Origin of the sequence: Paenibacillus sp. USHLN196, assembly GCF_037144955.1 — a bacterium.
Classification (GTDB): domain Bacteria; phylum Bacillota; class Bacilli; order Paenibacillales; family Paenibacillaceae; genus Paenibacillus; species Paenibacillus xylanexedens_C.
On sequence record NZ_JBBCYH010000004.1, the window covers coordinates 288,358 to 403,700 of the forward strand.

Sequence of the window (115,343 nt, forward strand, 5' to 3'; positions counted from 1 at the left end):
CATTGTGGTGGTTACTGTTCTCGATACCGATCTTTCGCCATGCTCCGAGACGGCCTGCTTCACCGGACATGCCCGGCTCGTGGAAAGGGTATGCTGAGGTGGGAGTACGGAGACTGCGGCAGACCTTTCGTCAGATGCGGCGTTTTCCCCAGTTGATCCGCATGCTGGTGGCTTTCTGGTTTTTTAATGACGGCATTAATACCATCATTCTGATGGCTACCATCTATGGGACAAGTATAGGCATAGGCACAGCCGACTTGATGCTCGCACTACTGTTAACCCAGTTCATCGGTTTCCCATGCACTTTGTTACTGGGAGCATGGGCACAGCGTTGGGGAGCAAAGCAGGTATTAATCGTTAGCTTATCCGTATACATATGTATCGTGATTCTGGGTTATTTCATGACACAAGCGATTCACTTCTATGTGCTCGCCGGGTTGGTTGGAGTTGTGCAGGGTGTGAGTCAATCCACAGCGCGTTCTCTGTTTAGCAATCTGATACCAGCAGGCAGAACAGGAGAGTATTTTGGTTTTGTGAATATTACAGGCAAATTCTCTTCGATCTTCGGTCCATTTGTGTTTGGTTATGTCGGACAGATCATGGGTTCCACGCGTTGGGGCATTCTGTCGCTTATTTTCTTCTTCGTCGCGGGCATTGCTGTATTGTTAACTGTGAAGGTGCAGAAGGGGATGCAGGATGCTGCATTGGCAGATCAGGAAGAAGGGCGAAATGGGAGTTTCGGAGCTCCTGGGAAAAGTTCAAATGTAAGGTTCACCTGATGATTGTTCAACGGTTTTCATAGTAAGTTTCTCAACGGATTACGCATGGCTTCAGGCATTGTTCCTCACAGAACATGTCTGGAGCTTATTCGCGTTTGTGCAATCAGAACATAATTGATCAGGAATAAGTGCTTAAACGACAGACAGCAGAATACAGTGAAAGAGTAGAATTTATGAAAAGGTGAAAATAAAAGATTGACATGATACATTTTGTATCATAGAGTAAAACTATAAATACATATTGTATCTGAGAGTTGTCGAAAGAATACATGTATTTGCATCACTCTCGGGTAAGGTTCCGACGGAATGTTGCAAAATACTGACCTAATAGTTTGCGTAGTATTCGTTTTGCCAAACACAAAAGTAGAGTCTGGTCTATCCCGGCTGCATGCTTATTTTATTGAACAGAGGAGAGGCTGCCATTGATCGACGCTCAAGGTAACGGACTTGTTTTCTTACTATGTGTTCCCCGCAGTGGTAGTTCATTATCCACAGTCATGCTGCAAAATCACAGTCGTATATTCGCCACCCAGGAAATGTGGTTTCTGATGAGTCTTGTCGATCTGCCAAAAACCGATTCACGCGCTTATGGTGGCAGCTCCATCATGCGTCAGTTCTACAATGCCATGGTATCCGAGGATGTCTTCGAAAAGGCGTGCAGAAGTTTTGCTCTTGAGATCTACAATGGATTCCTGGAAGGGAGCGGAGCAGACTTCATCGTTGATAAATCTCCGCGTTATTATTACATGCTTGAATGGCTGGATCGTCTGTTCCCACAGTCCAAGCGCATTCATCTCCAGCGTAATCCTCTGGCCATAGCAGCATCATTCAAAAAGGTAAACCGCCATACAGGTGAAGGATTTGACCTGACTCATAGTTTGCAGAGCTCCAAATTAAATATGAAATCTGTAGATCTCACACTGGGTATGCTCCGCTTGAATGATTATTTTGCCGAACCACATACGAATGCATATGAACTGCAATATGAACAATTGGTCGCCAGACCCCAAGAAGAACTTGAGAAACTATGCTCATTCTTGGGAATTCGGTATGAACAGGGTATGGAGCAGTATGGACAGTTTCTGGACAGTGCAAAATCTGACATGTTCTACAGTATGGGCGTGGGTGATCCATTCCTCTCTTCACATCAAGAGGCTCATCAAGGTTCTGTTAACAACTGGAAAAACATATTGGAACCCCAAGAAGTTGAACTGTATTGTCGTGTGATGGGAGCGGATCTGTTCCATCGGATGGGGTACAGTGACCAGTTGGCAGAAGCTGAACAATGGACGGGTGTTCGTTATGAAGCAAGTCCGGATCAAGAGGTCATTGAGCGAATCACGCATCAGTTGACGACAGCGACCGGTTGCGAGTGGCAGCAGCACTATCGGATGCAGCCAGCTGATTCTCTCGTCCATGATTCCCATGAAAATAAGAATGATTCAGTTCTCGAAGAACCGGAAAAGATAGATCCCACACTGGCTGCACTGGCAACGATCAGGCAGCTGCAGGCCGCACTACGGGCGGCAGATCATCGTCTGGAACGGGGATACAGTGAACGAGAACGATTGAAAGTCCAGTTGGCTTCTGCTCAAGGTAAAATACAACGCATCAAATCATGGGTACCATTCGGTCATCAGATCAGCGCCTGGGCTTCACAGCGCAAGATACTTCGGGGAGGAAAGTCATGAGCGCCATAGCAGGAATTGTTCACAACGATGGTCAGCAGGCGCTATGGGAAGATAGCTGGCGCTTGTACGCAAGCCTGGGGCATGTCCCTGCAGATACGACAGGGGTATGGAAAGGCAATGAGGCGTTCCTCAGCTGTCATGCTCAATGGATTACACCGGAATCGGTTAGCGAGAAGTTGCCTTTATATGATGAAGAGAGTGGTCTGACCATCACGGCAGATGCCATTCTGGATAATCGGGAACAACTGGCGGATCAATTACAGATATCCAGGGCTGAACTGGCGATGTTGGCGGATAGTGAACTGATCCTCCGTGCCTATCAACGCTGGGGAGACGATGTGGCTGTCCGATTGTTAGGGGATTTTGTATTTGCCATCTGGGATGATCGTAATCGTAAATTGTATGCAGCGAGAGACATTACAGGCATGAGAGCTTTTTATTATCGACATGATGGCTCACGCTTTGCTTTCTGCACACTCATGAATCCATTGCTTGGGCTTGAAGGGGTACATAAAGAACTTGATGAGACCTGGTTGTCTGAGTTCCTTGCCATTCCTGACATGCATGATTCAGCAGATATCAACTCGACCGTATATCAGGGAATAAGCCAGCTACCTTCTGCACATACACTTGTCTTCCGGGACGGGAGGCTGGAACTGAAGCAGTATCATCGCTGGGATGAAGTGGAACCTCTAAGGCTCAAATCCGATGGTGAATATGTAGAAGCGTTTCGAGAGGTCTTTGGGCAGGCGGTCGGATCACGACTACGAACTCACAGGCAGGTGGCTGCTGCATTAAGTGGCGGGCTGGACTCGGGAGCCGTGGTTGGTTTTGCTTCCGGGACACTGAGAAGTCAGGGCAAACGACTGCATGCTTATAGCTATGTTCCCGTGCCGGATTTCACGGATTACACGTCGAAAACGTTGCTTGCTGACGAGAGACCATTTATACGTTCGACCATTAACCACGTCGGGAATATCACAGAGAACTATCTGGATTTTGAAGGCAGAAGTCCTCTCAGTGAAGTAGACACCTGGCTCGATATTATGGAAATGCCCTATAAATACTTTGAAAATTCGTTCTGGATTCGCGGATTCTATGAAAAAGCGAGCCAGCAGGATGCAGGTATTCTGCTCACAGGAGCACGCGGTAACTTCACCATCTCCTGGGGGCCGGCTCTGGATTATTACGCAAGCTTACTGAAAGGTGGCCGTTGGTACCGCTGGTTCCGTGAGATGCAGCAGTATAGTGAGCGGACTGGAATGCCCTTCTCCCGTATTGCCAAGATCACAGGGCGAAAGGCATATCCCGAATTCTTCAAGGCTCAGTCCAAAGGAGCCAGCCAGGCTGCATCCGTGCAGTTGATCCATCCTGATTTTGCTCAAAGAACAGGTGTACTGGAACGACTCAAATCCATTATTGTTCTGCAGGGCGGTGCCCAGGCTGATGCACTCAAAGTACGTGCCGAGAAATTCAATAACCTGGCCATTGCGAACAAAAACGGTGCTGTAGCTACGAAATGTTCTCTCCGTTACCGGGCTTGGGAACGTGATCCGACAAGTGATGCCAGAGTCATCCGGTTCTGTCTGTCTGTTCCGATTGAACAATATGTGAAACACGGGACGGATCGTTCATTGATTCGCCGGGCAACTTCACCGGAGTTGCCTGACAAGGTCAGACTGAATCAACGGGTACGGGGTGTACAACCGGCGGATTGGTTGCATCGCATCATTCCGAATTGGGATGCCTTTACGGCCGAGTTGCGTGCCTTGTGTTCTGATAGCAAGGTTGCTGGCATATTAAACACGGAGCGTATCAAGTCTGCCCTGGCCAATTTTCCCAGTCCAAGACCTGAACTTGCTTCGCATCCAGATCTGCGATTGATGATGCATAGTCTGATCGTCTATCGGTTCATTCGAAAATTCTGAATGAGGGCACATGAAAGGAGGTGAATACGATGCAAATGGAAAAAAAGGAATGGCAAGCACCAGCTCTTGAAGTGTTGGAAGTCAATCAAACAATGGCCGGTACTGGCTACAGACAAATTGACTGGATCACGGTTCACGATGCGGATCTGTACGATCCAACTTCCTAAGTTGTTTAGTTCCAAAACGTGTCATCATACTTAAAGGGCGGAAATGGAACCAATCCAGCTTTTCGCCTCCGCCCTTATATTGAGCAACATGAATATAAGGGCTTTTTTTTACATTTTATTACGAGGAGGCGTCGTTCATTGTTGCCTTTGCATTATGTAGCGTATGGCTTGCGCTGGTCGAGCCAAATTCCAATGCCTGAACTGCAGTGCGTACCCGAGGGTGCAGAGCACAATGCTGATGCCGTAGATGTACACATTGAGTCTTCAGATCTGAACCCATTGTGGGAGAGCTGGGATGTTGGCAATGACAACTTTGTGGCACGGGAAGGCAGCCTTTTTTTCAAAATCGAAGATGCAGGCCTGTTTCTAATGAAGCATGGAAAGCGTATCGTTGTATCCCCTCAGCCAGGAGCGGATAAGAAGAAGGTCAGATTATTCATCCTGGGCACCTGTATGGCGGTCATTATGATGCAGCGTGGCATCCTTCCATTGCATGGTAGTGCAGTTGTTATTGATGGTTGGGCTTACGCATTTGTCGGACATTCGGGGGCAGGTAAATCGACGTTGTCGGCTGCACTGGCATCACGTGGATATCCGCTTCTCACCGATGATGTTGTCGCACTGACCTGGGATGCCGGAGGAAGAGCTATCGTATCACCTGGTTACCCGCAACAGAAGTTATGGCAACCCAGTCTGGATGGCTTCGGCATGAAGGAGCAGGATTACGCAACGGTTCACGCGGAGATTACGAAGTATGCGATACCTGTTCAGCACTATTTTCATGGAAAGGCCGTGCCACTAGCGGGGGTATTCGAACTTGCTCCACAACCGGAAGAAGCCCATACGTCCGTTCAACTGGTTGAAGTGACGGGGTTGGAACGATTGCATCTATTGTGCTCTCATACGTTCCGCGGTGGACTGGTTGCAAGACAGGGGCTGGCACAGTGGCTGTTCGAGACCGCCTCCAGACTCTCGGCCAGTGTGGAAATTGGCAGATTGACCAGAACGGGTGCTGAATTTACAGCATTTGAGATGGTGGATCGAATTACAGATCATATACGCAAAGGAGTGCATTCAGGACAATGACAGCGACTACGCCGATGAATGTGGAAGACAAGGTAACCCGGAAGGAAGGCAATCTGGTTAGTGATATGGGCGGTGAGAAAGTCATGATGAGCATTAACACTGGAAAATATTATAATCTCGGGAGTACAGGTGGGCGAATCTGGGATCTGATCGCAGAGGAGCGGACGCTGGGTGAACTGGTTGAGGTGCTGGCTGCGGAGTATGAGATTGAGCCAGATGTATGTCGTGAGCAGGTGGTGCAATTTCTTGAACACCTCTCCAGTGAAGGATTAATCGACGTTACTCGCGGAGTATAGAACATGCTGCGAAAAATAAAGGCTTATTTCTCGCTTCCGCGCGCGATACGTCGACTGGTATGGGAGGCCTATATCCTCCTTGGCTGGGCACGCATACAGAAGGCTATGCCATTCGCCAAAATTGCACCAGGGCTGGGGACGCCTATGGTTGAAACACCGATGACCGGGCTGGATCGCAGCGAGGTGATCGCTATACGGAATATTTCCAAGGCGATTATGATCGCCAGCAAATATACGCTATGGGAAAGCCGCTGCCTTGTGATGGCGATCGCCGGGATGAAGATGCTTGAGCGCCGCAAGATAGGCAGCACGTTATATATGGGGACTGCACGGAATAAACAAGGACATATGATGGCTCATGCCTGGCTGCGAAGTGGGAAATTGATCGTGACCGGAGCTGATACTATGGACCAATATACGGTTGTCGGCGTGTTTGGCAAACGTTGTCCGGAGAAGGGATCTGGGGAGATTGTCTATGATACATGAAAGTGAACTCTATTCATCAGGATTTCCGAAGGAGCTTAAACTGATTTTAAGCATGATTAGAGGTGATCTGACGTCTCTATCCCCGGAAGAATTCCAGGCGCGTTTGCAGGGAACGGATTGGCAGCTTTTTCTGCGGCTTGTGTATCATCACCGCTTGTACTCCGTTCTCTACTTGAAAATGAAAGAATGGAACTCTTCGATTTTCCCCGCAGATGTCCTGGAGAGTCTGAGACAACAATACACGGCCAATACATTTCGTATGTTACATCTGACAGCAGAAATGGAGCAGGTGTGCGGAGCATTCCGAGAATGTGGTATCCGCAACATTACCCTGAAGGGACCAGCGCTGGCTCATGATCTCTATGGGGATGTATCCATGCGTACCTCCAAAGATCTGGATATCCTGATTCCATTGGCTGATGTGGAAGCGGCCGAAGGGATTCTTACAACTCTGGGTTACGTGTGCAAGGATGGAGATCGAACTGTTACGGTTGGCAGCTGGAAGTGGCGTGAACACCACATCTGTTACACCCATCCGGTCAAACGGACTCAAGTCGAGATTCATTGGCGGCTCAACCCGGATTCGGGGAAAGAAACCGATTTTGAATTGCTGTGGAAACGCAGTCGTTTCAGTTCATACACACAGACACCTGTCCGTATGCTCGAACAAGAAGACCTGTGGGCTTATCTCGTAACCCATGGCGCACGACACGGCTGGTTCAGACTGCGCTGGTTACTGGATATCGACCAGATGATCCGCAGCATGCCACTCGATGTGAAGAAAGTAGAAAGACGTCTTAAAGCGGAGGGACGTTTATCAATCGGTTCACAGGCTCTTTATCTGGCCTCGGAACTTCTGAACACGCCGCTGGATGCAGCGTACAGGTCTTTGATGTCCTTGAGTGACCGTACAGGCAAGCGATTAGCCAGCGAGGGCGCAAGGTTCATGAATGACATGCTCGAAAGTCCAGCTGACATGAAAAATTATCAATCGTATCTGTTTAAACTTCGAAGTACGAAACAGAAATGGTTCTTTTTTATTGAACGTTTGTATCCAAGTACATGGGATGTGGATCAATTGCCGCTTCCACGTTCATTGTTTTTTCTGTACTTTCCGTTACGTCCGTTTCTCTGGTTCTGGCGGCGCATTAAAAGATATACGATGACGGAAAGGGGTAAAGTATGATCTCCGAATTAAAGTACTTCATGCGTAAGTTGCATCATGTCACGGGGCCCATTTTATATTGGAATCTGCTGGGGATGATCTGTATCAGTCTCATGGAAGGGATCGGCATCTACATGCTTGTTCCGATGCTGAGTCTGATCGGCATATTTGAGATGGGCTCCACAGGCTTGAACATTCCCTGGATTGGAGAAGTGTTGAATCGTTTTTCTGAGAATAGCCAATTGTTACTCGTACTGTGCACCTTTGTGTTGATTGTCTCCGGACAGGCCTGGATGCAGCGTCTCCAGACGATCCGTAATACTCGAATCCAGCAGCAATTTGTGCGAACGCTGCGCATGGAAACCTATGGTGCCATTATTATGGCGCAATGGTCATTTTTTCTCCAAAAACGAAAATCCGATTTTAACCATATATTAACCACTGAACTTGCACGTGTGAGCCAGGGAACGAGCATTATGCTGCAAATGGCAGCCTCCCTGATCTTTACGGGAATTCAGATCGGTCTCGCTTTCTGGTTATCCGCCAAGTTGACGGCACTTGTGCTGGTCTGTGGATTGTTATTATTTTTTGTCTTGCGAAAATTCGTCAAGCGGGCCAAGCAGATTGGGGATCAGACTTCTGAATTTTCCCAAAGTTACTATAATGGCATTACGGAGCATTTCAACGGAATTAAGGATATTAAGAGCAATATGCTCGAACACTCACACATGAACTGGTTTGAGCGCATGTGCAGACAGATTGAACGCAACGTCATTCAATTTAGCCAATTGAACAGTGGAACACAGCTCATTCATCGGATGTCCGCGGCTATCATTATTGCGGCATTCATCTATCTTTCTCTCCGTGTAATGACGGTGCCTCCAGCAAGTCTGCTGCTCATCATCCTTATCTTTTCCCGCTTATGGCCAAGATTTACGGCGATTCAGTCCAATCTGGAGTACATCAGCTCGATGCTGCCTGCATTTCGGGTGGTAAGAGAACTGCAAGCGCAGACGGCGAAAAGTCGTGAGATCAGCGAAGAGATTGCCTCAGCAGGAGATGCTGGAATGGATGGGATTCAACCTATGGAACTGAAGGAATCCATCACGTGTCAGGATGTCTGTTATCGGTATGAGGGAAGTGATATGTACTCATTGATGAATGTGCAAGCTTCTATTCCGGCAAGGGGCATGACCGCAATTGTGGGCAAATCCGGAGCAGGCAAGAGCACGTTGATTGATCTGGTTATGGGACTTGTCAGACCTGAGAGTGGTCGCATTTTGATTGACGGTGTGCCTCTGTCAGAGGAACGATTACTGAGCTGGCGAAGTTCCATCGGATATGTCTCCCAAGATCCATTCCTGTTTCATACGAGTATTCGTGAGAATCTGCGTCTGGTTGATCCGAATGCAAGTGAAGAACAGATGTGGCAGGCTTTGCAGTTTTCATCCTCTGCAACTTTTGTACGGAAGTTACCTCAAGGTCTGGATACGATCATAGGTGATCGGGGTATTCGGCTATCCGGCGGGGAACGTCAGCGATTGGTGCTTGCCCGGGCTATGCTGCGTAATCCTTCTGTATTGGTACTGGATGAAGCAACGAGTGCGCTGGACAGTGAGAATGAACAGTACATTCATGAGGCGCTGGAACGATTGAAAGGACATGTGACCATTATCGTGATTGCACACCGTTTGTCTACGATCCGAACGGCAGATCGTGTGATTGTGCTGGATGAAGGTCGCGTAATTCAAGAGGGCGGGTATCAACAGCTATCTACTGATCCGGTAGGGACGTTCAGCAAGCTTTTGAACATGCAAGCGGGTGTTGTGGGACAGTAAGAGGGTGGATAGCAGAATCCATTCCAAAATTCAAAGCCGAGTATGGGACATATGTATCTGCTTCTGTTCATTCGTTTATTGAATCATCAGGCACGACACACGTAAAGAGGCGCGCCACGATGGGCGCGCCTTTCATGTAGGTGGTTCATATTTTGAGCAAGGATTAATGAACAACGGCTGTTTTCGTAGGGAGCGGCAGCTGAAGAGCACCGATCCGCTCCAAATGCTGTACGATCTCTTGCACAGCTTCCTCAATGGACCATTGCTCTGTATCGATGATAAATGAAGGAGATTTCGGTACATCATAGGGGGCGGAAATGCCTGTGAAATGCGGAATATCACCATTGCGGGCTTTTTTGTAAAGGCCTTTGGGATCACGTCGCTCACATTCTTCAATCGAACAGCGCACATAGATTTCAATGAAATCATCAGGTTCAAATAATTGTCTAACCATCTCCCGATCCTGTTCATGAGGAGAGATAAAGGCCGAAAGTACAAACAACCCGGCATCCACCATTAACTTCGATACTTCCCCAATTCGGCGCAGATTTTCTTGACGATCTGTAGCTGTAAAACCAAGATCGCGGTTCAGTCCATGACGTACATTATCCCCGTCCAGAACATAACAGCGTACACCTTGGTCATAGAGATACTGCTCCAGAGCAAATGCAAGAGATGATTTGCCTGCACCGGATAAGCCGGTGAACCATATGGCTCGACTGTGGTGGCCATTGTGTTTCTCCCGGTCTTGTCTATCAATGCTGGATGATTGCCAGGTTATATTGCGCTCTTCCTTCGACATGGTATCCCGCCTCTTCCTATAGGTATGATCTGTTTTATATTTTAACATATTTTCAAGATTATAGCACCTTGTGGTTTTCTTCATACATAAGCGTGAATCGACAAAATATCGGGTATAGATGTAGTACATACATAGCAGGAGGAACAATGTCATGAGCGAAAACATTAAAAATATAGAGGTTGGGTTCAAATGCCCGGATTGCCAGCAGAATATAAGAGCAGAATTCATACACGAACAAGTAAGTACTGTTCGTTGTGGGGGTTGTGACAGAGCGTATACGCTTATGAAGCCAACCATCGGTGATGAGATTTTACTTGATTGGGAACAGGAGGCTTTGTATCATAAGCTGCGAGCGGAGCGGTCTGAACTGGATAACCATAATATGTCGGCCTTGATTATCAAAGTGATAGAGCTGCTGACATGGCGTGATCGGGGAGATGGCCAGACACGTGCCATACAGACTGTGAGAGAATGGCTCGCTTCCAGTGGAAAACCTCAGACCTTGCTGGAATTGTTCCATCAAACTCCGCCACAACATGAAAATAAACGTTTCGATCGATAGTATTTACATACATTAGCTGTTCCTGTGGCATATTACCTGAAGGTGTTCGTGTGCAAACGACAAACCAAATCTTTTCAGGAACAGGAGCGGGTAGAATGAAGCGAATGGTTCTATACATACTGTTGGGGCTATTATCCATCAGTGTGGTTCCGGCACAGGTCGAAGCATCGCCGGTTACCGGAGCTTATCACTTTGGCTTCAAGAAAAGCCAGAACGGTCAGCTGCCCTCGATTGATCAGGAAGGCTTTAAATCGATCTTACAACATAACGATGCCATTTTCCTGGGGGATACGAAACAGAAGGAATTGTATCTCACGTTTGATAACGGGTATGAGAATGGACTCACGCCTGCGATACTGGATGTTTTGCGTGCCAAGAAGGTACCTGCGGCTTTCTTTGTGACAGGTCACTATCTAAAGGATCAACCTGAGTTGGTTAAACGCATGGCGGCTGAAGGTCATATCGTGGGTAATCATTCATGGAGTCATCCGGATATGACCCGCATCTCCAATGAGAAGCTTAGAGAGGAACTGGAGAAGGTCAAGTCGGAGGTGAATCGGCTGACGGGTCAACAAGCGACCTTTTTGCGACCGCCGCGCGGAATTTTTAACAATCGTACGCTCGCAGAGAGTCATGCCCAAGGGTATGTGAACGTGTTCTGGTCTGTTGCCTACAAAGACTGGGATACCAATGTGCAGCGTGGTGCACAATATGCTCATCAACAGGTGCTTAAACAGCTCCATCCGGGCGCTGTCATTTTGCTTCATTCGGTATCCAAAGACAACACTGAAGCCCTGGGTTCCATCATTGATGAGGCGCGTAAGCAAGGATACGCATTCAAAAGCCTGGATGATCTGAGGACCAAAAGTTATTGAACCATTATCATCATAATGACCAATGAGCTAGACTTAAGTCTTTCCGAAGTTTAGGCTAAATATAAAGGGCATCCTGAGCGACGAGCTCGGAATGCCCTTTTTAGGTTGTATCGGTATATTGGTCGCAATCGTTAGATGTGACCGACATGCCGATACAGAATCCCAGAATCCCAGAATCCAGATGAGAAGGATTCTGGGATATTATACGATGTTGTGTGTCATTCTATAAAACGGTGTTATAGATAATTCCGATGGTTTTGGGACCGCAATGACTGCATACAACACAACCAGCAGTGGTCAGTTCTACCCGGGCACCGGTTTGCTCCTGCAAAGATTTCTGCAAGTCGAGCGCATCCTCTTCAGCCATCGTATGCACAACGATCAGCAGGTCTGGATCAATCTGATCCTTTGCACTAAGCGTGTTTTGCAGCATTTGTTCAAGGGCTTTCTCCCTTTTACCGCGCACTTTATATGCAGGGGCCATCTTGCCATCCGTAACCCGGATGACAGGGCGGATTTTCAACAGACTTCCAATCAGGTTCTGCATACCTGAGCAGCGTCCCCCTTTGTGCAGATACTCCAGAGTATCGATGACAAACTCCGTGCGCACATTCGGTTTCATCGCTTCAATCAGGTGTGTAATCTGATTCAGGGTTTGTCCTTTCTCGGCCGCATGGACAGCTTTCATCACCATAAGAGCAATCCCTGATGACAGATTCTGTGAGTCGATGACAGAAATGCGACCTTCCGGGAACTCGGAACTCGCGAGTCTTGCATTTTGGTAAGTAGAAGAAAGTTCAGAGGATAAGCTGATATATAAAACTTCATCCCCTTGGTCTATGTAAGGTTGAAATGCCGTCATGAAATCAGCGGGTGAAGGTGCAGCCGTTTTGGGAAGACGCCCATCTTTACTGACACGCTCATATAGCTGCTCTGGCTTAATCTCAGCCCCGTCTTTCAGTGATTCTTCACCGAACACCACATACAAGGGGATGATGCCGATATCGTGCTGCTGGATCCATGCTGGAGCCAGATCACTTGTGCTGTCCGCAAAAATTTTGATTCGTGACATGTCAATCTCCTTTGAAATACAATGATTTTGGCGAAAAATATAGATTATACTTATGTGTAAACCCATTCATTTTAATTATAAGGAAACATGACGCTGATGCAAACCGTTACATCAGCGTCATGCCTACCAAGATAAGTCCAACGAATAACAGAATCATGATTCCATTTAATATGGTACCGATCATGGCAAAGACTTTCTTTCGATTCTTGAGGACAAGACCGATAATTCCGAGGATGCTTCCGACCAGATTGAGAATCAGGCAGACCAGAATGGCTAGAGAAGCCAGAATGACCGCTGGATGCAAGGCCAGTTCTTCGGCCTGCAACGGGGTGAGAACGCCGATCGACTCGTTTACAGCCATGGTGGCAATAAAGAATATCAGAAGATAACCTAAGATGGCAAGTAATCCAATGACAAAGCTGGCGATTCCAGGTCCAGAATGTTTTAGTGGAGCCAATGGTTGCCTCTCATAATCCGGCGGATATGGTTCATAGATATTGTTATTGTATTGATCTGCATGGTTAGCATTCTGATCCGTGTTGTTGGAACCTGAATTGTAGGAATTGTGATTATCCATAATTGTAATATCCCTCCCTTACTCATTGTACTGAGTGTTATTAACCTAATCGGTGTGAATTGATTCTCCTTAAAATAGAACGATCGCATACCTGTTTACTTTTCCATAATTATCGATAAAAATCAAGGATTTACGCCAGTTTTCTATGATATATAGGGCAGGGATAGGACTAGTAAGTATAAACAGACATATAGTCTTCCTAGTTTCGACCTGACTGGTAAAGGTGGAGTGGATTCGCTACAATAAAGGGAGTGAAAGTTGAATTAAGGGAGAGAACTTACATGCAACGAAGATGGATGATGCTTGGCGCTATATTAACCATGTTATCTGTGGCAATTGGTGCGTTTGGTGCACACATGCTCAAGGATGCGATTGGACCGGATGCCATAGCTACGTATGAGACTGGTGTGCAGTATCACATGATTCATGCACTTGCTTTGCTCATTATCGGCTTGACGGCTGGTCAGCTCGGGGCATCTACGAAACTGAAGTGGGCGGCGCGTCTTTTGTTTATTGGAATTATCGTGTTCTCGGGTAGCTTGTATGTGCTTAGTATTTCTGGCAACAAGATTCTGGGAGCCATCACACCAATTGGTGGGGTAGCCTTTATTGCCGGTTGGCTCTTACTCGCAGTGGACGTATGGCAGCGAGGTAAGGATCGCTCCTAATTCAGGGAGAGGATAGTCCCCAATTCGAAGTCCGTTTATATGAAAAATAAGTTATTTCTTGATTCGTAATCGTCAACTAAAAAAGCAACTTGCGTGAGAATTGTATGTGAAATTCCCACGTAAGTTGCTTTTTTAATGTTTTGGATCTCATAGTTACAGAAATTCATCGATTTCATTGGTACGGAACGTGTACACTTGTTTTTCATCTACATGGTAGATACTCACAATACTTGTATCCCGATCAAAATTCAAAATGCGGCATGGAATGCTCTGATGTTTACCGTTCTTGTTATTGACAACAATACGGGTGAGTTTATTCTCTTTAATGAGCGTGTCAATCCACGCATCAAATGAATTTCCATCGGTAACATTGGATGTTGGGGGGGCAGTTTTTTTCTCACTAACTGGTTTTTCTTGCTGATTCTGTGTTTTAGCTGGAGCAGGTGAGGCAGGTGTCTGAGTTGCAGTGGACGCCTTCTGTGCTGCGATGGCTTGTGATTTTTTACGTTCGTTGTGAAGTGTGACGAAGGAGTCCTTCTTGGACTGGAGTGTCGCTTCAATAATTTTGCCTAGCTCTATGCCGGATTGGATCCGAAAGTCCGCAATTTGTTCCTCTTTGTTTATGAACTCCAACAGGGACTGCAGTGCCAATGCATTTGAGCGGCTCTTAATAAGTATATCGACATTAAACAAAAAGCCGATTTCCTCTTGATTGGATAAGGTTTCTTTCATTCATCCCAGCCCCGTTAAAAGATATGTCAGCTCAAAAAAACGCTTCAATACACTATATCATTAAAAAGGTGATAATCATAGTGCTAGAGACGCAGAAAATGAGTTGATAAACTGGTAAAATGTTACAATAATAACCCGATATTCACGTATTTCTGCAGGTGTCCATACGACAATCGAAAATGAGGCATACAATTATGGTGACGATGGAGCCCATTGTAGTTGGAAAGGAGTAACTATCGTATCTCATTTTTGTTATGATACAATATGTTCATCACATATTAAGGAATGAAGACTATGCGTCAAGAGGACAGTGTATTTGAACAGATTATGAAGCAAAAGAGATTGAAGCCTATCAAGACTGAAACAAAAAAACTTCAAGTTAAACCAATACATAAAAAGAATCTAGCTCAGGAGCAATTAAGTGATTTGGATGTCCCGTTCAAAAAAGTGGTAGCTGAATCAATAGACCGTAGTGTACTTCATAGACGTGTACTGGAAATTAGAAAAGAGTTAACGGAGATAAGGCGATTAAAGGATGATGATCATAAGTTTTAAGGTAGGCCAAATTTGATTCACCTTGGGTGATACTTTATTTCATTCCACTTTGGTATAAACCGCATTGATAGGCTATTTGGCAGTTAAATTAAATCCGATCTCCTAAACTTGAGAAGCTCATGGAATGTTATCAAAAATGGTTAACTCCGAGATGAACTTTTAGACACTCAAAAATATTGATGATTATTATGAGAGCTACCTCATTTCTGAGGTGGCTTTTTATATTCCGATGAAAGCATATATTTAAGTCTGCGAGGAGAATAACCAATAATGTATTTGAACTATAAGTACCTACATTTTCTCAAACACGGCAGGTGTCCACACGACAATCCAGAATGAGGCATACAATTATCGTGACCTGTGGAAGAGGAGGTGGATCGGGAAATTATGGTGACGATGGAGCCTATTGTAGTTGGAGAGCATGTATTGGTAGGGGTAGAAGTTAAGCTACCCAAAACAACGTTGCTGACCATTAACACATCCAAAGGATATATCATGTGCGGAGCACTCGACGTAGGATTACTTAATGAGAAGCTCGGGGATCGCAAAATTATTGCAGCTCGGGCGGTTGGTGTGCGTACACTGGAGCAATTATTGCATGCACCTATGGAGTCGGTGACAACAGAAGCCGAGGCCATGGGCATTACGGTTGGTATGACAGGTGTAGAGGCATTATTGAAAATGATCTAATGACTAACAAAAGGGCTCCCCTTATGGGAAGCCCTTCTTTAGCAACTTAATATAGAGTCTGGCAAGTCGTAGCCACTAACTCTATACATGAACTCTTCTTTAATTAAGTTAAGCTTCTTCTTTCGCGAACAAGGCAGCCAGGTTTTCCTTGAAAGGTGCTCGAACAACGCCTTTCTCCGTAATGATAGCTGTTACATATTCGTTAGGCGTTACGTCAAATGCTGGATTGAATACTTTAACACCTTGTGGTGCTGTACGCTTACCAAATCCTTCGGTCACTTCCTCGGCAGCGCGTTCCTCAATTGGAATCAGGTCTCCGGATGGAGTGGACAAGTCGATGGTTGACAATGGGCTCGCTACATAGAACGGAATGTTGTGAGCTTTGGCAAGCACCGCCACACTGTAGGTTCCGATTTTGTTGGCTACATCACCATTTGCAGCAACACGGTCTGTTCCGACAATAACGGCTTGAATCCAACCTTTGGACATCACCATTCCTGCCATGTTATCACAGAGCAGCGTAACGTCGATGCCGGCCTGCTGTAACTCAAACGCCGTCAGGCGTGCACCCTGAAGTACGGGACGAGTCTCGTCTGCAAATACTTTCAGGTGAATACCGCGTTCCTGTGCGAGATACATTGGAGCGGTTGCCGTACCGTATTTCGCTGTTGCCAGTCCTCCTGCATTACAGTGGGTGAGTACACCCATACCATCTTCGAACAAAGGCAGTGCATTCTCACCGATCATCCGGCATACTTCTTCGTCTTCCTTCTGAATCAACAGAGCTTCTACTTCAAGAGCATCAATGCCCTCTTCCAAGCTCATACCAGATTCAACGACCTCATTTGCTTTTTGCATCATGCGATCCAATGCCCAGAACAGGTTCACCGCTGTTGGACGGGAAGTAGCCAGATGAGCACATATGGATTTTACGTGATCCAACCAGCCTTGAATGGTCATTCCATCGTATGATTTGGCACCCAATACGACACCAAATGCAGCAGCGATACCAATCGCCGGAGCACCGCGTACTTTCATGGAGTGAATAGATTCCCATACTTCCTCAGGTGTGTACAATTTCAACATGAGGATCGTTTCAGGCAGCAGACGCTGGTCAAGCATTTCAAGCTTGTCCTTTTTCCAGATCAGAGAGGACAGAGGCTGATATTCAGGGGTTGTCATGGATGTACCTCCGTTCCTTATATTAAACCTTAGTTGTAGAGACAGCTGTAGATACGATATCGAGTACTTCACCGATGGTATTCAAGCGACGATTGTTCTTGATCAATGCTTTACCAATGGACAATGCTTTACGCTGAGCATGCTCACGTTCAGTCGTATTCGAAATGGTATCTATATCGGCCACGTGAGCGAGGCCCACGATACGGCGAACCATTTTGGCACCTGCGAAGCCGATTGAATCTCTGAACAATTGCTGCACATACAGATCCTGGTACCCTGGCGTTTTTGCCATCGGATCAACCAGGTCGTTAGCCCAGAGGCCACGGAAACGGGATTCGAACTCAGTCCATACATCACGAACCATATTCAGCAAAAGCGTTTCACGCTTACGCAGAGCCGTCTCCTCTTGAATCCATCCTGGCAGGGAGGCGTAGTTTAATAGCAGGTTGGCAAGTACTGCACCGACATCGAATCCCATGGGGCCATAATACGCAAATTCGGGATCAATAACCTTGGTTGATTCCGGTGTAACAAAAATACTGCCTGTATGCAGATCTCCATGAAGCAGTGCCTGCCCATGTGTCAGGAATTTTTCCCGCAGCAAAGCCACTTCAAGGTGAAGCTCTCCATCGGAACGAAGCGCTTCAGCTTCATCTTCAATGGAAACATCATAATTATTTTTCTCGGCGATCCGATAGGGTTCATCAAAAATCAGATCTTCCGTTATTTTGCATTGGTCCGGATTAATGAATCTGCCCTGTTGTTCCTTCTTCAATTGCTGATCCATGCCCAAGTCGGATGTGAAGAACAACGTTCTTGCCATGAATTCCCCAATATGCTGTGCAAAAAGAGGATAGGTAACACCTTCAATCAAGCCTTTGCGCATGATCACATGATCACTCAGATCTTCCATAACCGTTAACGCGAGATCATCATCATAATGATACACTTCGGGTACCATACCTGGACACAGACGATACTCTTCCTGCAGAATTTCACGTTCAATGCGGGCACGTACCAGAGAGAGTGGCCATGATTCTCCAACCACTTTCGCATAAGGAAGCGCCTGTTTGATAATGATACTTTTATCGGAGTTCTGATCCGTAATGTGGAATACCAAATTCAGATTGCCGTCGCCGATCTCGTGACAATCCAGATTCGCATCTGCCGCAAACGGACCCGGTAATGTTTTGGCCAGTTCAATTGCATCCTGGGGGGTAAAAGGGCGATATTCGGACAAAGGTGCCACCTCCATATATATGAAGAAACAGGAAAACCCACTTCTTTGCTTGGTATATGTCAGTATATCGGAAATAGCGCGCTTTTTGAACTTTTTTTTGAGACAAGCTAAGCCGATCCTGATTCGAACTTCCTGTGCAAGGGTAAAAACAAATAGGCTGGACGGTTGAGAGAAACGCCGTTAACAAGCCTCTCCGCTACCATGCGGTGACGTATTATTAACTCTCTGTTATGCATTGCAGGCCAAACTGTTTACCAAGCATGACAGACTAATTTTAAATAAAGGATGGGATTATTATGGCTACAAAAAACAAAACAGATCAAGCGAAATCGGTGGAACAAGTACTTAATCGTCAGGTAGCTAACCTGAACGTATTGTATGTCAAAATCCATAACTATCACTGGTACGTTAAAGGACCTAACTTCTTCACGTTGCATGTGAAATTCGAAGAATTCTACAATGAAGTTACAGTGCAAATGGATGAAATCGCTGAGCGTATTCTTACGCTGAAAGGTAGCCCTACAGCTACAATGAAAGAGTACCTGGAGCTTTCCTCTATTCAGGAAGCAGCAGGCGGTGAAGACGCGAAGACAATGGTGCAAAACCTGATTGAGGACTTTGCTACACTTTCGAACGAATATCAAGAAGGTATCGAAGTTGCAGATGCAGCTGAAGATCAACCAACATCCGATATGCTCACTGGCTTCAAGGCGGATCTGGAGAAACATATGTGGATGCTTCGCTCTTTCCTGGGTTAATATATCCACGACATAAGTCTAATGCAACTAGGTTTCTAATGTAAGCTTTCTGATCCGGATCATGTTGTCAGAAACGCCTTGAGCGTCTATACTGCTGACAAGAACGATAGGAGGGGACCGCTTATGTTAGAACCAACGATTCCGGCTTTAAAAGAATGGGCATCTGCAATTAAAGCACTGGAAACGGGTCGCCAGATTATGGTGATGCGCAAAGGTGGTATTGTGGAGGAAACCCGACATTTTGAGCTGAAAAGTCCGGCATTTTACCTGTATCCGACTTATGAACATCAGCGTAAAGAACTGATTAAGTCCTCGGATCAATCCTATGTTGAAGAATCATTGGCCGAATGGGTGCCCGAAGCTTCGACAATCCGCATTACGGCATATGCCGAAGTAACGCAGGATCTGGAGATACGAGATCAGGAGATGCTGGATCGACTTCTTGACTTTCATATGTGGACAGCGGATTTTGCCGAAGACCGTTTGAAATGGAAACGGAAGGATCCGCTCCATGTATTGATTCTACGTGTGTACCTTTTGAAGGAACCGATGGAGATCCCAGTACTACCTGAATATAATGGTTGCCGTTCCTGGATTTCCATTCCGAATGGTCCGGTGCCGCGCGAAATGACGCCGGTGGTGGACGTTGCGGATTTTGACGAACAGGTACAGAAGATTAACGAAATGCTCAAAATGTAATGTTATTAACGGAAGGACTTGTCCATGATATGGATAAGTCCTTTTTAATTAGCGTAGAAGAATCAGATAAAAGGTTTGTTTACCGTGATTTTTCTCACTGTCTATCTCTGCTGAAGATGTTTTCTCATTTGATTCAATTAGGCATTTATTATAGAATCAAATAGAATAATGTTTCCTGCAAGGAACAGGGACTCTTAGGAAATGACTTGATTATCATTGAGAATCAGTTTAGAATTATTCTAAAGTGTTCTTCCTATACAGAATCAAGTACAGGAGAAATTCAGGGGAAGCCCTGTTCAGATATAATAGGCGCTTTTTCGTTTTCGACAGCAAACATCAAATTAATCAATGGAGGGAAACAATACACATGGCTACGAATTTCGTCATTGAAGGTCTGAAAGCGACGATCGAAGGTAAGGAAATCCTGAAAGGCATTAACCTGGAAATGAAAGGTGGAGAAATCCACGCAATCATGGGGCCGAACGGAACAGGTAAATCAACTCTGGCTTCTGCATTGATGGGCCACCCTAAATATGAAGTAACTGACGGTACAATTACACTGGATGGTGAAGATGTATTGGACATGGCTGTAGATGAGCGCGCACGCGCAGGTCTATTCCTGGCTATGCAATACCCAAGTGAAATTGCGGGTGTTACGAACTCCGACTTCTTGCGTAGTGCGATTAACGCACGTCGCGGCGAAGGTAACGAGATCTCCCTGATCAAGTTCATTCGTCAAATGGAAGGTAAAATGAAAGATCTCGACATGAACCCTGAGTTCGCTCATCGTTACCTGAATGAAGGTTTCTCCGGTGGTGAGAAAAAACGTAACGAGATTCTGCAAATGATGCTGCTTGATCCGAAAATTGTAGTACTTGATGAAATTGACTCCGGTCTGGATATCGATGCTCTGAAAATCGTGGCTGACGGTGTGAACGCTATGAAGAGCGAAGATCGTGGCTTCCTGATCATCACTCACTACCAACGTCTGTTGAACTACATTACGCCTGACTATGTTCACGTAATGATGCAAGGTCGTATCGTGAAATCCGGCGGACCTGAATTGGCTCACCGTCTGGAAGCGGAAGGGTATGACTGGGTAAAGGCAGAGCTGGGAATTACAGACGAAACTGTAGGCCAAGAAGCGTAAAGACAAAACGGAGGAGGATTAATCAATGACTACACAAACAATTCTTCCGGTTGAATCTGAAGCGCTTCGCGCCTTGTCGGAAAGTAACAATGAACCCGGCTGGTTGACCGAACAGCGGCTTGAAGCCCTTAAGCTTGCGAGTGGTCTTGCGCTTCCTAAACTGGAAAAACAAAAAATCGAACGCTGGAATGTCAGCGAGTACGGAACATATAAAACAAGTGAGGCCATTTCTTCTTTAGAAGAAGTACCTGCTTCCATCAAAGATCTGGTTAAAGATCAAGCTGAGGGTAGTCTGGTTATCCAGCGTAATTCCGGAACAGTGTACTCCAAGTTGTCTGCTGATCTGGCGGCAAAAGGAGTTATCTTCACGGATCTGGCTACAGCGGTTCGCGAACATGGTGATCTGGTAAAAACGTATTTGAACACAGCAGTGAAAGCAGATGAGCATTCCCTCGCTGCATTGCATGCAGCACTTTGGAATGGCGGGGTTTTCCTCTATGTTCCGAAGAATGTCGAAATTGAAGTGCCGCTGCAAGCAGTCCTGCTTACGGATGATGCATCTGCAACGTTTGCACCTCACGTGCTTGTGGTTGCTGAAGCTAACAGCTCTGTAACGTATGTGGATAACTATGTATCTGGCGAATTGTCCGCACCTGTTTTCCATAATGGTGTTGTGGAAGTATTCGCAAAAGCTGGTGCTAAAGTACGTTTTGCATCGGTTCATCAACTGAGTGTGAATGTGACTGATGTTTCATTCCGTCGTGCAGTGTTGGAGAATGATGCTTCAATCGAGTGGATTGTTGGTGAAATGAATAACGGCGATACAGCGAGCAACACGATGACCGTGCTCAAAGGCAATGGATCAAGTTCTGATTCCAAAGTCATCGCTGTGGGTTCCGGTTCGCAAAAAATCAACTACACCACAGAAGCTCGTCACTTCGGCAAGAATACGCCAAGTCAGATGATTACACGTGCAGTTATGCGTGAAGAAGCTTCTGCAATCATCAACGGAATCACGAAGATTGAGAAAGGCGCGACCAAAGCCGATGGACAGCAGACAGAGAAAGTGTTGATGTTGAGCCCTAAAGCACGTGGAGACGCTAACCCGATCCTTCTTATTGACGAGGATGATGTAACAGCAGGTCACGCGGCTTCTGTTGGTCAAGTCAATGCCGAGCAGATTCATTACTTGATGTCGCGCGGAATTAACCGTACGGATGCAGAACGCCTGATCATTTATGGCTTCTTGGCTCCGGTGGTGGCGGATATTCCTTTGGAAGCACTGCGTACCCAATTGCAGTCTCTCATTGAACGGAAACTCGGACAATGAACCCGTCCATTCGCGAGCAGTTCCCGATCCTCCACCAGGAAATTAACGGACACCCGCTCGTATATTTAGATAGTGCTGCAACTTCACAGAAGCCTCGTGCTGTGATTGAAGCAGTCAAACATTATTATGAGTATGAGAACTCCAACGTGCATCGCGGTGTTCATACCCTTGGAAGCCGTGCGACCGACGCGTACGAAGGCGCTCGTGAGAAGGTAGCCAAGTTTATCAATGCCCGTCGTACACAGGAGATTATCTTTACCCGCGGGACAACGACAGCCCTGAACCTGGTGGCTTCATCTTATGCCCGCGCCAATTGCAAAGAAGGCGATGAAATTGTTATTACGCAAATGGAGCACCATAGTAATCTGATTCCTTGGCAGCAGGTTGCCAAGGAGACAGGTGCAACATTGAAATACATCCCGCTTCAGCCTGACGGTCACATTGAATTGGCTGATGTCGAGAAGACGATTACGAACAATACTAAAATTGTAGCAATCGCTTATGTATCCAATGTTATGGGTCTAATCCATCCTGTGAAACAAATTGCTGAAATTGCTCACCGCAATGGTGCTGTCATTGTTGTTGATGGCGCACAAAGCACACCTCACATGAAGGTGGACGTTCAGGATCTGGACTGTGATTTCTATGCATTATCCGGTCATAAAATGTGCGGACCAACTGGAATCGGTGCACTCTACGGCAAAAAGGCGCTGCTGGAGTCCATGGAACCTATTGAGTTCGGCGGTGAAATGATCGATGATGTGGGTCTGTACGAATCCAACTGGAAAGAGCTTCCCTGGAAGTTCGAAGGCGGAACCCCAATTATCGCAGGTGCGGTAGGGTTGGGAGCTGCCATTGATTTTCTGGAGCAGATTGGTATGGATGAGATTGCACATCATGAAAGTGTGCTGGCAGCTTATGCAACGGAACGACTGGCTGAAATCGAAGGGTTAACGATCTATGGACCAGCCAAGCGGCATGTGGGTGTCGTTACCTTTAACCTGGGTGATGTTCATCCACATGATGTGGCAACTGTGCTGGATGCGAGTGGCGTAGCCATTCGTGCCGGACACCATTGCTGTCAACCGCTAATGCGCTGGCTTGAAGTTAGCTCAACAGCTCGTGCCAGTTTCTATCTATACAATAACGAACAAGATGTAGATCGGCTTGTCAGCGCCTTAATCCAGACAAAGGAGTATTTTGGCGATGCAACTTGATGATCTGTACCGGCGTGTTATAATGGACCACTACAAAAACCCGCGTAACCGCGGAACATTTGATAATGACGCTGTCACGGTGAATTTGAACAATCCAACGTGCGGCGACCGGATTTCACTACAAATTTTGCTGAAAGACGGAATCGTTCAGGAAGCCAAATATACGGGTGAAGGCTGCTCCATCAGCATGTCCTCGGCATCAATGATGACGGAGGCTGTCAAAGGCAAAACGATGGAACAGGCACTCGATATCGCTAACCGTTTTTCCTCACTGATGAAAGGTGAAGAAGTCGATTTCGACGATTATGAAGATCTCGAAGCCCTATCCGGTGTGAACAAGTTCCCTGCACGCATCAAATGTGCCACTCTGGCCTGGAATGCATTACGCAAAGGGATTGACGAAGAGAACAAAGTACAATAACGATAGGGAGGTAGAGCAAGATGGCTAAAAAAGCACCAGAAATGGAAGAGTACAAATATGGTTTTCGCGATGAGCACAAATCCATCTTTCAAACCGGTAAAGGTCTGACTGCAGAAGTGGTTACCGAGATTTCCCGGATTAAAAACGAACCGGAATGGATGTTGGAATTCCGTTTGAAATCCTTGAAACAATTTGAAAAGATGCCAATGCCGAAATGGGGCGGAGATCTCGACGGATTGGATTTCAATGAAATTCAATACTACGTCCGTGCTTCGGAGAAGCAAGGTAAAACATGGGAGGAAGTTCCTTCCGAAATCAAGGAAACCTTTGATAAATTGGGTATTCCTGAAGCAGAGCAAAAGTTCCTTGCAGGTGTATCGGCTCAGTATGAGTCCGAGGTTGTATACCACAACATGCAAAAGGAATTGGAAGACCAAGGTGTAATCTTCATGGATACGGATACGGCTCTCAGAGAGCATCCGGAAATCCTGCGTGAATATTTTGCAACGGTTATTCCGCCAGCAGATAACAAATTTGCTGCATTGAATAGTGCGGTATGGTCTGGAGGAAGCTTCATCTACGTGCCTAAGGGCGTTAAATGTGAAGTGCCTCTGCAAGCCTACTTCCGGATCAACTCCGAGAATATGGGACAATTCGAGCGTACACTCATCATTGCCGACGAAGACAGCTTCGTTCACTATGTAGAGGGATGTACAGCTCCAATCTACAGCACGAATTCACTGCACAGTGCGGTCGTTGAGATCATTTGTAAGAAAAATGCCCGTGTTCGTTACACAACGATCCAAAACTGGGCACCAAACATCTATAACCTTGTTACAAAACGTGCGGTTGCAGAAGAAAATGCAACGATGGAATGGGTCGATGGTAACATCGGTTCTAAACTGACGATGAAATATCCAGCGGTTGTACTGAAAGGCCGTGGAGCTAAAGGTTCCGTACTCTCCATCGCTGTAGCTGGTAAAAACCAGCATCAGGATGCAGGTGCGAAAATGATCCACTTGGCTCCAGATACAACATCTACGATTGTATCCAAGTCGATTAGTAAACATGGCGGTAAAGTAACGTACCGTGGTTTGGCTTCCTTTGGACGTCAAGCAGAGGGCGCGAAATCCAATATCAAGTGTGATACACTCATTCTCGATAATGAGTCCACATCGGATACAATTCCTTACAATGAAATCATGAATGATAACATCATGCTGGAGCATGAAGCTACAGTATCCAAAGTGTCTGAGGATCAGCTCTTCTACCTGATGAGCCGTGGTCTGACTGATGCAGAAGCTACACAGATGATCATCATGGGCTTCATTGAACCATTCACGAAGGAATTGCCAATGGAATACGCTGTTGAGATGAATAGATTGATCAAATTCGAAATGGAAGGCTCTATTGGTTAATCCAATTCAGCGCTCTTCGAAGCCGTGAAGCAGAACGATGTTGCTGCTATTAAGCTTCAGATCCATTTTCACGGAATCACAAAATCATTGAAGAAAGGTCGAGGGATATTCCTTCGACCTTTTTTTGAATTCCATAGTGTAGTGATGAGCTTGGCGTTTTTCAATTACATAGCTATTATATTTATAGTAGTGTTTTGCACCGCTTGGAATATACGTTGGAGAGACCACAGGGTTTTTCCAATCATATTCTGAGCGGTATTTTTGTGGGATAAAATAAGACTAATAGCACAAGCCATTTCATAGATTTAAGCATTTAATGATAGAAAAGGATGTGAGTGTATGAGCGTTAACCCTTTCGAGGGATATCGAATTACAAGTTCATTCGGCTATCGAATTCATCCCATTCATGGTGGACAGACGTTTCATCGCGGAATTGACCTCGTGACAGAGCCCTGGAATGGCCCCGTCTATGCCTTTATGGAAGGTAGGGTACGTTTTGCTTCCGAGGGAGTTACAGGCTCCGGATTCGGCGGTTACGGGCTTACAGTAGCACTTCAGGATCATCGGGGTTATTTGCATTGTTATGCGCACCTTTCACGTATTGCTGTAAGCGTTGGACAGCAGGTGAAGCGAGGCCAGCTTATTGGTAATCAGGGGAGCACAGGTCAGAGTACTGGTCCGCATGTACATTATGAGATCCGGAAAACCAGCGCGCCATCTTACGGATATACTGCCAGCGAAGATGGTGTGACAGAACCGGGAGCATACCTACAGTCAGAATACGGAACTTCGTCCCAAGAAGAGGAGGCCCAGCCGATGACTACGGAGCAGAAAAGAATGTTTGAAGCCATGCAGAAAACGCTCGAGACCCAGGGAGACTGGATTCAGCAACAGAAGCAACTATCCAATATGGATTGTCCTGCATGGGCAAAGCCAGCGCTAGACTATTATCGACCGTTTATAATGAACGATACAGGCAGTTATGAATTTTGGCGATTACTTGTCATCATGTACCGCAAGGAAAACGGTATCCAGGTTCATTCCGATCCTGATATATAGAACACTACGATAAAAAAGGGATTTTAGATGTACTCGAATCTTTAGACAGGATGCGAGACCTGACAGATAACCATTTATCGAATGTTGCCGTTTCGCCCGGTTCATCTGGCGCGGAGCGTCATATGTTAGGGTATACCTGATGAAGAGGAGGCAATCACATGAGCGAAGTAGGATATGGCTGTGGAGGCAACGTAGGCGGCGTAGGTGGATACAATCCATTCACATCGACTGGTGCAATCTTGGTACTGTTCATTCTGTTGGTTATCATCACAAAAGCATTCTACGTTTAATCCAACATGAACGAATCACGATAGACAAAAGGGAAGCTGATTACGGCTTCCCTTTTTATCCTTATGCTTACTGTACATAGATTTCAACAATAGCAATATCTCTTTCCTTCGCTAAATCAATAAAGGCCGTAGAGGTCTGAACGAGTGGCCGGAAATAATCTGCAGGATTATTCATGACAATGAGTCCCGTTTGACCCGTTGTGAGCAGCACTCGTTTACCAATAAAATTCGGCAGCATGTGCTTGATTAATTCTTGTGTTGCTTCACCATTTAGCTGACCGAAGCTTAGGCTGTACAATTCGCACAGAACAGAGATAAGCTCCTGTTTGGTCTGGTACACCCGATTCGTCGTCATCGCGCTGTAAACGTCAGCTACAGCGGTTATACGGGCATATGGATGGATCTCATCGCGACGTAGTCCATGAGGATAACCACTTCCATCCTCGCGCTCATGATGCTGAAGGGCAACGGTAGCGAGAATTTCATCTTGCGTCGATTCTTTAATAATATCGTACCCATAGAACGTGTGTTTCTTCATTTCATCGAACTCTTCCGTGGTCAGTTTACCAGGTTTATGTAACATTTCAGTAGGAATCTTGGACTTGCCGATATCATGGAGATATCCTGCTTTCGCTACCGTTAGACATTCCTCGGGGTTGTAGCCCATCCAGCCGGCGATATAAAAAGCGAGCATTCCGACTTGTAATGAATGGTTGTAGGTATAATCGCTATCCCCGTCCAGCATAAGTAACAAGGAGACAACGTCTTTCTGTTTTTCCAGCTGTCCCGTAAGGGTAATCAAAATCTCATCGACCTGTGTCTCATCAATAAAACCCTTCTCCATCGCTTGTTGAAATAGAGATTCAGTACCTTTGATCGTATCGTTAAACAGATTAGTTAACAGACGGGTTTGATCGGAAGGTATGGTTTGTGCATCAGAGTGTAGGTCGGATGTTGTATGTTCTACATCTGCGTAATCGATTCCATGTTGCAGCAGCTTGGACAGGTCATCTTCACTGAGGGTGGAACCTTTCATCAGCATGTGGAGACCCGAACTGTTGTATACATCATTTTTTAACAGGTCGCCAGGTTTAAGATCAGTAACATGCACTCTCACGTATAAACCACCTTTTCCTCGACTAATATCGACACATATCTTTATAATAACAAGAAAAAAATGGGTTGACAACGACTTATTTACTATTAACCCACTCTATCAAAAAGGTGTAAGGACTCATGGTTAGTTCTCCATAGGGTTCCAGGGTCCTAGTTGATGTCCCTTCCATTCAGACCCATCTTCCCAGATTTCCTTTTTCCAGATCGGGACCGTCTGTTTGAGTCTTTCTATGGCGTAGCGGCTTGCATCATAACAGTCATTGCGATGAGGCGAGGAAACGGCAATGACTACACTAATCTCTGCCACATCGACTTTGCCGATGCGGTGACTGATTGCGCACAGTACACCAGGCCATCGATCGGAGATTTCCGTTCCAATGGCTGCCATCTGTGAAAGAGCCATCGGTACATAGGCCTCGTACTCCAGATGAACGGTACGCTGTTCACCGGTCATTTCACGAGTCGTACCTACAAAAGTAAGAGCTGCGCCGTGATTCGCGGTAATTACGAGCGCCGTTGTAGCTTCCACAGACAAGGCTGATTCGGTAATCAGAAATAACCCATCTTCAGTCCGATGCTCGGGAGAGGTAGAAAGATGCTCCTCATCGGGCATGTTCGTACCATCACCACCGGAGACAGGAGGGATTAACGCCAGTTCGTCTTCTGACCTGAGTATAGTATCGGCAGGAGCGTACTGCTGGTTAACTGCGAGAAAGGAAGTTCTTATCTGAGATGCTGCCTCGGGGTAGGCCAGACTCAGTTTTTCTTTTACATCGGCAGCAGTCGGAGCATCTCCAATGTACTCAAAATCCAGGAGGGATGTATTTAAACGTTCTGCAATGCCTGCAAATAGTTGAATTGTCAATTTCATGATATGACTCACCTCTTTTTGATCTCTAAACCCTTTAAATATATCATAACGACGTGGAAAATGTTATGCTTATCCATTAGAAGAATGAACGTTTATTGAAGAGCGGGGGAGGCGGTGTGATGAGCACCAGGGAGAAGCAAACATTGACGATTCTGCACACCAATGACATCCATAGTCACTTCGGCTCCATGAGCACCATCGCCGCTATGATCAATGAGGAACGTGAACAAGGTGGAGACATCCTTGTACTGGATATCGGTGATCATATGGACCGGATGGCTGTGGAGACAGAAGGAACTTTAGGCACGGCCAATGTCGATGTAATTAACCTGACTGGCTACGATGCCATAACCATCGGGAACAATGAAGGACTAACCTTTACGCCTGATCAGCTTGCCCAGTCCTACGCTGGACTTCTGTGTCCTGTGGTATGTGGCAATGTCGTTGAACAAGCGACCGGTCTTCCGCCAGTGTGGATGAAACCTTCCCTCATCGTGGAGAAAGGTCCATTTCGCATTGGGCTGCTGGGGGCTACTGCGCCATTCACCACGTTCTACGAACTGCTGGGTTGGGATGTTCTGGACCCGTTGGAGACGCTAAGAATTCAGGTTGAAGCATTACGCGCCGAAGTGGATGTGGTGGTTATTCTCTCGCATCTGGGACTCTCTACAGATCGGAGACTGGCGGAGCAGATTGCTGGAATTGATGTTATTCTCGGTGGGCATACCCATCATGTTTTGGAAGAACCATTAGTCATTGGGCAGACCGTGCTGGGCGCAGCCGGCAAATTTGGCCAATGGCTTGGGAAAGTGGTTCTGGAACGAACAAGTTTGGGAGAACCTCTCCAACTGGTAAGTAGTGGATGTGTTGCTGCCAAGAGTATATTACTGGATGATCAGGTCACGCTGGCAATCGCCACGAATCGTACGGAAGCCGAAAGGACACTGGACCAGACCGCAGTGATCACCGACCGATTGTTGCCCATCCAATATGACCGGGAATCTCCTTTTGCATCATTGCTTGCACAAGCTGTCCGTCGATTCACAGGAGCTCAGCTGTCTCTGGTGAACGCGGGTCAGCTTCTTGGAGACCTTCCACAAGGCAAAATTACGAAAGGAATGTTGCATTCCCTATGTCCATCTCCTATAAATGCTTGTACAATATGCTTGAGTGGAAGTCATATTCGTGAAGCACTTGAGCAGTCCTTGTTGGATGAATTCTCAAGTAAATCCATTGTAGGATTTGGTTTTCGTGGTCAAATTCTCGGTACGTTATGTATGGATGGAATGGAAGTTCAATATAATCCGACTGCACCAGCTTATGAGAAAATCCAATCTATCTCCATCAATGGGGAGCCGATGGACGATCAGGGTGAGTATGTCGTTGGAACGCTGGACATGTTTACATTTAACGTAGGGTATCCTTCTTTGGCTCATGGAACCAACACACGCTATCATCTTCCGGAATTCATACGCGATTTGCTGGAACTGGAATTAAAACGACCAGGGGCGCTGGACGACAGCCTGGGAGCCCGTTGGCGTGAAACTAAATAAAGGACTTGCCTTCTGCTGAAGCGGCGGCTAGTGGTAATTACATCTACGGAGCGGGAGAGGATAGGCTGTGCGTTTAGTACATATAAACTTATTGCAGCCTGGCATGAAGCTGGGGAAACGTATTTATAGTGAAGAGGGCCTGGTATTACTTAGTGAGGATGTAGAGCTAACAAGCCGACTGATTGGACGTCTCAAAGATCTCGGGGTTGGTTATGTTTATATCAGAGATGCCGCGACCGAAGATATCATTGTTCCAGATATGTTGCAGGAAGAGACCAGGAGAAAAGCGCTGGTTGAGATCAAGCAGCAATTTCAGAGTATGTCTGGACTGAAAACGAAGAACCGGATTCCTCATTTCGGTAAAGCGCTTAGTGGTGTGATGAATACCATTCTGGAAGACATCGGCAGTCAAAAGGAAGCCATGATTATGCTGATGGACATGAACTCCAGTGATTTTGACCTGTATAATCATTCTCTGAATGTATGTGTGTACACACTGGTTCTTGGTGTCGCTGCGGGTTACACACGCCAGCAATTAATGGAGATTGGTCTGGGTGCCTTGTTGCATGACATTGGCAAAACACAGATTGCAACGGAAATACTTCATAAGCCCTCCAGATTGAGTGACGAGGAATTTAAAATCATTCAGCAGCACACTACATATGGACATCGTATTCTCAAAGACGAACCAGGTATACCGCTTCTATCTGCACATTGTGCATTGCAGCATCATGAACGAATTGATGGCAGTGGATATCCATTTGGCCTGAAGGACAAAGAGATTCATGAATATGCCAAATGGATTGCGCTTGCTGATTCATATGATGCCATGACAACGAATCGGGTGTACAAGCAAGCCTTGCTGCCGCATCAGGCAGTAGAGGTGTTATATACAGGTTCAGGCACGCTTTACGAACAGCGGATGCTGGAGAGATTCAGGGATTGTGTGGCGATCTACCCCGTGGGTCTTTCCGTCACGCTTAGTACAGGAGAAGTTGGGGTGGTCGCAGCAATCCATCCCCGAGTTCCTCAGCGTCCTCTTATCCGAGTCCTTAAGGATGCGGATAAGAGGACGTTATCTTCACCTTACGAAATTAACCTGTCGACAGCACTGTCTGTCATGATCACAGGTGTGGAAGGTGTTGAGGATGTACCTTCATCCGGCCAAAGTGAACGGTTGGAAAGTTGAACAAGCTTGGAAGATGATTAGCGCTCATGTCGCAATATCGGGGCCGTTTTCGTGATTCGGCTCGGAGTTGTTTGAGCGTTTTTTGTCATGTAATGGACAGGGTCTACGTATGCCGGAGCACTCAAAATTGTGCTATGATAAAAGATAACTCCAAAAAGAGAAACACAAGGTATGATGTAAATAAAACTTTTTAGGTTAATAAAAGGAATAAGGTGAGGAACAATGACCATGCTAAACTCAGGATCGGTACAACCGATGCCTTTATCGCCGACGAATGATCCGTGGGATCCGATCGGCTCTCTGCGTACATATGGACGCCATGTGCTGACCAGCGTAGAAATGACGGTGACACATCTGTGCAACATGAGGTGTGAGCACTGCGCTGTGGGAGATATGCTAACGATGCGTGAAGCGCCAGCTCTTCCGCTACCGCTGATGCTGAAACGATTGGATGAAGTCGAGCATCTGCAGACGATTAGTCTAACGGGTGGCGAGCCAAGCTTTAGCCAGAAAACAGTGGATGAGATGATTATCCCACTGCTTAAATATGCCAAGGAACGTGGCATCCGTTCCCAGATTAATTCGAATTTAACGCTGGATATTAGCCGGTACGAGCAACTTTTACCGTATTTGGACGTTATGCATATCTCATTCAACTATCTGAATGCAGATGATTTCCATCAAGTTGGATTTGCGAACAGTGGAAGACCTGTGAAACGTGAAGTAGCGGTGAAAATGTATGAGAAAATGATTGAAAATTCGCGCAAATTGAGTGAAGCAGGCATGTTTATCTCTGCGGAGTCCATGATTAACTTCCGTACGCACGACAAACTGGATGGTATTCACCAATTGATTCGTGAGATGGGCTGTGTCCGTCATGAAGTGCATCCGATGTATAACTCGAACTTTGCTTCGTCGTTGCCTGTGTTATCACTGGACCATATGAGAGCAGCGATTCATCGTTTGCTTGATGTGCGTGACAAGGATATGTGGATGCTCTTCGGTACCCTGCCATTCTTCGCGTGTAGTGCAGCAGAGCAGGATCGGGAACTGATTAATCGACTGTACAGTGAGCCCAATGTGACAGTACGCAATGATCCGGACGGACGCAACCGCGTTAACGTCAACATGTTTACGGGTAATGTATATGTGACGGATTTTGCGGACATCCCGGCATTTGGCAATATTCGAGATCGTAAGCTGGATGATGTGTTCCATGAGTGGTCAGCAGAACATCCGTTGAATCAGACGGTTAACTGCCATTGCGATATCGCTTCCTGTTGCGGGCCAAACCTGCTGGTGGCAGATATGTACTACAAAGGTGTGGATTTCAAATCGAGAAAGGCAATCACACGTTGATATTCCAGGTGCATTCCTGAAATAGATAGAAAAGGGGAGTTTCAACTTGGATATTCATACCGAATTTCATCTTGGACAGCTGGTATTTAATCTGGTCTGTGTCTTTTTGCTCGTATTTTTGAATGGCGTATTTGTTGCAGCGGAATTTTCCCTTGTGAAAGTAAGGCAAACGCGCTTAACTCAATTGCAGAGTGAAGGAAACCGTTTGGCTGGTTATGCACTGAAGGTGAATAGTAAACTGGATTCCTATCTATCGGCAACTCAGTTCGGGATTACATTGACTTCGCTTGGACTCGGGTGGTTGGGAGAACCAGCCATCTCTGAATTGCTCGTTGAGCCTCTCATGTTTAAGCTGGGTGTAGGAGATACAGGGCTGATATCGACCGTGTCCGTCATTATCGGTTTCTGTATCATTACGTTTCTGCATATTGTGCTGGGTGAGCTTGCCCCTAAATCGTTGGCGATTCAAAAAACAGACGGAGTGGCTTTGTTCTTATCTGCACCCTTGCTGTTGTTCTACAAAATCTTCTTCCCGTTCATCTGGGTGCTGAATGTTTCGGCGAATGCTTTGCTACGTCTGGCGGGTATCGAACCTGCCAGTGAAGGGGAAGCTCACTCGGAAGATGAACTTCGTATTCTGATGAAGCAGAGTGCGAAGAGTGGTGTCATCGATAAAGATGAGATCAAACTGATGGATAACATCTTTGATTTCTCCGATATGCTTGCACGTGAAGTGATGCTGCCACGTACAGACATGGATTGTCTGTATACCCATATGTCTTTGGAAGAGAACCTGGAGATTATTAATGCAACCAAACATTCCCGGTATCCTGTCGCAGGAGAAGACAAGGATGAGATTATCGGATTCATACACATCACCGATCTATTGCTGGCTAAACCGGAGCAACAACATGATCTGGCTTCACTTGTTCGTCCAATCTTGAACGTGCCTGAATCGATGGAAATCAGTCATGTGCTGCGTCTGATGCAGAAGAAACATTCTCAGATGACACTGGTGGTTGATGAATATGGTGGCACGGCGGGACTGCTGACTGCCGAAGAGATTCTGGAAGAGATCGTTGGAGATTTGTATGACGAATTTGAGGATGAGCGTCCGCATATGGAACGCAGTGGTGATTCGTTTTCGATTGACGGTCGTTCTCTTATTGAAGAGGTTCATAAGTGGACTGGGGCGATCATTGAGGATGAAGAAGTGGATACCATTGGCGGATGGCTGTTTAAAGAGCTTGGAGGTAGTCCAGCCAAGGGCGAAACTCGGGAGCTGAATGGATACGTCTTTGAAGTGGAGGAGTCCACTCGTTTGCGAATTACCCGGGTTCGAGTGTACAAGCAATCTGTTCCTCAAGACATGAATTCGGAAGAAAAACCAGCAGAATAGATTTTGTTGTAGTGTGATGATGAGTGGGACGAGCAAGTGTGATCATGTTACTCATTTTACGAAATACAGACCTTTGGAAGTGCCGTAAGAGGTGCTTCCAAGGGTCTTTTTTTGGTTGAGAGTGAAGTAGGCATGAGAAATTCCTTACGAAGTTTTGATAAATGGGGATTAACCTGTAGAACTGAAACATATGCATATAGGGACGGGAAGCAATGGTTTGAATTGTATGGGGGATGCATGTAAACATCGTTGAAGGAGGCGTTTCGAGTGAAGGATCCACAGCTTCGAGCCTATGCTCCTTTTGTGGGGCCGTTTGATCCTTGTAAACCGATGGAAATCCGTACGTATCTTGTTCCGCCGCAGTTGTTTATACCGTTCCAGCCCATGGGTTGGCCGCAATACAGTCCGGCAGAAGCGTTAAGACTGGGAACATTATGGCCTGCATTATATAGCCCTTACACATCCAAGAAGTCAAAGGAGAGGAAGGTGGAGGCAGATGGAACCTGAAGCATCGAAAGCCTGTGATGCAAAATACTACGAGTTGCTGGAAGAACTTCAGGCGCTGGACTTCGTGTTAGTAGAACTGAATCTGTACCTGGATACCCATCCGGGTGACTTCCAAAGCATTGAGCAGTACAACAAGTTCAGCCAGGAGCGAATGCGGGTAGCTCATGAGTTTCAACAGCTGTATGGACCGCTGATGAATTTTGGTCACGCCTTCTCGAAATATCCGTGGGAGTGGTCCCAGACACCATGGCCTTGGCAGGTATAAAAGTTAAAGGAGGAGTCGTGGAATGTGGGTCTACGAGAAAAAACTGCAATATCCCGTTCGCGTGAGCAAATGTGACCCTTACATGGCCAAATTACTGATGGAACAGTATGGTGGAGCAGATGGCGAATTGGCGGCAGCCTTACGCTACCTGAATCAACGTTATACTATTCCAGACAAAATTATTGGTCTGTTGAATGATATCGGCACAGAAGAATTTGCTCATCTAGAGATGATTGCAACCATGATCTATAAACTCACCAAAGATGCTACAGTGGAACAACTGGAGCAAGCCGGGCTGGCTGCTCACTACGTTAATCATGATAAGGCCCTTTTTTACAGTAATGCAGCAGGCGTACCGTTTACTGCTACGTATATTCAAGCCAAGGGTGATCCAATTGCGGATCTGTACGAGGACATTGCAGCGGAAGAGAAGGCCCGGGCTACATACCAATGGTTGATCGACATGACGGATGATGTGGATCTGCAGGACAGCCTGAAATTTCTGAGGGAACGGGAGATCGTGCATTCCTTGCGTTTCCGGGAGGCTGTAGAGATCCTGAAAGATGATCGCGAGACGAAGAAGATTTTCTGAACGTTTGGTATAAAAGCAGAAGTCTGGCAGTCCGATAGGACTGCTTTTTGCTTTGAGTTAATTGCTATGAGTTAATAAAGCCAGAAGCAGTGTACGTGGTGGAGTGAGGATTCCGTTCAAATAAAAAGACGATCCTTTTTGAATTAAAATAAAAGGGATCGTCCTGGTTATTATTCTGCTGAATAAAGATATGATGGCGGAAAAGGCTAGCCTAGTATTCTACCACCATGGCAACATTTTGCCACCCGGCTCCAACCGTCCAGAACAACACTTTGTCACCGCGCTGAATCTGACCGCTTGTAACCGCCCGATGCAATGCAATGAATGGACTGCTGGTTGAGGTATATCCGAATTCATCGCCAATGTAGACGGCAATATCATCAGCAAGGCCGACATTCTCGGATACTGCCCGAATATTACTAATGGATAGTTGAGAGAAGCAGGCGGCTTTGATCTCGTCTGGTGTAATTTCGTTGCGTGTTAACAGGGTACGAATGGACTCCGAAGCGGCATCCACGCAGATGGAATCATCGAATGGTATGAATTTCACATGAAAAGCACCCGCATCTACACCCGTTTTGCCCAGTTTCGCTAGGCCTTCTGCAGGAAAGAGCGAATTACCATACACACACGTATCCGTTTGATAGATTGAATCAATGAAACCGACAGCATGTTCATCCCGCTCCACAATAACCGCCGCTGCTGCATCACCGAAGTTAGCGAAGTAGACGGGATCATCCGGACTGGCGTGAGGAGCCACGTAATCTGAGCCGATTATTAATGCACGACGAATGCGAGGATTGCCCAGCATCTGCCGGCTAACCTGTTCGAAAGCTGCTGTCATGCCTGCGCAGTTGGCGTTGCTGTCAATGCAGATCGTATGAGAGGCTCCGTTAATCAGGCGATGGATCATCAAGGAATTCGTAGGAAAGATGTATTCTGGCGTTTGGCTTGCATAAGCAATCAGATCAATATCTGCACCGGTGAGTCCGGTTTTTTCCAGTAGGTTACTGGCTGCCTCAAAGGCCATGCTTAGTGAGTTTTCGTCATCGTTGTCAATTTTATAACGTGTATCACGACCAAGTGCCTTTAACAATCCTCGAATATCTACACCTCTTGCGTCAAAATGTTCAATATAAAAGTCATTGTGCACCTTGGTTGCTGGATGATAGATATCGATATCTACAATACGAATTCCGGCCATCTTCATTCTCCTCTTGAGCGGAAGGGTGAATTTACAGCTTGTCCGCCTGGTTTATTAAGTGGTAACGGTAGAGATGATTTCGAGATTGTCCAGACCGACTGACCGGCCTAGCCGGGACAACTGCATTTTTAGAATCGCGTTGTTCTCGAGGGTCAACACGACTTTTTTGTATTCGTCTTTTTTGAACATCTGAAGGCATCCTTCCAGAAGAGGCACAATCTCCGGAGCAGTAACATTCAACTTTTTGCAATCGATGTTCAGGTTATACTCCTTGGTATTAATAGGAGCGATCGTATCCTGATAGGCCGAGATGGAACGCAAACCGTCTTCTTGAGAGAAAGAACCCTCCAGTTCAATGTTTAACACCTTGTTCGGAACGTCAGTCTTCAGAATGAAATTTCCCATGCTTGATCTCTCTCCTTTAAATGAGTTAAGGCTATCCTGCTAGTGGATACACAGCCCATTGGGCCTCTGCTGAAAGCTTCTAAGATGCGAGCTGTTTCGAAGGATAATTTAACCATATTATAAAGGTAGGAATGTAAAAAGATCAATAAAAAAGTCGAATCATGTATAAAAATGTAGAAAAGTGAATTACTGTATTTCATCCAAGGTGGCAAGCAAAATATTAAACGCACTTATGATCCGCGGAGCACCTACACACGGAGCCAAATGTAGCAATATCCCCTTGAGTTGATCTACAGTTACCCCGACACTCAGAGCCATCGTGTAATGCACGCCTAGTTGTTCATACTGTCCTTGGGTGATCAACGAAGATATGATAGCGACTTCCTTCCATTGATCCGTAATGGTGGTACGCTGAAAAATATCCCCATATGCTGTCCCCATAATAAATTCAGATAATTCGGGAAAATGCTCCTTGATTGGTGCAAGGGCTCTTGCGCCGTACTCACCAGAAAGTTTAGCAAAACGGTCCAGTCCCTGAGCTACATGTTCGCTCATGATATGCTCCTCCTAATTCAAAGTTACGGTGCGGTGTGCCGTAGGTGGAATTTCATCTCGATCAGTCAGAAGCTCAATGACAGTCACCTGATTCAACGTTTGGGCTGTGCTCAGCGCAGATGAGAATTCTTCATGTGTCTCTGCCCGGAAAGCGACAGCTCCCAGAGATTCGGCGAATTTGGCTGCATCCATGGGAACCTCAAATAAGGTGCCATCGATCCTGCCTGTTGTTTTTTCCATTCCTTTGAGAGCCATATCCAGTTGTTTGTTATTGACGACAATGAAGATCACGGCAAGATTGTTGCATACTGCGGTATTAATCTCAGTCCCCAGCATCATGAAACATCCGTCCCCGGTGATACATACGATAGTTTCCTCAGGAGAAGCAGCTTTGGCACCAATGGCCATACCAATGGCATTACCCATGCATGCAAAGTATGCGTCAAATACAAAACTGCCAGGTTTTTTGACTTTATATCGCTGTACCGCATGAAATCCATGGCTGCCATCATCAACAAACAGCTTATGATCGTACGGAAGCAGATCACTCATACTGTCCAGCACAGAAGCCAGAGACAGGTGGGACAGATCTGGTAAAGGGACAGTGTAATCCATGGGGGACGTGGTTCTCTCAGGAGTAGGGAGGTCTTCTAATGTGCCCAGCCAATATTGCATGTTGTCCTTCAAATCACCCGTGATATGTAAGGTTTGAGCGCTCAGAATCTTACCTACAAACGTAGGATCAGCATCAAATTGTATGAGGTGTGCCGGGTGGTTCTCAGGCTTCAGGTTGCAGATGGTCATATCACTTAGACGTGAACCGAGTACAATATACAGATCACTTTGATTCAACATGTCGTCTGCATGTGGGAACCCTCCAACACCACATGGGCCATGATACAGGGGATGGTCCCACGCAATCGATCCTTTTCCACCAGGAGTGGTAATGACGGGAATGTTGAATGTTTCAGCCAAATGAAGCAGTTCATCATGCGCTCTGGCACGACTTACACCTTTACCTGCGATAATTAAGGGATGGCTGGACTGTTGAATTAGAGGAAGAATACGATTCAGGTTAGATATACTAAAAAGAGGTTCCGGTTCGGGAATGATAATCCGGCATTGCGATAACAATTCCGTCTGTACGTCAAAAGGAAGACAGAGGTGAACAGGGCCTTTATTCGGGCCAAGGGCAATGGATAAGGCATGATTCAGTAGGGTGCCGAAGTGATCTCCACGCTCAACGAGTTTGCTGAATAATGTGGCAGGCCGGAACATCTCGGCTAGATCAGCCAGATAGGAAGAGGAATCCTGGCACTGAGGTAGCCCCAGTTCCTGGATGGATTGGTGACCCGTAATAAATAGAACGGGCAGATTATTGGCCTTTGCATGAGCTGCAGCAGTCAGTAGATTGGTCCCTCCTGGCCCAGATGTGGCAAAGGCAACGCCAAGCTTGCCTGTCTGTAATGCATAACCGGCTGCGGCAAAGCCTGAACTTGATTCATGACGCCCTGGAATGAATTCTAATCCGTAATCCACCATCTTCAGCACAGCAGGACAGATGGATTTTCCAATAATACCAAAGACATGAGTAACACCTAGATTTCGTAGACTTTCTGCCAAATAGTCCGCAACTGTTCTCATGCGGGACACCTCGCTTCATGAAATAGGTTATTTGAACCATACGCATATTCCATTTGTTGAATGCAAGTCGTTATCTGAGGTTGTAAGAGGAAATATATTCTTGTTATTAGGAAGAGTATCTTTTTTTGTGGTTTTTTGTCAACCTATTTTATAAGTCAAATATCCTGATTCTTAAGTTGGTAACGCTTAAATTGTTGCTGGATAAAGCAAAAATGAATGGTTATATATTCATGCAACAAATTACCCATTCAAAGATCAGATACAAATAATGTAAAATAGTGTCTGGAAATGGTGATTTTCAGTCTGGAAAATGACATGGCAGCAAGAGGGACATCTCTTTTTCGCATTCGTGTATTGCGTTGGCAATACTTTGCTTTCTGCTATACTGGAATGGATTGGGGTGAATGGAATGACAGTGATTAAGATGGCTCTGATTGGGCTGGGTAAAATGGGATTACATATGGTTCATCAAGTCGAGAATACGAAGATGGACACGAAGATTGAGATTGTTGCAGTGTGTGATGCGAATGAGGAAAATTTGACGGCTTTTGCAGCTTCCCATGCGGGGATTAGTACGTATACGGATTACAAGCAACTCATGGACGAACATCAGATGGATCTGCTGTATATTGCAGTTCCGCCGAAATTTCATTATCCGGTTGTCATGGAAGCGCTGGAGCGCAAAATTCATGTATTCTGCGAGAAACCACTTGCCAATAGTGTAGTAGAAGCCAAAGAGATGCTGGATGCAGCGCAACAGGCGGGCGTCGTTCATGCCATCCATTTCTCTATGCCGCATGAACCTTCCGTGCTGAAGTTGCAAGAGATGATTGAGCAGAGTACTGTGGGTGCGATTCGCAAAATAGACCTGATTCTGCAATTCCCGCAGTGGCCACGATCATGGCAACAGAATGCATGGATTACGAGCCGGGAACAGGGTGGGTTTATTCTTGAAGTGGGGATTCACTGGATTCATATGATTCAAAAGGTGTTTGGTGCCATCCGGGTAGTGAGCACTCAGGTTCATTATCCCGAGAATGGAGACTGTGAACTTGAAGTACAGGCTGCTCTAAAGTTGGAAGACGGAACCCGAATTCAGCTAAACGGCATCTCTCAATTTGCGGGGGAAGAACGTGTATCCATGGTGGTGTACGGCACGAACGGAACGATTGCCCTGGAAAATTGGGAAGAATTGAAGACTGGCCTGGTGGGGCAGCCACTATCTCCGGTGGAAGTACTTGAATCCGCCAGTGAACTGCCTGTACTTAAACATGTCATTGCCCGTATACAAGGCAAAGCAGCTAAGATATATGACTTTAACGATGGGTATCAGGCACAGCTTGTGCTTGAAGCGTTGCGGAATACGGAACAATCAGGATAAGAAAAGGAGAGCTGATTCAATTCGAAGTCCCTGATGTACCTCGAATTGAATCAGCTCTCCTTAACACCAAGAAGCAGCAGAGGCTCATGTGAGCCTGTCCGCGATGCTTCTTTCCTTAGATATATGCACAAGATATAACTATAAAGATACTCAATCAGTAGGTTGAATCGGGTTACGCAAGCTTGAATCGTTTAACCAGCTGATCGAGCGAATCGGACATTTCATTCAACTGCTTGGATGTGTCGGACATTTCCTGCAGAGAAGCAAGTTGTTCCTCCGTCATGGCGGATACTTCTTCCGTAGCTGATGCAGTATCCTCCACAACAGCCGATACCTCGTTAATGGACTTCATCACGGTTTCGCTGCCGGAAGTCAGCTCTTCTACAACAGCGGATACCTCCAGTACTTCACCACTGAGGTTATGAATATGCTGAGTAATCGTTGAAAAAGCATTGCCTGCATCTTCAATAGTTCGCAACCCTTCATTCACATGCAGAGTGCTCTCATCAACCACCTGCACTGTACTTTGAACACCCGCTACCACGGTTTCCAATATACTTGTGATCTCTTTGGCTGATGTTGCACTTTGGTCTGCAAGATTACGGATTTCCGAGGCAACGACGGCAAATCCGCGTCCATTTTCCCCAGCACGAGCAGCTTCAATTCCGGCGTTAAGTGCGAGCAGATTGGTTTGTCTCGCGATACCTGACATTGAATCTGCAATGTTGATCACTTGATCAGACATCTTCGAAATTTCATTAATGGCTCCCTGTACAGAGAGGAAAGATTGCTCAATGGAACTCATTTTGCCCACAGCATTATCGATGCGCTGTTGCCCATCTACGGCAATGGATTCGGTACGCACGGCACGTTCAGCCACGTCAGCAGCAGAGGAGGCGACACGATTAAGTCCTGTGAGAGATTGCTGCATTGCAGCTACCATCGTTTGAGTGAGAGCTACCTGTTCATCAGCGCCTTCAGCGACGCGTTCCATGGCAGTGGCAACCTCTTTTCCAGCAAGATGGCTATCGGAGACCCCTTTATCCAATCGATCCGAAGCAGTACTCAGAATCATAGCATTGCTCTGAACGTCAAGCATCATTTGCTGCAAACCAGCGAGCATCGTATTGGCTGCCTCCGCGAGTTCACGGGTTTCGTCTTTCATTGGCGTGGCAATTCTCAGCGTCAGGTCACCATTGGAAGAACCGATGTCATTCAGGGCCTGCTTCACGGTACGGATGTTTTTAACAATGGCAAGGGACAGGACTAACGCAGTGATGAACGAGATGATGGCGACCACGATAAGTGCACCATAGAGTTCCAAGTTCAGGATTGTGTTTTTCCGCTTAAGTGCTTCTGTACGGGTATCGGTCAACGTAAGTTCGTTGGTACGAAACGTATCCAGGGAGGCGCGAATCTGGTCCATGTCTCGTTTACCAGGATCATCGGCAAAGAAATCTCGAATGGCTTGCGTATTATTCGCTTGGCGAAGGGCGACGACCGGTTCACCAGCGATCTGTATCCAGTTCTCCATGTTACTATGTATGTCTTCCAAAAGTGCAGTTTGGGCCGGGTTGTCCGAAATTAATACCGCAAGTTCATCTTTGAGAGTAATCAGTTGTTCTTTTCCTCTGGTGTAGGGATCGAGGTAATTATCCTCACCCGTGATGATGTAACCACGTTGTCCCGTCTCCATATCTACCATGCTTCTTTCTAGTTCATAAGTCAGGGCGTGTACTCTCATATCGTGATCAACCAGAAAATCAAGCTCCCGTTGAAGCTGACTGGTACTGTTCTGAATCAGAAGAATGCAACCAGCCAGTACAGCCAGTACAAGTAAATATCCTAATCCGATCTTATAAAAAATCTTGAAGGTCCTACGCGTATTCATGTTTGTTATTCCTCTCTATGGGGTATATGTAATTGTCGAAAACACTGGAAATGTGAGTTTTTTAGGTCTTTAGATTAGGTGTCTAAAGTACTATTTTTAAGTATTATACGTAAAGCAATCTATTTTGTACATAGTTTGTTGAACTAAAATATAAGGTTTATTGAGTTTGTATAAGGTTGAGGTTGTCGACTGTTTTACAATCGTTGGTTTACACGTTCAAACGTTATGTTTATCATGGAAAGGGAACGATTCCAACTACATATATATATCCCAATCCGAAAGGAACATTGGACATGACCAAAGAGACAGTATTGCTCAAACCGGAAGCGATGATTTTTGACATGGATGGTACGCTATTCCAGACAGAAACCTTGTTGTTGCCAGCCTACCAACAATTATTTGATACATTGCGTGCCGAAGGGCATTTTGAAGGAGAAACACCACCAGAGGAACGGATGCTCGGAAGCTTGGGCATGTTGCTCGAAGATATATGGAAAGTCGTGATGCCTGAGGCTTCGGAAGCGGCACATCGCCGTGCAGACGAACTGCTGCTTCAACTGGAGATTGAGGGGCTTGATCAAGGCAGCTCCCAATTGTATCCGGGGGTGAAAGAAACGCTGCAAGCATTGAGAGACCAAGGAGTGCGACTGTTTGTCGCAAGTAATGGGCTGGAGGACTATGTCAAGGGTGTTGCGTTTGCACACGAGATCATGCCTTTCTTTGAAGGCGTATATAGTGCAGGCCAATACAAGACTCCCTCGAAGATCAACCTGGTGCAGATCCTGCTGGAGAAGCATCGAATTCAGGACGCCTGGATGGTAGGAGATCGCTCCTCAGATGTGGAAGCTGGTAAAATGAACGGTCAGACGGTCATTGGCTGTGCCTATGCAGGATTTGGCCGTGATGAAGAGCTGGCAGGCTCGGATGCGCTGATCTCTGATTTTACAGAACTGCTGCGTCTGTATGATGAAGCAGAATAAGCCAGTCAACGATTAAGAACGTCAGTAATCATACGAGAGCGCCCAACCCCGTGATGTGTCAGAGGGTTGGGCGCTCTTTTATTCGTGATCAACAGATCATCTCTTTTTGCGTGCCTTCTTCAATGCAGATGTTCTGTTGCTTGCAAGCCGGGTGGTTCTGATTTGTTTGACCGGGCGACTAGCCTGGTTACGGTACACCCATAAGGCATAGTCCAGTGGCTGAGTAATGGCCTTATAATAGATATCCCGCTCACCAATGCGAGCGAATACTTCACGTGCAGGCTTCGGATTAACTTCGAGCAAGTAGATCCGTCCACTTTTGTCAATTGCCAAATCCAGTGCCAACTCGCATAAGTCCCCATACGTATCTTCCAGAAACGAAGCGACATCAATGCCGAATTTCTCTGCAGTTGTGCTAATTTCTGCTCGGAGGTCCTCATCAGCAATCCATTGTTTCATGAGTCGATTCATGGCTACAGCCTGACCGCCGCCATGCAGATTGGAGGTTACACTTTTCTCTGCACCCATACGTCCTGCACATCCGGTAAGCTCCCATTGTCCTTCACCGTTCTTCTGAACGAGCATGCGGTAATCATGCACACGCCCATTCGGAAGCTGAAGTTGAATGCCCTTCTGCACAAGATATTTGTCTTTCATGTTCCAGTGCTGGAGCAGCGCCCCGAGACGTGATAAATGGACTTTGCGTGGCGTGATAATCCGACGCTTCTGATCCCGTCCCTGTACAAGTACCGTATTGGCCTCACTACTACTGCGTTCAACGCGCAGAATACCACGTCCGCCAGTGCCGTTAATCGGTTTGAGGTAGACGAGAGAAGACGCTTTGAGCATCCGGTTCACATCGGACATATCCTGAAATAACACCGTTTCTGGCAGGTGTTCGCGAAAGTTGGCTTTTTCCGAGAGGGTCTGATGAATGGTCCATTTATTGCGCAGTGGTCTGTTCAGAAAGAGCAGGTGCCCATACTTTTCACGAAACGCAAGAAGTTGCTGGAATCTGCGGTTGCGTTGAATCCGGCAGCGATCAAAGATCAGATCCGGGAATGATCGCCATTCCCGTGACCAACCTTTTCCCTCATGAAAAACCATCGCTTCAATCTGTTTGCCTCCCGGATGTACGTCGGCAGGTGTGAACACATAGATATCGAGTCCCCGCTTGCGCCCCTCAAGAATCATTCTGCGATAGATGCTTCGTTCTTCAAGAGCGCGATGTTCATTCAAGTACAACGTCATGATGCCCAGAACAGGTGAGGACACAAACAATCACCTTCTTTTTGCAAGTATTCCTGTCTATCATCGTTTGGACTGACGGGCAAGATAGGCGCTGTAATGAAATATGCGTTCCAGTGACCGCCGTCTGATCTGTGGTTCATCGAACTTCATGGGCTTCGCATTGGCTTCAAAGAACCAGATTTCCCCCAGGTCATCAATGCCCAGGTCCATGGACATCTCTCCGAGCGTGTAACCCGATCCTCGTTCCACCTGTCTTGCGATCATCAATGAAGTGGATTTCACACGTTTCATCAGGGTGGTTGTCATTTCTTCACCAAAAAGTTCAGTCAGCAGCTTCTCCGGATCCTCTACGCTACCGCCGCGCGGCACATGAGTTGTGATGCTGCGGGAGCCAGCGAGTCTCGCACCTACACCGGATACGCTCCATTGACCCTTGCTGTTCTTTTGAACAAGAACACGCAGATCGAAGGGACGTTTACGAGAAGAGGCCAGTTCAATGCCTTGTTGCATGATATAGGGCGTACGTCCGGTCTCTTTGCGAATTCGTGCCCATAACTTGGAAAGTGTAGCCGTCTTATAGGTCGTGTTTTTCCGTGTGGTCTGAATTTTCAGCCGATAGGGAAGGCGCTCTTTTTCTTGGAATTTAAGCATCATGATTCCTTTTCCAGCTTTGCCGCTCTCGGGCTTGAGGTACAAATAGGGATATGTCCGTAGAACGGCACCCAGAGAAGAAGCACTTCGCATCCGCCGAGTATAAGGGATCAGTTGCTGAGTCGATTTGGATTTTTTGAGCCATTCGAACAGATTCCATTTATTGAAGAAGAACGGGTTATACAGTTCGATTCCAGACTGCATACATTCGTCAATTTTGCGCTGAACGGAAGGTTTTCCTTCGTCTTCCCGGTTGGGAATACGATTGTACAGCACATGGGGAAGGGGGAAAAGCTGTGAAACCCACTTTCCACTCCCCTTGTTGTACGTGTATCCTTTCACGGTGGGACCACTTACGTCCAGATCCCGCACAGTTACAACGTACACCACATATCCCATACTCTCGCCTGTCTGCACAATATCCTGAAAATTTTGATGATTCCCCCTGAACATCCGCTGATTATCATGCATGGTCAAAACAGCAATGACAGGTTTGAAATCATCATGAAGGCTCATCAAATGCCTTCCTTCTTCCGGAACTTGCTCAAATACAGGCAGTGTTCCAAAATGTGCTCCACCGACGATTTTCCCTCCACCCGGAGTGAAGGGTGACGGAAAATGGAGCGCCCGGGTTTGGCGTTCGCTTCGAACATCCATACATGTTCCTCCTGATCAATGCCCAGATCAAAGCCAATCTCACCAATCAGATGCTGGTGCTGAGTTTCAATCGCCTGGGCCAGTGTAATAGCGACGGACTTGGCATGTTGAAGAACTTCTCCCGCACGATCGCCGAAGTTGCGACTGAGCGCCTGCTCCGGAGTCATTAGGGAGCCACCATTTTTGATGTGTGTTGTGACGCTGCCACGCCCTGCCTTCTTGGCGCCAATCCCGACAACAACCCATTGATTGTTACCATTTTTATGCATGTGAAAACGAAAATCAATTGGACATTCATCAATCTCGATCAGCCGTATTCCCTGCTGAACGACATATCCGCGAAGTTGTTTACCATGTCTTCCCTGAAGCATACGCATCAGACTGTTGAAAGATCCGAAGCGCAGGAGTGCGTTGCCGCCTTTTTTACGATAACGTGCGAAATATCCACGTTTGGGCGAGTAGGTCAGGCGATAGATCCCGTTCCCCAGACTTCCGGCAGTAGGCTTATAGTAGACAAACTGATGGCGTTCCAGCATTTCTTTCATCTGTTCCACCGACGGGTTGGTAATCGATTCAGGGATATACCGTCCTGCTGCCGGCTCGTTCTCCAGCAACGTATAGATATCCGATTTGTTGAAGAAGCTCCAGTTGAAGAACGGAATTTTTCGACGAACAAATCGTTCCCGCAGCTGGTTGATTGCTGGTGAGAAGTCTGAGCGTCTGCTCGGCAATCGGTTGTAGACAACATCGGGCAGAGGTACTGTTTTGCGTGTGAAGCTTCCGTTATCATTCAGGAAAAAACCGGATACGGTCTCGTTCTGCCAATTGATATCCCGAGGAGTAAAGGCGTAAATGTAGGATTTACGGCTACCTTCACGGAGCAACTGTTTGATGAAACCTGTACGGGAACCGAATGGGTTGGTGCTTGTCGAAGGCCCGTCGGAGAGTACGCCGATCAGTGGGCCTAACTGAACTTCATCATTTTGCAAGTTACGGAGATAAATACTGCCCCTTTTGGGAACATTCATCAGATTACGGATACCTGAGGCGAGATAGAGATGTTTACCTGCTTTTTTGATTGGTTTGATCGTCGCAGGCACCCGGTCACGCCCGAAGCGCAGGTGCACCGTTTTTTTGCCGGACAGGTTGAGGCTCTTCATTAAAGCGTTGGATACATAAACCACTTTATCCGGTTGCTTGGTGAAATGCAGATTGCAAAAGGTCAAACTCATGATTTATCCTCCTATCCTGAAAAGATCCTTGTGCTCCATGGCAAGCGGGCGCTGCGGGCCTCAGCCGCCGTGAATCGGGATGGGTTTCAGGCCAGCTTTGCTGGATGTATTCGGCATTTTCATTGGACGAATGACGTCCGTGAGAACATGTTGTTGCAACAGATAACGGGCATAGGCAAGCGGACGGGTATATGTCAAGGCATGCATGTGTCGGTCACCCGCTTCTGCGAATGAGGTACGGCCTGGTTTGGAGTTGACCTCGATCAGCCAGAGTTGGCCCTCTGCATCTGCTCCAAAATCAAGCCCCAATTCAGCTAGCCTGCCGAAACGGCTCTCCAGCAGGGTGGGGATAAGAGCGGCAGTCTGCTGTAGGCTCTTGAGCAGAGCTTCCGTGCGGACCGTTCCATATCGCTGGAGCAAATAGGCCTCCGCAGGATATGCCCTTCCTCCTCCGTGAAGATTGGATGTAAGCGAACCCTGGGGTCCTTCTCGTACCATACATCCGGTAAGCGTCCAGCGACCTTGCCCATTCTTTTGCATTAGAGCCCGTATGTCGAACGCTCTTCCGTGATGGCTAAGGTCCAGATACGGCTGTACGATCATCTTGCGCTCAGACTGATGTAATTCCAGCCAGGAAGATACAGCCTGGGTATGATTAAATGTAAGATAAAATTGCTCATTGTTCGCGTTGCGACCCTCCGCGATCCAAGTTGACGGAATCGCGCCGCGAGACAGGCGAAAGGTATTCTTGCCATGCGTCCCTGAAAGAGGTTTGAAGAACAGTCCCATGGGCCAATGTTCCAGCCATGTTTCCCAAGGGATATGCAATCCTATCCGGGTTGTGGGTGCAAGGCGTGCCCGCAATTCAGCATTCCGGGACAACACTCGATGTACCTCCCATTTTCCTGGCAGGGAAGCGGACCAATAACGGTGTTTATACGCACCATTGGCGGATACCTTTTTCTCAATCTGTTGTCTGACGCTCCTGGGGAGGGGACGAAGACAACGATCCATGATAAGGTCGAGTGCAGGAATGGGGACCACCTTCCACTTCCCTTGGTCATAGGCATATCCCCTTTGAAGAGGGTAAGGGTCTGCATCAACCGATATAGGAATCACAATAACCTGAAGGTCATATCGCATACTTCCCACACTGAGACGACGGCAGAAAAGTTCATCCGTGAAGGGAGGCGAGCCTTCGGTTGCACGTACCAGAATGGCCAGGGTCTTGGTCTGAGATGAGGGAAACATTACGCTGCACCTCTCTTCAATGGGATAACTTTTCAAAAACCGGCCAAGTACGTAGAGTATTCAAGCATGGCTTTGACGGAAGGACGAATCTTGCTCTCACTCAGTGGTGTATTATCATTCTTGGAAGGTTTCGAGTTGACTTCGAGCAGCCATACGCGTCCAGTGGAGTCCAGGGCCAGATCAATACCCAGTTCTCCAAAGTGGGCAGGGATGGCACTCTCGATCCCTTTTGCGATATCCAGTGCTGCGGTGTGCAATCCTGCATATGCGGAAGCTTTGGCAGATCCGGACAACTGTGTTTTGGCAACAGCTTCCTTGACGGTGCTGAGGCTTCCACCGCGTGCCAGATTGGATACGTAGTGACTCCCACCAGCAATCCGGGCTACGATGGAGGTTACACTCCATTTTCCCGTGCGGTTTTTTTGCACGAGTGCACGGAAATCCACGGGTCTGCCACTGTGATCAATGAGAGTCAGCCCTTGCTGGATCTGGTAACGCGTTGTTTTCATTTTTCCAGACATACTGGCATACAGTTTATCCAGAGAAGCATACGTTTGTTTCCGGGTACCCCCGACACCAGTCGCCAGAGTCAGGAAACTTCCGTCCGTCTGACGTGAGACCCGGATGATGCCTTTGCCCAATGAACCACGTACTGGCTTGAGAAATACAACCGGATGTCGATTGCACATCGTCTTGAGCATGGTGGATGTCTTGAGCAAATGCGACTCGGGAAGAACTCGTTTAAGCGTTGAAATGGACTTGAGTGCATCAAATACTTCGTTTTTGTCCAGAAACTTTTCGTTGAAGGTTTGCGTGCCGTAGAGCGATTTTACTTCTTTCATAAAATGCTGTACGCTAGGTTTGTTCTCAAGCTTGCGTGACGTTAGCCGGTTATTGACGACGTCTGCTACAGGCAGAACAGTCTTTTTCCAGCCGTCATCATACACCCAGCCTTTCATATAACCCGTTACCGCTCCAATATCCTCCGGTGTGAAAAAGGATACATAGGCGCCTTTCTTACGGCAGGCGTTCACCAGTTCTTGACAGAACATCGTGATGGAGCCAAAGGGCCGATCGGGCTGATCGGGATAATCCTGGCTAACCAGAACACTGATGTAGGGTCCAAGGCGAAGCGTACGGCTGGCTGAACGATAGGATACCCGCAGGACCGAACGCGGAACAAGGCCGGTCTTGCTGGCAACCGTCTGATTAATGCGCAGCCCGTCATACTTTGGTACCGGAATGACAGTGACTTCACGGCGGAAAGAGCCGAATTGCAGCTGAAGTGGCCTTCCTGAAGGGATCTTAAGCGACTTGAGTACCCCTTCGCCCAGCATGATGACGTCGTCCTGCAGGATGCCCGAGCCGGTAACCTGAATCGTTACTTTTTTAGTGGACATCACGGATCTCCTTCCGGGCGGCAACTTGATGTCTGATCTCGAAGTTGAACGGCATCTGAACATGGCATGTGCTTCATCATATGAGGACATATAACCCTTGGTGATTGACCTATATGGATTAAATGCATTTGATTCGAAGCAGGTTATGGATGGCCTGTTTCAGATCGTCCTTGTTTGACAGCGGAGAAAAGCGTGTATTAACACGGATGAACAAACCAATCTGAGGAGGAATAATAGTGAACATTTATGACAAAGCCAATGATTTGGCCAAAGCACTGAGAGAAAGCAGCGAGGTGGAAGAGATTACTTCCGCGATGAAGCTGATTGAAGCTGATCCGGATGCAAAAGCAATGCTGGATAACTTCCGTGATCAACAAATGGAATTGCAACAACGTATGATGAGCGGGGATATGCCGGCTCCGGATGAGATGGAGAAAATGGAAAAATTGTTTGAAGTACTGAGCTTGAATCTGAACATCCGTCGTTTGTTTGATGCCGAGCGTCGTCTCAGTGTGATCATTGAAGACGTGAACAAAATTATTGCAGACAGCCTGGGTCATCTGTATGGTGGCGCAGAAGCGTAAACGCTTGTCTTGTTTTTCTTACTGAACCTTTCATATTACCTCCTTATCGTTCATAGACTAGACATATAGAGTCGATCAAGAACGAAGGAGCTGTGAATGGTGAAGAGGTTGAAAAAAGCAAAACATGTGATCTATCTGCTTATCGCGTTGTCGATGCTGGTTATTGCACTGCCGCGAATTTCATTTGCCGGAGGAATGGACTGGGTTAATATTTTTGGCATCGTATGGGTGCTGTTCTCTTTATTAATCGTTGGCGCACATCTGCATTTTATTCTCGGTGTGGATGAGGAGAAGAAGCGTGCGCTGGAAGCCGTTCGTCGGGCGAAACTGCGGCAGTGGGAAATGAAGCTGCTGGACAAGCAGGAGCGGAGCAAGTCTGTATAAAGGATAGAATGACAATCCGTATGCCAGGGCCAACAGAGTTGGTTCTGCCTTTGGAACAAGACCGGATTCCCTTGCACATAAGGGGCCGGTCTTTTTGGTACATACAAGGATCAGGGAATAATCGGAAGATTGAATTCAAGCAGCCCATTTCCCAATAAGAATGGGATAGGAAGTGGGGTTATTTTCCTAACGGCGTGTTATAATAGGTACAGTATAGTACAGATGCATCTTCGGGGGTGGTACAGATGGACGGGCAGGAAGAGAACGTAACGAAGCACGAACAGTTACTGCAACATATTGAACAACTGAAAGTTGGCAGTAAAATATCGGTACGTGGACTCGCGCGAGAGCTGGGTGTAAGTGAAGGGACAGCTTATCGTGCGGTGAAAGAGGCGGAGAACTTTGGGCTGGTGGTGACGAAGGAACGAATTGGGACGGTGCGGATCGAGAAGAGACCTCGGGGCATGTCGGAACAGTTGACCTTTGCTGATGTCGTGACCATTGTGGAGGGGCATGTACTTGGTGGAAACGATGGCCTCGCCAAACCGCTGCACAAGTATGTGATCGGTGCGATGAAAGAGCAGGCGATGGCCCGGTATATTGATGCTGGAAGTTTACTGATTGTGGGTAACCGGGAAGATGCTCACTCGCTTGCCCTCGAACAGGGAGCTGGCGTGTTGATTACTGGTGGCTTCGGGACAAGCCGTGAAGTAAGAATCATGGCGGACGAGCTTGGGCTACCGATTATCTCATCCAGACATGATACATTCACCGTGGCTTCAATGATTAACCGTGCGATCTTCGACCGGCTGATTAAGAAAAAAATTATGCTCGTTGAAGATATTATCGGTCAGAAACCTCGCCTGCAGGTGTTGAAGGTCACCAGTTCAGCCGCAGATTTTCATATGCTGGTGTCAGAGACGGGTGAACATCGCTTCCCGGTCGTGGATGAATGGAACCGGGTCATCGGGATTGTGAGTCTTAAGGATGTCAGTGAGCTTACAGCAGATCAGAGTATTGAGAAATGCGTGATACGCCGCCCGATTACGGCCTCATTGCAGACCTCTCTCGCTTCTGCTGCCCAGATCATGACGTGGGAAGGCATCGACTTTCTGCCCATCGTGGATCGGAACCGCAAACTGATTGCGTCCGTCACACGCAAGGAAGTGCTGCAGGCCATGCGGGATGCTCAGAAGCAGCCCCAACTGGGAGAGACGTTTGATCATCTGATTTGGAATGGGTTTGCCGAGGAACGCGGAGAACAGAACGAACTGTTATTTCACGGATTCATTATCCCACAGATGGCTACGGACTTGGGTACGATCTCGGAAGGTGTTCTCTTGAATGTGATGACCCAGGCCGGCCGGCGGGCAGCCTGGGATGTTACAGGGAACGATCATGTGGTGGATAATGTGACGACGTATTTTGTGCGACCGGTGCAGATTGAAGATCAGATTCTGGTTCGACCGATTATTCTGGAAACCAGCCGTCGAACATGCAAGATGGATATTGTGGTTACCCGCGAAGGCAGTGTGGTATGTAAAGCGGTCATGACATTGCAATCCATTGACCATGCCTAACAGGGAAATTAAGCCGTGCATAGACAAAGAGAGTACCCCCTAACCCGAGAAGATCTACTGAATTCCGCATAAGTGCGTGTTCAGTCTTCATATGGTGTAGGGAAGTACTCTCTTTTTTTACATAACGATAGGGTGGTCCTAGTGAATCATGCAGATTGTCCTGAGGTTTTGCTGATTCCATTCTGCGAACGTTGTTGAAGCCGGGCATAATAACTGCGGTTGCGTATTCCAGCAAATACATTGTATGCCCCCATAATTAGAAATAGCGCTTCCACAATGACAGATACGGTAGAACCCGTGAACACAAACATCAGGATCAGGGCAAGGATAATAAGCATGCCTCCCATCCAGATATTCGTCCAAGAGCGGTAAAGACCAGCGCTGGCCGCATCCGAGGTTCTGCGTGAACGAATGCTGTTCAGTGCGGCAAAGACCATGGCAACAGCAAAGATAGCGATCAGAGCATATTTGAGTACATCGATGAACACCAAGACGCAGCTCCTTTTCTGGAAAGCTTTTACTGCCCTTATTGTACCATGCACTGATGAAGACAAGGGCAGTTTTTTTGCTATTATCCCATCATTATACAGGAACGTGCAGGCGAATCTGTACCCATACTTGCAACACGCCTTCCATAACCAGCATCGTTTTCACCTGAACGGTATACTCTTTTTCCCTAACCGTATATACTTTCTGATTTAGCATGATTCGCGTCATTTTGCTATACTCGTCGATGTTGAATACATCTCTGCCCCGAAGTACCTCAAGTTCGTCCCCGAGCTTCTGTAACATCACTTTCAGAGAAGCCTCGTCCGGCCCCTTATCGGATTCTTCTGCACGGACCTTGATTTCCTTGATAACGGTTTGGCGTTTACTGTATTTTTTCAGCGTTTTGATGTCCTCCTCATTCTGATGCAGCTGAAGCTGCAGCTCCTGATTGTTCAGCCACAACGCATTGTAACTCAGGTGAAATACCCCATTGTAGACGACACATCCAGCGATCATTCCGAGAACAAATACAGCGGTCATTCGCATCAGCGGGCGGTAACGGGAGAATGGCGGAATTCTCATGAACGCTGTTCCTGTCTCATGTTAGCTCCGGCCTCCGCCGCACACCCATTTCACCAATTCGGTTCCCATATGCGCACCCATAAAAGCAGAGATCAGATACAGAATTTGTTTGACCGCCGGAGACAGGTTACCATCCAGGAAATTGCTCTCGATGACACGCATGGGATCGATGGTGCCGCCGACAGCAGCTGCGAGTGCCCATATCTTTATTTTCCCGGAAATATCGAGCATCGTCTGTGTCGGAGGCTGAAGAGAGATCACTGCTCCAATACCGCCGATCATCGCGCCGCCCAGCACGATCCCAAACGCAATAAAGAAATCAAGTATGGCTTTGGACAAAAATGTGCTCATTGGCAACACCCCTTTCAGACCCAGCAGCACACCTCCTGTCGTTGGTCTGTAACAGGGGGAGCGGCTTGTACTTCTATTGTATGGGCGTGCCCCCGAGCGTTATGATAAAATAGAATAATAAAGTCTTCTTTTAAGAGGTTGTCACGAATTTTAATAGGAGATTCCATTTTTTTATTTATTTAATTCATATATATGAGAGAGATAGGGCAGTAAACGGATCAGAAGATCGATGCTGCGACTATCTGCGGCGAAAGGAAGAAAAAACATGAGTTCTTTTGTGCATTTGCACGTTCACAGCGAATACAGTTTGCTGGACGGCGCTGCGCGTATTCCGGATCTCGTGGGTAAGGCTGCAGATCTTGGAATGACAACACTGGCGCTGACCGACCATGGCGTGATGTATGGTGCAATTCCTTTCTATAAAGCCTGCGTTGAACGAGGCATCAAGCCGATTATAGGTTGCGAGGCATACATGACTGCAGGGTCCCGCAAAGAGCGGGGAAGCCGCAAGGATCAGCCGATTCATCATTTGATTTTACTGGCCAAAAATATGACGGGTTACCGGAATCTGATGAAATTGTGCTCGATTGGACATCTCGAAGGTTTTCATTACAAACCACGTGTAGATATGGAAAGTCTGGCTGCCCATCACGAGGGCATTATCTGTCTAAGTGCGTGTCTTGGTGGTGAAGTACCACAGCATCTGCTGCATGGACGAGAAGAAGAGGCGAGACGTGCGGCGTTACGCTACAAAAATATCTTTGGTGACGACTTCTATTTGGAACTTCAGGATCACGGGCTTTCGGAGCAAAAAAGGGTAAATCCTCAGCTTATTCGTCTGGCTGCCGAGCTTGAGATTCCGCTTGTAGCCACCAATGATGCGCATTACCTGTCCGAAGAGGACGCGGAGCTTCAGGATGTATTGATCTGTATCGGAACAGGCAAGACCGTAGATGACGAGACACGGCTTCGGATTGGAACCAATCAGCTTTATCTGAAAAGTGAAGAAGAGATGGCTCGTTTGTTTCCTCATGTGCCCGAGGCTCTGGCCAACACCGTCCGCATTGCGGAGTCTTGTGAATTGGAGCTGGAATTCGGCAAATCGATTTTGCCTGAATACAGACCACTCCCCGATGGACTCAGCCCTTCGGCGTACCTGCGTCAACTGTGCGAAGAAGGAATGGAGGAGCGTTATGCGCAGTCCACACGTTGGACAGACGCGGAGCTTCGATCCGAACTCGAACAACGATTGGCGTATGAGCTGGGTGTAATCGACAGTATGGGATTCTCGGATTATTTCCTGATTGTCTGGGATTTTATCGCCTATGCGCATAAGCAAGGCATTGTTACTGGACCAGGCCGGGGCTCCTCAGCAGGTAGTCTGGTAGCATACACGTTGCATATCACCGATGTTGATCCGATGAAATATAACCTGCTCTTCGAGCGATTCTTGAATCCCGAGCGGATCTCCATGCCCGATATTGATATTGACTTCAGTGATGAGCGGCGGGATGAGGTCATTGATTATGTAGCGCATAAATATGGCAAAGCCCATGTCGCTCAGATCATCACGTTTGGAACGATGGCTGCCCGGGCAGCCGTGCGTGATGTCGGGCGGGCCCTGAATGTGCCTTACGGCGAAGTGGACAAGGCTGCGAAGCTGATTCCAGCGCAGCTCGGCATTAACATAGAACGGGCCATGGAGGCTACACCTGAACTGAAGGCGCTATATGAAACCAAGCCAAAGACTCGTGAGCTGCTGGATATGGCCATGAAGGTCGAAGGCATGCCACGTCATGCTTCGACGCATGCGGCGGGAGTGGTCATCTCCCGTGATCCGTTAACCGATGCAGTGCCGCTACAGGAGGGCAGTGAAGGGACAGCGTTAACCCAGTATTCCATGGAAAACCTGGAGTCGATTGGTTTGCTTAAGATGGATTTCCTTGGTCTGCGTACCCTCTCGATCATTGAGCGTTGTCTACGTTGGATTGGGGAACATGGAGAAATTCCGGATTTCCGTCTTATCCCGGATGATGATGCGTTAACGTATGAGATGCTTGGGCGAGGGGACACGATGGGCATATTCCAACTGGAATCTGCCGGGGTGCGCCGGGTGCTGAAAGAAATGAGGCCCAGCGTATTTGAAGATGTGATCTCCGTATTGGCCTTGTATCGTCCAGGTCCGATGGAGTTCATATCCAAATACATTCAGGGCAAGCATGGACAGATCGAAGTGGATTACCCGCACGTGGATCTGGAGCCCATTCTGAAAGATACGTATGGCATCATTGTGTATCAGGAGCAGATTATGCAGATTGCTTCACGGATGGCTGGTTTCTCGCTGGGTGAAGCGGATTTGCTTCGTAGAGCGGTCTCCAAGAAGAAAAGGGAAGTACTGGATCTGGAGCGTGGACACTTTGTACAGGGCAGTCTGAAACAAGGGTATAGCGAAGAAGAGGCAGATCTGGTCTATGATATGATCGTCAAGTTTGCCAACTATGGCTTCCCGCGTGCTCATGCTGCGGCGTACGGCGTGCTCGCGTTCCAGACGGCTTATCTGAAGGCGCATTATCCTGTTCATTTTATGGCATCCATGTTAACAGCCGTAATGGGCAGTCATCGTAAAGTGGCCGAGTACGTGGTGGAATGCCGTCGTATGAATATGGAGGTACTCCCACCGGATGTGAATGAGAGCGGTATTCTGTTTACGCCTGTCTTTGTGCCCACGGTCAACGGGAGTTCCTTCGGGGAGCATTCCGACCATGAGGAAGATGGTTATTCGGGGCAGGCCGAATATGGTGAAGCACCTTTGCCAGATGACCCGGGGCCGGGACCAGATGAGGACGCTGGCGGATATGAGTGGCAAGCATCGGCATCCATGCCTGAGGCATCCGACAACCGGAAGGGACCGGGATTGGTGACGGCTGCTTCAACGGAAAATGGTGATGATCAGGTACGAGAGGCTTCTTCTTCGCAAGCGGAGCATGGTGAATTGTCCACTGTGGAGAAGACTGTTGCCATGTCTGATGAGAATCCGGATGAGGCAAAATTATCTGGTGCGATACGTTTCGGTCTGGCTGCTGTGAAAAATGTCGGTACCCAGGCGATGGAAAGCATCATGATCGTAAGACAGGAGAGACCGTTCGACAGTTTGCTCGATTTTTGTCGTCGCGTCGATCTGCGCGTATGTAACAAACGTGTGATTGAATCGCTGATCCAGGCAGGAGCTTTTGACACTTTGCCTGGGCACCGGGCCCAATTACTCGCGATGCTGGATGAGACGGTGGAGGCGGCGCTGAAATGGCGCAAGGAACGTGAGGATCTGCAGATTCAATTGTTCGACTTCGTTGAGACGCCGAACTGGGAGATCGAATACCCGGAAATTCCTCCTTATTCCTCAGGTCAGCAACTGGAGCTAGAGCGTGAGTTGTTAGGCTTGTATCTTTCCGGTCATCCGCTGGATGACTATGAAGATGTGCTGGAATCGAGTGGGGCTGACCGGATCATGGAGCTGACCGAGGCGGCTGACGACACGATGACTGTGGCCGCGGGAATGGTTGTGTCTGTGAAGTCGATTACGACGAAACAGGGCAAAGCCATGGCGTTCATGGAGCTGGAAGACCAGATTGAACGCTGCGAAGTGGTTCTCTTTCCCGAGGTATGGCGGCGTAGCCAGCAGCATGTCGGGAAAGGTGAACTACTCGTCGTGCGTGCCAAAGTGCAGCAGCAGGACGAAGGGTTCAAGCTGCTGGCTGAGGAGGTGGCGCCGCTGTCACCGGCGGCACTGGAGCAGCAGCTGCGCAGCCGTGACCGGCGCGGCAAGCCCGGCAGCGGCAGCTCTTCGCGCCCGGCGCAGGCGGCTTCGCCGCGGCGGCCAGCGGGCGCAGGAGCCGAAGCGCAGCAGAGCAGCGCAGGCGTAGGTGCTTCGGCTGCGCATGGCAGCGGAAGCCAAGGCCCGGCAGCGACTCGCAGCGATGCGGCGGGTACGGGCGCAGCCACGGCAGCAGCGTCCCGGGCCGATGGTGCCGCAGAGACGGCTGGCAGCCCGGAGCAGGGCCGCGGACCGCGGGCGGTGGAGCAGCGGGTGTTCGTGAAGATTGCGCCGCATGCAGAGAAGCCTGAGCTTCTGGCACGACTGAAGCAGCTGCTTCAGGAGCATCCCGGACCTGTGGCGACGGTTCTCTTCTATGAGCAGCAACAGAAGTTACTTGCCTTGAGTGATGCCTATCGGATTAAGCCATCACCAACCTTGTTCTCCGATATGGAGAAGATGCTGGGTGAAGGCACGGTCAAAATTAAATAAGAGGCTGTCCCGTAAGTGATAGCACTTATCCATATTATGAAACCTGTTTGGCTCAATGCTGAACAGGTTTTTTTGTGATTATTTTAGCGGGGTTCCCTGACGACAGGGTTTAAACAGATGAATGACAGACTTGTTATAGGCCAGCTACAGACCAGAGCGGAATGTACAAACCTGCAACATGTCCAGGGTGCGACTGGTCTTAAGCATCCGCACATTTTATGAACATTTTAGCAGTTTGCTGCATACACTTGAGAACACCGAAGGACCTCGCGGTCCTCGGGGGATTGATGCGGGAGGTCGAGATATGTCATATGAAATCGTAGAAGCCATGCTGGCCCGGCGGGGTGTACGAATTGATGCCATCGCAGCAATAGTATACCGTCTGCAAAAAGGGTACCACCCGGAACTGACCTTGGACGACTGTGTAACCAGCGTGAAATCCGTTCTGCAGAAACGAGAGGTGCAATATACGCTCTATACAGGTATTGCGCTCGACGAACTTGCGGAGAAAAAACTCTTGCCCCAACCGTTACAGGCTATTATGGAAGCGGATGAATCTTTGTATGGAGTGGACGAGACTCTGGCCCTCGGCATTACTCATGTGTATGGTATGATCGGTTTAACCAGCTTTGGTTATCTGGATAAAGAAAAAATAGGTGTTATTCATGATTTGAACGAACATGCATCCGCCATTCATGTCTTTTTGGATGATCTGGTCGCAGGGGTGGCGGCTGCAGCTTCTGCCCGGATTGCTCACAAAAATATTAAAGCCAAAAAATACACCTCCGACCTGTAACCCCCTGCATTTCCATGCTTACATGCTAGTGTCACTCCAATGGCTCATATGAAGTCATCAAGGGCGGCTGAGGCTGCCCTGGTAGGCTTGATGCTGCTTATTGTTGAGGTGTGACCAAGAAGATTTCGTCAACCATATGAGTTGTCCGTGGGGGACAAATGTCCCTCATGATCCCAAATTCTCCCCAAAGGTCCCGAACCCTTTCTTGCAGAAAAAAAGTGAGGTATGTTATCATTAGTCCAATATACGGGCTCTGAACATTAGCTTAGGGGGCGGACAAGGCATGTGGACGGTGATTTACATTGCACCGACAGCAAAGGTTGCGGACAAGATTAAGACCAAGCTTTCGGAAGAAGGTTTTCTGGTACAGACCCGTCCCATCAGTTTATCCAAGCAGCAATTTGAGATTCGCGTCCCTTCTGGGGAATTGGAAGAGGTCCAGGAAGTGCTGAATTCCATTCTGCATTCCTGATTTGTTCGACATCGACGTGCCTTGGCAGATGAAGAAGTACCATCGGTACATAAGGGACTAATCGCGTAAGCGGAGAGAGGAATCGACTTGCATGTATTGTATGCTGCTGTCCTTCCTTCTTTTTTTGTTAGGACAAGGACCGACCTGGTTGCTCCCGGAGACCCTACCAAGATAGATTCAAACATCGGCGCAACAATCTTTCGGTTATTGCAGGTAACATCAATCGTGCTGACAGAAGCCGCTGATCCTTGCCCTGTACCGGCGGATTTTTTTGTTGTGAATGCTGGACAAGGGCTCATGGCAGCGTGTGGGTCGTAAGCGGTTTACCGTAGCGCGCGGGTGAAGCTGCCTCAAGCAGCGAACTGCAGGTTGCGGCCATCAAATCAACGGCTGGAGAGGTGTAGTTGTGTTCAAAGATATATTCCAGAAGAAACGGAAGTACGCTACCATACCTTCCGAGCGTGCACTTCCAGGTGAAGGCCAGGAAGTCCTAGAACGCCCAAAACGTGAAATACCTGAAGGGCTTATGAACAAGTGCAGCAAATGCGGCACCATTCAATATAGCAAGGAATTGGAGAAAAATCTGAAAGTATGTCCTGCCTGCGGTTACCATATGCGTCTTAACGCTATGGATCGTATTGCCATGGTACTTGATGATCAAGGATTTGTTGAGTTTGACGCTGATATGATATCGGTTGATCCGCTTGGCTTTCCCGGATACAGCAACAAACTGGAACAACAGCGCCTGAAATCGGGCCTGAAAGAAGCCGTAATTACAGGGGAAGGCACCATTGATGGGCTGCCTGTGGTTGTGGCTGTCATGAGTTTTGATTTCTTCTCAGGGAGTATGGGTTCGGTTGTAGGGGAGAAAATTACTCGTGCCATTGAACATGCAACAGAGAAACGTTTGCCATTGATCATTTTCTCCACATCAGGTGGTGCCCGGATGCAGGAGAGTATTCTCAGTCTCATGCAAATGGCCAAAACAAGCGCAGCTTTATCCCGTTTGGATGAGCAGGGTGGTTTGTTTATCTCGGTCATTACGGATCCAACGACAGGTGGAGTCTCGGCAAGTTTCGCGAGTCTGGGCGATATTAATATTGCCGAACCTGGCGCTGTATTTGGTTTTGCCGGCAGAATCGTTATTGAGCAGACCATCCGTCAGAAGTTACCTGATGATTTCCAAACGGCTGAATTTAATATGCAACACGGCCAGCTGGACATGGTTGTCCACCGCAAAGAACTGCGGGCCACTCTTGGTAAGCTTCTGGATATGCATAGTGAAAAAGGAGGGGTCTAAATGGCGGGTGAGTTGCCATATGAAGCGCCTCTGGTTGAGATGCGCAAAAAGATTGATGAACTTGTACAGTTTGGACAGGAGAAAGGCATCGACTTCACGGACGAGATTGCCCGCCTGGAAGAACGTTATCATAGACTTGAAGAAGAGATCTACACAGGCATAACGGCAGCTCAGAAGATGCATCTGGCGCGTCATCAGCAGCGCCCAACTGCTCTGGATCTGATCCAGTTGATATTTACGGACTTTATTGAGCTGCACGGCGACCGCATGTTCGGAGACGATCTTGCGGTTGTTGGCGGGCTTGCCAAGTTAAATGGAAAAACGGTAACCGTCATCGGACAACAGCGGGGGAAAGATACGAAGGACAATATCGCCCGCTTTTTCGGGAGCGCTCATCCGGAAGGTTTCCGAAAAGGGCTGCGTTTGATGAAACAAGCGAACAAATTTGGTCGCCCTATTATTACGTTTATTGATACTAAAGGGGCGTATCCGGGTAATACTGCAGAAGAGAGAGGTCAATCGGAAGCTATTGCCCGCAACCTGATGGAAATGGCGAAGTTTTCGGTTCCTGTTATAGTTGTGGTCATCGGCGAAGGAGGAAGCGGCGGTGCCCTCGCTATGGCTGTGGGTAACCGTGTGTTGATGCTGGAACATGCGATCTATTCTGCGATCTCTCCGAATGGTGCTGCTTCGATTCTCTGGAAGGATGCATCCAAGGCAGATCAAGCGGCTGAAGCGATGAAAATAACAGCCAAAGACCTGCTGGAGATGGAAGTCATTGAAGATATCATCCCTGAGCCACGCGGCGGTGCTCATCGGGATTATGAAGCGTCTGCTGCGTTCATCAGTGAAGCTCTGGTTCGTCATCTCGAGGAGATGAAAGGTTGGAGCGGAGAGCAGTTAAGGCAGGATCGTTATGAGAAATTCCGTAAAATTGGATCGGTCACGTTTGAGCCTCAAGCGCCTGTTGAAGTCCCTGAAGAGCGGGTAGAAGTCGATGTGGCGAGTAATTTGTCGGGAAATGCAGAATAATGTGACGAATTTCCTATACAAATGAGCAAAAGTATAGTAAATTTAATAGTTGGAAAAAGAAAAATAGATAAAGAGATATACCTTTAAAATCGGAGGAAACCCAAAATGCGCAAAACGAAAATTGTATGTACGATTGGTCCATCCAGTGAATCTCTGGAGAACACCAAAAAATTGATTATGGCCGGTATGAATGTGGCCCGTCTGAACTTCTCCCACGGTGATTTCGATGAGCACGGCGGACGGATCATTGCGATTCGCCAAGCATGCGAAGAGTTGAACAAAACAGTAGCGATCCTGCTGGACACCAAAGGACCGGAAATTCGGACAGGTAAACTCGAAGTTGAGCCGATTGAATTGGTTCAAGACGAGTACATCACTTTGACAACAGAAGAAATTCTGGGCACCAAAGAACGTCTTTCCATTACGTATACAGATCTTCCGAATGATGTTGAACCGGGATCTACAATTCTGATCGACGACGGTCTGATCGGACTGACTGTGGTGGAAGTGCAAGGCACCGAGATCAAATGCCGTATCGTTAACGGCGGATCGATCAAAAGCAAAAAAGGTGTTAACGTTCCGGGCGTTGCCATTTCTCTGCCGGGTATCACTGAAAAAGATGCTAACGATATCGTATTCGGTATTGAGCAAGGTGTCGATTTCATCGCAGCTTCTTTTGTCCGTAAAGCGAGTGACGTACTTGAGATTCGTGAACTGCTTGAGAAACACAATGCTGGACATATCCAAATTATCTCCAAAATCGAAAACCAACAAGGTGTCGATAACCTCGATGAAATCCTTGAAGTGTCTGACGGCCTGATGGTTGCTCGTGGAGACCTGGGTGTTGAGATTCCAGCGGAAGAAGTACCATTGGTACAAAAACGCATGATCGAAAAATGTAATGTTGCAGGTAAACCGGTTATCACAGCTACACAAATGCTGGATTCCATGCAACGTAACCCACGTCCAACACGTGCGGAAGCAAGTGACGTGGCGAATGCGATCTTCGACGGTACGGACGCAATCATGTTGTCCGGTGAGACAGCTGCGGGTAAATACCCAGTTGAATCCGTTCTGACAATGTCCCGTATTGCTGAAAAAGCAGAATCTGCTCTGCCTTACCAAGAGCTGTATCTGAAGCAACGTGTGGCTCAACAAACAACAGTAACTGAAGCGATCAGCCAATCGGTTGCCCTATCAGCTCAAGATTTGAACGCGAAAGCGATCATTACTTCGACTGAATCCGGACACACTGCACGCATGATCTCCAAATATCGTCCAGAATCTCCAATCATCGCTGTGACAACGGAAGACAGAACTTCCCGTCGTCTGGCCCTGGCTTGGGGTGTAACTCCTGTCAAAGGAAGACTGGTTGATTCCACGGATGCATTGTTCGAAAACGCAATTGAAGGCGGCGTAAAATCCGGACTGGTTAAAGAAGGAGACTTGGTTGTGATCACAGCTGGTGTACCTTTGGGTCGTTCCGGTTCTACCAACCTGATCAAAGTAAGCCAAATTCCAAACAACGCTTAATTGCGTTTTTTGGATGGAGAAGCAACAGGAAAGAAGCAATGGGGCGTTATTGTCCCGTTGCTTTTTTTCCATCTTAATGACACTTTACAGTGATGTAACACGTATGAATGGTAGAGCGAAGGAGGCCAATAACGTGCGAGAACAGAGCAAGGGTAGCTGGTATGCGGCACGTCTTCGTGTACGCTATCAAGAAAGTGATCAGATGGGCGTGGTCTATCACGCGAACTATTTAAATTGGTTTGAAATCGGTCGAACTGAGATGATTCGCCAAATGGGGTATACATATCGTAAAATGGAGGAACAGGGGTTATTGCTTCCCGTAACCGGACTGGATGTGAAGTATCACAAACCTGCCCGATATGATGATGAGATTATCATTTTCACCCGTATTGCTGCATTTAGTGGTCTGCGACTGAACTATGAGTACGACGTAAGGCGCATGTCTGAAGACCCTGATGAGCATATGGCGATTGGAGAACGGGTATGGACAGCTGATGAATCACTCCCCGGTGAACGGTTGGTTACAGGTTCTACCCAGCACGTATGGGTGAACGGGAACTGGAAGCCAGTCCGGCTGGATAAAGCAGCTTCTGAGCTATACAGCGCGCTTGAAAAGGTGTGGCTTTCGGGAAAGGGGTAATTCGTCAATGCGAAAATGGATGTGGGCTCTACTATTAATCATTCCGGTGATTGAATTATTTGGTTTCATTCTGATGAGTGACTGGATTGGAGCCGGAAAGACATTGCTTCTCATGATTCTCACGTCCTTAATTGGTATAGCCATGTTGCAGTTTGAAGGGCGAAAAGTACTTGTAGACGCCAAATTGGAGATGGAGCGCGGCAAGGTACCTGGACGAAAAATGGTCGATGGTCTTTTTATTTTTGTTGGTGGTTTTTTGCTCTTGATTCCAGGCTTTGTAACCGACCTGATTGGATTCACACTTGTGTTTCCATTAACACGTCCGGTCTACCGTCTGTTCTTCCTGGGATGGCTGGAGAAAAAAATGAAAAATGGAAGCATCACGTTTTATCGTCGTCCGAAATGAGACACCTGTGCTATGCCAAAAGGCTCCGTTCAACAGATAGTTCTGTTGAATGGAGCCTTTTCTATTATAACTGTATGCTCCTGTAGATAAGCCTCATCGGACACGTCCGTTAATGATATACGTTCTGAGATCACGCAATACGTTAGCACGATTGAACGCATCAAGGATCACCAGACTGACAGGACCAATAATCAAGCCGAGTACGCCAAAAAGTTTCAAACCCACGAACATGCCAACGAGCGTGGCGAGCGGGTCGAGTCCTACGCTGCTGGCAAGTACCTTCGGTTCAATTATCTGACGGGCAATCAGTAAGATCAGATAGATAACACTAATACCAATACCAAGATACAGATCTCCATTCATAAACAGGTATGCTGCCCAGGGCACCATGACAAGACCAACACCCAGATATGGAAGCAGATCGACCAAACCAATCATCAGAGCGATGGTGAAGGCTGAATTGACTTGCAAAATAAGCAGTCCAATCATGACGAATAGTGCTGTAATTGAGATCATGATCAATTGTGCTCTTGCGTATCCGAACAGTGCCTTCTTAAGGTCAGTCCATATGTCGGAGATCGGCTTGCGAATGGAAGAGGGTACCCATCCCGATACGGTGATGCTGTGCCTGGTCCAACTTTTGCTAATGAAGAATGTAGACAACAACACAACGATTAATACCGCGCCCATGTTAGGCAGGGAAGTCAGCAGACTCAGAATCATGTTGAAAAATCCGGTGACCAGATCTGTCACGGCTGTACCCACCGTTTCGGTCGTTTTACTAATATTGCTGTTGATGGTTTCCTGGTAGTTGGGATTTTCCTTGTAAAATTCATTGATCTGCGCAGTCAAACTTTGAATCGTGTCATTCTGGGTCCAGCGCACAAACGTGTCTTTGATCTCATCAACATGAAGATCGAAGCTCGTCGTGAGTGAAATGACTTCTTTCACCATACGGGTAACTGCCGCAGACAGCACTACCGCTATGGCTCCAAAATAAAGGATCAATGAGAGGGTCACAGCCAGCCACCGGGGGAATCGTGCTCTATGCTGAAGCAATTTCACCAATGGATTCATGGCATAGGCGATAATCCAGGCGATCACAAAAGGGTATAAGAGCGGGAACAGCAAGTATATGGCAACGGCGATCAGAAAGGTCGCAATAATAACCCATAAGCCGCGGAGCAGGCGTTTCAATATGATTCTATCCAAGCATCAACTCTCCTTATTTCAATTAAGCCGACCTATGTATAATTCATGAAGCCGTATTAGAATAGATGGCTATCTTAATTAATATAGAGCATTTACAAGGTTTTGAAACGCCGGGATGCTAACAGTGCGCGTTCAAAGGGGAATTTTTGAAGTACCTCTACCCGGAATCTTTCTTTTGCCTAGAGTATGCCTCAGTACTACAGAATATAGCAATAGAAAGTTCCTCAGAAGACAAGATTGGTTAAAAAACATTAAATGTCAACCTTGTTTTTGTAAAGGCTTTCAAAAATGCTTTATCACTCCGATAAAGAAGTTTGATGTGCGAATGATCTCTCATCATGTTCACATAAACGACAAAATCCAGTATGATGTTATAAGTAAATAGCGATTGACAGATAGGAAAAACGTATTTTGTATTATTTGGTAATTTCAAAATGAAAATGTTTACAAAAAGAGGATAGGTGCATTTTGGCACTTATATGACACTCTGGAATGGATCTTGATTTCGCTTATTAAAGGAGAGATGTATATGACAGCTACCAAAGGTCTGGAAGGCATCGTTGCAACAACCTCTTCGATCAGTTCTATTGTAGACGGTGTGCTCACATACCGTGGTTACGATATCGACGATTTGGCTGAACATGCTAGCTTTGAAGAAGTTGCCTATTTGTTGTGGTTTGGTAAATTGCCAACAACGGATGAACTGAAATCCCTTCGTAAAAGCCTGAGCGATTACGCGCCGATTCCGAGCGAATTGATTGCACAAATCCAATTGTATCCGAAAAACATCAGTACCATGGCAGCACTTCGTTCCGCTATCTCTGCACTTGCACTGTACGACGAGCAAGCTGATGAGATGACAACGGAAGCGAATGAGAACAAAGCAGTTAAGTTGCAAGCACAGTTGCCAACGATTGTGGCAGCCATCGCCCGTATTCGTCAGGGCAAAGAACCTGTGGCTCCAAAAGAAGGCGCTTCCATCGCAGAGAACTTTTTATATATGATGACTGGTGAAGAACCGTCCGAGACCGCAGTCAAAGCACTGGACCAAGCGCTCGTCCTGCATGCGGATCACGAGTTGAACGCTTCGACATTTGCAGCCCGTGTAACGGTTGCAACGCTGTCCGATATCTATTCCGGTGTAACTTCAGCCATTGGCGCACTGAAGGGACCACTGCATGGCGGTGCTAATGAAGCCGTTATGAAAATGTTGAATGAGATCGGTACGCCTGATCGTCTGGAAGCGGCTATTCAGGAAAAACTGAACAACCGTGAAAAGATCATGGGCTTTGGACATCGCGTATACAAAAACGGTGATCCACGTGCCAAACATCTGCAGAAGATGTCCAGAGAACTGGGCGAAATGAACAATGATACACGTCTGTATGATATGTCTGTGAAGATCGAGGAACTGGTAACAGGACAAAAAGGACTGAAGCCAAACGTAGACTTCTATTCTGCTTCTGTGTATACCCAACTGGAGATCGAACAGGAATTGTTTACGCCGATCTTTGCGATCAGCCGGGTGTCTGGATGGACTGCGCATATTCTGGAACAGCTTGCGGACAACCGCATCATTCGTCCACGTGCGGAGTACACCGGTCCTACAGAACAGAAATACGTTTCTATTGAACTTCGCTAATAGTCGCAAAACCAGTATAATAATATAGACGAGGTGAAGGGTTGGAAAGTAGAAGCCTTACTAGCTTGGACTTTCAGGACCCTTCCTTCAACAAGACTAGTGGTATGATAAATACTGCATATACAAAACTTAGGAGGAATTTTAACTATGAAATTAGAAAAATTTGCTCACCCAACTGAAGGCGAAAAAATTCAAATTGATAACGGTACACTTCAAGTACCTAATAACCCGATCATTCCATTTATTGAAGGTGACGGTACAGGCCGTGACATCTGGAAAGCTTCCAAGCGTGTATTGGATGCAGCTGTTGAAAAAGCATATGATGGCAACAAAAAAATCGCATGGTATGAAGTGTTTGCTGGACAAAAAGCATTCGATACATACGGTGAGTGGTTGCCGAATGATACACTTGAAGCCATTCGTGAGTATATCGTAGCGATCAAAGGACCATTGACTACGCCAATCGGTGGCGGTATCCGTTCCCTGAACGTAGCGCTGCGCCAAGAGCTTGACCTGTACACATGCTTGCGTCCGGTACGTTATTTTGACGGTGTACCTTCTCCGGTAAAACGTCCTGAGTTGGTAGACATGGTCATTTTCCGTGAAAATACGGAAGATATCTATGCAGGAATCGAGTATGCTGAAGGTTCTGAAGAAGTGAAAAAAGTAATCCAGTTCCTGCAACAAGAGATGGGTGCTAACAAAATCCGTTTCCCTGAGACTTCCGGTATTGGTATTAAACCGGTTTCTTCCGAAGGTTCCAAACGTTTGGTACGTGCAGCAGTGCAGTACGCAATTGATCATAACCGTAAGAGTGTTACATTGGTGCACAAAGGTAATATCATGAAATTTACTGAAGGTGCCTTCAAAAACTGGGGATACGAAGTGGCTGAAGAAGAGTTCGCTGACAAAGTATTCACTTGGGCACAATACGACATCATCAAAGAAAACGAAGGTACAGATGCAGCGAATGCAGCACAAAAAGCCGCTGAAGATGCTGGTAAAATCATCGTAAAAGATGCAATTGCCGATATCGCTCTGCAACAAGTATTGACTCGTCCAGGTGAGTTTGATGTAATCGCAACTCTGAACCTGAACGGTGACTATCTGTCTGATGCACTGGCTGCGCAAGTTGGCGGAATTGGTATTGCTCCTGGAGCGAACATCAACTACGTAACAGGACATGCCATCTTCGAAGCGACTCATGGTACTGCACCTAAATACGCGGACAAAGATGTCGTGAACCCTGGTTCCGTTATTCTGTCCGGTGTAATGTTGCTTGAGCACTTGGGATGGCAGGAAGCAGCTAACCTGATCTACAAAGGTATGGAAACATCCATTAACAATAAAACAGTAACGTATGACTTTGCACGTCTGATGGACGGCGCTACTGAAGTGAAATGTTCTGAATTCGCTGATCAAATCATTAAAAACCTGTAAGGGGAGATGTGAATCGTGACTATTCAGCGCAAAAAAATCACAGTAGTCGGGGCCGGGTTTACTGGAGCTACGACCGCATTGATGCTTGCCCAAAAAGAACTCGGGGATGTTGTACTGGTTGATATTCCTCAACTGGAGAACCCGACGAAGGGGAAAGCACTCGATATGCTGGAAGCAAGTCCTGTTCAAGGATTTGACAGCCATATCGTCGGTACTTCCAACTATGAAGATGCTGCAGGTTCTGAGATTGTAATCATCACGGCTGGTATTGCCCGCAAACCGGGTATGAGCCGCGATGATCTGGTCAATACGAATGCGGGTATCGTGAAGTCCGTTTGTGAAAATGTGAAAAAATATTGCCCTGATTCCATCGTCATTATTCTAAGTAACCCGGTGGATGCGATGACGTATGCTGCCTATCAGACCCTCGGTTTTCCTAAAAATCGTGTTATCGGTCAGTCGGGTGTTCTCGATACAGCACGTTATTGTACCTTCATTGCGCAAGAGCTGAATGTATCTGTTGAAGATGTTCGTGGATTCGTTCTTGGAGGCCACGGAGACGACATGGTGCCACTCGTTCGTTATTCGAGCGTGGGTGGTATTCCGATTGACACGCTGATTCCGGCAGACCGCATCGAGTCGATTGTTCAACGCACACGTGTTGGCGGTGGCGAGATTGTGAACCTGTTGGGTAACGGCAGTGCCTATTATGCACCAGCGGCTTCACTCGTTCAGATGACCGAAGCGATTTTGAAGGACAAGAAACGCATCATTCCAGTGATCGCTTATCTCGAAGGTGAATATGGCTACAATGATCTGTTCCTTGGTGTACCAACCATTCTGGGTGGTAACGGCATTGAGAAAATATTTGAACTTGAACTGACAGCGGAAGAAAAAGCAGGATTGGACAAATCGGCTGATTCCGTACGCAACGTCATTTCGGTAGTAAACTTATAAGTTTGATCACTTTTTGAACAGAAATAGAAAGAAAACCTCCGGAGAGCCGGAGGTTTTCTTTTCTTTGGATAAGTTCCCCAGTATAATGGGATGTGATGTATAGCACACCGAAAATGTTGAGGAGGATGAAAATTTTGACAATGATTATGTATCTGCTCCATATTGTTGGAGCACTGGCGATGGGGTTCTATCTGATTTTGCCATTCGTGGTCGGTAAAATCCGTACCTTGAATGCTGCAGCACAAGAAGGAGCATTTACATCGCTTCGTTCTTTGAACAAAGTCGCGCAGTATGGACTTGTGATTCAACTTCTTACAGGTGGTTACCTGATGACAAAAGGTGAGTATTCTCATATCTGGATGGCTGTCGTTGTTGTTCTGCTCTTGGCTATTGCGGCTATTGGAGGAATTATGGGTAAACCGCTGCGACTTGCTGCAGAAGGTGTGAAGAACAAGCGTGATGTGGGGGCGGAACAAAGCAAGATCCGTATGTTCAGTACACTTCTGGCTGTGTTCTTGCTGATCATGGTGTATCTGATGGTGAATAATCAGGTAATCTAAGTACGTTGTGGACGGTTAAACCAACTCTACGATGATGTATTCTGAGCCGTAGATGAAGCGTTTGCATGTCATATGGACAAGCTGAACCAGTTTACGTAAGAGGGTATTACGTTATAACGAATGAAAAATAGACAGCCTCTTGGGCTGTCTATTTTTGTTATTGCGACGAGAAGCTCGCAATTGTCTTGTTACATCGCATCAGAGGAGGCCAGCTTTGGTTAGACTGTACTCACAGCATGTGTACGAACTGCATTTCGACCATTGCGCTTGGACTCATACAAGGCAGTGTCAGCGTCGCGCAGCAAGGACTCCAGGGAATCCACCCCGCCATTGTACTGGGCAATACCAAAGCTTGAGGTTAGCGTAATAGGGAGACCCTGAACATCGAGCGGTTCATTCAACAAGGCAACTCTCAGTTTCTCTGCCAGTTTCTCAGCTTGTTGAAGCGATGTATTCGGAAGAGCAATGACAAACTCTTCTCCTCCATAACGGGCGAACAACATCTCAGGGTTCAAATATCGATTACATACAGAGACCACATGAATGATGGCCTGATCTCCAACATCATGTCCGTAGGTATCGTTGATGCGTTTAAAGTGATCAATATCAAATAAAATAAAGGAAACAGGTTGCAGATTAAGCTGAGCTTCACTCAAAATTTCCCGCCCCTTATGCAAAAATTGCGTGCGGTTATATATTTTGGTCAGACCATCGAAATATGCCAATTGCTTCAACTGTTCTTGCAAGAAACGTTGTTCCGTTATATCAATAAGCATAATGAGGCTGCCCACAGTCTGTGCATCCTTGTTGTACACGTAAGATGTTCGGACCTGATAACAGACGGTCTCTCCGTTTAACTGCCAGTACAGATCGGTTTGTAATCCTTCCCTGCCATATTCGACGGGAAAGGCCTCTCCTGCAAGATTAAGCCATATGTCATCCAAGGGTTGGCCGATCATCGCCAGATTAAGCTCTGGCAACATGTCACGCAGAGATCTGTTGAAATCGACAAGGCGATTGGAACTATCCAGTACAATGACACCTTCACGCATGCTCTCGAAGATACTGTCTTTGGCGATCGGTACGATGGTCAGCAGACGTGAGGATAGAATCGCCCAGATATACATGGCAGAGGTAATACACATGAGTACTGGCACGGGGTCCATTCCGCCGGGCGTCAGACCAAGCAAATACAGGAAAGCGGCGACCATTGGAATAATCTGCGAAGTAATCAGTGTAAGTAATTGACGACGATACATCTTCTTGGTGTGTCTCCATTGTCCAATCAGAATAAGACAGGCACACAACAGACAGGAGAAAGTGAAAGCACCGTGCACGACATACCATTGGCCTACTGCGATGTCCATCAGAGGTACGGAACTATCTTCTCTTAGCCATACTTTTTTATAAAAGAGATGATGAAAGTCATTGGTTGCTACCATACATAGCGTAATGGAAGGGATTACAAACAGCGCGGCAGTTACCTTTTTGGATAACGTTTTTCCTGTATATTTTATCATCAGGATAAGGCCGAGAGAGGCGGAGAAAGGCATGCCTATATACTCCACGGTGGTCCAAAACTTCATTTGCTCCAGCGTGTTGCTGGCCAGCTCAATCGCGTAACCAAAAGTATAGATGGAGAGTGCTGCTGTGTAGAGAATGAATATTTTGGCATTGGGAATCTCGGATCTTCTGAAATAGGTATACAAACACAAAAACACATTCAGTACGGCTGAAGTGGCTACGAGTGTTATATATGAATTAATATGCGATTCCATTGTCAGGTCTCCATGTCAGGTTAGAATGATTAAGCCAGCAATAATGAAAATCTAAGCACATCTGTATACTGTACATTGTACATCAGCCCAAGCAGCATAGGAATACACTTTGTATCATGAAACAGTCTAATTTCGAATAAATTTCGAATTTTCGGCAAAAGAAGGTATGACGCAAACAGGTTGTTTGATATCCAAGTATCGTGGTAAATAACGATTAGAGACAGCACGCTGAAGCTTGAGTTGCTGTTGATCGCAGAAGAATAATCTGGACTATTACTGCCATCCTACAGAATGAGACTTTTTTCAGAGAACGAAAGACAAGGAAGTGTGCAGTTATGTCCATGTCTTCTGTAATCCAAATATGTTCACATTTTGAGAGGAGAATGTTAGATGTCAACTACACCACAAAATCAAAAAACAATGCCGGCACAGCACCAGGATCAACGCCCCGGAATCGAATCGGAGATGCATCCCAGACCGGAATTTGAGAAGCCTGAATACAAGGCAGCAGGCAAACTAACGGGTAAGGTTGCGCTCATTACAGGGGGTGACAGCGGGATCGGACGTGCTGTTGCTGTGACGTACGCCAAGGAAGGCGCGGATGTCGCGATTGTATACCTGAGCGAGCATGAAGATGCCAAAGAGACGAAGCGTCAGGTCGAACAAGAAGGACGCAAGTGCATCTTGATTGCCGGGGACATTGGTGACGATACCTTTGCCAAGAAGTCGGTTCAGCAGACCGTAGATGAACTGGGTAAACTGGACATCGTCGTGAATAACGCTGCAGAACAGCACCCACAGCAGAACCTGGAGGATATTACACCAGAACAGCTGGAACGTACATTCCGTACCAATATTTTTGGCATGTTCTATGTGACGCAGGCTGCACTGCCCCATCTGAAGAGTGGCAGTACGATTATTAACACGACATCCATTACGGCCTATCGCGGCAGCCCGACCTTGCTTGACTATTCATCTACCAAAGGAGCAATCACATCGTTCACACGTTCTCTGTCGATGAATGTGATTGAGAAGGGTATTCGTGTCAATGCCGTTGCACCGGGACCGATCTGGACACCGCTCATTCCATCCACATTTGATGAGAAGAAAGTAAGCGAGTTCGGCGCAACGCAGCCAATGAAGCGGCCGGGACAACCGGATGAACTGGCTCCCGCTTACGTATACCTTGCTTCGGATGATTCTTCGTATGTGAGCGGACAGGTGATGCATGTGAATGGTGGCGAAGTGGTGAACGGGTAATTCGTTAAGAAGGTTCAGGTTCGGAATAAGATTAATATTAGAGAGGCGTATCGCTTTCAGCATTGCTGAGCGGTGCGTCTTTTTTATGTGAGGGTATACAAGGCAAAGGATATAGTTTAGCACCTGTTTACAAAAGTCTGCATCTCTGTTGATACAACTATGATATTTTACCATTAGCCCTGTCTGTCTGAAGCCGAAGTAGCACCGTTTGTTGCAAAGCTCGATTGAAAAGAATGGAAGACTAATGATCTGTGATATGATAGATCGAGCAAGTTTACTTCAGGGGGTTCATGCATATGAAAATGAGCAAACAGAATGCAGCACATTATATATGGGGTGCACAGTGTGATGGATGGCATCTCGTTCAAAATGAAACACTGAGTATCATTCATGAGCGGATGCCGGCAGGAACGGCTGAAATACGACATTATCATTCGATAAGCCGTCAGTTCTTTTTTATCCTCAGCGGTGAAGCCTGCATGGAACTACAGGGAGAAGAGTTCGTGCTGGAAACCCATGAAGGGATAGAGATTCCTCCAGGAGAGCCTCATCAGATGATGAATCGGAGCGATTCAGATACCGAATTCCTGGTTATTTCCCAGCCTGGCACCCGTGGGGACCGAATTGAACTGGATTCGTTGTAGAGCAAGTCATTAAATATTAATTTGATCATAAAGGAAGAGATAGATGAGACCGTTCCGAATTCGCCTTGCCATCATTATGATGGTGCTGATCGGTGTATCCGTCATAGTGGCTGGATATACGATGGGCAGAGTGTTTAAGACTACGCATACTACCGCACTGGAGCAAACCATGGTGCGCGAGATTAATTTGCTCAAAGCCACATTCCCTTTCCATGATGCAAGTGATCCAACCTCGCAAGAAACACGAAAGTATTATTCAGATCGGGCGCTGGAATTAGATCGTCTGACGGATTCCCGGGTAACCTTCATCAATAAAGATGGAACGGTCATCGGAGATTCAGAGAGTGATCCGGCCTCTATGGATAATCACTTGGACCGGGAGGAGATTAAGGGTGCCGTTGGAGATGGGTACGGGCAGTCCATACGTTACAGTGAAACATTGGGACAAGACATGCTCTATGTGGCACTACCTGTGAATTCGGATCAAAGTGACATGATTGAAATACCGAGCGGCAAATTTGATGGCTACATCCGTCTTTCCATGAGTCTGCAGGCTGTGGATCAGGGTCTTCAGCGTGGCTGGATAATCATGTTTGCTGCACTGGGACTGCTGTTCCTGATTGTCGCGTTTGTCAGTTACCGGGTTGCACGGGGATTAACCTCTCCGATTGAGCATATTACGAAAGTAGCCCATCGAATTACCAAGCTGGAATACGATGCGAGAGTTGATGTCACGCGCAGGGATGAGATCGGACAGCTTGGGCTCGCGATAAACGGAATGGCAGACAGTTTGCAGTCTCAGCTGAAGACGATTCGTGATAATGAGGCGCTGCTACAGAGTGTCTTGGCGAATATGACCGGAGGCATTGTCATGATTGATGCAGCGCAATCCATTGCACTGGTCAATCGGGAAGCAGAGCGTATGCTGGGCATTCAGGCTGGAAAGGTTACGGGTAAGCCTTATATTGAACTGAAGAGACACTACGAGTTGACCCGTACCATTGAAGAGAGCGTTTCACTTCGTGATCGAATGCATGAAGAAGTGAGCGTGTTCAATCCGGAAGAAAAATTGATCCGTATTGACGGCGTACCGATGTCCGAAGATGATGGCGGGTATCGAGGCATGTTGTTCCTGTTGCAGGACGTGACAGCAATCCGGCGACTGGAATCAATGCGCAGTGAGTTCGTTGCGAATGTTTCTCATGAGCTCAAAACACCTGTTGCTGCAGTCAAAGGCTTTGCCGAAACGTTGCTCAGTGGCGGGGTTCAGGATAAAGAGACAGAGCGCTCATTCTTGCAAATCATCTATGATGAAGGCGATCGACTTAATCGTCTAATTGGGGATATTCTGGAGTTATCCAAAATTGAATCCAAACGCGCACCGCTGCAATGCTCACCTGTTCATGTGCACTCTTTCTTCGAGATGGTGCTGGGCACCCTATCCAAAGTGGCGGAGAAAAAGCAGATTCGTCTGGAAATGAATGTTCCCGAGGAACTGTACATTGAAGCAGATGAGGATAAAATGAAGCAGATCTTTATCAATCTGTTATCCAACGGAATCAACTACACCCCTGAGGGCGGACGTGTGAAGTTGCAGGTGAATATGGATCAGAACGATGATGAAGTCGTGTTTGCTGTGTCGGATACGGGCATTGGCATACCGAAAAAAGATTTGCCGCGAATCTTCGAACGTTTCTATCGCGTGGACAAAGGCAGATCCCGTAATTCCGGGGGCACGGGGCTTGGACTTTCCATTGTTAAGCATCTGGTGGAATTGCATCATGGCAAATTGTCTGTAGAAAGTGAGCTGGGCATGGGTACAACGTTCCGTGTTATCCTTCCATTCATTCAGGACGAAGAGATCTAGGTGTTTGGGCGCAAAATGTAAAAAGTATGTATTGTTTTACACAGCGTTAACATTTTAGTGCTATGATAGAAAAAGTGTTGTGGCAACAGACAACCTATGAAGAGAGAAGGGGTATCATGGCACAGCGTTTGCTAGTTATTGAAGATGAACCTACATTATCGAGATTGCTCACGTATAACCTGACACAGGAAGGTTATGACGTTACAGCCGAGGATCACGGATCTGCAGGATATGACCGGGCCTTGTCTCAGGAATTTGATCTCATTTTGCTGGATCTGATGCTTCCGGGCATGAATGGTCTGGACATTCTGAACAAGCTAAGAATTCAAGGTGTCACTACGCCCGTTATCATTCTGACGGCCAAGAACGGTGAAGCCGAGGTTGTGCAGGGGCTGAAATCGGGTGCCGATGATTATATTACCAAACCATTTGGCGTATCTGAGTTATTAGCCAGAGTGGATGCGGTATTAAGACGTTATTCCAATGGTGAAGATTTACCACAGCCAGAGGACAAGGATGGCTCACGAATTATTCTGGGAGAGCTGGAGATCTATCCTCTGAAGTATGAAGTGACTCTGGGTGGACAATCCATCAGCCTGCGTCCGAAAGAGTTCGAAGTACTGCTATATTTGGCCAAAAAGCCGGGTGTGGTGCTGACCAGGGACGATCTGATGAACGCTGTGTGGGGCTTCGATTATATCGGAGGCCAACGAACCGTGGATGTTCATGTCAGTTCATTACGTAAAAAACTGGAGCTTGATCCGGAATCGGTTCACATTGATTCGATTCGTGGTGTAGGTTATAAATTGGTTGTCAAAAGAAAAACTCCCCATCATTCAAGTTAGCAATGATCGGGGAGTTTTATTTTACGTTCATTTAACATAAAGGTAGATTTTTCTTTACGTAGAGGGAGTAGCATGGACTTATCTTAGTGATACTTTGTACCTATACATCCCACCTCAAGACGGAGCTAATACGTAAAGGAGATTGCGCATTTATGCCCATGTTGCTCGAAGTGAAACCCGATCAGCCTCATGTTGTTTTACATAATGAAGAATTAACGACACCCATAATGGAGCAAACTGAAGTAGCACTAGTTACTGAAGAACCTGTAATCCATTTGCATGACTATTATCGTCAGGTTCCTGTCGCCGGGGTCCATACAACCTGTGGAGAAGCTGCAACGATGATGAATCAGGATCAGGAGCACCCATGTATTGTACTGTGTGATGAACAGATGAAACCGACGGGATTGTTAATGCGAGAGACCTTATATCGAATGTTAAATGGTCGGTTTGCCGCAGATCTATTTTACCGTAAGCCGGTCATACAAGTAGCCAATGCTTCTCCGGTTATTGCGGATATTCATATGGAAGCCACAACGATTATTGATATCGCCCTTGGACGGGATGAACAGCATTTCTACGACTGTCTGCTGGTTACGGAACAAGACAGACTGCTCGGCGTGCTGACGATGCGTGATGTGATGTCCCTCTCCCGAAGGCTGCAACAGGCTTCATCGGCAGAGCGTGTACGTACGGTAACCGAGAGCAGACAGGAGATATCCAGAATCAACGATGCAGTCACCAAGCTGGTGCATGCAGCTAATCAGACGGTACATGAAGCCCGTGAGATCATGGCATTGTCCAAGCATGGAGAAGAGAGTCTGAAGGACGTCGATGCTTCCTATAACCGGGTACATCAGCACATGGAGAGCCAAGGGCAACATGCAGATCATATGTTGAATTCGATCAAAACAGGATCGGGGATGGCACAATCCATCCGGTCGCTGGCAGATCAGAGTGGCCTCCTTGCCCTGAATGCTTCCATAGAAGCAGCTCATGCGGGTGAATATGGACGAGGCTTTCAGATTGTTGCAGGCGAGATCCGAGCGCTCGCAAAACAGACCCGCGAAGTTGCAGGGAACATGTCTTCTTTGCTTGAGAACATTGGTGGACTGACCCTTCAGACCGTAGAACTGGTTAAGGCAAGCGGAGCGGAGATTGACGACAGTTCAGTGCATGTCACCGCGGGAGGAGCAACGTTCCGGCAACTGAACAGTGCGGTGAGAGACCTCTCCCGTATAGCAGAGGAGATTGCCATGGAAGGCGGCAAAGCTGGTGAAGTCGCAGAGCATATTCGAATGAAGCTGGATGAGATGGTCTCGGATAGCGAGTGAATTACATGCAATTCAATAAGGCAGACATCAGTAATCAGATTGATCGATGAAGCAGATCATGAAGGTTAAGGATGTCTTTTTACATTCCGTTAACATGAAAGTGATACTGTTTTTACAATGAGAGGGTAGGATAATAAAGATGGCCGAGCAGCGATGAAAGAATATCAGCATCGGTCTCAACGTAAAGGGAGTTTCAGTGTCCCTGCAGCGAAGGAGAAGTGAACATCCATGAAGGACCTCATTCACATTGAAAATCTTAATTTATACTATGATACGCATCACGCGCTTAAAAATATATCCATGGATCTGCCGGAAAAAACCGTTACTGCGTTCATCGGGCCTTCGGGTTGTGGTAAATCAACATTGCTTCGCACATTAAACCGGATGAATGACATGATTCCGGGTGTTCGTGTGGAAGGACAGGTTATGCTGAATGGCTCCGATATTTACAGTAATGAGATTGAAGTGGAGACACTGCGTAAACGGGTCGGCATGGTGTTTCAGCAACCGAATCCTTTTCCGAAATCCATCTATGATAACGTAGCTTATGGACCGCGCCTACATGGGGTAACCCAAAAGGCTGAACTGGATCAGTTGGTGGAACAAAGTCTGGTCCATGCTGCACTGTGGGATGAAGTGAAGGATGTATTGAAGAAGTCGGCACTTAGTCTGTCTGGTGGACAACAACAACGTCTCTGTATTGCACGGGCGCTGGCTGTACAGCCTGACGTTCTGCTGATGGATGAAGCGACGTCAGCGCTTGACCCGATCTCCACATTGAAGATTGAGGAACTGGTCAAGGAATTGCATCACAAGTACACGATCGTTATGGTTACCCACAATATGCACCAGGCGGCACGGGTGTCTGGACGCACGGTATTTTTCCTGAATGGTGAAGTGGTGGAGGCAGCTGATACGGAGACGTTATTCTCCACACCGCAAGATTCCCGAACCGAGGATTATATCTCCGGAAGGTTCGGTTAAGCGAGCTGAATTGGAACGATCCCGGCATACCCGGAGATGATGGACAAGGAGGACATGAAATCTATGATTCGCAGAAAAGAATTTGATCAGGAGCTTGAAGAGCTGCGTACCTTGCTCAAGCAAATGGGTGAACATGTTGGAGCGGCACTGGATGGTGCCATTGAGAGTTTACAGACGATGAACGCGGAGAAAGCTCAGGTCATCATCAAGAATGATGCGAATCTGAATGCCCTTGAAGACAAGATTATGGAACTTGGCTCCAAACTGATCATCACACAACAGCCGGTGGCGAAAGATCTCAGACGTATAATCGTTGCATTCAAAATCTCCAGTGATCTGGAGCGTATGGGAGATCTCGCACTCGATGTGGCGAAGGTGACACTGCGGATGGATGGGCAGGAGCTGATTAAACCATTGGTGGACATCCCGCAAATGGCAGAAATCGTGAAATCCATGATCGATGAATCCATCGAATCTTTCCTGAAAGAAAACACAGACCTGGCCTATAAAATGGCTCAAACAGACGATCAGGTCGATCAATTGTACAGTCACATGATCAGTGATCTCTACACGTTAATGACTGAGCACCCGAATCAGGCTTCTCAGGCCATGTTGCTGATGATGGTTGGGCGTTACATTGAACGTATTGGTGATCATGCGACTAATATTGGTGAGAGCACGGTATATCTGGTAACAGGTAAACGTCCGGATCTGAATCAATAGGAAGAGCATTGCTTTGGAATTGGGGAATCAGTGCTTGCAACAAAAGCAATAATACCGAAATGAAGAACTTTCTCTTGAGTAGCCTGTTCACAGACTACCCACAGAGAAGGTTCTTTTTTACGGGTAAAACTAAAGTGAAAAGTTGGCTATTCTTTTTTGATGTGACAGGTGGGTATGGTATCATGGGAGTAGATGTGATTTGAAGATGTTGACCATATGATACGCGAGGTGCTGGAATGGACAAGTTTATTCTCATAGATGGAAATAGCATTATTTACAGGGCGTTTTTTGCAATGCCGCCTCTGACCAACTCCAAAGGTTTGCATACGAATGCGGTATATGGCTTCACCACAATGCTGCTGAGACTGCTTGAAGAGCATAATCCTACACATGTCATGGTCGCTTTTGACGCAGGCAAAATCACGTTCCGCCACGAAGGGTATCAGGAATACAAGGGCGGTCGGGAGAAAACACCACCAGAATTGTCAGAACAATTCCCATTGCTGAAGGAACTGCTCAAGGGACTTGGCATTGCCCAGTTTGAGCTGGCTGGATTCGAAGCGGATGACATTATCGGAACGCTGACCAAACGCGCAGATGAAGCGGGCAGACAGGTGCTCGTTGTATCGGGTGACAAAGATATGCTGCAGCTCGCTTCTGAACATGTACATATCGGACTGACGCGTAAAGGGGTAACCGAGATTGAGTTGTATGATCCTGCTCAGATTAAGGAACGCTACGGTCTGACACCACTGCAAATTATTGATCTAAAGGGTCTGATGGGCGACACATCCGATAATATTCCGGGTATTCCCGGAGTCGGGGAGAAAACCGCGTTGAAGCTTCTGCATCAGTTCGGATCGGTAGAGGATGTGCTGAACAGCACAAGTGAACTGAAGGGCAAGATGAAAGAGAAGATTGAGGCACATGCCGAAGATGCCCGGATGAGCAAACAACTCGCGACGATTCACCGGGAAGTTCCGCTGGAGCAGACGTGGGAAGATATGCAATTCGCCGGATTAAAAGAAGAACATGCCGGCCCCGCACTAGCTAAGCTGGAATTCAAATCGTTGCTCGAACGCCTGTCGTTTAGTGGCACTATCGGTTCTGAACAGGAAGCTGTACCTGCTGCCGAGGTGGAATCCTCCATTGCAACAGAGGACACGATCAGTGAGCTGTTTAGTTCTCTGGATTCCATTGATGTACTCCATGTGGAAACTCATGGGGATAACCCGCACCAAGCGAAACTGATTGGACTAGCTGTAGGTTCCGCTGGAACCTATACGTTCATATCTCCAGAATTACTTCATTCCGATGCTGCGGCTCCAGTGCGGGAATGGCTCGGTAATTCAGACCAGCCGAAGCGCGGGTATGATCTTCATCGTGTAGACCTGGCCCTCCATGCGCATGGCATTGAATTCGCTGGGGCGTCATTCGATGTACAGCTGGCGGCGTATTTGCTTGATCCAACAGAGTCCAACCAGACGATTAGTGGACTCACGACCAAGTATGGTCTGCCGTCCCTCGTAGAGGATGACACAGTCATGGGCAAAGGCGCCAAGTACAAGGTGCCGGAAGTGGAGATCTTGGGCGATTTCCTGTGCCGCAAAGCTGCTGCAGTCGCAGCCATTATCCCACTTCAGGAGCAGGTGCTTGAAACCGATGAGATGAATTCGCTGTTCCATGAACTGGAGATGCCGTTGTCACGCATATTGGCAGACATGGAGAAACAGGGCATCAAGGCCAATACAGCCGATCTGCAGGCTTTGGGCAGTGAGTTTGAAGAACAGATCAGCAGATTGATGGCTGAGATCTACAAGCTGTCAGGAACGGAATTCAATCTGAATTCACCAAGGCAATTGGGTGAGATTTTATTTGATAGACTGGGCTTGCCTGTCGTGAAGAAGACCAAAACGGGTTATTCCACAGATGCGGAAGTATTGGAGAAATTGGCTCCTTATAATGATGTAGTCAAGCATATTCTGCAATATCGTCAGCTTGCCAAGCTGCAATCCACTTATGTGGAAGGATTGCTCAAAGAGATATCCCATCGGGATGGCAAGGTGCATACGTATTATCGGCAGACCATTGCTGCAACAGGGCGACTTAGCAGTCAATTCCCGAACTTGCAGAACATTCCGATTCGGATGGAGGAAGGTCGCAAAATTCGGAAGGTATTTGTTCCTTCCGAGCCAGGATGGTCCATTTTGGCGGCAGACTATTCCCAGATTGAACTGCGTGTACTGGCACACATTTCGGACGATGAGCGCTTAAAGGAAGCGTTTGTCAACGATATGGATATTCATACGAAGACCGCATCGGATGTATTTGGCGTGAAGCCTGAGGATGTGGATGGAGATATGCGTCGTTCCGCCAAAGCAGTTAACTTTGGTATCGTTTATGGAATAAGTGATTATGGCTTATCACAGAACCTGCATATTACGCGTAAAGAGGCTGCGCAGTTTATTGATCAGTATTTTGAAGTCTTCCAGGGTGTTCGCCGATATATGGATGACATTGTGAAGGAAGCTCGTCAGGATGGTTACGTTAAAACGTTATTGGAACGCCGTCGCTACCTGCCGGAGATTAATGCCAGCAACTTTAATTTGCGTTCCTTCGCAGAGCGTACGGCGATGAATACACCTATTCAGGGAACAGCCGCGGATATCATCAAGCTTGCCATGGTACAGATGGATGAAGCGCTTCGGGAACGCAAGTTGAAGAGTCGCATGTTGCTTCAGGTGCACGATGAACTTGTATTCGAAGTACCTGCCGATGAATTGGAACTGATGAAAGAATTAGTGCCTTCTGTCATGGAAAAAGCTTTGGAACTGTCGGTTCCGCTGAAAGCCGAAGTCAGCTTTGGGGATAACTGGTACGAAGCGAAATAAATCAAGCGCCGCACGGTTTTTCCGGTATTTTACAATAGGCCTTTCCATGTTAGCGATATAAGAAAAGGGTCCCGCTGAGCGTCATCTTCCGTTATAATATAGGGGAGGTGAGAACATCATGCCGGAATTACCGGAAGTCGAAACAGTCAGAAGAACATTGAATCAGCTTATTGTAGGCAAGACCATTGATCATGTTACGGTTAGCTTGCCGCGGATTATTCAGCGGCCAGACGACATAGATGCATTTGCACTGGAACTCGCGGGACATACCGTAATTGGGGTGGAGCGTCGAGGCAAGTTTTTGCGCATTTTGCTGGACGGGCTGGTGCTTGTCTCCCATCTGCGTATGGAAGGAAGATACGGTGTGTACGAGCAGCATGAAGATGTGGAGAAGCATACTCATGTGATCTTCCATTTTAATGATGGTACGGAGTTACGTTATAAGGACGTGCGTCAGTTCGGTACGATGCACCTGTTTAATACAGGTGAGGAACTGGTATCCAAACCTTTGCTGAAGCTGGGACTGGAGCCGCTTGACCCGGCCTTTACGTTAGCAGCGTTCCGAGAAGCAGTGGGCAAACGAACAACCAAAATCAAGGCTGTGCTGTTAAATCAGGCATATGTGGTTGGTATCGGGAATATTTATGTGGACGAGGCTCTATTTCGCGCAGGCATCCATCCCGAGACCATCGCCAAGACACTAACCGAAGCTCAGTTAACGGTGCTCCATGAAGCGATTGTGGCTACGTTGCAAGATGCAGTGAATGCAGGGGGATCTTCCATCAAATCCTACGTGAACGGACAGGGTGAGATGGGGATGTTCCAGCATCAATTGAAAATCTATGGACGCAAATCGGAACCTTGTGCAACATGTGGTACGTTAATCGAAAAAACGGTGGTTGGTGGCCGTGGTACGCATTTTTGTCCGAACTGTCAGCCGCTGAACATGAACTGAATGAACGAAATGATGAAATCATAGCACCCTTGGATTCCTCCCTCCATATACTGATATGGCAGAAATAAGCGGGCGTATACCCATACTGGCATCTTCAGTTGGCACGAGTACCGCACAGAGGAGGAGTCCGGGGTGCTGCATCATTTTATTTCATTGCTGGCGCTTGCTTTGGCGCTTAGTTTAGATGGTTTTGGAGTCGGGATTACATATGGGTTACGGAGGACTAAGATTCCCCTGTTATCTATCGCTGTTATTTCGATCTGTTCGGGATTGGTTATTGCTTTGTCGATGCAAGTAGGTGTGCTGTTGTCCCATGTGGTGTCACCGGATATCGCTTCGATTGTGGGAGCCGTTATATTGATAGGTATTGGTGCATGGTCACTGTTGCAACTTATTCGAAAGCAAGGCAAAGAACAGCTGGAAACATACACTAGATCGGGTGAGGGAACAGAAACAACGGTAACTGGTGTTGGAGAAGCACAAAAGACGCTGACGGGTTCAAAAGGCAGGAATCAGGTGCTTGCGCTGGATCTGGAGCAGTCGGCTTCAGGTGGATCGCTGGAACGCATGGTTTTTACATTGGAGCTGCGTAAGCTGGGGGTCGTCATTCAGATCCTTCGCAGTCCCTCCAAGGCGGATATGGATAACTCGGGAAGTATATCTGCCCAAGAAGCGATGTGGCTGGGTATTGCCTTGTCTCTGGATGCGTTTGGGGCAGGATTGGGAGCGGCACTTCTGGGATTCCCTACACTGTGGACGGCACTCATTATTGCGCTGTTTAGTGGAGCATTTCTGTTACTTGGGATGAAAGTTGGACTGCGATTCTCAGCTCTGCGCTGGATGCGAAGACTGTCTATACTGCCAGCACTATTGTTAATGATTATGGGAATAATGAAGCTGTTATGAGGTGAAACGATGAATATAGGCTTAACCGGCGGGATCGCGACAGGCAAAAGCAGTGTTTCCGCCTATCTCGCCAGTAAGGGAGCGTTGCTCATCGATGCAGACGTTATTGCCCGGGAAGTTATGATGCCCGGGCATCCCGTGTTGGCCGCCGCTGTTAAGCGGTTCGGACAAGCCATACTGAACGAAGATGGAACACTGGATCGGAAAAAGCTTGGAAGTATTGTTTTTCAACAACCAGAGGAACGAAAGGCATTGGAGGCCATCACACACCCGGCAATTCGTAGAGAGATGCGTGAACGGGCTGCCGCATACGCATTGGAACATCCGGATAAACTTGTGGTATCGGATATTCCTTTGCTGTACGAATCGGGTCTGGAAGATGGTTTCGAGGAAGTTATGGTTGTATATGTTCCAAGATTAGTCCAACGAGATCGCTTGATGAGTCGGGATGGAATGACTGCAGAACAGGCTGAGGCTCGAATGGATGTACAGATGGATATTGAGCGCAAAAAGCAGCTTGCAGACATTGTCATTGATAACAGCGGCTTATGGCCTGCGACGGAGCAGCAAATTGACTCATATCTAAAGCGTAAGGGTTTGTTATGAAAATATTGCGCAAGAAACGTGTACTGTTGTTGATGTTTGTGTCCTTTGTATTGGTATTATTCCTGAATACAAACTGGATGGCATGGTTCTATCCGATTCATTATAAGGAAGAGATTCGTGCCCAATCCCAGAGCTATGAGGTTGATCCGTTTCTGATTGCTTCCATAATCAAGGTGGAGACCAATTTCAAGACAAGCAAGGAATCCAAACGAGGAGCCATTGGACTCATGCAGCTGATGCCGGACACGGCCAACTGGATACTGGAACAAGCCAAAATTCCCGACACTTCGCTGGAGGAATTGAAGCACGAGCCTGAACGAAATATTCAGTTAGGCACATGGTATCTGCGGAATCTGTCTGATCAATTCGATGGTAATGAAGCGGTGATGATCGCTGCCTATAACGCGGGTCCGGGCAAAGTGAACAGTTGGCTTAGAGATGGTGTATGGGATGGCTCATTCGATACGGTGAAGGATATTCCGTTTGGTGAGACGCGTCACTATGTACAAAGAGTCATTTACTATTATAATCAGTATGTAAAGATCTATAATACGTTCTGAGTATATAAGGAAGCACAGAGCAGGCCGGTTGTTCACCGGCCGCTCCATGCTCCTCTGTGTAGCGTATTACAATGCAGATATTATTGGTATTGACCTGCCAATTGCTGTTCTGCAATTGTTACCAGACGCTTCGTGATGTATCCACCGATCGAACCGTTCTCGTAAGAAGTCATGTTACCTTGGTATCCGTCTTGTGGGATGCTGATTCCGAGTTCTTGAGCAACTTCGTATTTCAGTTGTTCGAGGGCTGCGGAAGCTCTAGTTACCACCAGGTTGTTGGAGTTACCGTTGCTTTGTGCCATTGCTGTTCACCTCCTCGCGGGTTGGTAAAAGTATTATGTGTCGGCAATGCATTTTTCATTACAAGATCAGTACAGGCAATATGTGGTAAAAAGTAAAACATGGGAAGTGATCTGATTTGAAATGTCCTTATTGCGCTTTTCTGGGCACCAAAGTCCTTGATTCACGGCCGGCCAATGAATCAAAATCGATTCGTCGCCGTCGTGAATGTGAGCAATGCGCCAGAAGATTTACAACGTTTGAGATGATTGAGGAAACACCATTGATCGTCATTAAGAAAGATGGCAGCCGGGAAGAGTTCAGCCGGGACAAGATTCTCCGCGGGCTTATTCGTGCCTGTGAGAAACGTCCGGTCTCTGTTGAGACGCTGGAGATGATGGTATCTGAAGTAGAGAAGTCTCTGCGTAATACAGCCGATGCTGAGGTCGAGAGTCGCCAGATTGGTGAGTTATTGATGGAGCAGCTGTTTCCAGTTGATGAAGTGGCGTATGTGCGCTTCGCTTCCGTGTATCGTCAGTTCAAAGACATCAATATGTTCATGAAAGAACTGAAATCCCTTTTGTCCAAAGACAATCTGGAGGATTAGTGAAGTGGGTAAAGGGAGAAGAGCAGTCTGGGGTTCCAGTCCGTATGTGCCAGTGAAATCGGTTGTTCTTCTCCAATCACTTTGCGTCATGAAAAAGTGATTGACAGCGAAAGCTGGATTTTATATGATATAGAAGTCGCCTGTGGAACATAGCAGAGCTGGACAAGCTTATCAATTTCATATCCTGGGGCCTTAGCTCAGCTGGGAGAGCGCATCGCTGGCAGCGATGAGGTCAGGGGTTCGATCCCCCTAGGCTCCATAGTCAAGAACGCCATCACAATATTGTGATGGCGTTCTTTGTTATATGTTTCTGAGAAAATGAACCTATGATTGATTTTGTGTAAGCGCTTCAATTTATTGTAGACAAAAGGAACGTACAGATGATATTGTTTTCATAAGAAACTATATTGTTTTTAATAAATATTATTTTATTGTAGTAAAGTACATTATATGTGCCTAAGACAAAGGATTTTATCTGAATGTTCTTGAGCATCACGAAGGAGTGGGATAATGATGAGCAAAATCGAGACAACAATTGAAACCTTTGACAGTACTCGGCTATATTCGAGTAAGAATTTAGTTAGTGATGCGAAGGCAGCCGTGGTCATTGTTCATGGTCTATGTGAGCATGCAGGGCGCTACGATTATGTGACCGAACAACTAAATAAACGTGGTTTTAATGTGTATCGCTTCGACCATCGCGGTCATGCCAGATCCGAAGGGCAGCGTACGTTCTACAGTGATTTCCACCAGATTATAGAGGATGTCAACGTTGTGGTGGAAAACGCATTGCAAGAGAGCAGCAATCTTCCGCTGTTTGTTATCGGGCATAGTATGGGCGGTTTTGCAACCTCATCCTTTGGAACGAAATATCCTGGTAAGGTTAAAGGCATCGTACTATCCGGAGCGCTCACTCGTTACAATACAAAAGTGGCCGGAGAACTGCCGATGGATCTTCCTGCAGGCACGTATTTCCCGAATGAGCTGGGCAGCGGCGTATGCAGCGATCCCGCAGTTGTATCCGCTTACGCGAATGATCCGCTGGTTGAAAAGCAGATCTCTGTAGATTTATTTAACAGCTTGGGAAATGGCATAGCATGGCTCAAGGAGAACGCCAAGCAGTTTGTAGATCCCGTACTTGTTCTGCATGGGGCCAATGACGGGTTGGTCAGTGAACAGGATTCTCGTGACTTTTACGGGGATATCGCTTCAACTGATAAAACACTCAAAATTTATGCTCATCTGATGCATGAGATATTTAATGAACCGACTCGTGATGATGTTATTGAAGAAGCAATCACATGGATTGAAAAACGGATCTGATTTCAGTAGAGTAAGAGAGAGAATCTGAATATGAAAGGGATTACTCATGAAATTAGATTGGATGGGCGACCATCGGGAACTGATTGAGAAAATTATCAAATACGGCAATGCGTACTCGAACACCTATAAGCTGCAGCGAAGTTATGGTACGGACATGATGTTCTCCGCTTCACAGATTCAGACGCTGGAATACATTCTTGAAGCCGAGGACAAGGAAGAGAACATGTCGGAAATGGCCGCACGCCTGGGTGTAAGCCGTAGTACATTTTCCAAAAACGTGAAGAATCTGACGGAAAAAGGTCTGCTCGAAAAATTTCATTTAAGCGGCAACCGCAAAGACATTTACGTCAAACCTTCGGCGAAAGGGCGCGACGTATATGCGAAGTACACCGAATTTGTGCGGGAGCTTTGCTTTGATGAGATTTTCAAGTATGCAGATCAGATTTCAGAAGCGGATAAGCAGAACTTTGTTCGCATCATGGATTTGTTTGCCGACGTGCTCGTCTGGTATGGTGAAAAAGAACAGGAAGCGCGCAAGTTAATCAGAATTGATTCCGATTCGCGCAGCGACTAGTTTCGAGATACACATACAGATTCAATCTGAAACACGAACTTTGAAATTAAGGCGCCAGCCCATTCCCTCCGCGAATGTCCGTCATACAGTATAAAGTGCTGGATGCAGCAGAGGCTGTAGAACATTTATTCAATAGGGAGTGGGACGTGTGAAATCATCAACAAAGCTTACCGGACGGGTTATTTATAAAGGAGATCCGGGATATGAAGCGGCGCGCAAGAACTGGGACCCGCATACCGACAAGTATCCTAAAGTCTTTGTATTTGCCCAAAAGACGAAAGATGTCTCCAATGCCATCAAATGGGCTCGTGAAAATAATGTACCGATCAGGCCGCGGAGTGGAAGACATGCGCTTGAGGTCAATCTTTCACAAGTGAATGGTGGAATTGTCATTGATGTAAGTGATCTGAATTCCATCAAGCTTGATAAAAAAAATGGAACCGTTGTTGTGGGGACGGGTAACCGAGTAGGGAGAATTGCGAATACCCTCGCCAAGCAAGGATTCATAGCTCCTTTTGGTGACAGCCCCTCCGTAGGAATCGGTGGAATTACGTTAGGTGGGGGAATTGGGCCTCTCCAACGTACCATCGGTCTCATCAGTGATAACCTGCTTGAGGTGGAGATGGTGGATGCGAACGGAAAAGTGATTCGGGCCAATAAAAATCGCAATGCGGATCTCTTTTGGGCCTCGCGGGGAGGCGGCGGTGGTAACTTCGGAGTATATACCCACTACAAATTCAAAGTGCGTCGTGCTCCAGCGAAGGCGACTGTATATAAGATTACCTGGCCATGGGCTCAATTCGAAAAGGTGCTCAAAGTATGGCAGAAGTGGGCTCCCTCTGTGAATACAAGATTAGGTAGCGAATTGTCCATCGGACCGAAAAAAGGCGGTAATGTCGTCATGGAGGGACTGTTCTTAGGTTCAAAAACAGAGGCTCTCCGTCTATTGCAGCCGATTACGAGTGTTGGCACACCGACGAGCTCCATTGTTCGCTTGTTACCTTACACAGAAGTCGTGAAGTTCTTATTACTTCCTGATCCGACCGAGACTCAACGGTATAGCAACCAGTTTTCGTCCGGTTTTGGACGACAGCCGTTCCCAGACAAAGCCATTAAATCGATGCGCGCATTCTTGGAGAAATTGGAAGAGGGACCAGGCGGATTCTATTTCCTCAACTGGGGCGGAGCGGTAAGTCGCAAATCACCTAGATCAACCGCGTTCTTCTGGCGCAAAGAGAAGTTCTATGTGGAATGGAACAGTACGTGGGTCAAACCATCCCATGCCGCTAAAAATATCGCACTCACTCGGAACACGCGTAAGAAGTTGCAACCATACATTGTGGGTTCCTATATCAACGTTCCGGATCAAGGGATCAAAAATCCCGGTCTAGTGTACTATGGAGCCAACTATGCCAGACTGCGCAGAGTCAAAGCCAAGTATGATCCGAAAAATGTGTTTAACAATCCGCAAAGCATCACGCCGGCTCGGAGAGCGTAAAGGTAGAGCCATTCATTTTTACTAGCAGCTTGTGCTAATCAGAAGTTAAATTTGTCTATATACTACTAATCAAAAAGACACGTCTTTTATGGCGTGTCTTTTTGATTTTTATGGTAGTATAGATGCCAAAACGATATATGAACAATACAGTTGCTGTTCGTAACCCTTGAATGGAGGTTGGCTCATGTATGCACCGATCTTATCTACGAAATTAACCATTCCAGTTCAGCGCTCCCATGTAGTCGATCGTCCCCGCCTGTATGTCCGTTTGGACGAGGGGATGCAGGCTAAACTCATACTGGTCTCTGCTCCTGCTGGATCAGGCAAAACACTACTCGTCAATCAATGGGTTAAGTCTTCTTCAATAGATACAGCTTGGCTCTCGCTGGAAGAAGCGGATAACGATCCTTCACGTTTTTTGACATACCTGTGTGCTTCGTTACAGACGATTGTCCCCCAACTTGCTGAAGGAATCATGGGATTTGTTCAATCTTCCGAGCCGCCACCCATCGAGACCATTATTACATACCTTCTTAATGAAGTTTCTGAAATAACCGATCATTTTGTACTTGTTCTGGATGATTATCATCTCATGACTTCAGAAGTGATCCATCAAGCGCTTGTCTACTTACTGAGGCACATGCCCCCACATATGCATATCGTCATGACGACGCGTCAGCAACCCAAGTTACCTTTGGCTCGACTGCGGGCAAAGGGGGAATTGATTGAATTACGTGGTAGTGATTTACGTTTTACTTCTGCCGAAAGCAGTGAGTTTTTGGATCGGGTCATGAGATTGAAACTTTCAAAAGAAAACATCACTCTCCTTGAAGAACGAACAGAAGGCTGGGTTGCCGGGTTGCAGTTAGCCGCCTTATCCATGCAGGGTTCTTCTGATCCGAATCACTTTATGGAAACGTTCAGTGGCAGGGACCCATTTGTACTGGACTATCTAATGGAAGAAATATTACAAGGGCTAACCGAACAGGTACAGAACTTTTTGTTGAAAACGTGCATGTTGGATCGATTATGCGGTTCATTGTGTGATGCGATCTTGGATATAGGTGAACCAAAGGAACATGAATCCGTTGATTATACCGGACAGGACATGTTGGAGTGGCTGGAGCAAGCCAATCTGTTCATCGTTCCCCTGGACAATGAGAGGCGATGGTATCGTTACCATCATCTGTTTGCAGATTTATTGCGTAAAAGAGTACACCAGAATTCAAATTACGCCGGCACTGCTGAGACTGCTCTGTCTGTTACTGAGATACATAAGCGAGCGAGCATCTGGTATGAGAAGCATCAAATGGAGCTGGAGGCTTTCAATCATGCTGTAGCTGCAGCAGATACTCATCGGGCGTCGGATTTGTTGGAAGGTAACGGTATGCCACTTCTTTTTCGCGGAGGTGCTGTTCCTGCGCTTCAATGGTTGAGTTCTCTATCCTCAGCAGAAATGGATTCAATACCCTCCCTATGGGTGATGCATGCGGCTGCGTTGTTAGTGTCAGGACACATGGTAGACGTGGAAATCAAATTGCAGTCTGCTGAACAAGCGTTACAAAATATGGAACCTGAACAGATCGATTCTGATCTGATTGGACATATCGCTTCCATCCGAGCCACGCTGGCTGTCAGCTTGCACGATGCGGATACGATTATTACGGAGTCACTTCACGCACTCAAATATTTGCATCCTCATAATCTGCCCATTCGTGCAGCAACAGCCTGGACATTAGGGTATGCATACCAGCTTCAGGGAAAACGTGTGGAAGCTGAATTGTCCTACCTGGAATCAGTAGCGAACAGTACCAAGATCGGACATCATATCATCACAATGATGGCGACACTGGGCTTGGGGAATATACAGGAATTCAACAATCAGCTACATCTGGCGGCTGAATCTTATCAGCAGGTGGTACATATGGCAGGTAAGCCACCGCTACCCATTGCATGTGAAGCACATTTGGGTCTGGCGCGAGTTCATTATGAATGGAATAATCTTGGTGTGGCGATGTTACACGCTCAACAGAGTGAGCAGTTGGCACAGCAATTTGTCCAAACGGATAGAGTTGTTGCAAGTGAGTTATGGCTCGCCCGACTGACGCTTGCGAAGGCGGATCTTCATAAAGCCGATATCATGTTAGGTAGAATCAACGAAACGGCCCAACGGTTAAATTTTACAAAGGCGATCCCTGATATTACTGCTGCATACGTTCTTGTGCTCCTTCGTCAGGGCAATCTGAAAGAAGCAACGCGATTATCATGGGACAGAAATCATGCGCTTAGTCAGGCCAGAGTAATGTTGAGACAGGGTGCTACTATAGAGGCACTTGGTATTATGGAATCCTGTCTTCGCTTGACCATAACCAAAGGCTTCAAGGATGAACAGCTCAAGGCAACAATTCTTCTGGCGGTTATTCATGAGGAACATGGGAATAGAACACAAGCTATCGAGCTCCTGACTGAGGCAATGATGATGGCAGAGCCAGCAGGCTTCATTCGTGTATTTGTAGACGAAGGTATTGTCGTGCACAGCCTTTTGAAGAGGATAACAGCACGCGGTGACTCACGTTTATATCTGCTTCAATTACTGGCTGCATTTGAAGCTGAGGACAACAGAATAGAAATGATTTCCGAAGAGACAGATGTATATCCGAGCGTCTCCGAACTGCGGATTGATCCGTTAAGTGTGAGAGAGCTCGAAGTATTACGTCTCATTGCGCAGGGAAGATCCAATCGGGAGATTAGTGAGATACTTCATATTGCACTGCCTACCGTGAAAGGACATAACCGGATTATTTTTGACAAAATGCAGGTGAAGCGACGAACCGAAGCCGTGGCAAAAGCACGTGAATGGAAACTCCTATAACGGGTGTATCCTTGAAACGATACTTTAGTATCTAGGGGCTGAACCCACTTCCCGATATACTCATGGCAAACAGGAACTGTGGGGGGAAAGATATGAGAGCTATCATATGTACGAAGTATGGATCACCAGATGTGTTGCAGCTTAAAGACATAGCGAAGCCATCACCCAAGGATCATGAGATTCAGATTAAAATACATGCAACAACCGTAACATCGGGGGACTGTAGAGTTCGCAGTTTTAATAGCCCATTCCTGTACTGGATACCCATGCGTCTATTTCTGGGAATCCGAAAACCCCGAAATTCGATTCTGGGTGTAGAGTTGGCAGGCGAAGTTACGGCGATCGGCAAGGAAGTGAAGCGATTTAAATTAGGTGATCAGGTATATGCGCTAAATGGAATGCGTTTCGGTGCCCATGCTCAGTATATATGTCTATCCGAGGAGGATCCCGTCGCTTTGAAACCGGTTAATGCAACGTATGAGGAAGCAGCAGCTGTACCGTTTGGTGGAACCACGGCCTTACATTTCCTGCGCAAAGGAAAAATACAAAAGGGGCTTCAAGTGCTCATCTATGGAGCTTCGGGAGCCGTAGGAACTGCTGCTGTGCAGCTTGCCAAATATTTTGGAGCAGAAGTAACGGGGGTATGCAGCACAACGAATGTGGAGTTTGTGAAGTCACTTGGGGCCGAGCATGTTATAGATTATATGAAGGAAGACTTTACAAAAACAAGTCAGCGGTATGATCTGATATTGGATGCAGTCGGCAAAGTCTCCAAAGGTCAATGTCAGCACCTATTGGCACCTAACGGCACGTATGTCACTGTTGATGGGCAAGGCATCGCAAAGGTCACTGCAGAGGATCTGATACTTCTTAAAGAGTTGATGGAGGCTGGTGAGATCCAAGCAGTGATTGACAGACGTTATCCGTTGGAGCAAATTCCGGAAGCTTATCGTTATGTGGAAACGGGGCGAAAAAGGGGAAATGTCGTGATTACGATCAAACATGAGAACTAATTGGCAGTGTGTCGAACTTACTTTTCAAAGGGAACTAAAAAACCGCCCTCGGTCATATGACCAAGAGCGGCTTCTTCACATGCCAATTACGCATGCCAGTTCAGGAGTATTAAGCTTTAACTTGTTCTCCAGCAAATACTTCAACGTTCATTGGAGCGGCCATGAATGCTGCTGCTTGTTGAACAAAAGCTTGGAAATGCGCGCTGGTGTTGTGAGAAGCTGTAGCAGCTTCATCTTTCCACAGCTCGATCATTGTGTATTGGTGTTCGCGTTCTGTGCTTTTTGCCAAATCGTAGCTGATGTTACCTTCTTCTTGACGTGTTGCAGCAATCAGTTCTTTCGCAGCTGCGAGGAATGCTTGCTCTTGGTCCGGTTTAACTTGCAGATGAGCGTGAATGATAATCATAATGTATAACCTCCATATTGTGTTTGTTTGGAATGTGTTAAGAATGTATGCATATTGACCAATATAATCGAGACTTACAGGGAAACCGTCCCTGATATTATGCCCAAGTTGTGATGGTTTCTACAGGCAGACGGTAGGAAGGGTGACCTTCTTTGGCCGATTTACCGATCGAGATCAACATAACGGGTTGATAACGCTCTTTGTCCATGCCAAATGCTTCTGCAATTTGATCTTTCTCATAACCACCAATTGGGTTGGTGTCATAACCATGCGCACGTGCAGCAAGCATCAATTGCATGGAAGCAAGGCCAGCATCGATCAGGTTAACGTCGCGAAGGTCGGAAGCAGCCATTTTTTCGTAATAAGGCATTACAGTTTTGAGCTGCATATCCTTAATGTCTTGTGGCATGTAACCAAGTTCTACAGCTTTACCAAAAATCTCATCCATGTATTCAACGTTGTTCATATCAATAAATACCCCAATAACAGCGGCAGAAGTCAACACTTGATTTTGATTAAATCTCGCAAGTGGAGCAAGCTTTTCTTTACCTTCAGCCGTATCAACAACCAGAAAACGCCAAGGCTGCAAATTGATCGAAGATGGTGCACGGGAAGCTTCGGACAGAATTTCTGTCATCTCTTCACGGCTGATTTTCACTTCAGGATCGTAAAGCTTAACAGAACGGCGACCGTAGGTAATTTCGTTAAAATCATTGGTTTTTTGGAATTTGCTTTGAATTGTACTCATGCATGGATCTCTCCTCTATATATGGGTTTAGAAATTGTTGTGCATACGTTCCAGGAGATCGGCGAGTGACTGAACTTCGTTTTCACTGAAATCCTGTAAAATCTGGTTGATAAAATTGGTCTTCTCTGCTTTGTAGCCTTCAATCTGCTTCCGACCGTGGTCCGTCAAACGAACAAAAGTGACCCGATTATCTTCGGGGTTCTTGCGTCTTGTAACCATCAGGTCCGCCTCAAGCTGTTTCAAGTGGCGTGTAATCGCAGCACTATCTATGTTGATCATTTTCTGAAGCATAGACTGGTTAATCTCATCGACCTGATCGAGCTCATGCAGAATCTCAAACCGTGAAGAACTGATGCCAGTACAGCGTTCGAACTTTGGACTAATTTTGTTACCCAGCACGTTCAGCAGGTTGATGATCTGTTCTTCTTTGGAAACAATACGTGTCATGACTAGACCTCCCGGGTGAATCTGAATCATGAACAACGGCGTATGTTAACCAATAATTAAAGTTGCAGTATACAATGCCATTGCCTAATGATTATTTGGATGCTCTCGATCATTGATGTATCAATATTTGATGCCTCAATCATTGATGGCTCAATTAATATATCATGCCTTTTATGATTTTGCAACAGGTTAGAAAATGTTGCTGATGCTGGCGCTATTATCCCGCTACATATACATTGCAGTCCGTATAGGATGTCCAGATGGATAAGTTAATATTGATTATTTATGTTATTGAGAATTATTATCAATCTATCTATAATTAACTGAAAGGCAAAAAAATATGGTTTAATCAGGTGATTATAGGATTCGATCCAAACAGGGAGGTGACGTCATCATGGAGGAAAATGATTGGATCAAACAACTGGAGCAACTACATTTCTCTGCTGTACACGTCTGCCATTACTCTAGCAATCCGGGGGCTGTTCAGCGTCGGATATGGAAAAGGTTCGCCATTTGCAGGGTCATCACTGGCAAGGGATCTTTGTCTATGGATAACGTTGTACATACGGTGTCTCAAGACGAGTGGTTTTTGTTGAAGCCAGGAATGCATGTGGAGTTTCAGACAGATATGGAAGCACCTGTCCGATATCAGATCATTTTATTTTCCTGTGTTACACTTACCCGGCGTCGGAATGCTTGGCATACCGAGGCATTTGATCTCCCTGTGACGGGCAAGCTTAATATTCCTTCCAATACACGTGATATTCAGGAGATGATGGATACCCTGGTGAGTGGAAAGCACTCCATCACGAGTCTGGAAAAGACGCGCAGGAAACATCTTTTGCATCAGTTGTTGATTCAATTAATGATGCACCTGAAAGAAGCAACTCCTGCTGTAACAGGGATGGATCTGGCACTTGAATATATGACGGATCAGTATATGGAAGACATTCGAATCGATCAGATGGCCCGCATGGCAGGGCTTAGTGTGAATCATTTTATAAGAACATTCAAACGGCAATTAAATATGACCCCGATTGAATATATACTGAAACTACGTATGGCGAAGGCCAAGCAGCTGTTATTTTCTTCAGATAAAATCAAGGAAATTGCAGAGCAAGTGGGTTATAAGGACGAGCACTATTTCAGCAGAGTCTTCAAGAAAAACGAAGGAATCGCCCCAACGTTGTATATGAAAAATAAAGTGAATCGCATTGCCACCTTGTATTACGGGTTGGACGATTATGTGATAACGCTCGGTTTGAGGCCAGTATCCGCTTTATCCTATGGTCAGAGGGTGGCTCGTCATGTTGCCATACCTGCGCTTCAGGCACACAGTCATCAGGGACTTATCCTGGATAGCTTCAATCAGAACTATGATGATTTGAGGCGAGTTCAACCGGACCTGATCATTACAAGTGATCGTTTGGAGCCAAATGACTCCCTGCATCGTATCGCGCCTACCACCATGCTGGAGCACACCAACCATTTTGGCGAGAGGCTTCTGTATATGGCGGACATTATGGGCCGCACCGAACAGGCTGTACAGTGGATTGAACAGCATGCTGAACTGAGCCGGGTTCTTCGAGGACGCACTCAATCGAGGTGGGGGAAACAGAGTGCCATGTTCATCCGGGTGACTTCTCATTTCTACCGAATGTATGGGTTGAATAACCAGACAGGGGCTCTGTTGTATGATGATCTGGGATTTTATTTGCCTCGTGATTTTCCGGAACAACAGTGGGCTGTGGAGAGTAAAGTTCACGATTTGCAGTTATACGACGCGGATCATGTGTTTGTAATGGTCGATCCCACAGAAGAGGCACGTGCTCAACTGAGGCAATTACAGCAATCCAGGGCATGGTTGGCATTAAAGGCTGTTCAAGAAGGCCATGTATATAATGCAGGAGATATTTTCTTCAAAACGCTGGGTCCAACCGGACGCATGTGGGCCATGCGATATGTGGTAGAGCAACTTGGGGTTACCTTACGGTGATATTGTGCAAGAGAAGAGAGTGGAATAATCCATGGTAAGCCTGTACGCTTTTCCCTACTATAGTGATAATGATTATTATTATTAAATAGTAGAGGGGATTTACTACAAATGGTAAGACAGAGAGCAGCAACGATGATACTGTTGGCCCTGCTTATGCTCGTTCTGACGGCATGTGGCAAGGACACAGAAGTAACGGAAGCAACGACTGCGCAACAGGATACACCTGTGGAAGAGAGTGGTACGCAAACGATTGAGCATCTTAAAGGAACAGCGGTTGTACCGCAAAAGATAGAGCGTATGGTGGTATTATCTGCTGCTTACATCGATCACATGTTGACGATTGGTGAGAAACCAGCAGGCGTTAATGTAGAAGTTCGTTACGGAGGAGATTATTTGCCTTACCTTGCAGATCAGCTTGCCGGTGTTCCAACGGTAGGGTCGGCAGACAGTCCTAACCTGGAGGCTATCCTTCAGATTGATCCGGATGTCATCGTTATTGAGAGTCGAACTGCGGAGAGTACGTATGATCAGTTGGAGAAAATCGCTCCGACGATTGTACTTGGTACTGAATGGCTGGATTATGCTAATGATACAACGTATTGGACACAGGATCTGTTGACCATTGCCGGGATGTACAACAAAGTGGATCTGGCAAAAGAAAAGATAGCCGAGGTAGAGCAGCAGGCGCAGCAACTAAAAGCGAAGATCGAACAAGTGGATCAAAAAAAGCTGGCTTATCTGCGTGTAAGAGAGAAGACCTTGCAAATTTACGCGGCAAAAGGACATCCAACCAACACACTTTTGTATCATGATCTTGGATTTGTGCCAACGGCTGTGACACCTGCCGAACAACGCGAGGACCTGTCCATGGAGAAAATTGCAGATGTGGATGCTGATTTCGTAGTTCTGGAGATTGACCCGAATGCCGATGAGTATTTAAACAACATCAATGCAAGCTCACTCTGGAAGGGAGTACCTGCTGTTGGGGCAGATCAGGTCTATACGACAGACTCATTCTGGTTGTTTAAGGGCTGGGGAACGATTGGGCGAAGCGAGATTATCAACGAAGTTGAAGACATGATTCAATAGATGAGACGTTATCCAAGACATGACTATTTAGAGATGTCGGAAGCATTACAGCAATTTTTTGTGACGACGATTCGCGCGAATTGCGATGATTCCAAGTATCCTTTCCGTGTGAAGGATCTGCTGAATGAAGAGAAACGAAACTCGATATTGCGTGAACAGGCTATGCAGCAAGGGCTTCAACTGGGCGGCAGAGGAAGTGCGGCCGTCGGTACACTTTTTGCCAAACGTTACTCCGTATTCGTTATGTCCGTAATCTCAGCATTCAGTCTATACGATACGATACGATACTTAGCATTGCAGACGATGATGTGCGGTTTGAATTGAATGGAGCAGGTGGCATGCGATATGCGACTCGGCTGGAGAGAACATCTCTGGAGGCTGAAGATCCTGTTCAGCGCAGGTCAGAGAGTGGCTTGCTCAAGCAAAGAGTGCTGCTACATCTGGAACTTGTCCTGCGAGCAGTAGCCGTCGGTACAGGAGCGAGCGATAAGGTCATGTGGTCTCTAGTTGCGCATAATGTGCAACAACTGTATGCACGTATGATCCATGATCAGAGCATATGGAAGACAGATGAACGGCTTGCAAAGATTCAAGCAGATCAAAGCCTCTGGCTGGATCGGCAAAACGATAATGCATGTACATGTACATTTGCCAATGAGCTACAGCAATTCGAACATTCCGGGTGGCAGGGAGCGCCGTTCCTGATACGCCGATATTGTTGTTTGGCATATCAGGTTGGGAGTGGCAGTCACGAACATGCATATTGTAACAGTTGTCCAAAGCTGGATTCGGAATCCCGATTGCACAAACTTCTCCAGCAGTGAACAGACACTCTTGTACCGCATGGTACGAATCTGTTTCAGACAATCCATGTTCTCTTTGGTTTCCAGTGGATAGAATCTGTGATCGACAAGCTACACAACCTGCAGCGGCTTGAGCCAGCGTCTGCGGGTTTGTTGGCTTTGTAACAGGGTCATAATACCTTTACATTGAGGGATAGTATTCGTTATACTACATGCTATTGATCAATTAATCACTAACTATTGGAGGACGAATTATCATGGCTAAAGATACAGCAGCGTCGGTTAACCGGCGAAATGATATTATCTCTGCAGCAATTGACGTCTTCGCAGAAATTGGCTATTATCGTGCGACTACAGCCCAGGTGGCTGAACGGGCACAGATCTCACAGCCGTATATATTTCGTTTTTTCAAAACAAAAGAAGCTTTATTATTAACTGCACTTGAGGTCTCATGGACACGGGTGATTGATTCGTTTCGAATTGTGGTGGAGACGGCGACGCCAGATCAGTTAGAGAATGATCTCATTGAAGCCTATGATAGGATTCTGGAATCTCACAAGAGCGAAATACTGCTTCAGATGCAGGCGCAAACGATCCAGGAAGAAGTTATTCGTCAGGCCATGCAAAAAGGCATTAGTGATGTAAGAGCCATGGTACTGGAAGCTTTCACAGTTGCAGGAATTGCCGAACCGCTGAAAAGAACAATGATTTTCCTGGCGATCGGGATGTTATGTAATATATCTACTGCACTGGATATGCCGGAGCTGAAGGATCGATAGAGAGGGAGGGAAATTCCCTTTTTGAATTTTAGTTATTGATCAATCACTAAATATGGTTTATATTGTTTTCAGGTAAGTAATTGATCAATAACTAAATGGATGGAAGAGGTCGATATACGATGAAAAAAGCTATTGTGATTGGAGCCACAGGAGGAACAGGTGCAGCGATTACGGAGGAATTGATTAGACGAGGGATTTCTACGATTGCATTTGGTCGCTCCCGTCAAAAACTGGAGCAACTTGCAGTAAAATTGGGATCTCCGGATCACCTGCTAATCGCAGTTGGAGATGCATTTCGGTCGGATGATATTATTGCTGCTTCCCAGGGTACCGATGTCATATTTCATTGTGCGAATGTGCCTTATAACGAGATGGAGAGCAGGCTGATTCCGCTCGGCGAATCCGTGATGACTGCGGCAGAACACTTGGGTCTGAACGTGGTTGTAATAGACGGAATCTACCCCTATGGCAGAAGACAAATGAAGGAGGTAACCGAAGAACATCCGAAACAGCCACATACCCGCAAAGGCAAGACACGACTTGCCTATGAACAGATGTTATTCAGCACAAGATGGAGCAGAGCTCAGGTGATGATTGTTCGCTTGCCAGACTATTATGGCCCAACGGCCAATCAGGCTTCCTACCTGGGTTCAACCCTTGAAGCGATAGCGAAAGGAAAGATGGCTTTTTTTATCGGAAATATGAAGGTACCGAGAGAGTATATTTATTTGCCGGATGCTGCGGTCATGGTGGTGGAGCTGGCAAGCAGAGATACGACGTATGGACAGAACTGGAACATTCCTGGATCGGGGATCATCTCGGGTCATGACATCGTGCGTATGGCACAGAAGGCTGCGGGGAGAAGCAAACCTGTGATGGCGGTAGGAAAAGTGGGATTGTCGTTGATCGGACTAGGTGTACCCGTTATGAAAGAAATTGTAGAAATGTTATATCTGACCGAGGAACCGCTGGTTTTGAGCAGACTGAAGTATGAGGAACGAATTGGCCCGGTTGTGGCAACCTCTTTTGAAGAAGGAATTGCTTTGACGATTAAAGAGCTGCAAGGGGAGTAGTAGGGATATACTTTTTAGATCTTGTGCACCACGTCAATTCTCCGCATTTTATAATAGTACAATCTATGCCCGGGACTAGCTTTGTGCGCACTTTATTATTAAGCCTATGAATGTCACTTGGTTAGTGATTAATCAATTACTTTAAGAGCGATTGGACTAATTGGTACTACGGGGACGACCAGAGTCACTGGTGTCACTGGAGAGACGGGTCTAACAGGGATCACAGGACTAACAGGAACCACTGGGCCAACCGGGCCCAACTTTGCAACACAAGGGTTCTTGGCGATTGCTCTATCCCTGGGTGCTGGGGTTAACCCAGCCTTTCTTGTACAGAGAACATCACCTACGGTAACGACGCTTGTCAGTGGTTTGTTGCCCGTCCTAAATGTCGCGATTACGCTACTTACACTGCGGGCAGTACTGGGAAGCGGTTCAGTCACTTTGGCAGTGGAAGTCGCACTGAATGCGGGAGATATGATTGGACTGTTCTATGCTGCAAACGGCTGACGATTACGTTGAATCTGGGCAGTGGTGCTACGAATGGCATTGTGTGGTCTGTGCATGAGATTACCTAAAAATACTTCTTAATGGACTGTGCCTATGGACAAATTCGTAAAGTTGTAATAAGTTAGTTTGAAGATATTCGAAATATCTTTTAGAAATTGGACTAACAAGTGAGGTGGATTTCATGATTCCTATTTTGGGACGCATTAACGAATTAAGTCGAAAACAACGCAGCAGCGTCGGTTTGACGAAAGCAGAACAGAGCGAGCAGCATGAGCTTAGAAAACAATATTTGCAGGCTATTCGAGGTCAGGTACTGACAACCATGCTGGCAGTATCCGTGGTGGACCCGCTGGGTCATGATGTGACCCCTGAGAAATTAACCAATGAAAAATTGCAGCGCCGTGAACAGGCCGGCCAATAGCATTCCATTAATAAGACAGACCAAGGATACATCTTGGTCTGTCTTTTTTATTTTCTGTAAAGCATCCATCTAGAAGAAAGCTCATCAAAGAAGAGGGTACCGCCCAGTTAGGATTTCGTGTGAATTAACAAGCATGTTAGATATTTTTAGTTTTGATGACAATAAAGCTACCTCGAACTTCAAATCATCCCCGATAACTCATATAATAACGCTAATATATGTCATGATTACAAGTAGAAAACAGAATATTCTTCATATAACTAACAAAAAACTAACATTAAATAATTTAAAAAAAAGTTCATATGTGTCCTTGAAAGGGTTGATGAATCATGAGCCTGCGAGATTTGAATGAACGTGTGAAGAAAGATCTAGCTTATTTGTCATTTGGTGGTTCGAACTGGGTACGCCCAAGAGAACATGCGGATGGTCATGTCTATGATGTCGTCATTGTGGGTGGAGGCCAGAGTGGATTAGGGGCGGCATTTGGACTTCTTCGTGAACGAATCTCTAATATTCTCGTTATTGACGAGAATACCTCAGGCCTTGAAGGGCCTTGGGAGACTTATGCGCGTATGGTTACTTTGCGTACACCCAAGCATCTGACTTCCATCGATCTGGGTATTCCTTCGTTAACCTTTCGCTCATGGTGGGAAGCACAGGTGGGGCCCGAAGGTTGGGAAGAGGTAGACAAGATCCCGCGTGGAGACTGGATGAATTATTTGCGGTGGTATCGGGAAGTATTGAATCTGCCTGTTCTTAATGAGATAGAATTGACGCTTGTTGAGCCTATGGAGAACGGAATACATCGACTTCATGTGAACAAAGTAGGAACTCAGAAGGTGTCCTACTTGCTCGCAAAGTCGTCCTTGCTACGGGAATACAAGGTGGCGGCGAGTGGCATGTACCTTCCATGATTGCTGACAGATTACCTCGGGAGTTGTATGCCCATACGTCTGAAGCGATTGATTTTGATCGGTTAAAAGGTAAAAGAATTGCTGTGCTTGGTGGTGGTGCTTCTGCTTTTGACAATGCGAGCTATGCCCTTGCCACAGGTGTGGCGGAAGCTCATGTATTTGTACGGCGGGAACAGCTGCCTAGTGTTAATCCCATTCGTCAGATGGAACAATCCGGTATGATCGAGCGCTACCACGCTCTTCCGGTTGCTGATAAATATGAAGTGATCTCTCATTTCTTCAAATTCAATCAACCACCAACCAATGATACGTTTAATCGTGCGGCAGCCTGGCCTGGTTTCGAGCTGCATTTGAATTCTCCATGGCTGAGTGTAGAAGCATCCGATCAGGGAGCGATTGTGCATACCGCACAGGGAACATTTACGTTTGATTTTCTGATTATTAGCACGGGTCTGCTTAGTGATCCGGCTCTCCGTCCTGAACTGAAGCTTGTGGAGCCATTCATCGCGCGTTGGGAGGACTGTTATCAGGCTCCGCCAGAGCATCGCAATGCATTACTAGATGCACATCCATACCTGAGTTCCGGGTTTGCGATGACGAGCAGGAGCGAACAGGGTGAGAAAACGTTGCACGGTCTGTTTGTATTCAACTACTCTGCACTTGCCAGTTGTGGTCTGTCGGCATCGGCAATATCGGGAACCAAGAGTGCGGTGCCCAAACTGGTCTCTGCCATAGCGGATCAGTTGTTCCTCGATGATCGGGAGGTTATTCTGCAACAATTCTATGCGTATGAAGAAGAGGAATTTACGGCTACATGGGTGAAAAGTGGTGCCCTCGGCTAAATGAATATACTCCATAAGTTAGTGAGCGTGTGGCATCTGATGCTGCACGTTTTTTTATTTTTCACAGGATGAAGGTTACACTTGCCTCTAATTTGTTGTAAAATGTCGGTTGGAACATGTTAAAGGCAGGGATAATAGATGAATGTAATGAACTATGAGCAATTTAGAGCTCATTTGAAGAAAGCGTCGCGTAAACGAAATGTACCTTTGATTAAAATCGTTGCATTTCAAGAGAGATACATGAAGATTGAAGAAGTTCAATTTTACGATGTGGAACAAAATCATATGAGTGTTCAGGCCTGCAATACGTTGTGGATGCATCTGGAGAATAAATCGTTCCGTAATATGGTGTCACAACATTTGCAGTTTTATAGAGACATGGAGAATCTCGGTCGGCATTCCTTTGAGAATCTGATCAAAGAACTATATGATACGTCTGTTCCAGTGCTGCTCGATTACAATCCTGCTGATTATTACACCTCGGGGCAATTGGCTGAGATTCTGGTCATGGATGAGGAGCGGTTGATAGAACAATTGGAGATGGGCCGCTTCAAGGGGGCTTTTATTAATGAAGAAGGCAAATGGCTTAAACCCAAACCAGATGCAATGGTTGTAGAGTCATAAACGCACATGAAAATCCTATGAATAGTTAAATCCTGCAACGCCGCGCTTGAAGCGCCGGATGCTGCAGGATTTTTAATGGATATGAAGCGTACGGAATGACATCTTTATGGACAGGGAAACTTCGTTTAATGAATACTCAAGTCTCCGACGAATCGTAAATCCATCTTTACAAGGATTAGGAGTTCCAGCAATCGGAACGAGGCTGCGGGCCCGAATAATATTGAATAGTGCGGAAGAGTATGAGTTACGTGAGTCGAAAGTTGCGGGTTTTTGAATGTTTTTAAATTATTTTGAATGAAAGTGGTTGTTTTTTGAGGGATTTATGATACTATAGAAGCAGTTGGAGGAATGAAGATGCTGACTGAAGAACGATATGCTGCAATTATAGAGCGCTTACATTTACAGGGAATTGTGAAATTACAAGAGCTTGTTGATGTATTAGGTGCTTCTGAATCAACGATTAGACGTGATTTGATTGATCTGGAGAGTCGTCAGATGCTCAAACGCATCCACGGAGGGGCCGCTCTGGTGAATGAAAAAACGCTAGAACCGGGCATGGAAGAAAAAACGTTCAAAAACATTCAACAAAAAATAACGATTGCCCGTTTGGCTGCACAGGAGATTGAAAATGGCGAATGCATCTATCTGGATGCAGGTACGACAACGTTAGCCATGATTCCCTTTATTGAAGCCAAGGACGTAACGGTTGTTACCAACGGACTTTCACATGTTGAAGCATTGGTAAGCAAGCGCATTCGCAGCTACTTGCTTGGAGGTATGATGAAAATTCATACCAAAGCAGTCATTGGCAGTATTGCATTGCAGAACATGGATAATTTCCGTTTTGATAAATGTTTTCTTGGAAGCAATGGAGTGGACCCCGAAATGGGGTATACAACACCTGATCCCGAGGAAGCCTTGATTAAAAGGCGTGCACATCAATTGTCGGGAAAATCTTATGTGCTGGCTGATTCCAGCAAAATAGGGGAAATTACTTTTGCCAAATTGTTTGATTTGGAGGAGGCCGATTTGATTACCGAGCAGATGCCAGAACACTGGGGGCCTGGAATCGCCCAGAAAACTAAAATAATTGAGGGATAACGATGATATATACGATAACACTTAACCCGTCCATTGATTACATCGTGGAAGTGGATGAGCTGAAGCTTGGCGGATTGAATCGAATGAATCGGGATTTGAAGCTCCCTGGTGGCAAAGGCATTAATGTCTCTCGCATCCTGAATCAACTCGGGGCAGATAACACGGCTATTGGTTTCCTTGGTGGATTCACGGGACGTTTCATTAATGACAAGTTGCATGAAGATAACATCCGAACTGACTTTGTTACGATTGCAGATGATACCCGCATTAACATTAAGTTGAAGCATGGAGAAGAGACCGAGATTAATGGTCTTGGACCTGCAATAAGCGCAGGAGAGGCAGATCAGTTGCTACGCAAATTATCTTCATTGCAAAAAGGAGATATTGTCGTTCTGTCCGGAAGTGTACCACCTTCTCTTGGATCGGATTTCTATGATCGTCTCATTAAAGTATGCAAGCAAACGGGTGCTGAATTTGTAATTGACACGACTGGCCCTGCACTAATGGCAGCTCTTGTACATGAACCGTTACTGGTGAAGCCGAATCATCATGAGCTGGCTGAACTGTTCGGTGTAACCATTGAGACACGCGAGGAACTGGTGTTATACGGGCGTAAGTTGCTTGAAGCTGGTGCTAAACATGTGTTGATCTCCATGGCAGGCGAAGGTGCATTATTCATTACCAAAGCGGAAGTTCATCATGCGAATGTGCCAAAAGGTAGCGTGAAAAATTCGGTCGGTGCCGGAGACTCCATGATTGGCGGATTCGTAGGTACCTATGTCCTGAACGGGGACCTGCTGGAAGCTTTCCGGACAGGGGTTGCATCCGGAAGCGCGACTGCGTTCTCCGATGACCTGGCAACACGTGAACGGATTGATGAACTGCGCAATCAAGTAACCATTACGGCGATTTAGTTTAACGCTCACATAAAATTAATTTATTGTAATTGTAATGTAGTGCGGCCTGCACATCGCAGGCCGATAGAACTTAAGGGAGTGTACCAAGATGAGAATAACAGACTTGATGATCCAGGAAACGATGATCATGGACCTGCAAGCCACAACCAAAGGCGAGGCTATTGATGAATTAATTGCAAGCCTTAACCGAAGCGGACGTATTAATGATCCGGTCCTGTTCAAGGAAATGATCTATAAAAGAGAAGCTGAATCCAGCACAGGTATTGGCGGCGGAATTGCGATGCCTCACGCCAAAACTACAGCGGTGAATGAACCAACGGTTGTATTTGCCAAGAGTAGAAAAGGACTTGATTTTGAAGCGTTGGATGATCAGCCAGCTCATGTGTTCTTCATGATTGCGGCTCCAGAAGGCGCAGGTAATACCCATTTGCGTACGCTTGCAGCTCTTTCGAGGTTGTTGATTGATAGCGATTTCATCTCACAACTGATGAGCACAGATACACCTGCAGAAGTCAGTGCATTGTTTGATGCCAAACAGGCGGAAGCAGCAGAGAAGGAAGCAGCCAAAGAGAAAGCAAAAGCTGAGAGAGCAGCAAATGCCGCATCCGCTTCTACTACTGGTCAGCAACAGAATACTTCTGGTGTGATTGTAGGTAATGCAAATTCGGAAGATTTTGTTGTCGCGGTTACAGCCTGTCCAACAGGTATAGCTCATACATTTATGGCTGAAGATGCACTTAAAAAGAAAGCTCAGGAAATGGGCATCAATATTCGCGTAGAGACGAACGGTTCCGAAGGCGCACAGAATGTTCTCACTGCTGACGAGATTGCTCGCGCCAAAGGGGTTATCGTTGCCGCAGACAAAAATGTGGAGATGGCACGTTTCGATGGCAAACCGGTATTGCAAAGACCAGTGAGCGATGGAATCCGCAAATCCGAAGAGTTGATTCGCAAAGCTGTTAACGGTGATGCACCGATCTATCGCAGTCAGGGCGGAAATGCCAAGGAAGAGGGCTCAAGCACTGGTAAGATTAATGTAGGTAGCAAAATCTATAAAGATCTGATGAATGGTATTTCGCATATGCTGCCATTCGTTGTAGGTGGCGGTATCCTGCTAGCAATCTCCTTCTTGTTCGAACAGCTTGCTAGCCCTGAGAATCCGATTGTGCAACTGCTTCAAACGATCGGTGGCGGAACAGGTGCGTTCCACTTCCTGATTCCGGTACTTGCCGGATTTATCGCGATGAGTATTGGTGATCGCCCGGCCCTGATGCCTGGTATGGTCGGTGGATTGATGGCAGTTAACTCGAACGCTGGTTTCCTTGGCGGTTTGGCTGCCGGTTTCCTGGCTGGTTATGTAATCATTGGACTCCGTAAGTTGTTCAAAGGTTTGCCGAAAGCGCTAGATGGCTTAAAACCAATCCTGCTGTATCCGGTATTCGGCCTGCTGATCGTGGGTGCAATCAGTTTCTATGTGTTTGATCCAATCTTTGGTTCCCTGAACACTTGGCTTGTAGACGCACTTGGTAACCTGGGTACAGGTAATGCGGTATTGCTGGGCGTGCTGCTTGGCGGCATGATGTCCATCGATATGGGTGGACCGTTCAACAAAGCGGCTTACACGTTCGCCATTGGCGTATTTACATCCAGTGGTAACACAGATGGTGCATGGATGGCTGCGGTTATGGCAGGCGGTATGGTACCTCCTCTGGCCATTGCACTTGCAACCACGTTCTTCAAATCCAAATTCACGGAGCAAGAACGCAAGTCTGGCCTGACTAACTATGTACTTGGATTCTCTTTCATCACAGAAGGTGCAATTCCATTTGCTGCGGCTGATCCATTACGTGTATTGACTTCATGTATTCTGGGTTCCGCTGTTGCCGGCGGACTGACACAACTGTGGAGCATTAATGTACCTGCTCCGCATGGCGGGATCTTCGTTGCAGCACTGGCGAACCACGCACTGTTATTCCTGCTCGCTGTTGCGATTGGTGCTGTGATCTCCGGTCTGATCCTGGGACTGTGGAAGAAGTCGCCAACGCTCGTGAAGTAACCATAAGGGTTAGTACTAGAGGTAACATGTCATCGGTTATGATGATTAAAATATAAGAAGCATCCCCTAAGTGGAATTCACTTGGGGGATGCTTTTATATTTATCTGTGGTAAAATGAATATAATTATGTTATGAAACTAGGTTTCGTCTAATGAAACAATTGTAGGAGGAATTGGAATGTCTGATGTAATCAAGAGTCAGGTCCAGAAGCAGTTTGCAAAAAATGCGGAGAAATACGTGACGAGTGCTGGACACGCCAAAGGTGAGGATCTCGCGCTGCTCGTGGCTTCATCTCAAGCCACTCCGGATATGAGGGTGCTGGATATCGCCACTGGGGGAGGGCATGTAGCCAATGCAATGGCTCCACTCGTGCAGCAGGTAACAGCTTTGGATCTGACGGAGGAAATGCTCCAGGTAGCTGAACAGTTTATTCGGGGAAATGGGCATCGTAATGTAGATTTTGTAGCCGGGGATGCAGAGAAGTTGCCTTTCGACGACGATTTCTTTGACCTTGTCACCTGCCGAATCGCTGCACACCATTTTCCAGACGTTTCTTCCTTTGTCTCTGAGGCACTACGCGTCTTGAAGCCTGGTGGAAGGTTGTTATTGATTGACAACGTGGCTCCTGAACGCGATGAGAATGACCAGTTTTACAATGAAGTGGAGAAGTACAGAGATGCAAGCCATGTTCGGGCATGGCGTAAGACGGAATGGATTCACATGCTGGAGTATGCCGGATTCCGAATGGAAACAATGGTTTCCTTCCAGAAGCGCTTTAAGTTTGAAGAATGGTGTAACCGTGCAGCACTGCCGAGTGAAGAGAGAAGGGAACTTGAAGCGAGTATGTTGAGTGCACCATCCATCATCAGAACATTTTTTAACTTTGAAGAGACGGGGCAAGGTAACCTCATCAGCTTCCAAGGAGAAAGTGTGTATATTCAAGCCATCAAGCCGACTTTTGGATAAAAATAAAACAGGCAGACGTACCTTGAACAGGTAGTTCTGCTTGTTTTATTTTGCATATTTAAAACAAAAATGTCGGCTCAGGGTTTGAGTATAACTTTGGTGCATTCGTCTTCATGATCGTTGAAAATGCGGTACGCATCGCTTGCATTCTCCAGCGAAATTCGATGGGAGATGATCTCGGTTGGATCAAATTCACCAGCAGTGATCTTGCGGAACAACTCAGGCATGTAATGTATAACAGGAGCTTGTCCCATTTTGAGATTAATATTACGTTCAAACAGATTGCCTAACGGAAACATATTGTAGGATGAACCATACACACCCGTCAATTGAAGGGTACCGAATTTGCGGATAGCTTTCATGCCGATTTCGATCGCGCTTAGGGTGCCGCCATGAAGTTTTAGTTTCTGCCCGATTTCTTCCAGCATGTTCTTTTTGCCATCCATACCCACACAGTCGATAACAACGTCGGTCCCACCTTGTGTAATCTCACGAATATGCTCGCCCATATCGTCGTAGTCTTCAAAATTAAAGATCTCTGTATCATTTAAGCGTTTGGCTTTCTCCAGTCGATAGGGTAGTCGATCCACAGCAATAACGCGTTTGGCACCTTTCATCCAGGCGAACTTCTGGGTCATCAGCCCAATGGGTCCACTACCGAGTACGGTAACTGTATCTCCCGGTTTAACTCCTGCATTCTCGACACTCCAGTAAGCGGTTGGGAGAACATCGGACAGGAACAATAAAGCTTCATCCTCCAATTCGCAGGATTCCGGAATCACAAATGGTGTGAAGTTCCCGTAGGGGACACGCAACAATTCTGCTTGACCTCCGGGGTGGTTTCCGTAGCGTTCGGTGAATCCAAAATAACCACCTGTATGAATATCCGGGTTGCCGTTGGAATTATCGCACTGGCTCTCCATGTCATGATGACAATAGAAGCATTCACCACAAGCGATGTTAAAAGGCAAGACCACGCGATCCCCCTTCTTCACACGTGTCACTTCCGGACCAACTTCTTCTACAATACCCATCGGTTCATGACCGATAACGTAATCTTTGGCAGCAGGCAAGGCTCCCTGATAAATGTGCAAATCGGATCCACATATGGCTGTGGAAGTAATACGAACGATAATGTCATCCTTCTGTTGCAGTTTGGGGTCTTCAACCTCTTTGACTTGAATATCCTTGATTCCCTGAAACGTAACGGCTCTCATCTTCATATTCCTCCTTGTATAGTGGGATTCTCTGACAATTACCCAGTTTCGGCACTAATGATAGAGGTACATACTAAATTAAACGACAGGCCATTTTATTTTTCGCAGCGCATCGAGCAACTCAGGGGGTGCATTCAGATTGTCACGGACCAGATCCCGAGGCGTTAAAGCCATCCACTGATTCAATGACACATCCTCAAAGCGATCACTCCGGAATATCTCCAAAAACCATAATGTGTCTGTACCGGTATTCTGTATATAGTGTTCCAATGCCACGGGTACATATCCCACATCTCCAGCCCGATAATCAAATGTGCGAGCAATGCCATTGCCTCCAAAGACAGTCATTTTCCCTTGTCCTGTCAAATAGTATTGCCATTCATCTGCATTGGGATGCCAGTGCAGTTCGCGCATGGCGCCAGGTCTGATCTCAACAAGTGCGGCTGCAACAGTAGTCGAGATGGGGAAGTTGGTGGAGTCTACAATCCGAACGCTTCCGCCGGGTGTAATTAGCGGTTCCTGAGCCAGCAATCGGTGTTTGAATGTGAGAGGAACGGTACCGTATGGCGACTGAACTTCCTGGCTTTCGATGGAACCCGGAACGGTATCTTGGAAAATGTAGACCTGTTCCTTCGGCATCGACTGAAATGCAGATTCGGGCACACCGAAATTGACAGACAATACTTCTGGTGGTGTATGGGCAAACCAGTCGGAAATGGATAACGTATTCAGATCGGAGAAGGAGCCATCATCAAACACGAGCAGAAATTCATAACCATCCTCCAGTCCCTGAATGGAATGAGGCAGACCTTTTGGAAAAAACCAGAGATCGCCAGGCCCGACATCCGCAATAAAATTACGTCCGTTCTGATCTACCGAGGTGATTCTTGCGGTTCCCCAGATCATATAGGCCCATTCGGATTGTTGATGCCAGTGCAGTTCCCTTACACCTCCGGGCGTCAGACTCATGTTCACACCAGCCAATGTAGTGGCAACAGGAAGATCACGTACGGTGATTTCACGAGACCACCCGCCATGGTTCAATTGCATATGTGTATCGGAAAAAGACATTCTTAGATTAGGCAATAAGCCGTTATCGGTTGCTGGAGGTACCAGCATGTCGGGATTCTGTATATCTCTCATGACGTCTCTGGGTCCCAGATCAGGTCCTCCAGCGCCATCACTGCGAATAGGTTGCGGGATAATAAATGGTTTTTCGTTTGGTTGCTGTCCTTTGGTCATTGAGTGATCCCTCCAGATTTGGTAACATGCCACACACACACACCGTTGTATCGTTATGCTTACACCTATGAATCAGGGCTTGGATAATATGAAGGACAAACGACAAAAAAGACGCGACCGAATGTGGGCACGTCTCCATGTGTATATCATGATTAGACTTGGGTGGATGCAGGATTTTCAGATTGATTTATAAGAAAACGCTGCTCGTAGATTTCATTTACTCGATGTAGAACGGCAGGACCTTGCTCTGTGAAACGAAGGGCTGTCGCTTTATTTTTAACCAGAAACGTACCGGATTCATGTCTAGTTGGTGAGAAGGCCCCATTGTAGAGCAGCGAAGCGCCATGGCTCGGATGGGGAAAGAACCATTTCATAATGGGTTTGATATAGAAGGGTAAGCCGGATGTTTTGTTACCCCTTAGCGTATTATTTCCACCGGGATCTACGCTAAGTAGTTGTATGCCATCCGCTTTGGCAGACTTAGCAACCTCGCGTGTCCATAGGGATAGGCCAAGCTTCGATATGGCATAGGGACCAAACAGCTTTTTGAATTCAGTCGGACGTTCCAGAGTGTTCAGATCGAATTGTTTGACCATATTGAAAGCAGTGGTAGAGGTATTAACGACGGTTTTCATCTGTCCTTTGAGTAATAGGTCAACTAAATCCATGTAAATGATGTAAGGAACCACGGTCTGAAGTTCAAAGTGCATTTCATGTCCCTGATCAGAAAATCGAAGTTCAGCAGCACTACCTCCTGCATTGTTAAATAAGACATCGATCGAATCGGTATCGGATTTAATCTGATCCAGTGCCGTTCTCAGACTGTCGTAGTTGGTCAGGTTAGCCTGAACTAACCGGAGCTGGCCTGATCGTAATGCGTTCTGAATATCGGTATCGTCAGTCGGGAAAGTGGAACGATTGAGACCGATGACCTGCCATTGTTCGGCCAGTAACTTGCGAGTCAGTTCTAGCCCGATTCCTGACGTTGAGCCTGTGATAAGTGCGGTGCGAAGTTGATTTTGTATATTCATATATACCTCCAGAAGAAATGAGATTACAGAACGAATCTGTATGCTGCGCTCATTCTATAACTTGGAGTCGACTCCAAGTCAAGGGGGGAAATGGGAGAGCCGATCATGCTTGACTTGGAGCTGACTCCAAGTTGTAATATGGAGAGAAATGAAAGTGGAGGAGGCCCGTATGATGAGCGAAAATGAATTGTTCTCCATTAAAGAAACGTCAGAACAGGCTGGATTATCGGAAGATACAATTCGTTATTATGAGAAAATTGGACTTCTTCCCCGAGCTGAACGCAAGGTCAATCGGCATAGGGTATACCGCCCGGAGGATATTCACACGATGAAATTGATCACTTGCCTGAAAAAAACAGGGATGTCTCTGGAGGAAATGAAGCCATATCTACAGATGTCCGTGGATTCGGATCTGGCAGATTTCCCAGAGGAACGGGAGATGCTGGTGAATCATCGGAAGAAAGTTGAAACGCAGATTGCTTCGTTACAACAGGTGGTGGATTTTATCGACGAGAAGTTGCATAAACGAAGTATGTTTCCCGATGAATGTCCTATTATCGGCGAGAATCAGATGTCTGTATTTGAAAAAAAGAATATATTCTCCTGATGCCATGCTCTCCATTGGAATTCGAAAACCCACGTCATAATGACGAGGGTTTTTATTTTTAGTATTCCATTTCGAGTGTGTGGCGAAGGCGTTTGATATCGCTTTTTGGGGGAAGCCCATACATCCGGGCATATTCCCGGCTGAATTGGGAAGGGCTCTCATAGCCAACCTGGAACGCGGCATCGGCGGCATCGGTTGAACCTGAAAGCAACATTCGCCGGGCTTCTTGCAGCCGGATCTGTTTCTGGAATTGCAGTGGACTCATGGCGGTGATGGCTTTGAAATGATGATGCAAAGAGGAGGAACTCATGTTGACCATTGCGGCAAGCTGTTCAATTCGAAGTGGTTTAGCGTATTCGGATTGAATGACTTCAATGACTTCAGCGATGTGCTGTGCATGACTATTTTGGACAGCAAACTGCATAACAGAATGTCCATGTTCATCCTGAATAATGCGATATAGAATCTCGCGGATGAAGAGTGGAGCAAGGACAGGAATGTCCTTGGGTGTGTCCAGCAAGCCAACCAATCGGAATACGACTTCAAGTAGTGGGAGCTTGGTTGAGCTAACAAACAATCCACGGCTTGTTGAGTTGTCAGGTTTGGGCGGTGCACAAGGGGTTTCACGAATCAGATCGAAGATCTGCCCTGGATCAAAATCCAGTCGCATGCATAGATAGGGATTTTCATTGGTTGCTTGCACAACCTGTCCTGAAATAGGCAAGTTTACCGAAGCTACTAAATATTGAGATTGGTCGTAGGTATAGCTCTCACGTCCCAGTATAACTAATTTGGACCCTTGGGCCACAATGCAGAGGGCAGGTTGATGAACAGAAAATATGGGTTGTGAGATCTCTGAGGTACGGATTAAGGCAAGCGAAGGAATTGCCGTCGCATGGATTCCATCAATAGGGGTGAAACGTTGAATTAGAGAAGCCAACTTTTGTTGTTGCTCTTTAATTTCGTGATCCATTTTCGTTGTTTTTAAAAGCATGAAGTGCAGCCCTCCTGTAAAAGCTATTGTTATTATTTTAGAATTTCCTGGAGTTATAGGCAAGAATGCTGTTGGATTTTTCTATCGGGCAGTCACTAATCCCCTTCATAATGTAGATGAGCAAAGAGAAACTTTTGAATAATGGAAAGGAGGCTGGAGCAATGGGACTTGAGCACATGGGAAGCAAAGACGAACAAAAACAACCATATGTAGGAATGTGGGTCACGAAGGATGGGTACATCCGGCACGAACTTCTTCCTAATGGTCGATATGACGAATCGAGGGGCAATCGACAAAGTGCATATAAGGGATGCTACGTAATACAGGGAGAACATATTGAATATGTGGATGATATGGGTTTTACAGCAGACGGAGACTTTAGAGAAGATATTTTGTACCATGCTGGCATGGTTTTGTATCGAGAGAATGCCAATAACCAATAACCAATGAGAAGGAGTGGATTAATATGTCCAATGTAAAAGGGAAAGTCGTTGTTATAACTGGTGCAAGTAGCGGAATTGGGGAAGCAGTTGCTCGTTTGCTTTCACAGCATGGTGCACATGTGATTATTGGAGCTAGACGTGTGGAGCGCTTGGAGGAATTGGCCTCATCGATTCGTTCGGAGGGCGGTTCGGTTGAATATCAACCACTTGATGTGACTCGATTGGAAGAGATGCAGGCAATTGTGGATAGGG

General features: G+C 46.7%; 112 protein-coding genes, 1 tRNA gene and 1 pseudogene (2 of these 114 only partly in view). 83 read left to right on the top strand and 31 right to left on the bottom strand.

Annotated features, from left to right (window positions below; translation table 11 throughout):
* The 9 genes from WFI24_RS11190 to WFI24_RS11230 all read left to right on the top strand — a co-directional run.
* On the top strand, positions 1–779 hold the 3' portion of the coding sequence (locus WFI24_RS11190; protein WP_336760748.1) for an MFS transporter. It extends 556 nt beyond the left edge of the window; only the last 779 of its 1,335 coding nucleotides appear in the window; the start codon falls outside the window, past its left edge; the stop codon is at positions 777–779.
* Between the two features lie 422 nt (positions 780–1,201).
* Entirely contained in the window at positions 1,202–2,470 is a 1,269-nt protein-coding gene (locus tag WFI24_RS11195) for a sulfotransferase family protein (RefSeq protein WP_336760750.1), read from the top strand.
* On the top strand, positions 2,467–4,398 hold the full coding sequence (locus WFI24_RS11200) for an asparagine synthase-related protein (RefSeq protein ID WP_336760752.1): 1,932 nt from the start codon (positions 2,467–2,469) through the stop codon (positions 4,396–4,398). The genes WFI24_RS11195 and WFI24_RS11200 overlap by 4 nt, the downstream gene beginning before the upstream one ends.
* 29 nt (positions 4,399–4,427) lie before the next feature.
* Positions 4,428–4,565 carry a paeninodin family lasso peptide gene (locus tag WFI24_RS11205; protein WP_174806426.1) on the top strand — a complete coding sequence of 46 codons (138 nt, stop codon included), beginning with the start codon at positions 4,428–4,430 and terminating at the stop codon, positions 4,563–4,565.
* 138 nt (positions 4,566–4,703) lie between these two features.
* Positions 4,704–5,651 (top strand): aldolase, encoded by a 948-nt coding sequence (locus tag WFI24_RS11210; RefSeq protein ID WP_336760755.1) that lies wholly within the window; start codon positions 4,704–4,706, stop codon positions 5,649–5,651.
* Positions 5,648–5,947 carry a lasso peptide biosynthesis PqqD family chaperone gene (locus tag WFI24_RS11215; RefSeq protein WP_336760757.1) on the top strand — a complete coding sequence of 100 codons (300 nt, stop codon included), beginning with the start codon at positions 5,648–5,650 and terminating at the stop codon, positions 5,945–5,947. Before WFI24_RS11210 ends, WFI24_RS11215 begins: the two co-directional genes overlap by 4 nt.
* 3 nt (positions 5,948–5,950) lie before the next feature.
* Positions 5,951–6,433 carry a lasso peptide biosynthesis B2 protein gene (locus tag WFI24_RS11220; protein ID WP_145319683.1) on the top strand — a complete coding sequence of 161 codons (483 nt, stop codon included), beginning with the start codon at positions 5,951–5,953 and terminating at the stop codon, positions 6,431–6,433.
* Positions 6,423–7,619 carry a nucleotidyltransferase domain-containing protein gene (locus WFI24_RS11225; protein WP_336760760.1) on the top strand — a complete coding sequence of 399 codons (1,197 nt, stop codon included), beginning with the start codon at positions 6,423–6,425 and terminating at the stop codon, positions 7,617–7,619. Before WFI24_RS11220 ends, WFI24_RS11225 begins: the two co-directional genes overlap by 11 nt.
* Positions 7,619–9,436, top strand: a complete 1,818-nt coding sequence (locus tag WFI24_RS11230; RefSeq protein ID WP_336761247.1) for an ABC transporter ATP-binding protein — start codon at positions 7,619–7,621, stop codon at positions 9,434–9,436. The genes WFI24_RS11225 and WFI24_RS11230 overlap by 1 nt, the downstream gene beginning before the upstream one ends.
* 163 nt (positions 9,437–9,599) lie before the next feature.
* Here the strand turns inward: WFI24_RS11230 and cysC are convergent, their stop codons facing one another.
* Positions 9,600–10,238, bottom strand: coding sequence for an adenylyl-sulfate kinase (cysC, locus tag WFI24_RS11235; RefSeq protein ID WP_336760761.1), 639 nt, complete (start codon positions 10,236–10,238; stop codon positions 9,600–9,602).
* Positions 10,239–10,389: 151 nt separating this feature from the next.
* Here cysC and WFI24_RS11240 point away from each other — a divergent pair, with 151 nt between their 5' ends.
* Both WFI24_RS11240 and pdaA read left to right on the top strand, forming a co-directional pair.
* Positions 10,390–10,800, top strand: coding sequence for a hypothetical protein (locus tag WFI24_RS11240; protein WP_336760763.1), 411 nt, complete (start codon positions 10,390–10,392; stop codon positions 10,798–10,800).
* Between the two features lie 95 nt (positions 10,801–10,895).
* A complete protein-coding gene (gene pdaA / locus WFI24_RS11245; protein WP_145319668.1) occupies positions 10,896–11,675 on the top strand; it encodes a delta-lactam-biosynthetic de-N-acetylase in 780 nt (259 codons plus the stop codon).
* A gap of 223 nt (positions 11,676–11,898) precedes the next feature.
* On the opposite strand, the gene WFI24_RS11250 is transcribed toward pdaA, so the two are convergent.
* A complete protein-coding gene (locus WFI24_RS11250) occupies positions 11,899–12,747 on the bottom strand; it encodes a DegV family protein (RefSeq protein WP_336760765.1) in 849 nt (282 codons plus the stop codon).
* Between the two features lie 106 nt (positions 12,748–12,853).
* On the bottom strand, positions 12,854–13,324 hold the full coding sequence (locus WFI24_RS11255) for a hypothetical protein (protein ID WP_336760767.1): 471 nt from the start codon (positions 13,322–13,324) through the stop codon (positions 12,854–12,856).
* A 281-nt stretch (positions 13,325–13,605) separates the two neighbouring features.
* Here WFI24_RS11255 and WFI24_RS11260 point away from each other — a divergent pair, with 281 nt between their 5' ends.
* Positions 13,606–13,992, top strand: a complete 387-nt coding sequence (locus WFI24_RS11260) for a DUF423 domain-containing protein (RefSeq protein ID WP_336760768.1) — start codon at positions 13,606–13,608, stop codon at positions 13,990–13,992.
* A 153-nt stretch (positions 13,993–14,145) separates the two neighbouring features.
* Here the strand turns inward: WFI24_RS11260 and WFI24_RS11265 are convergent, their stop codons facing one another.
* Complete coding sequence (locus WFI24_RS11265; protein ID WP_145319655.1) at positions 14,146–14,724, bottom strand: hypothetical protein; 579 nt, start codon at positions 14,722–14,724, stop codon at positions 14,146–14,148.
* Positions 14,725–15,018: 294 nt separating this feature from the next.
* On the opposite strand from WFI24_RS11265, the gene WFI24_RS11270 reads away from it, so the two are divergent.
* Entirely contained in the window at positions 15,019–15,279 is a 261-nt protein-coding gene (locus WFI24_RS11270) for a hypothetical protein (protein ID WP_336760769.1), read from the top strand.
* Between the two features lie 387 nt (positions 15,280–15,666).
* A complete protein-coding gene (locus WFI24_RS11275) occupies positions 15,667–15,969 on the top strand; it encodes a YunC family protein (RefSeq protein ID WP_017689545.1) in 303 nt (100 codons plus the stop codon).
* A 108-nt stretch (positions 15,970–16,077) separates the two neighbouring features.
* On the opposite strand, the gene mtnA is transcribed toward WFI24_RS11275, so the two are convergent.
* Positions 16,078–17,151: an S-methyl-5-thioribose-1-phosphate isomerase gene (gene mtnA, locus WFI24_RS11280; protein WP_336760781.1), complete on the bottom strand. Its 1,074-nt coding sequence runs from the start codon at positions 17,149–17,151 to the stop codon at positions 16,078–16,080.
* A 22-nt stretch (positions 17,152–17,173) separates the two neighbouring features.
* Positions 17,174–18,391, bottom strand: coding sequence for an S-methyl-5-thioribose kinase (gene mtnK, locus WFI24_RS11285; RefSeq protein WP_336760782.1), 1,218 nt, complete (start codon positions 18,389–18,391; stop codon positions 17,174–17,176).
* A gap of 296 nt (positions 18,392–18,687) precedes the next feature.
* Here mtnK and WFI24_RS11290 point away from each other — a divergent pair, with 296 nt between their 5' ends.
* The 9 genes from WFI24_RS11290 to WFI24_RS11330 all read left to right on the top strand — a co-directional run bounded on the left by WFI24_RS11290 (position 18,688) and on the right by WFI24_RS11330 (position 26,733).
* Entirely contained in the window at positions 18,688–19,149 is a 462-nt protein-coding gene (locus WFI24_RS11290) for a Dps family protein (RefSeq protein ID WP_145319641.1), read from the top strand.
* A gap of 123 nt (positions 19,150–19,272) precedes the next feature.
* Positions 19,273–19,848, top strand: coding sequence for a DUF1802 family protein (locus WFI24_RS11295; protein WP_145319637.1), 576 nt, complete (start codon positions 19,273–19,275; stop codon positions 19,846–19,848).
* 367 nt (positions 19,849–20,215) lie between these two features.
* Positions 20,216–20,998, top strand: coding sequence for a Fe-S cluster assembly ATPase SufC (sufC, locus tag WFI24_RS11300; protein WP_336760785.1), 783 nt, complete (start codon positions 20,216–20,218; stop codon positions 20,996–20,998).
* A 25-nt stretch (positions 20,999–21,023) separates the two neighbouring features.
* Positions 21,024–22,328 (top strand): Fe-S cluster assembly protein SufD, encoded by a 1,305-nt coding sequence (gene sufD, locus WFI24_RS11305; protein WP_336760787.1) that lies wholly within the window; start codon positions 21,024–21,026, stop codon positions 22,326–22,328.
* On the top strand, positions 22,325–23,545 hold the full coding sequence (locus tag WFI24_RS11310) for a cysteine desulfurase (protein WP_336760788.1): 1,221 nt from the start codon (positions 22,325–22,327) through the stop codon (positions 23,543–23,545). Before sufD ends, WFI24_RS11310 begins: the two co-directional genes overlap by 4 nt.
* The gene (gene sufU / locus WFI24_RS11315; RefSeq protein ID WP_017689537.1) at positions 23,535–23,966 is read left to right on the top strand and encodes a Fe-S cluster assembly sulfur transfer protein SufU; all 432 of its coding nucleotides are present in this window, start codon (positions 23,535–23,537) and stop codon (positions 23,964–23,966) included. Before WFI24_RS11310 ends, sufU begins: the two co-directional genes overlap by 11 nt.
* A gap of 20 nt (positions 23,967–23,986) precedes the next feature.
* Complete coding sequence (gene sufB, locus WFI24_RS11320; RefSeq protein ID WP_053780522.1) at positions 23,987–25,384, top strand: Fe-S cluster assembly protein SufB; 1,398 nt, start codon at positions 23,987–23,989, stop codon at positions 25,382–25,384.
* 339 nt (positions 25,385–25,723) lie between these two features.
* A complete protein-coding gene (locus WFI24_RS11325) occupies positions 25,724–26,443 on the top strand; it encodes a M23 family metallopeptidase (RefSeq protein ID WP_336760793.1) in 720 nt (239 codons plus the stop codon).
* A 158-nt stretch (positions 26,444–26,601) separates the two neighbouring features.
* Positions 26,602–26,733, top strand: coding sequence for a YjcZ family sporulation protein (locus tag WFI24_RS11330; protein ID WP_222125181.1), 132 nt, complete (start codon positions 26,602–26,604; stop codon positions 26,731–26,733).
* Positions 26,734–26,800: 67 nt separating this feature from the next.
* Here WFI24_RS11330 and WFI24_RS11335 read toward each other — a convergent pair whose 3' ends face one another.
* Both WFI24_RS11335 and WFI24_RS11340 read right to left on the bottom strand, forming a co-directional pair.
* Positions 26,801–27,850 carry an HD-GYP domain-containing protein gene (locus WFI24_RS11335; protein WP_336760796.1) on the bottom strand — a complete coding sequence of 350 codons (1,050 nt, stop codon included), beginning with the start codon at positions 27,848–27,850 and terminating at the stop codon, positions 26,801–26,803.
* 123 nt (positions 27,851–27,973) lie between these two features.
* On the bottom strand, positions 27,974–28,720 hold the full coding sequence (locus WFI24_RS11340; RefSeq protein WP_336760799.1) for a molybdenum cofactor biosynthesis protein: 747 nt from the start codon (positions 28,718–28,720) through the stop codon (positions 27,974–27,976).
* 119 nt (positions 28,721–28,839) lie between these two features.
* Between WFI24_RS11340 and WFI24_RS11345 the strand changes: the two genes are divergently transcribed.
* The 7 genes from WFI24_RS11345 (at position 28,840) to WFI24_RS11375 (ending at position 35,584) form a co-directional block, all read left to right on the top strand.
* Positions 28,840–30,273 carry a bifunctional metallophosphatase/5'-nucleotidase gene (locus WFI24_RS11345; RefSeq protein ID WP_336760801.1) on the top strand — a complete coding sequence of 478 codons (1,434 nt, stop codon included), beginning with the start codon at positions 28,840–28,842 and terminating at the stop codon, positions 30,271–30,273.
* 67 nt (positions 30,274–30,340) lie between these two features.
* Entirely contained in the window at positions 30,341–31,462 is a 1,122-nt protein-coding gene (locus WFI24_RS11350; protein WP_336760803.1) for an HD-GYP domain-containing protein, read from the top strand.
* A 222-nt stretch (positions 31,463–31,684) separates the two neighbouring features.
* A complete protein-coding gene (yfkAB, locus tag WFI24_RS11355) occupies positions 31,685–32,821 on the top strand; it encodes a radical SAM/CxCxxxxC motif protein YfkAB (protein ID WP_091032604.1) in 1,137 nt (378 codons plus the stop codon).
* Between the two features lie 46 nt (positions 32,822–32,867).
* The gene (locus WFI24_RS11360) at positions 32,868–34,220 is read left to right on the top strand and encodes a hemolysin family protein (RefSeq protein WP_336760805.1); all 1,353 of its coding nucleotides are present in this window, start codon (positions 32,868–32,870) and stop codon (positions 34,218–34,220) included.
* A 267-nt stretch (positions 34,221–34,487) separates the two neighbouring features.
* Positions 34,488–34,727: a spore coat associated protein CotJA gene (locus WFI24_RS11365; protein ID WP_179088483.1), complete on the top strand. Its 240-nt coding sequence runs from the start codon at positions 34,488–34,490 to the stop codon at positions 34,725–34,727.
* On the top strand, positions 34,717–34,992 hold the full coding sequence (locus WFI24_RS11370) for a spore coat protein CotJB (RefSeq protein ID WP_336760807.1): 276 nt from the start codon (positions 34,717–34,719) through the stop codon (positions 34,990–34,992). Before WFI24_RS11365 ends, WFI24_RS11370 begins: the two co-directional genes overlap by 11 nt.
* A 22-nt stretch (positions 34,993–35,014) precedes the next feature.
* Positions 35,015–35,584, top strand: coding sequence for a manganese catalase family protein (locus WFI24_RS11375; RefSeq protein ID WP_145319609.1), 570 nt, complete (start codon positions 35,015–35,017; stop codon positions 35,582–35,584).
* 211 nt (positions 35,585–35,795) lie between these two features.
* Here the strand turns inward: WFI24_RS11375 and WFI24_RS11380 are convergent, their stop codons facing one another.
* From WFI24_RS11380 to WFI24_RS11395, 4 genes are all read right to left on the bottom strand, one after another.
* The gene (locus WFI24_RS11380; RefSeq protein ID WP_336760810.1) at positions 35,796–36,788 is read right to left on the bottom strand and encodes a 3-oxoacyl-[acyl-carrier-protein] synthase III C-terminal domain-containing protein; all 993 of its coding nucleotides are present in this window, start codon (positions 36,786–36,788) and stop codon (positions 35,796–35,798) included.
* Positions 36,789–36,842: 54 nt separating this feature from the next.
* Entirely contained in the window at positions 36,843–37,193 is a 351-nt protein-coding gene (locus WFI24_RS11385) for a hypothetical protein (RefSeq protein ID WP_336760812.1), read from the bottom strand.
* Positions 37,194–37,379: 186 nt separating this feature from the next.
* Entirely contained in the window at positions 37,380–37,748 is a 369-nt protein-coding gene (locus WFI24_RS11390; protein ID WP_017689521.1) for a carboxymuconolactone decarboxylase family protein, read from the bottom strand.
* 12 nt (positions 37,749–37,760) lie between these two features.
* Positions 37,761–39,392, bottom strand: coding sequence for a thiamine pyrophosphate-binding protein (locus WFI24_RS11395; RefSeq protein ID WP_336760815.1), 1,632 nt, complete (start codon positions 39,390–39,392; stop codon positions 37,761–37,763).
* A 409-nt stretch (positions 39,393–39,801) separates the two neighbouring features.
* Here WFI24_RS11395 and WFI24_RS11400 point away from each other — a divergent pair, with 409 nt between their 5' ends.
* A complete protein-coding gene (locus WFI24_RS11400; RefSeq protein WP_336760817.1) occupies positions 39,802–40,773 on the top strand; it encodes a Gfo/Idh/MocA family protein in 972 nt (323 codons plus the stop codon).
* A 172-nt stretch (positions 40,774–40,945) separates the two neighbouring features.
* On the opposite strand, the gene WFI24_RS11405 is transcribed toward WFI24_RS11400, so the two are convergent.
* The gene (locus tag WFI24_RS11405; protein ID WP_336760819.1) at positions 40,946–42,664 is read right to left on the bottom strand and encodes a methyl-accepting chemotaxis protein; all 1,719 of its coding nucleotides are present in this window, start codon (positions 42,662–42,664) and stop codon (positions 40,946–40,948) included.
* A 293-nt stretch (positions 42,665–42,957) separates the two neighbouring features.
* Between WFI24_RS11405 and WFI24_RS11410 the strand changes: the two genes are divergently transcribed.
* Positions 42,958–43,644 (top strand): HAD family hydrolase, encoded by a 687-nt coding sequence (locus WFI24_RS11410; RefSeq protein WP_336760821.1) that lies wholly within the window; start codon positions 42,958–42,960, stop codon positions 43,642–43,644.
* Between the two features lie 96 nt (positions 43,645–43,740).
* On the opposite strand, the gene WFI24_RS11415 is transcribed toward WFI24_RS11410, so the two are convergent.
* From WFI24_RS11415 to WFI24_RS11435, 5 genes are read right to left on the bottom strand one after another with little or no spacing between them, the layout of a single operon-like run.
* Entirely contained in the window at positions 43,741–44,919 is a 1,179-nt protein-coding gene (locus tag WFI24_RS11415; protein ID WP_260870930.1) for a YheC/YheD family endospore coat-associated protein, read from the bottom strand.
* Positions 44,920–44,955: 36 nt separating this feature from the next.
* Positions 44,956–46,062 (bottom strand): YheC/YheD family endospore coat-associated protein, encoded by a 1,107-nt coding sequence (locus tag WFI24_RS11420; RefSeq protein WP_336760823.1) that lies wholly within the window; start codon positions 46,060–46,062, stop codon positions 44,956–44,958.
* Complete coding sequence (locus WFI24_RS11425; protein WP_145319586.1) at positions 46,062–47,435, bottom strand: YheC/YheD family endospore coat-associated protein; 1,374 nt, start codon at positions 47,433–47,435, stop codon at positions 46,062–46,064. The genes WFI24_RS11420 and WFI24_RS11425 overlap by 1 nt, the downstream gene beginning before the upstream one ends.
* Positions 47,436–47,495: 60 nt before the next feature.
* Entirely contained in the window at positions 47,496–48,686 is a 1,191-nt protein-coding gene (locus tag WFI24_RS11430) for a YheC/YheD family endospore coat-associated protein (RefSeq protein WP_336760826.1), read from the bottom strand.
* 32 nt (positions 48,687–48,718) lie between these two features.
* Positions 48,719–50,086: a YheC/YheD family endospore coat-associated protein gene (locus WFI24_RS11435; RefSeq protein WP_336760828.1), complete on the bottom strand. Its 1,368-nt coding sequence runs from the start codon at positions 50,084–50,086 to the stop codon at positions 48,719–48,721.
* Between the two features lie 236 nt (positions 50,087–50,322).
* Between WFI24_RS11435 and WFI24_RS11440 the strand changes: the two genes are divergently transcribed.
* From WFI24_RS11440 to WFI24_RS11450, 3 genes are all read left to right on the top strand, one after another.
* Entirely contained in the window at positions 50,323–50,670 is a 348-nt protein-coding gene (locus WFI24_RS11440) for a YlbF family regulator (protein WP_036609862.1), read from the top strand.
* 96 nt (positions 50,671–50,766) lie between these two features.
* The gene (locus WFI24_RS11445; RefSeq protein WP_211175452.1) at positions 50,767–51,054 is read left to right on the top strand and encodes a hypothetical protein; all 288 of its coding nucleotides are present in this window, start codon (positions 50,767–50,769) and stop codon (positions 51,052–51,054) included.
* Positions 51,055–51,299: 245 nt separating this feature from the next.
* Positions 51,300–52,634: a DRTGG domain-containing protein gene (locus tag WFI24_RS11450; protein WP_145319575.1), complete on the top strand. Its 1,335-nt coding sequence runs from the start codon at positions 51,300–51,302 to the stop codon at positions 52,632–52,634.
* Positions 52,635–52,780: 146 nt separating this feature from the next.
* Here the strand turns inward: WFI24_RS11450 and WFI24_RS11455 are convergent, their stop codons facing one another.
* The 3 genes from WFI24_RS11455 to WFI24_RS11465 form a co-directional block, all read right to left on the bottom strand.
* A complete protein-coding gene (locus WFI24_RS11455; protein WP_336760832.1) occupies positions 52,781–53,122 on the bottom strand; it encodes a YtpI family protein in 342 nt (113 codons plus the stop codon).
* A gap of 94 nt (positions 53,123–53,216) precedes the next feature.
* Positions 53,217–53,705: a hypothetical protein gene (locus WFI24_RS11460; protein ID WP_336760833.1), complete on the bottom strand. Its 489-nt coding sequence runs from the start codon at positions 53,703–53,705 to the stop codon at positions 53,217–53,219.
* 21 nt (positions 53,706–53,726) lie between these two features.
* The gene (locus WFI24_RS11465; protein WP_026081169.1) at positions 53,727–54,056 is read right to left on the bottom strand and encodes a YtrH family sporulation protein; all 330 of its coding nucleotides are present in this window, start codon (positions 54,054–54,056) and stop codon (positions 53,727–53,729) included.
* A 265-nt stretch (positions 54,057–54,321) separates the two neighbouring features.
* Here WFI24_RS11465 and WFI24_RS11470 point away from each other — a divergent pair, with 265 nt between their 5' ends.
* The 8 genes from WFI24_RS11470 to WFI24_RS11505 all read left to right on the top strand — a co-directional run bounded on the left by WFI24_RS11470 (position 54,322) and on the right by WFI24_RS11505 (position 64,538).
* The gene (locus WFI24_RS11470) at positions 54,322–58,359 is read left to right on the top strand and encodes a DNA polymerase III subunit alpha (RefSeq protein ID WP_336760837.1); all 4,038 of its coding nucleotides are present in this window, start codon (positions 54,322–54,324) and stop codon (positions 58,357–58,359) included.
* A gap of 304 nt (positions 58,360–58,663) precedes the next feature.
* On the top strand, positions 58,664–59,155 hold the full coding sequence (locus WFI24_RS11475; protein WP_336760838.1) for a phosphatidylglycerophosphatase A family protein: 492 nt from the start codon (positions 58,664–58,666) through the stop codon (positions 59,153–59,155).
* Positions 59,156–59,438: 283 nt separating this feature from the next.
* Positions 59,439–59,627 (top strand): hypothetical protein, encoded by a 189-nt coding sequence (locus tag WFI24_RS11480; RefSeq protein ID WP_017689496.1) that lies wholly within the window; start codon positions 59,439–59,441, stop codon positions 59,625–59,627.
* A gap of 406 nt (positions 59,628–60,033) precedes the next feature.
* A complete protein-coding gene (gene accD / locus WFI24_RS11485; RefSeq protein ID WP_145319560.1) occupies positions 60,034–60,927 on the top strand; it encodes an acetyl-CoA carboxylase, carboxyltransferase subunit beta in 894 nt (297 codons plus the stop codon).
* Positions 60,928–61,959 (top strand): acetyl-CoA carboxylase carboxyltransferase subunit alpha, encoded by a 1,032-nt coding sequence (locus WFI24_RS11490; protein ID WP_145319557.1) that lies wholly within the window; start codon positions 60,928–60,930, stop codon positions 61,957–61,959.
* Between the two features lie 105 nt (positions 61,960–62,064).
* Complete coding sequence (pyk, locus tag WFI24_RS11495) at positions 62,065–63,492, top strand: pyruvate kinase (RefSeq protein ID WP_062833547.1); 1,428 nt, start codon at positions 62,065–62,067, stop codon at positions 63,490–63,492.
* Positions 63,493–63,595: 103 nt separating this feature from the next.
* Entirely contained in the window at positions 63,596–64,132 is a 537-nt protein-coding gene (locus tag WFI24_RS11500; RefSeq protein WP_336760845.1) for an acyl-CoA thioesterase, read from the top strand.
* A 7-nt stretch (positions 64,133–64,139) separates the two neighbouring features.
* Positions 64,140–64,538 (top strand): FxsA family protein, encoded by a 399-nt coding sequence (locus tag WFI24_RS11505; protein ID WP_336760847.1) that lies wholly within the window; start codon positions 64,140–64,142, stop codon positions 64,536–64,538.
* 93 nt (positions 64,539–64,631) lie between these two features.
* Here WFI24_RS11505 and ytvI read toward each other — a convergent pair whose 3' ends face one another.
* The gene (gene ytvI, locus WFI24_RS11510; RefSeq protein WP_145319548.1) at positions 64,632–65,750 is read right to left on the bottom strand and encodes a sporulation integral membrane protein YtvI; all 1,119 of its coding nucleotides are present in this window, start codon (positions 65,748–65,750) and stop codon (positions 64,632–64,634) included.
* A 529-nt stretch (positions 65,751–66,279) separates the two neighbouring features.
* Between ytvI and citZ the strand changes: the two genes are divergently transcribed.
* The 4 genes from citZ (at position 66,280) to WFI24_RS11530 (ending at position 70,349) form a co-directional block, all read left to right on the top strand.
* Positions 66,280–67,392, top strand: coding sequence for a citrate synthase (gene citZ, locus WFI24_RS11515; protein WP_145319545.1), 1,113 nt, complete (start codon positions 66,280–66,282; stop codon positions 67,390–67,392).
* A gap of 147 nt (positions 67,393–67,539) precedes the next feature.
* Positions 67,540–68,832 (top strand): NADP-dependent isocitrate dehydrogenase, encoded by a 1,293-nt coding sequence (gene icd, locus WFI24_RS11520; protein WP_145319541.1) that lies wholly within the window; start codon positions 67,540–67,542, stop codon positions 68,830–68,832.
* Positions 68,833–68,847: 15 nt separating this feature from the next.
* Positions 68,848–69,789: a malate dehydrogenase gene (gene mdh / locus WFI24_RS11525; RefSeq protein WP_336760852.1), complete on the top strand. Its 942-nt coding sequence runs from the start codon at positions 68,848–68,850 to the stop codon at positions 69,787–69,789.
* A gap of 134 nt (positions 69,790–69,923) precedes the next feature.
* Complete coding sequence (locus WFI24_RS11530) at positions 69,924–70,349, top strand: hypothetical protein (RefSeq protein WP_336760853.1); 426 nt, start codon at positions 69,924–69,926, stop codon at positions 70,347–70,349.
* 218 nt (positions 70,350–70,567) lie between these two features.
* On the opposite strand, the gene WFI24_RS11535 is transcribed toward WFI24_RS11530, so the two are convergent.
* Positions 70,568–72,127, bottom strand: a complete 1,560-nt coding sequence (locus WFI24_RS11535; RefSeq protein ID WP_336760854.1) for a histidine kinase N-terminal 7TM domain-containing diguanylate cyclase — start codon at positions 72,125–72,127, stop codon at positions 70,568–70,570.
* Positions 72,128–72,517: 390 nt separating this feature from the next.
* Here WFI24_RS11535 and WFI24_RS11540 point away from each other — a divergent pair, with 390 nt between their 5' ends.
* The 12 genes from WFI24_RS11540 to WFI24_RS11595 all read left to right on the top strand — a co-directional run bounded on the left by WFI24_RS11540 (position 72,518) and on the right by WFI24_RS11595 (position 85,702).
* Entirely contained in the window at positions 72,518–73,387 is an 870-nt protein-coding gene (locus WFI24_RS11540) for an SDR family oxidoreductase (protein ID WP_145319532.1), read from the top strand.
* Between the two features lie 296 nt (positions 73,388–73,683).
* Positions 73,684–74,031: a cupin domain-containing protein gene (locus WFI24_RS11545; protein WP_336760857.1), complete on the top strand. Its 348-nt coding sequence runs from the start codon at positions 73,684–73,686 to the stop codon at positions 74,029–74,031.
* A gap of 43 nt (positions 74,032–74,074) precedes the next feature.
* Positions 74,075–75,898, top strand: coding sequence for a two-component system histidine kinase PnpS (gene pnpS / locus WFI24_RS11550; RefSeq protein ID WP_336760858.1), 1,824 nt, complete (start codon positions 74,075–74,077; stop codon positions 75,896–75,898).
* 116 nt (positions 75,899–76,014) lie between these two features.
* Positions 76,015–76,743 (top strand): response regulator transcription factor, encoded by a 729-nt coding sequence (locus WFI24_RS11555; RefSeq protein WP_145319524.1) that lies wholly within the window; start codon positions 76,015–76,017, stop codon positions 76,741–76,743.
* Between the two features lie 152 nt (positions 76,744–76,895).
* Positions 76,896–78,077 carry a methyl-accepting chemotaxis protein gene (locus WFI24_RS11560; protein ID WP_336760860.1) on the top strand — a complete coding sequence of 394 codons (1,182 nt, stop codon included), beginning with the start codon at positions 76,896–76,898 and terminating at the stop codon, positions 78,075–78,077.
* Between the two features lie 228 nt (positions 78,078–78,305).
* The gene (gene pstB / locus WFI24_RS11565; protein ID WP_036609821.1) at positions 78,306–79,061 is read left to right on the top strand and encodes a phosphate ABC transporter ATP-binding protein PstB; all 756 of its coding nucleotides are present in this window, start codon (positions 78,306–78,308) and stop codon (positions 79,059–79,061) included.
* Between the two features lie 63 nt (positions 79,062–79,124).
* The gene (gene phoU / locus WFI24_RS11570; RefSeq protein WP_145319518.1) at positions 79,125–79,784 is read left to right on the top strand and encodes a phosphate signaling complex protein PhoU; all 660 of its coding nucleotides are present in this window, start codon (positions 79,125–79,127) and stop codon (positions 79,782–79,784) included.
* Positions 79,785–80,020: 236 nt separating this feature from the next.
* Positions 80,021–82,675, top strand: a complete 2,655-nt coding sequence (gene polA / locus WFI24_RS11575) for a DNA polymerase I (RefSeq protein WP_336760863.1) — start codon at positions 80,021–80,023, stop codon at positions 82,673–82,675.
* Positions 82,676–82,793: 118 nt separating this feature from the next.
* Complete coding sequence (gene mutM / locus WFI24_RS11580) at positions 82,794–83,630, top strand: DNA-formamidopyrimidine glycosylase (protein WP_336760865.1); 837 nt, start codon at positions 82,794–82,796, stop codon at positions 83,628–83,630.
* A gap of 132 nt (positions 83,631–83,762) precedes the next feature.
* Positions 83,763–84,536 (top strand): manganese efflux pump, encoded by a 774-nt coding sequence (locus WFI24_RS11585; RefSeq protein ID WP_442956213.1) that lies wholly within the window; start codon positions 83,763–83,765, stop codon positions 84,534–84,536.
* A gap of 9 nt (positions 84,537–84,545) precedes the next feature.
* Positions 84,546–85,142, top strand: coding sequence for a dephospho-CoA kinase (gene coaE, locus WFI24_RS11590; protein WP_145319506.1), 597 nt, complete (start codon positions 84,546–84,548; stop codon positions 85,140–85,142).
* Positions 85,139–85,702: a lytic transglycosylase domain-containing protein gene (locus WFI24_RS11595; protein ID WP_062833563.1), complete on the top strand. Its 564-nt coding sequence runs from the start codon at positions 85,139–85,141 to the stop codon at positions 85,700–85,702. Before coaE ends, WFI24_RS11595 begins: the two co-directional genes overlap by 4 nt.
* An 80-nt stretch (positions 85,703–85,782) precedes the next feature.
* Here the strand turns inward: WFI24_RS11595 and WFI24_RS11600 are convergent, their stop codons facing one another.
* Positions 85,783–86,004 carry an alpha/beta-type small acid-soluble spore protein gene (locus WFI24_RS11600; protein ID WP_091032511.1) on the bottom strand — a complete coding sequence of 74 codons (222 nt, stop codon included), beginning with the start codon at positions 86,002–86,004 and terminating at the stop codon, positions 85,783–85,785.
* Positions 86,005–86,120: 116 nt separating this feature from the next.
* On the opposite strand from WFI24_RS11600, the gene nrdR reads away from it, so the two are divergent.
* The 7 genes from nrdR to WFI24_RS11635 all read left to right on the top strand — a co-directional run bounded on the left by nrdR (position 86,121) and on the right by WFI24_RS11635 (position 93,868).
* Positions 86,121–86,588 (top strand): transcriptional regulator NrdR, encoded by a 468-nt coding sequence (gene nrdR, locus WFI24_RS11605; protein WP_062833564.1) that lies wholly within the window; start codon positions 86,121–86,123, stop codon positions 86,586–86,588.
* 186 nt (positions 86,589–86,774) lie between these two features.
* A tRNA-Ala gene (locus WFI24_RS11610) sits at positions 86,775–86,847 on the top strand.
* Between the two features lie 251 nt (positions 86,848–87,098).
* Entirely contained in the window at positions 87,099–87,911 is an 813-nt protein-coding gene (locus WFI24_RS11615) for a lysophospholipase (protein WP_442956214.1), read from the top strand.
* Positions 87,912–87,957: 46 nt separating this feature from the next.
* Entirely contained in the window at positions 87,958–88,485 is a 528-nt protein-coding gene (locus WFI24_RS11620; RefSeq protein ID WP_336760869.1) for a MarR family winged helix-turn-helix transcriptional regulator, read from the top strand.
* Between the two features lie 148 nt (positions 88,486–88,633).
* Positions 88,634–89,983 carry an FAD-binding oxidoreductase gene (locus WFI24_RS11625; protein WP_336760871.1) on the top strand — a complete coding sequence of 450 codons (1,350 nt, stop codon included), beginning with the start codon at positions 88,634–88,636 and terminating at the stop codon, positions 89,981–89,983.
* Positions 89,984–90,167: 184 nt separating this feature from the next.
* Positions 90,168–92,855: a LuxR C-terminal-related transcriptional regulator gene (locus WFI24_RS11630; RefSeq protein ID WP_336760873.1), complete on the top strand. Its 2,688-nt coding sequence runs from the start codon at positions 90,168–90,170 to the stop codon at positions 92,853–92,855.
* A gap of 92 nt (positions 92,856–92,947) precedes the next feature.
* Positions 92,948–93,868, top strand: a complete 921-nt coding sequence (locus tag WFI24_RS11635; protein WP_336760874.1) for an NAD(P)-dependent alcohol dehydrogenase — start codon at positions 92,948–92,950, stop codon at positions 93,866–93,868.
* 109 nt (positions 93,869–93,977) lie between these two features.
* Here WFI24_RS11635 and WFI24_RS11640 read toward each other — a convergent pair whose 3' ends face one another.
* From WFI24_RS11640 to WFI24_RS11650, 3 genes are all read right to left on the bottom strand, one after another.
* The gene (locus tag WFI24_RS11640) at positions 93,978–94,274 is read right to left on the bottom strand and encodes a putative quinol monooxygenase (protein WP_336760875.1); all 297 of its coding nucleotides are present in this window, start codon (positions 94,272–94,274) and stop codon (positions 93,978–93,980) included.
* Between the two features lie 97 nt (positions 94,275–94,371).
* Positions 94,372–95,022, bottom strand: coding sequence for a nitroreductase family protein (locus WFI24_RS11645; RefSeq protein WP_076209073.1), 651 nt, complete (start codon positions 95,020–95,022; stop codon positions 94,372–94,374).
* 27 nt (positions 95,023–95,049) lie between these two features.
* On the bottom strand, positions 95,050–95,469 hold the full coding sequence (locus tag WFI24_RS11650) for a MarR family winged helix-turn-helix transcriptional regulator (RefSeq protein ID WP_336760876.1): 420 nt from the start codon (positions 95,467–95,469) through the stop codon (positions 95,050–95,052).
* Positions 95,470–95,863: 394 nt separating this feature from the next.
* Between WFI24_RS11650 and WFI24_RS11655 the strand changes: the two genes are divergently transcribed.
* The 14 genes and pseudogenes from WFI24_RS11655 (at position 95,864) to WFI24_RS11720 (ending at position 109,557) form a co-directional block, all read left to right on the top strand.
* Positions 95,864–97,465 carry an AraC family transcriptional regulator gene (locus WFI24_RS11655; RefSeq protein WP_336760877.1) on the top strand — a complete coding sequence of 534 codons (1,602 nt, stop codon included), beginning with the start codon at positions 95,864–95,866 and terminating at the stop codon, positions 97,463–97,465.
* 108 nt (positions 97,466–97,573) lie between these two features.
* Positions 97,574–98,554: an ABC transporter substrate-binding protein gene (locus WFI24_RS11660; protein WP_336760878.1), complete on the top strand. Its 981-nt coding sequence runs from the start codon at positions 97,574–97,576 to the stop codon at positions 98,552–98,554.
* The gene (locus WFI24_RS11665; protein WP_336760879.1) at positions 98,555–98,878 is read left to right on the top strand and encodes a hypothetical protein; all 324 of its coding nucleotides are present in this window, start codon (positions 98,555–98,557) and stop codon (positions 98,876–98,878) included.
* 14 nt (positions 98,879–98,892) lie between these two features.
* Positions 98,893–99,378: a hypothetical protein gene (locus WFI24_RS11670; RefSeq protein ID WP_336760880.1), complete on the top strand. Its 486-nt coding sequence runs from the start codon at positions 98,893–98,895 to the stop codon at positions 99,376–99,378.
* Positions 99,379–99,614: 236 nt separating this feature from the next.
* Positions 99,615–100,136 carry a TetR/AcrR family transcriptional regulator gene (locus tag WFI24_RS11675; protein WP_336760881.1) on the top strand — a complete coding sequence of 174 codons (522 nt, stop codon included), beginning with the start codon at positions 99,615–99,617 and terminating at the stop codon, positions 100,134–100,136.
* 119 nt (positions 100,137–100,255) lie between these two features.
* Complete coding sequence (locus WFI24_RS11680) at positions 100,256–101,209, top strand: SDR family NAD(P)-dependent oxidoreductase (RefSeq protein ID WP_336760883.1); 954 nt, start codon at positions 100,256–100,258, stop codon at positions 101,207–101,209.
* Between the two features lie 279 nt (positions 101,210–101,488).
* The gene (locus WFI24_RS11685) at positions 101,489–101,716 is read left to right on the top strand and encodes a hypothetical protein (RefSeq protein WP_336760885.1); all 228 of its coding nucleotides are present in this window, start codon (positions 101,489–101,491) and stop codon (positions 101,714–101,716) included.
* 181 nt (positions 101,717–101,897) lie between these two features.
* A complete protein-coding gene (locus WFI24_RS11690; protein ID WP_036670038.1) occupies positions 101,898–102,137 on the top strand; it encodes a DUF896 domain-containing protein in 240 nt (79 codons plus the stop codon).
* Between the two features lie 329 nt (positions 102,138–102,466).
* Positions 102,467–103,893 (top strand): annotated as a pseudogene (locus WFI24_RS11695) (NAD(P)-binding domain-containing protein).
* A 138-nt stretch (positions 103,894–104,031) separates the two neighbouring features.
* Positions 104,032–104,517 carry a hypothetical protein gene (locus WFI24_RS11700; RefSeq protein WP_336760889.1) on the top strand — a complete coding sequence of 162 codons (486 nt, stop codon included), beginning with the start codon at positions 104,032–104,034 and terminating at the stop codon, positions 104,515–104,517.
* 354 nt (positions 104,518–104,871) lie between these two features.
* Positions 104,872–105,618, top strand: a complete 747-nt coding sequence (locus tag WFI24_RS11705) for a DeoR/GlpR family DNA-binding transcription regulator (RefSeq protein ID WP_336760890.1) — start codon at positions 104,872–104,874, stop codon at positions 105,616–105,618.
* Between the two features lie 2 nt (positions 105,619–105,620).
* Complete coding sequence (gene pfkB / locus WFI24_RS11710) at positions 105,621–106,532, top strand: 1-phosphofructokinase (RefSeq protein WP_336760891.1); 912 nt, start codon at positions 105,621–105,623, stop codon at positions 106,530–106,532.
* Between the two features lie 91 nt (positions 106,533–106,623).
* On the top strand, positions 106,624–108,591 hold the full coding sequence (locus WFI24_RS11715; RefSeq protein WP_336760893.1) for a PTS fructose transporter subunit IIABC: 1,968 nt from the start codon (positions 106,624–106,626) through the stop codon (positions 108,589–108,591).
* Positions 108,592–108,768: 177 nt separating this feature from the next.
* On the top strand, positions 108,769–109,557 hold the full coding sequence (locus WFI24_RS11720) for a class I SAM-dependent methyltransferase (protein WP_336760895.1): 789 nt from the start codon (positions 108,769–108,771) through the stop codon (positions 109,555–109,557).
* Positions 109,558–109,634: 77 nt separating this feature from the next.
* Here the strand turns inward: WFI24_RS11720 and WFI24_RS11725 are convergent, their stop codons facing one another.
* The 3 genes from WFI24_RS11725 to WFI24_RS11735 form a co-directional block, all read right to left on the bottom strand.
* On the bottom strand, positions 109,635–110,774 hold the full coding sequence (locus WFI24_RS11725; RefSeq protein WP_336760897.1) for a zinc-dependent alcohol dehydrogenase: 1,140 nt from the start codon (positions 110,772–110,774) through the stop codon (positions 109,635–109,637).
* 78 nt (positions 110,775–110,852) lie between these two features.
* A complete protein-coding gene (locus WFI24_RS11730) occupies positions 110,853–112,016 on the bottom strand; it encodes an oxalate decarboxylase family bicupin (protein ID WP_336760899.1) in 1,164 nt (387 codons plus the stop codon).
* Positions 112,017–112,168: 152 nt separating this feature from the next.
* Positions 112,169–113,047 carry an SDR family NAD(P)-dependent oxidoreductase gene (locus tag WFI24_RS11735; RefSeq protein ID WP_336760901.1) on the bottom strand — a complete coding sequence of 293 codons (879 nt, stop codon included), beginning with the start codon at positions 113,045–113,047 and terminating at the stop codon, positions 112,169–112,171.
* A 169-nt stretch (positions 113,048–113,216) separates the two neighbouring features.
* On the opposite strand from WFI24_RS11735, the gene WFI24_RS11740 reads away from it, so the two are divergent.
* Positions 113,217–113,654, top strand: a complete 438-nt coding sequence (locus WFI24_RS11740) for a MerR family transcriptional regulator (RefSeq protein WP_442956215.1) — start codon at positions 113,217–113,219, stop codon at positions 113,652–113,654.
* 58 nt (positions 113,655–113,712) lie between these two features.
* Here the strand turns inward: WFI24_RS11740 and WFI24_RS11745 are convergent, their stop codons facing one another.
* Positions 113,713–114,648 (bottom strand): AraC family transcriptional regulator, encoded by a 936-nt coding sequence (locus tag WFI24_RS11745; protein ID WP_336760903.1) that lies wholly within the window; start codon positions 114,646–114,648, stop codon positions 113,713–113,715.
* 161 nt (positions 114,649–114,809) lie between these two features.
* Between WFI24_RS11745 and WFI24_RS11750 the strand changes: the two genes are divergently transcribed.
* Positions 114,810–115,091 (top strand): Atu4866 domain-containing protein, encoded by a 282-nt coding sequence (locus WFI24_RS11750; protein ID WP_442956216.1) that lies wholly within the window; start codon positions 114,810–114,812, stop codon positions 115,089–115,091.
* 23 nt (positions 115,092–115,114) lie between these two features.
* Positions 115,115–115,343: the beginning of an SDR family oxidoreductase gene (locus WFI24_RS11755; protein ID WP_336760904.1), read on the top strand. Its footprint extends 509 nt past the window's final position; only the first 229 of its 738 coding nucleotides appear in the window; the start codon lies at positions 115,115–115,117; its stop codon lies beyond the right edge, outside the window.

What these genes read in the sequence shown, in the direction of transcription:
- WFI24_RS11540 (WP_145319532.1), top strand. Translation starts at nt 72,518, where the DNA reads ATGTCAACTACACCACAAAATCAAAAAACAATGCCGGCACAGCACCAG.
- WFI24_RS11380 (WP_336760810.1), bottom strand. Translation starts at nt 36,788, where the DNA reads ATGGCCGGAATTCGTATTGTAGATATCGATATCTATCATCCAGCAACC.
- pstB (WP_036609821.1), top strand. Translation starts at nt 78,306, where the DNA reads ATGAAGGACCTCATTCACATTGAAAATCTTAATTTATACTATGATACG.
- WFI24_RS11635 (WP_336760874.1), top strand. Translation starts at nt 92,948, where the DNA reads ATGAGAGCTATCATATGTACGAAGTATGGATCACCAGATGTGTTGCAG.
- pdaA (WP_145319668.1), top strand. Translation starts at nt 10,896, where the DNA reads ATGAAGCGAATGGTTCTATACATACTGTTGGGGCTATTATCCATCAGT.
- WFI24_RS11435 (WP_336760828.1), bottom strand. Translation starts at nt 50,086, where the DNA reads ATGTCCACTAAAAAAGTAACGATTCAGGTTACCGGCTCGGGCATCCTG.
- WFI24_RS11450 (WP_145319575.1), top strand. Translation starts at nt 51,300, where the DNA reads ATGGACGGGCAGGAAGAGAACGTAACGAAGCACGAACAGTTACTGCAA.
- WFI24_RS11735 (WP_336760901.1), bottom strand. Translation starts at nt 113,047, where the DNA reads ATGAATATACAAAATCAACTTCGCACCGCACTTATCACAGGCTCAACG.
- sufC (WP_336760785.1), top strand. Translation starts at nt 20,216, where the DNA reads ATGGCTACGAATTTCGTCATTGAAGGTCTGAAAGCGACGATCGAAGGT.
- WFI24_RS11670 (WP_336760880.1), top strand. Translation starts at nt 98,893, where the DNA reads ATGCGATATGCGACTCGGCTGGAGAGAACATCTCTGGAGGCTGAAGAT.
- WFI24_RS11650 (WP_336760876.1), bottom strand. Translation starts at nt 95,469, where the DNA reads ATGACACGTATTGTTTCCAAAGAAGAACAGATCATCAACCTGCTGAAC.
- WFI24_RS11445 (WP_211175452.1), top strand. Translation starts at nt 50,767, where the DNA reads ATGGTGAAGAGGTTGAAAAAAGCAAAACATGTGATCTATCTGCTTATC.
- WFI24_RS11680 (WP_336760883.1), top strand. Translation starts at nt 100,256, where the DNA reads ATGAAAAAAGCTATTGTGATTGGAGCCACAGGAGGAACAGGTGCAGCG.
- WFI24_RS11675 (WP_336760881.1), top strand. Translation starts at nt 99,615, where the DNA reads ATGGCTAAAGATACAGCAGCGTCGGTTAACCGGCGAAATGATATTATC.
- WFI24_RS11265 (WP_145319655.1), bottom strand. Translation starts at nt 14,724, where the DNA reads ATGAAAGAAACCTTATCCAATCAAGAGGAAATCGGCTTTTTGTTTAAT.
- WFI24_RS11500 (WP_336760845.1), top strand. Translation starts at nt 63,596, where the DNA reads ATGAATGGTAGAGCGAAGGAGGCCAATAACGTGCGAGAACAGAGCAAG.
- WFI24_RS11330 (WP_222125181.1), top strand. Translation starts at nt 26,602, where the DNA reads ATGAGCGAAGTAGGATATGGCTGTGGAGGCAACGTAGGCGGCGTAGGT.
- WFI24_RS11715 (WP_336760893.1), top strand. Translation starts at nt 106,624, where the DNA reads ATGAGAATAACAGACTTGATGATCCAGGAAACGATGATCATGGACCTG.
- WFI24_RS11475 (WP_336760838.1), top strand. Translation starts at nt 58,664, where the DNA reads ATGTCATATGAAATCGTAGAAGCCATGCTGGCCCGGCGGGGTGTACGA.
- WFI24_RS11505 (WP_336760847.1), top strand. Translation starts at nt 64,140, where the DNA reads ATGCGAAAATGGATGTGGGCTCTACTATTAATCATTCCGGTGATTGAA.
- WFI24_RS11690 (WP_036670038.1), top strand. Translation starts at nt 101,898, where the DNA reads ATGATTCCTATTTTGGGACGCATTAACGAATTAAGTCGAAAACAACGC.
- cysC (WP_336760761.1), bottom strand. Translation starts at nt 10,238, where the DNA reads ATGTCGAAGGAAGAGCGCAATATAACCTGGCAATCATCCAGCATTGAT.
- WFI24_RS11405 (WP_336760819.1), bottom strand. Translation starts at nt 42,664, where the DNA reads ATGAATACGCGTAGGACCTTCAAGATTTTTTATAAGATCGGATTAGGA.
- WFI24_RS11410 (WP_336760821.1), top strand. Translation starts at nt 42,958, where the DNA reads ATGACCAAAGAGACAGTATTGCTCAAACCGGAAGCGATGATTTTTGAC.
- sufU (WP_017689537.1), top strand. Translation starts at nt 23,535, where the DNA reads ATGCAACTTGATGATCTGTACCGGCGTGTTATAATGGACCACTACAAA.
- WFI24_RS11400 (WP_336760817.1), top strand. Translation starts at nt 39,802, where the DNA reads ATGACAGTGATTAAGATGGCTCTGATTGGGCTGGGTAAAATGGGATTA.
- WFI24_RS11460 (WP_336760833.1), bottom strand. Translation starts at nt 53,705, where the DNA reads ATGAGAATTCCGCCATTCTCCCGTTACCGCCCGCTGATGCGAATGACC.
- WFI24_RS11295 (WP_145319637.1), top strand. Translation starts at nt 19,273, where the DNA reads ATGTTAGAACCAACGATTCCGGCTTTAAAAGAATGGGCATCTGCAATT.
- WFI24_RS11480 (WP_017689496.1), top strand. Translation starts at nt 59,439, where the DNA reads ATGTGGACGGTGATTTACATTGCACCGACAGCAAAGGTTGCGGACAAG.
- WFI24_RS11220 (WP_145319683.1), top strand. Translation starts at nt 5,951, where the DNA reads ATGCTGCGAAAAATAAAGGCTTATTTCTCGCTTCCGCGCGCGATACGT.
- WFI24_RS11725 (WP_336760897.1), bottom strand. Translation starts at nt 110,774, where the DNA reads ATGAGAGCCGTTACGTTTCAGGGAATCAAGGATATTCAAGTCAAAGAG.
- mtnA (WP_336760781.1), bottom strand. Translation starts at nt 17,151, where the DNA reads ATGACAACCCCTGAATATCAGCCTCTGTCCTCTCTGATCTGGAAAAAG.
- WFI24_RS11630 (WP_336760873.1), top strand. Translation starts at nt 90,168, where the DNA reads ATGTATGCACCGATCTTATCTACGAAATTAACCATTCCAGTTCAGCGC.
- WFI24_RS11595 (WP_062833563.1), top strand. Translation starts at nt 85,139, where the DNA reads ATGAAAATATTGCGCAAGAAACGTGTACTGTTGTTGATGTTTGTGTCC.
- WFI24_RS11705 (WP_336760890.1), top strand. Translation starts at nt 104,872, where the DNA reads ATGCTGACTGAAGAACGATATGCTGCAATTATAGAGCGCTTACATTTA.
- WFI24_RS11255 (WP_336760767.1), bottom strand. Translation starts at nt 13,324, where the DNA reads ATGGATAATCACAATTCCTACAATTCAGGTTCCAACAACACGGATCAG.
- WFI24_RS11490 (WP_145319557.1), top strand. Translation starts at nt 60,928, where the DNA reads ATGGCGGGTGAGTTGCCATATGAAGCGCCTCTGGTTGAGATGCGCAAA.
- sufD (WP_336760787.1), top strand. Translation starts at nt 21,024, where the DNA reads ATGACTACACAAACAATTCTTCCGGTTGAATCTGAAGCGCTTCGCGCC.
- WFI24_RS11700 (WP_336760889.1), top strand. Translation starts at nt 104,032, where the DNA reads ATGAATGTAATGAACTATGAGCAATTTAGAGCTCATTTGAAGAAAGCG.
- WFI24_RS11600 (WP_091032511.1), bottom strand. Translation starts at nt 86,004, where the DNA reads ATGGCACAAAGCAACGGTAACTCCAACAACCTGGTGGTAACTAGAGCT.
- WFI24_RS11640 (WP_336760875.1), bottom strand. Translation starts at nt 94,274, where the DNA reads ATGATTATCATTCACGCTCATCTGCAAGTTAAACCGGACCAAGAGCAA.
- WFI24_RS11655 (WP_336760877.1), top strand. Translation starts at nt 95,864, where the DNA reads ATGGAGGAAAATGATTGGATCAAACAACTGGAGCAACTACATTTCTCT.
- WFI24_RS11745 (WP_336760903.1), bottom strand. Translation starts at nt 114,648, where the DNA reads ATGCTTTTAAAAACAACGAAAATGGATCACGAAATTAAAGAGCAACAA.
- WFI24_RS11270 (WP_336760769.1), top strand. Translation starts at nt 15,019, where the DNA reads ATGCGTCAAGAGGACAGTGTATTTGAACAGATTATGAAGCAAAAGAGA.
- WFI24_RS11740 (WP_442956215.1), top strand. Translation starts at nt 113,217, where the DNA reads ATGATGAGCGAAAATGAATTGTTCTCCATTAAAGAAACGTCAGAACAG.
- WFI24_RS11730 (WP_336760899.1), bottom strand. Translation starts at nt 112,016, where the DNA reads ATGACCAAAGGACAGCAACCAAACGAAAAACCATTTATTATCCCGCAA.
- WFI24_RS11225 (WP_336760760.1), top strand. Translation starts at nt 6,423, where the DNA reads ATGATACATGAAAGTGAACTCTATTCATCAGGATTTCCGAAGGAGCTT.
- citZ (WP_145319545.1), top strand. Translation starts at nt 66,280, where the DNA reads ATGACAGCTACCAAAGGTCTGGAAGGCATCGTTGCAACAACCTCTTCG.
- WFI24_RS11250 (WP_336760765.1), bottom strand. Translation starts at nt 12,747, where the DNA reads ATGTCACGAATCAAAATTTTTGCGGACAGCACAAGTGATCTGGCTCCA.
- sufB (WP_053780522.1), top strand. Translation starts at nt 23,987, where the DNA reads ATGGCTAAAAAAGCACCAGAAATGGAAGAGTACAAATATGGTTTTCGC.
- WFI24_RS11465 (WP_026081169.1), bottom strand. Translation starts at nt 54,056, where the DNA reads ATGAGCACATTTTTGTCCAAAGCCATACTTGATTTCTTTATTGCGTTT.
- mutM (WP_336760865.1), top strand. Translation starts at nt 82,794, where the DNA reads ATGCCGGAATTACCGGAAGTCGAAACAGTCAGAAGAACATTGAATCAG.
- WFI24_RS11660 (WP_336760878.1), top strand. Translation starts at nt 97,574, where the DNA reads ATGGTAAGACAGAGAGCAGCAACGATGATACTGTTGGCCCTGCTTATG.
- WFI24_RS11205 (WP_174806426.1), top strand. Translation starts at nt 4,428, where the DNA reads ATGCAAATGGAAAAAAAGGAATGGCAAGCACCAGCTCTTGAAGTGTTG.
- WFI24_RS11375 (WP_145319609.1), top strand. Translation starts at nt 35,015, where the DNA reads ATGTGGGTCTACGAGAAAAAACTGCAATATCCCGTTCGCGTGAGCAAA.
- WFI24_RS11720 (WP_336760895.1), top strand. Translation starts at nt 108,769, where the DNA reads ATGTCTGATGTAATCAAGAGTCAGGTCCAGAAGCAGTTTGCAAAAAAT.
- WFI24_RS11325 (WP_336760793.1), top strand. Translation starts at nt 25,724, where the DNA reads ATGAGCGTTAACCCTTTCGAGGGATATCGAATTACAAGTTCATTCGGC.
- phoU (WP_145319518.1), top strand. Translation starts at nt 79,125, where the DNA reads ATGATTCGCAGAAAAGAATTTGATCAGGAGCTTGAAGAGCTGCGTACC.
- WFI24_RS11425 (WP_145319586.1), bottom strand. Translation starts at nt 47,435, where the DNA reads ATGAGTTTGACCTTTTGCAATCTGCATTTCACCAAGCAACCGGATAAA.
- WFI24_RS11385 (WP_336760812.1), bottom strand. Translation starts at nt 37,193, where the DNA reads ATGGGAAATTTCATTCTGAAGACTGACGTTCCGAACAAGGTGTTAAAC.
- WFI24_RS11275 (WP_017689545.1), top strand. Translation starts at nt 15,667, where the DNA reads ATGGTGACGATGGAGCCTATTGTAGTTGGAGAGCATGTATTGGTAGGG.
- WFI24_RS11665 (WP_336760879.1), top strand. Translation starts at nt 98,555, where the DNA reads ATGAGACGTTATCCAAGACATGACTATTTAGAGATGTCGGAAGCATTA.
- WFI24_RS11240 (WP_336760763.1), top strand. Translation starts at nt 10,390, where the DNA reads ATGAGCGAAAACATTAAAAATATAGAGGTTGGGTTCAAATGCCCGGAT.
- WFI24_RS11620 (WP_336760869.1), top strand. Translation starts at nt 87,958, where the DNA reads ATGAAATTAGATTGGATGGGCGACCATCGGGAACTGATTGAGAAAATT.
- polA (WP_336760863.1), top strand. Translation starts at nt 80,021, where the DNA reads ATGGACAAGTTTATTCTCATAGATGGAAATAGCATTATTTACAGGGCG.
- WFI24_RS11555 (WP_145319524.1), top strand. Translation starts at nt 76,015, where the DNA reads ATGGCACAGCGTTTGCTAGTTATTGAAGATGAACCTACATTATCGAGA.
- WFI24_RS11545 (WP_336760857.1), top strand. Translation starts at nt 73,684, where the DNA reads ATGAAAATGAGCAAACAGAATGCAGCACATTATATATGGGGTGCACAG.
- WFI24_RS11290 (WP_145319641.1), top strand. Translation starts at nt 18,688, where the DNA reads ATGGCTACAAAAAACAAAACAGATCAAGCGAAATCGGTGGAACAAGTA.
- yfkAB (WP_091032604.1), top strand. Translation starts at nt 31,685, where the DNA reads ATGACCATGCTAAACTCAGGATCGGTACAACCGATGCCTTTATCGCCG.
- WFI24_RS11430 (WP_336760826.1), bottom strand. Translation starts at nt 48,686, where the DNA reads ATGTTTCCCTCATCTCAGACCAAGACCCTGGCCATTCTGGTACGTGCA.
- pnpS (WP_336760858.1), top strand. Translation starts at nt 74,075, where the DNA reads ATGAGACCGTTCCGAATTCGCCTTGCCATCATTATGATGGTGCTGATC.
- WFI24_RS11470 (WP_336760837.1), top strand. Translation starts at nt 54,322, where the DNA reads ATGAGTTCTTTTGTGCATTTGCACGTTCACAGCGAATACAGTTTGCTG.
- WFI24_RS11340 (WP_336760799.1), bottom strand. Translation starts at nt 28,720, where the DNA reads ATGAAATTGACAATTCAACTATTTGCAGGCATTGCAGAACGTTTAAAT.
- WFI24_RS11535 (WP_336760854.1), bottom strand. Translation starts at nt 72,127, where the DNA reads ATGGAATCGCATATTAATTCATATATAACACTCGTAGCCACTTCAGCC.
- WFI24_RS11345 (WP_336760801.1), top strand. Translation starts at nt 28,840, where the DNA reads ATGAGCACCAGGGAGAAGCAAACATTGACGATTCTGCACACCAATGAC.
- WFI24_RS11615 (WP_442956214.1), top strand. Translation starts at nt 87,099, where the DNA reads ATGATGAGCAAAATCGAGACAACAATTGAAACCTTTGACAGTACTCGG.
- WFI24_RS11260 (WP_336760768.1), top strand. Translation starts at nt 13,606, where the DNA reads ATGCAACGAAGATGGATGATGCTTGGCGCTATATTAACCATGTTATCT.
- WFI24_RS11395 (WP_336760815.1), bottom strand. Translation starts at nt 39,392, where the DNA reads ATGAGAACAGTTGCGGACTATTTGGCAGAAAGTCTACGAAATCTAGGT.
- WFI24_RS11560 (WP_336760860.1), top strand. Translation starts at nt 76,896, where the DNA reads ATGCCCATGTTGCTCGAAGTGAAACCCGATCAGCCTCATGTTGTTTTA.
- WFI24_RS11370 (WP_336760807.1), top strand. Translation starts at nt 34,717, where the DNA reads ATGGAACCTGAAGCATCGAAAGCCTGTGATGCAAAATACTACGAGTTG.
- WFI24_RS11200 (WP_336760752.1), top strand. Translation starts at nt 2,467, where the DNA reads ATGAGCGCCATAGCAGGAATTGTTCACAACGATGGTCAGCAGGCGCTA.
- pfkB (WP_336760891.1), top strand. Translation starts at nt 105,621, where the DNA reads ATGATATATACGATAACACTTAACCCGTCCATTGATTACATCGTGGAA.
- icd (WP_145319541.1), top strand. Translation starts at nt 67,540, where the DNA reads ATGAAATTAGAAAAATTTGCTCACCCAACTGAAGGCGAAAAAATTCAA.
- WFI24_RS11215 (WP_336760757.1), top strand. Translation starts at nt 5,648, where the DNA reads ATGACAGCGACTACGCCGATGAATGTGGAAGACAAGGTAACCCGGAAG.
- WFI24_RS11750 (WP_442956216.1), top strand. Translation starts at nt 114,810, where the DNA reads ATGGGACTTGAGCACATGGGAAGCAAAGACGAACAAAAACAACCATAT.
- WFI24_RS11310 (WP_336760788.1), top strand. Translation starts at nt 22,325, where the DNA reads ATGAACCCGTCCATTCGCGAGCAGTTCCCGATCCTCCACCAGGAAATT.
- WFI24_RS11390 (WP_017689521.1), bottom strand. Translation starts at nt 37,748, where the DNA reads ATGAGCGAACATGTAGCTCAGGGACTGGACCGTTTTGCTAAACTTTCT.
- WFI24_RS11420 (WP_336760823.1), bottom strand. Translation starts at nt 46,062, where the DNA reads ATGAGCCTTCATGATGATTTCAAACCTGTCATTGCTGTTTTGACCATG.
- pyk (WP_062833547.1), top strand. Translation starts at nt 62,065, where the DNA reads ATGCGCAAAACGAAAATTGTATGTACGATTGGTCCATCCAGTGAATCT.
- coaE (WP_145319506.1), top strand. Translation starts at nt 84,546, where the DNA reads ATGAATATAGGCTTAACCGGCGGGATCGCGACAGGCAAAAGCAGTGTT.
- WFI24_RS11645 (WP_076209073.1), bottom strand. Translation starts at nt 95,022, where the DNA reads ATGAGTACAATTCAAAGCAAATTCCAAAAAACCAATGATTTTAACGAA.